Origin of the sequence: Variovorax sp. J22R115 (assembly GCF_030317005.1) — a bacterium.
Taxonomy (GTDB): domain Bacteria; phylum Pseudomonadota; class Gammaproteobacteria; order Burkholderiales; family Burkholderiaceae_C; genus Variovorax.
Map to the genome: position 1 here is coordinate 1 of NZ_JASZYM010000010.1, position 110,555 is coordinate 110,555.

A 110,555-nucleotide genomic window follows, 5' to 3' on the forward strand; every position below is an offset into this window, starting at 1 on the left:
GCACCGTCGCAATCGCCGCCGTCAGCGTCGTCTTGCCATGGTCCACGTGACCAATCGTGCCCACGTTCACGTGCGGCTTCGTACGGGTGAATTTTCCTTTTGCCATTTTCTCGACTCCGAAAAATAACTAGATCAACACACTGACATGGGGCTGCAACCTTTCGGCTGCAACCCCAAAACTGGTGCCCATTGCGGGAATCGGACCCGCGACCTCTCCCTTACCAAGGGAGTGCTCTACCACTGAGCCAAATGGGCGATATACCTAAAACCAACTGCGCCTAGCGCTGACGTGGACCTCTGGAGCGGGAGACGGGAATCGAACCCGCGTCATTAGCTTGGAAGGCTAGGGTTCTACCATTGAACTACTCCCGCATCGCGACACAACCAAACCGGATCAAACCTCCAGATCGGGCCGTACCGCAGCACGGTCAGAGCCTTTCGCTTTCGCCTCGGGCCCACAACATTCAAGCGCTCTGCAAAATCCATTCATCGCTGGTGGAGAGGGCTGGATTCGAACCAGCGTACTCGTAAGAGGGCAGATTTACAGTCTGCTGCCATTAACCACTCGGCCACCTCTCCAGCGAACCTCGGAATATAGCACGATATACCCGGGTACGTCGATGACACCCCCGGCAAATTTGTGCCGCACCGCAGCAACTTCTCGGCGTCCGCAAGGGGGTTGGCCGGTCAGGAGTCGCGATTTGCTCCGAGCCCAAGATTCTCGCATGAAATCAAGCACTTACTCCCTGGGCTCAGGAACCTCCGCCTTCGCGCCACGCCCGGGCTTGCCCGAAGTGCCCGCAGCCGATGAATGGCACGGGCGGCCGCAGTGCGGACAGGGGCGAGGGGTGATTCGACATCAGCACCTTGTGACGAAGTGTGTCGATCAGCGCCCGCTTGCTCTGCGCGTGCGAGCCCCACAGCATGAAGACGACGGCCCGTTCGCCATCGGCCACATGGCGGATCACGGCGTCGGTCAGCACCTCCCAGCCACGGCCGGCGTGGCTGGCGGCCTGCCCTTCCTCGACGGTCAGGCACGTGTTGAGCAGCAGCACGCCATGGGTCGCCCACTTGACCAGGCTCCCGCCAGGATTCGGAAAGGTCGGAGGCGGCGTGCCCAGGTCGCGCTGCAGTTCCTTGAAGATGTTGCGCAGCGACGGCGGTAGCGCCACACCCGGCGCCACTGAAAAAGCGAGCCCCTCGGCCTGCCCGCGCCCGTGATACGGATCCTGGCCGAGGATCACGACGCGGACCTCTTCCGGCGGCGTCAGTTCGAGCGCTCGCAGTGGCTGGGGCGGAAAGATCACGGCACCGGCGTCCAGCCTCTCACGCAGAAAGCCCTGCAGCCTCTGGCCGACCGCGCTGCCGAAGAATTCGCCCACCAGGGCCTGCCATCCGGGCGCGACCAGCCAATCGGCAGGGTCGCTGCTCGCCAACTGATTCCCCGCGCTCATTGGAACAATGCGGCGAGCGCTTCGCCCGGTTCGTCGGCACGCATGAAGGCCTCGCCAACCAGGAAGGCATGGACGCCCGCAGCTCGCAGTTTCGCGACGTCGTCGCGGGTCGTGATGCCCGATTCGGTCACGAGCAGGCGATCGGGAGGCACCTGCGCCAGCAGATCGATCGTGGTCTGTATCGACACCTCGAAAGTCCGCAGATTGCGGTTGTTGACGCCGACGAGCGGTGTCTTGAGCTTCAGCGCGCGCTCGAGTTCGGCACCGTCGTGCACCTCGACCAGCACCGACATGCCGAGCCCCGCTGCGATCGCTTCGAATTCGCGCATCTGACCGTCGTCCAGGCAGGCCGCGATGAGCAGGATGGCGTCGGCGCCCATCGCGCGCGATTCGTAGACCTGGTAGGCGTCGACGATGAAATCCTTGCGCAGCACCGGCAGATCGCACGAGGCCCGCGCCTGCTTGAGATAGTCCACGCCTCCCTGGAAGAACTGCCTGTCGGTCAACACCGAAAGGCAGGCCGCGCTCACCGTGCCGTCACCTTCGGCGTAGCTCTGGGCGATGTCCGCCGGGATGAACTCCGAGCGCAGGACACCCTTGCTCGGGCTGGCCTTCTTGACCTCGGCAATGACCGCGGCGGCGCCCGCGGCGATCTTCGCGCGCAGGGCACCGGTGAAGTCGCGCGTGAGCACACGGCTTTCGGCATCGAAGCGAACGGCTTCCAGGGGTGTTTTCTTTGTGGCCGCCGCGATTTCCTCGCGTTTGACGGCAACGATCTTCTCGAGGATGTCCGACATTTCTTTTCTCCCTGCTCGCTCAGGCAGCCGCGGTGGCTGCAATCAGTTCGGCCAGCTTGGCCTTGGCCGCGCCCGATTCGAGCGCGACGCGCGCGCGCTCGACCCCCGCTCCGATCGAATCGGACACATTGGCCGCGTACAGCGCGGCGCCGGCATTGAGCAGCACGATGTCGCGCGCCGGGCCGGACTGGTTGTCGAGCACGTCCATCAGCATCGCCTTCGATTGCTCCGGCGTCTCCACGCGCAGCGTGCGATTGCTCGACATCGCGAAGCCGAAGTCCTCCGGATGGAGTTCGTACTCGCGCACTTCGCCATCCTTGAGTTCGCCGACCATGGTGGCCGCGCCGAGCGAGATTTCGTCCATGCCGTCGCGGCCGTAGACCACCAACGCATGTTCCGCGCCCAGGCGCTGCAGCGCCCGCACCTGGATCCCCACGAGGTCCGCGTGGAACACGCCCATCAGGATGTTGGGCGCCCCGGCCGGATTGGTCAGCGGGCCGAGGATGTTGAAGATGGTCTTGATGCCGAGTTCCTTGCGAATCGGCGCGACGTTTTTCATCGCCGGATGGTGATTCGGCGCGAACATGAAGCCGATGCCCACATCGGCAATGCACTTCGCGATCTGGTCCGGCTTCAGGTTGATGTTGATGCCGAGCGATTCGAGCACGTCCGCGCTGCCCGACTTGCTGCTCACGCTGCGCCCGCCATGCTTGCTGACCTTGGCGCCCGCGGCCGCGACGACGAACATCGAGCAGGTCGAGATATTGAAGGTGTGCGAGCCGTCGCCGCCGGTGCCCACGATGTCGACCAGGTTCGTGGTGTCGGCCACCGGCACCTTGGTCGAAACCTCGCGCATCACCTGCGCGGCGGCAGTGATTTCGCCGATGGTCTCCTTCTTGACGCGCAAGCCGGTAATGAGCGCGGCCATCATCACCGGCGAGCATTCGCCGCTCATGATGAGGCGCACGATGTGCAGCATCTCGTCGTGGAAGACTTCGCGGTGTTCGATGGTGCGCTGCAGCGCTTCCTGGGGGGTGATGGGCATGGTTTGTCTCCCTTGGATCAATGGACGGAGGTCGGGGCGAGAGGATTGTCGGAAAGCGCGAGTCTGAAGCCAAAGCCCACGAACAGCGCGCCGGCGCCACGCTGCAGCCAATGCATGCCGCGCTGGACGAGGCCGACGCGACGCGCCGTCCAACCGGCGAGCAGCGCCCACGCCACGTTGACGAAGATCGCGTTGAAGTTGAACAGCACGCCCAGCAGGAAGAAGGCAAGGGGCTTGTTGTCCGTGCCGGGTGCGATGAACTGCGGGACGAAGGCCAGGAAGAACAGCGCTACCTTGGGATTGAGCGCATTGGTCCAGAAGCCTCCGAGGAAGACGCTCTTCATGCTGGTCGGCCCTGCCGCATCGGCACCGTCGACGGCCAGCGCCTGCTCGTCCTTCGAAGGCCGCGACAGCAGCATCCGCACGCCGACCCACAGCAGATAGGCAGCACCGACCCACTTCAGGACGGTGAACGCGGTCGTCGATGCCGCCATCAGCGCACTCACGCCGAGCGCCGCGGCGGAAATGTGCACAAAGCAGCCGGCGGTGATGCCGAAGCCGGCAACGACCCCGGCGCGGGTACCCGAGCGCAGCGACCGGGTCACGATGTAGAGCACGTCGGGCCCCGGCGTGAGATTCAGCAGCAGCCCGGCCGCGATGAAGAGCAGCAGCGAATGGGCGTCAGGCATGGAAGAAGCTCCGGATGGCTCGGACCGCGCGGTCGATGCCGCTCGCATCCACGTCGAGATGCGTTGCGAATCGCAGCCGGTATAGCCCCGTGGCCAGCACGGCGTTCTGCTTCAGATGAGCCAGCAGTTCGGCGGAACGCGATCGGGCCGCGCCCGTGAGGTCGACGAACAGCAGGTTCGTCTGCGGCGCCTCGACCTGCAGTTCGGCGATGCCCGCCAGCCCCTCGGCCAGCCGGCGCGCCAGTGCATGGTCCTGCGCAAGACGCTCGACATGGTGATCGAGCGCATGCGACGCCGCCGCGGCCAGAATGCCGGCCTGCCGCATGCCGCCGCCCGCCATCTTGCGAATGCGGTGCGCGCGCGCAATGAACTCCCGCGACCCGCACAGCGCCGAGCCCACCGGCGCACCGAGGCCCTTGCTGAAGCAGACCGACACGGTGTCGAAACAGCCGGCGATGCGGCGCGCTTCGGTGCGCGGGTCAGTGCCGCGTTCCGCCGCCTGTGCCACGGCCGCGTTGAACAGCCGCGCACCATCGAGATGGCGGCTCAGTCCCTTGCGCTGCGCCAGTTGCGTCGCCTGTTCGACGTAGGCGAAGGGCAGCACCTTGCCCCCCAGTGTGTTCTCCAGCGCGAGCAGCCGTGTGCGAGCGAAATGCGCGTCGTCGGGCTTGATCGATGCTTCGATCTCGTCCAGCGCGAGCGTGCCGTCCGGCTGGTGATTCAGCGGCTGCGGCTGCACGCTGCCGAACACCGCGGCGCCGCCGCCTTCCCAGCGGTAGCAATGCGCCTGCTGGCCGACGATGTACTCGTCGCCCCGCTGGCAATGCGACAGGATCGCGCAGAGATTGCTCTGGGTGCCCGTGGGCACGAACAGCGCCGCCTCGAAGCCCAGCATCCCGGCGATCTGCTCCTGCAGCGCGTTGACGCTGGGATCGTCGCCGAACACGTCATCGCCCAGAGGGGCGGACAGCATGGCATCGCGCATCGCGGCCGTGGGCCGGGTGACCGTGTCGCTGCGCAAGTCGACCAGGGTCGATGAAGAGGTCGTCATTCGGATCACTCCAGGAAGTTCCGGAGCATGGCGTGCCCGTGCTCGGTGAGGATGGATTCGGGATGGAACTGCACGCCCTCGATGCGCACGGCCTGCTCGAAGCCGGTGTGGCGCACGCCCATGATCTCGCCGTCGTAGGTCCATGCGGTGATGGCGAGTTCGCTCGGACAGGACTCGCGTTCGATCGCGAGCGAGTGATAGCGGTTGACACAGAACTTCTCCGGCAAGCCCGCGAACACGCCTTCGCGCGTGGTCGTGATCTCGCTGGTCTTCCCGTGCATCAGCTGCTGCGCGCGAATAATCTTTCCGCCGAAAGCCGCGCCAATCGCCTGGTGACCGAGGCATACGCCGAGGATGGGCAGGCGCCCGGCGAACTCCTGGATGGCCTTGACCGAGACGCCCGCCTCGGCCGGCGAGCAAGGCCCGGGCGAAATCACAAGCCGGCCGACGCCGCCGCCGATGCGCTCCCGGAGCCCTTCGAGCGTGATCTCGTCATTGCGATGCACCTCGACGTCCGCGCCAAGCTCGCCGAAATACTGCACCAGGTTGTAGGTGAAGCTGTCGTAGTTGTCGATCATCAGGAGCTTCATGGCTTGACTCCGATCCGGTGCACGCCTTTGACCACGGGGAACACGTTGAAGTTGATGAGCAGCCCCAGCTTGAGCCCCGAGAGCCGCACGGCCGCCTGAGCCCGCGCACGATGCAGGTCGGTGAGCGCATCGACCGCCTTCACGTCGACGACGACCGACTGCTCGACCACGAAGTCCGCATGGCAGACTTCGCCGAGCGATCGGCCCTTGTAGCTCGCCGATACCGGCACGTTGCGCACGAAGCCGATCTCGCGCTCGGCCAGTTCGATTTCCAGCGCGGCGGCGTAGACCTCCTCGGCCAGGCCGATGCCGAGCACCCGCTGCACCTCGACGGCCGCGCCGATGATCTCGTGCGAGAAGTCGTTGTTCTGAATGTCGTCGCTCATCATTCCAGGCCCTCCTCGACCAGCTCCGCGGCGCGCAGTAGCGCCCGCGCCTTGGCTTCCGTTTCTTTCCATTCGAGTTCGGGCACCGAGTCGGCGACCACGCCGGCCGCGGCCTGCACGTGCAGCATCTGGTCCTTCACGATGCCGGTGCGGATGGCGATCGCCACGTCCATGTCGCCGGCGTAGCTGATATAGCCGCAGGCGCCGCCATAGAGCCCGCGCTTGGTCGGCTCGAGCTGGTCGATCAGTTCCATCGCGTGCACCTTCGGCGCGCCAGTCAGCGTGCCGGCCGGGAAGGTGGCCTTGAGCACGTCGATGGCGGTCATGCCGTCCTTCAGCGTGCCTTCGACATTGCTCACGATGTGCATCACGTGGCTGTAGCGCTCGATGGCGAAGGCTTCCGTCACCTTCACGCTGCCGATCTTCGCGATGCGGCCGATGTCATTGCGCGCGAGGTCGATCAGCATCACGTGCTCGGCGCGCTCCTTCGGGTCGTTGATCAGTTCGACCTCCGCCGCCTTGTCGAGCTCGGGCGAGGCGCCGCGGGGGCGCGTGCCGGCCAGCGGGCGGATGGTGATCTTCTGCTCGTCCTCCCCGGTGCGCTCCTGGCGCACGAGGATCTCGGGCGAAGCGCCGACCACATGGAAGTCGCCCAGGTCGTAGTAATACATGTAAGGCGATGGGTTCAGCGAACGCAGCGCGCGGTACAGCGACAGCGGCGACTCGGTGTAGCGCTTGCTGATGCGCTGGCCCACTTGCACCTGCATGAAGTCGCCGGCCGCGATCAGCTCCTTGGCGCGCTCGACCGCCGCGAGGTAGTCGGCCTTGGCGAAGCCGCGCTGCGCCGGATGCGCCTGCGTCGGCGACACGCGCGGCGCGCTCACCGAATACTTGAGTTGGTCGCGCAGCCCGCGCAGGCGGCGCTTGGCGTTGGCATAGGCCTCGGGCTGGCCCGGGTCCGCGTAGACGATCAGGTAGAGCTTGCCCGAGAGGTTGTCGATGACCGCCAGCTCCTCGCACTGCAGCAGCAGGATGTCGGGACAGCCCAGCGTGTCGGGCGGGCAGCTCTTCTCCAGCTTCTTCTCGATGTGGCGCACGGTGTCGTAGCCGAAGTAGCCCGCCAGGCCGCCGCAGAAGCGCGGCAGGCCCGGACGCAGGGCGACCTTGAAGCGCTGTTGGTAAGCCGCGACGAAATCGAGGGGGTTGCCCTGGACTTTTTCCACGACTTTGCCGTCTGTTACGACCTCCGTGACGGCGTCGGAACCGAAGCCGCGCGCACGCAAGAGCGTCCGCGCGGGGAGTCCGATGAAGCTGTAGCGGCCGAAGCGCTCGCCGCCCACCACCGATTCGAGCAGGAAGCTGTTCCTGCCGCTGTCCTTGGTATGGGCGAGCTTGAGATAGAGGGAAAGAGGCGTCTCGAGGTCGGCAAAGGCCTCGACCATCAGCGGAATGCGGTTGTAGCCCTGCGCGCTGAGGCTTTTGAATTCGAGTTCAGTGATCACGGGTGGGGTCTCCGTCGGCCAGCAGACGCTCCATGGTCGCTGGCGGGGTCATTCAGGGTGGCTGGTCAGGATGACCGAAGGCCGCGGGCGCACGGCGTGCGCCGTGCAATCAAACAGGCAACGTCGATGGCGTGCGCCAAGGCCAGGCTCCCCGGCTGCCTTGACCTGTCTGAATGACGTGATGAATGAACATGGAATGGGGAGTTTAGCCGAGGGACAACGCTGGTACTAAAAGATACATTCGGAACTTTTGGAGCCCACGGAGACTTTTTGATGCCCCAGTTTGCCTTGCGACGCGTGATTGCGCTGTCCACCCTTGCCCTCGCGTCGTTCGCCGCATCGGCTGCCCAGATCGACGTCGCCGGCGTGAAGCTCGACGACGCCATCGACCTGCGGGGCAGCAAGCTGCAGCTCAACGGCGCAGGCGTTCGCTACAAGGCCGTCTTCAAGGTGTACACCGCCGCCCTCTACCTGGGCAAGAAGGTGGGCACGCCCGAAGAGGTACTGGCCGCGCCGGGTGCCAAGCGAATGACCATCACCATGCTGCGCGACATCGACGCCAACGAACTGGGCAAGCTCTTCACGCGCGGCGTGGAAGACAACTCGCCCAAAGGGGAGATGTCGCAGTTGATTCCGGGACTGCTGCGCATGAGCCAGGTGTTCTCCGAGCAGAAGCAACTGAAGGCGGGTGACTCGTTCACCATCGACTGGCTGCCCTCCACCGGCACGGTGATTTCCGTGCGAGGCGTTTCGCAAGGCGATCCCATCAAGGAGCAAGCCTTCTTCAATGCCCTGGTGCGCATTTGGCTCGGCCCGAGTCCGGCCGACTGGAAGCTCAAGGACGCGTTGTTGGGGAAGGGCTGAGGCTCAGCCCTTCTGACCGAGATCGGCCAGGGAGTCGATGAAGCCGTCCGCATCCACCTCGCGGATGGGTTCGCCGTGGTTGTAGCCGTAACTGACGAGGATGACGGGGCAGCCGGCGGCGCGGGCGGCCTTGGCGTCGTTGCTGGAGTCGCCGAGCATCAGCGTTCGGGCTGGGCGAGTGCCGAGGGCTTCGCAGGCCTTGAGGAGCGGGAGGGGATCGGGCTTTTTCTTGTCGAAAGCGTCGCCGCCGAACATCACGTCGAAGAATTCGGTGAGGCCCTTGGACGCCAGCAGCGGGCGGGCGAAAGCGGTCGGCTTGTTGGTGAGGCAGGCGAGGCGCAAGCCACGGGCGCGCAAGGCGGACAGGCCCTGCACAACGCCGGCGTAGACCTCGGCATGCTCGCCGTTGATCGCCAGGTAGTGGTGCTGGTAGCGGGGCCAGGCGCGTTCGAACCAGGTCTCGTCGTCCTCCGAAGTGGCTCGCACTTGCTGGAGCACCGAATGGATCAGGTGCTCGGAGCCCTTGCCCACCATGGCCTCGACCGTGGGCGCATCGATGTGCGGCAGGGCGAGGTCGTCGAGCATGCGGTTCAGGGCGACGACGAAGTCACCGATGGTATCGACCATCGTTCCATCGAGATCGACGATCGCGGCGTCGAAGTTTGAAAGATCCAGGGGCATCCCCCGAGGATAAGCCGGCGCCGGCGCCGACGACGCCGGCGGTGCGGACCTCAGGCTTCGGTGAGCGATTGCGCCGCGACGACGGCCTCGGTGCGGTTGCGCACATTGAGCGCCCGGAAGATCGCAGCCAGGTGGATCTTGACCGTGCCCTCGCTGATGCCCAGAGCGCGCCCGATGAGCTTGTTGGGCTTGCCCTGCGACAGCAGCTGCAGCACCTCGACCTGGCGCTCGGTCAGCACGTTGCGCAGGTGCTCCAGCGTCTGCGCGGAGGCGGCGGCCGCTCCGCGCTGCGCGGCATCGGCGGCACTGGCGTTCGGAATGCCGGCAATCACGCCGGGTGGCAGCGCCGCCAGCATCATCGGCGGCACGTAGACGCCGCCCGCCAGCACCAGCCGCACTGCGGACAGCATGACCTCGGGCGAGTACGCCTTCGGGATGAAGCCCAGCACGCCGCGTTCGAGCGCGCTGCGCATGACGGAAGGGTCTTCGTAGCCCGACAGCACGATGACCGGCACCGCCGGATGCCGGCGACGGATCTCGTCGATGTGGGCCTGGCCTTCAGCGCCGGGCATGTTCAGGTCGATCACGGCCAGGTCGATGTCGTCGGAAGCACCGACGAGCAGTTCGTCGACGCTCATGGCCAGGACGAACTGAATGTCGGCTTCAAGCTCCGACAGTTTGGCCTTGACCGCCTCGATGACGAGCCGGTGGTCGTCGGCGATCAGGATTTTCATGGCTTACCCCAGCGTCAGAAGTGACTCAGCACATTGAAGATACCGGCGAACGCACCGCACAGCAAGGCGGATTCGCTCCCCGAACGACATAGCTCCCAAGCGGTATGGCGCGCGCGCACGCGCGTGGAAAGAATCGATTCCATATCCAAGAAACGACAGGGGGACAAGCATGTGCCATCGAAGAAGGCGCACACACGGGACTCCCGTCGCCACCCAAGCATAGCCGCGAGCGATGCATGGCTCGCCTGCTCGACTGTTTCTCCGCGCTGCTTTCGTTCGGCCTCGCGCTGGACGCGTCGATCGCTGCCGGGCGGGTCAGCGACTCCTGCGAGGCGGCACAGCACAAGGCCCGCGCGCTGCTCGACGAGGCACGCGCCGCCGCCCGCAGGCTGGGCCGGCCGGCCGAGAAGGTGGAGTCGGCGCTGTTCGCGATGGTCGCGTGGATGGACGAGATCCTGGCGCGTCACCCCGGTTGCACCGATGCGGTGGCGCCCTTGCAGGTCGCGCTCTTCAACTCGCACAACGCGCAAACCGAGTTCTTCCACCACCTCGCGGCCTTGCAGGCGGGCGACGAGGAAGTCCGCGAGGTGTACTGGCACGCGCTGGTGCTGGGCTTCAAGGGCCAGTACTACTTCGAGAACGGTGAGGGCGGCGAACTCGGCAAGCTCAAGGATCTGCACGGACAGCAGCTCGCCGTGCGCCCCGCCGCGATCGAGACGCTCGCGCAGGACCGCATCACGCCGCAACCCTACGGCGTGCCCGACCCGCCTGGACCGCGCGATCCGCAATGGCGGCAGCGCGCCCTGCTGCGCACGGGTGGCGCGCTGGCGCTGCTGATTCCGCTGGCCTACCTGCTGTGGTTCCTTCTGACGCGGCAGTATGAAGCGCCGCCCACGCTGGCGCAGCGCATCGAGCAGCAATTCCAGACCTATGCCTGCTCCGACCTGTCCGTGACCGCGGGCAGGGATGGCGAAGTGCGCGTGAGCGGCTTCGTCTCGCGCGCCGAGGAGGTCGCCAGCGTCGAGCGCGCCGTGAGCGCCGTGCCGGGCGTCGGCGCCGTGCGCTTCGAGCTCCAGCTTCGCGTGTGGCCGCATTGCGAGGTCGTTGCGATCCTCAAGCCCTACCAGGCGCGCAACCGGGACAAGAAGCTCGGCCTGAAAGTCGCCGCATCCTCCGCACGCGACGGCCGGCTGCGCGAAGGCGACCCGGTGCGCTTCCAGATCACGAACGCCAACGCCGACGGCTACCTCTGGGTCGACTACTACACGGCCGACGGCGCGGTGATGCACCTCAATGCCGGGAAAGTGCAGCTCCGCTTGCGCGCCGGCGAGACGATCGAGCTGGGCCGCGACATTCCTGCGAGCTGGCTGGTGGCGCCCCCTTTCGGCACCGTGATGCTCACCGCGCTGTCGTCGCCGATTCCCTTCAGTGAACCCGTGGACAGCCCCCCCTTCGAACTCGCGTCGGCTTACCTCCAGCGGCTGCGGGAGTCGCTGGCCGTCGGCGAATTCGGCGCGCGAGTGATTGCCGACTTCGCTTTTCTCGAGACCGTCCCGCGTTGACGATGAACGCCATGACGCAGCTGCCCGCTCACTTCTGGCCCTTGCTGGTGCTTTGCCTGCTGGCCTTTGTGAGCCTGTGGTGGTTCGTGCTGGGGTCGAGCCGCTCGGCGCGGCGCCGGATGCTGCGCCTACGGATCGCAGCGCTGGGCCAGGAGACGGAAGCGCCATCGAAACCCGGCGAACTGCAGCAATCCCTCGCCCATGCGCGCCGGACGCTCCTGCACGCGCCCGAACCACCGGTGGTGCGCAATCCCCTCTATGCGATTCCGTGGTTCGTCTTCATCGGCGACGCATCGGCCAACGTCACGGGTCTGCTCGATGCCGCTGTCGACACGTCGTCGCCATCGTCGTCGGCACCGCACGCCGAGCGCGACGACGCCTTCTGGCACTGGCGCGGCCTGTCATCGATGATCGCCATCGAGACCAGCCCCGCGGTACTGGGCGATCCTGCGGACCGGCACGAACGCAGCCTCTGGTATCGCGCGCTGCTGGAACTCGCGGAGCGACGCAAGCGCCTGCCGCTCAACGGCATCGTGGTGTGCGTGGACGTATCCACCCTGCTCGGCAACGCGGCCGCGAGAGAGGCGGTCGCAACTCGGGTGCGAACGCTGGTCCACGAAGCAGCGGAGCATCTGGGGCTCCTTCTACCGGTGTATTTCTTCGTGACCGGCCTGGAGCGGCTGAGCGGTTACGACGTCGTGCGCGGCGCCCTGCCCGACGAGGTGCTCGCGCAAGCGTTGGGCCACCGCCTCACCCACGAAGCGGCACCGCGCATCGAGGCCGATGCAGAACTCGACGTGATGTTCGGCGAGATCACCCAACGCCTGCATGCGCTGCGCATGACGCTGTTCCGCAATGAGCAGGACCCGGTTCGCCGGCAGGCCATCCATGCCTTCGTGGAGGAGGTCCGTTTGCTGCAGCAGGGTCTTCGTGAAATGGCGCAGCGCCTCTTCGGCAATGGCCATGGACCCCACTCGCCCCGCTGGCGCGGCCTCTATCTCACGGCAGCGCCGCACGATGGCCACGACGGCGCCTTCGTGCACGATTTGTTCGAGCGCTTCCTGCCGGCGGACCAGCCCCTCGCACGTTCGCGAAATCCGGGTGGCGTGAGCGACAGCTACTTCGGCTCCACGCAGATGTGAAGCCGGCTGGCCGTCACTCGTCGTCGCGCACGCGGAACTGGCCCATCAGAGTCTGCTGGACGGCGGGCGGCACCGCCTCGTAGTGGGACAGCGCGATCGTGTAGCGCCCCTGGCCGCTCGTCATGGCGTTGAGGCGCGACTGGTAGCTCGACAACTCCGACATCGGCACCTGGCCGCGAATGACCACGGTGCCGGCCGCCATGTTCGACGTCCCGGTGACCAGACCGCGCCTCGACGACAGGTCGCCGGTGACGTCGCCGATCGAGCCATCGGGCGCCGCGATCTCGATCTGCACGATGGGCTCCAGCACGATTGCGCGCGCCTCGCGGATCGCGGCCATGAAGGCCTTGCGGCCGGCCGTGGCGAAGGCGATGTCCTTGCTGTCCACGCTGTGGTGCTTGCCGTCATGCACCACCACGCGCACGTCGACGACCGGGTAGCCGGCAATGGCCCCGGTCGTCAGCACCTCGCGCACGCCTTTCTCGACCGCCGGTATGAACTGGCCCGGGATCGTCCCGCCCTTGACCGAATCGACGAACTCGAAGCCCGCGCCGCGCGCCATCGGTTCGACGCGCAGGAACACCTCGCCGAACTGGCCGGCCCCGCCCGTCTGCTTCTTGTGCCGGTGGTGGCCCTCGGCCTGCATGGTGACGGTCTCGCGGTACGCGATGCGTGGCGGTCTCGTGTTGACCTCGAAGCGGTAGACCTCGCGCAGCCTTTCGAGCAGCACGCGAAGGTGCAACTCGCCGAGCCCGTAGACCACCGACTCGTTGGTCGCGGCCACATGCTCGACTCTCAGGCAAGGATCCTCACCGACCAGCTTGCCGAGGATCTCCCACATGCGCTGCTCATCGCCATGCCGCTTCGGCTCGATGGCCAGCCCGTGCACGGGAATCGGAAAGTCCAGCGGCGCGAGATGGACGTGGTCGTCCTCCGCGGCGTCGTGCAGCACGGAGTCGAAGCGGATGTCGTCGACCTTCGCCACCGCGACGATGTCGCCCGGCAGCGCACGCGGAACCTCCACGTGGTCCTTGCCCTGCAGCATGAACAGGTGGCCGACCTTGAAGGGCTTTCGGCCATCGCCGACGTAGAGCTGGCTGTCGCGCGTGACCGTGCCCTGGTGCACCCTGAAGATGCCCAGCTTGCCGACATAAGGGTCCACCGTGACCTTGAACACGTGTGCCAGCACGTGCTTCGACGGATCGGGCTTGGCTTGCATGGGCTTCGCGGCCGCGCCTTCGCCGACCAGGAAGTCCGGCGGATTGGCTTCGGTGGGGTCGGGCAGCAGCTTGACGATGACATCGAGCAGTTCCGCCACGCCGGCCCCGCTGCGCGCCGAGACGAAGCTGACGGGAATCAGGTGACCTTCGCGCAAGGCCTGTTCGAGCGGGGCATGCAGTTCGCTCGCATCGACGTCGCCATCGTTGAGATAGCGATCGACGAATGCTGCATCGACCTCGACCACCTGCTCGACCAGCGCGCGGTGCGCCGCATCGACGCCACCAATGTCGCACTGCCCCTCGCGGTTGAAGAAGCAGTCGACGACGCGCGAGCCGCCATCGCCGGGCAGGTTCAGGGGAAGGCATTCGCGGCCGAAGGTGGCCTGGATCTGCTCCAGAACCCCCGCGAGGTCGACGCCCTGCGCGTCGATCTTGTTGACGATGATCATGCGGGTGAGGTGCCGCGAGGCGGCGTACTCCATCATCCGCACGGCCATGGGCTCGATGCCGGTGCTGGCGTTGATGACGATCGCCGCCGTTTCCACCGCCTCCAGGGCGGGCAGGCTCTGTCCGAGGAAATCGGGGCCGCCGGGGGTGTCGATGAAATGAATCCGAGTGCCGGCGTGCGTCAGGTGCATCACCGAGGCATTGAGCGAATGCTGCATGCGTCGCTCCAGCGGGTCATGGTCGCTCACTGTGCTGCCGCGTTCGATGCTGCCCGGCGCACCGATGGCGCCCGACTTGAGCAACAGCGCTTCAGCAAGGGTGGTCTTGCCCGAGGCTGACGCCCCGACGAGCGCCAGCGTTCTTACCGCTTCCATTTCGGCCGCGAGGCCGTTCGATCGGCTTGCCATGGGTGGGTCTCCTTGACGGGCGAATCAGGGTACGGGATTGACCGGTCCGGCGCAAGCCGATGCCTTTGCAGGACAATGCCGGCCTCTATGCGCACGCAATTCATGGCTGTCAAGATTCCGGTCGCCCAGGACGACGACAACCGCCTTCACCTGCGGGAAGACAAGATCGACCAGGCGCTGCGAAGCAAGAGCCTCGGATCCGTGCTCGGCTGGGGCGACTCTCTCGGCGACGCATCTCCCAGCGGCCAGCGCCGGGTGGCCTACACCCGCGTCGATCTCGACGTCGTGGACATCGGGGCCGCGCGCACGGAACTGCAGGCAGCCCTCGTCGCGATCGGCGCGCCCGCCGGCACCGAGATCCATTACGGCGTCGAAGGCATCAGCCTCGCGGACATCTACGCCCCGCCCCACTGGCGACTCGAGCAGCCGGTGGTACGACAGCCGCAACGACCCAGGGGCCGCATCCGGTAGGCCCTACCTGAGCCACAGCGCGACGGCCGTGTAGTTGTCGTAGCCGGGCTTGGCACGCGCCTTGACCTCGGCGTCGATCTTCTCGATCCATTGGTCCGGGTCGTGCGATGTCTGCAGCGCTGCGCGCAGATACGCATCGCCCAGCACCTCCCAGATACCGTCGCTGCACAGCAGCAACGCATCCCCGGCAGCCAGCGGCATGCGCTCGGACACCGCGATGTCCAGCACCCCGTCCGCGGCGCCCAGGGCCGACAGCAGCAGGTTGCGCTGCGGATGCAGGCGTGCGCCTTCCTCGTCGAGGATGCCGCCCGCCACCATCTGCTGCACCAGGCTGTGGTCGATCGTGCGTGCCTCCAGTGCGCCGCCCCTGAATAGATAGGCACGGCTGTCGCCGCTGTGGGCCCAGGCCAGTTCCTGGTCGCGCAGATCGAGCGCCGCCATCACCACCGTGGAGCGCATGTTCGCGAGCATGCCGCCCTCGGCCTGGCGCGTGACCACGTCGCGGTTGGCCTGCTCCAGCAGACGGCGCAGGCCGGCGTTGTCGAGCCCCGGCGCCGCGGCGAAGCCGTCGAGCACGCTGGCGCGTGCGGTCGCCGCAGCCACATCGCCGCCGCCGTGGCCGCCGGCGCCATCGGCCACCAGGCAGGCGACGAAACGGCCATCGCTCCATTGCCCGAACACGTCTTCGTTGTAGGGCCGGCCGCCATTCTTCGACAAGGTGACGATCTCGATGTCCACTGAAGCCCCCTCACTTCATATGAATGTGACGCCGCTCTGGAGCAGCCACCACGCCGCCGCGATGGCGACGAGCGCCGCGACCGCCGCCGCCGCGACGAGGCGACCTTTTCCTGTAGGGACGGGCGGTGCCGCGGTTGCCGGCTTGGCGCCCCTGGCCGTCCTGGCCGCAGTCGGCCGCTTCGCAGCCGGCACTGCGGTCAGTCCGAGTGCCTCCCGCAGCGCCGCCATCGACTGCGGCCGCGCCTCGGGCCGCACGGCGAGCCCCGCATCGATGGCCGCAAGGAGCCGCGGGCTGTAGTGCTGCAACAGGGCCTCGCTGTTCGCGAGCGGCACGTAGGCGTCACTCAGCAGGCGCGCCACGGACGGCGGCGGCGCACGGCCGCACACCGCCACGTGCATCAGCGCCGCCAGCGCGTACACGTCCGTCCAGGCGCCCTGCGCCATGCCCGGCATGTCGGCATATTGCTCGATGGGGGCATATCCGGGCTTCAGGATGACCGTGATGGTCTGCGTCTTGTCGCTGATCACGCGCCGCGCCGCGCCGAAGTCCAGCACCACCGGTCGGCCGGAGCCTTCGAGCAGGATGATGTTGTCGGGCGCGATGTCGCGGTGGTAGCAGTGCGCGGCGTGCATCACGGCGAGCGCCTGCGTCACGCCGTCCATCATGCGCAGCAGCCAGGCCTCCTCGACGCCGCCCGGCGTGGCGGCCAGCACCTGCCGAAGCGTGTCGCCGCGGTAGAAGGGCATCACCATGTAGGTGGTGCCGCGCTCCTGCCACGACCGGTAGACCTTGAGCAGCGAGGGATGGTCGAACTGGGCCAGCAGTCGCGCTTCGTTGATGAAGCTGCGCATGCCCAGGTCGAAGGTTTCGCGATGGCGTTCAGACAGCGGCACGACCCCCCCGTCCAGCTGGCGGGCCGACAGCAGCGAGGGGAGGTATTCCTTGATCGCCACCACTCTTTCGAGCGTCGGGTCCCAGGCCTCGTAGACCACGCCGAAGCCCCCCTGCCCGACGATGCGCGTTACCTCGAATTCGGCGAGCCGGCTGCCCAGCGGCAGGCGGCCGGCGTCGACATTGTCGACCGCCTTGCGCAAGGTCGGCGCGACGGTGGGAGCGTCGCTGGCTTTGGCATTCACGGCGGCTCCAGACCCTGTGCGGAAGCGCCGGGCGCGTAGCCGAAAAGCGCCTCGAACTGGTCATCCTGCGGCAGGGCCTGGCTGGCCATGCCGAGCCCGCCTTCGGCCCTCGGATCGGTGAACCACAGCGACTGACCAACGACCGGCAATGCCAGCGCGGCCTCGCCGTCCTCGTCCAGGACCTGGTCGTTCTGGCTCGCGAACAACTGATGCAGCAGCACTTCGAAGCCGATGGCGTCCAGGTTCTTGTCCAGCCCCGCGCGCGCGGCCTGGATCGCGACGCCCCACCATTGCCGCACGTGGGCCAGCGCCTCGCCCTTGAGCTCGGAGCGCGGTGCGACGAGTTCCTGCGCCAGGGTGAAGGGAAAGTAGCGCCCCTCCCCGTCGACCGAGGGCATCAGCACGCCGACCCAGGATTGTCCGCCGATGACGCCATTGCCCAGCACGAAGCACCAGACCGGCGCTTCCAGATAGCGCTCGGTCCAGCCCTGGTGAATGACACGCAGGCGCGCCAGGCCGTTGCGCAGCCAGCGCTCCCAGACCTCGCGAAAGTCCTCGGGCAGGCGGCGATGCGCAAAGTCGCCCATGCCGGGCAGCTTGCCGAACCAGCCCGGCGCCGCGTCCGAAACGACAGGAGACGACTCGGCGCTCACGAGACCTCCGGACAAGCCAATGGAAACATCCAGTTTCCGGCGCTCGGATGCGCGCGCAAATCTGGCGAATGGCCTAGGACGCAGGACGCAAAGGGCGTAGGCCCGCATGCTGCAAAGCAGCAAGTCAGCGCGAAGGCGAATCTCGAAGATCAGCGGGCGCTGTTGCGCAACGCTGCAACCTGCTCGGCGTACTGACTCTCGACGCGTTGCAGCCGGGCCTCGCGCGCAGCCTCGTTCACCCACCGCGCATTCAGCGCACTCTGCCGGGCCAGCTGATATTCCAAATGGGCGGCCGGCAACAGGGCCTCGTTGCTCGCGGCGACGTAGCCGAAGGCCGCCCGCAAGGACTTCAGCGTCTCGCGCTCGCTGTCGGCGCGCGGCCCCGTGCCCTGCCCGTAACGCACCAGGAAGACCTGGGCCTTCTTCTGAACAGCGACCGGAACACCCTGCCGCACCACGATCTGCGCGGGAGGGGTAGGCGCGGACCGCCAGATGACCTGCAGCCGATCAGCCTCGACCGGGAACTGCTGCCGGAAGCGCTCGAAGTCGGTGGTGTTGTTGGTCGCTACGTCCGCATCGCCATTCGCCACCGCCAGCGCCGTCACCTGATGGGTGCCGATGACCTCGCCGCGAAATCGCGTCTCCATCTCGATGCGATGGGGCAGGAAAAGCTGGACCTGCGGCAGGATGAAGCCCGACACCGATCGGCTGTCGCCGCGCGCCAGCCGCCATTGCTCCGGGCGGGCCAGCAAGGCTTCGAGGTTGTCGAGCGGACCGGTCTTGCGAACGAGGAGGACAGCGCGATGGTCAGCCTCGCCCGAGTGCCGCTTCACTTGGGCCAGCACGTTCATCCGCTGCCGGGACACGGCATCGAGCGCCATCTTGGCGGACAGGAGCGCCAGGTCGACCTCGTTGCGCTGGATGGCCTGTTCGAGGGATTCGTAGCTTGTCACCGACAGCGCCGCGACCGGACGCCGCAGTGCGCGGCTCATGTCGTTGAGCAGCGGCGCCCACTTGTCGCGCGATTCGACGGCACCGCCGATGGGCAACACACCGAAGCGCAACGGGGCCTGCGGGGTGGCGTGGCTGCTGCTCTCGGCCGCGACGGCCCGCCACCCGAGCGCCCCCGCGAGCACGACCAGCCGCCTTCTCACCATGGGCTCAAGGCGCGCCCTCGCGCAGCGCCGCCTGCTGGTCGGCGTAGATGGTCTCGATGCGCTGGAGGCGGGCCTGCCGCGCCGCTTCGTTCACCCATTGCGAGGTCATCGCGCTTTGCCGCGCCAGCTGGTAGGCCAGCTTGGCCGCCGGCATCAGCGAGCTGTTGTCGGCCGGGACGAAGCCGGCCAGGTCGTGCAGCGACTTCAGCACGGCCCGCTCGGTATCGCCGCGCGGGCCCTTGCCACGGGCGTAGTCCACGAGGAAGGCCTGCACCTCCTTCTGGAAGGCGGGGCCGTAGTCGCGCCGCATCACAATCTGGGCATGCGGAATCACCTCGGATTCCCAAATCACCTGGAGCCGGTCGGCCTCCGCAGGGAACTGGAGCCTGAAGCGTTCGAAATCGGCAGTGTTGTTGGTCGCCACGTCGGCCTCGCCATTGGCGACCGCCAGCGCTGTCACCTGGTGCGTGCCGACGAGTTCGCTGCGAAATCGCGTCTCCATGACGATGTGATTGGGCAGAAAGAGCTGCAACTGCGGCACGATGAAGCCCGACACCGAGCGGCTCTCGCCGCGCGCGAGGCGCCATTTCTCCGGCTCGGCGAGCAGGCTCTTCAATGAGCTGTACGGCCCCGTCTTGCGCGCCAGCAGCAGGGCGCGGTAGCCGGGCAGGCCGTCGTGGCGAGTGACTTGCGCCACCACTTTCATGCGCCGCAGCGTGACGGCGTCGAGCGCCATCTTGCCGGACAGGAAGGCCATGTCGACCTGGTCGCGCTGGATCGCCTGCTCGAGCGCTTCGTACGATGTGACCGAAAGCATGGTCACCGGACGGCCGACGGCGCGGCTCATGTCCGCGAGCAAAGGTTCCCAGTCGTTGCGGGATTCGAAAGCGCCGCCCAGCGGAAGAATGCCGAAGCGCAGGGTCCCGGCGCCAACCGCGCTGGAGGCCCCGCCCGCCTGCGCCGCTGCGAGCACCGGGCATCCCAGCAACAGCGCCAACGCGCCGCGCAACAGCAGGGCCCGCGCGCCACGCGCCATCGCCCGCCAGCGGCCGGGCCGGATCGCGAGGGGGGCAAGGGAAGCGCCGGAAGCGCGGTGGACAGGAGCCAGCATCCTTTTGAAGCGCGTCTGCCAGGAGGCTTATTGGCCCAGGCTGGTCAAACGAGTACTGTCGAGAACACAATTAGAAACCAACTTCAACAATCGTCGTGTCATTTTTCTCGATTCATGGACCTCGGTCGGTAACGCACAGGCGGGCTCGTTGCCGGATCGTCCTGCGCTCATGAACCGGCCCTTCCGCGCCCTTCGCCACCTGGTGCGTCTCACACTGGCGCAGCAGCTCGTCCTGCTGGCCCTCCTGCCGGCGATGGTGGCGACGCTGGGCACGATCGCCGTGCTCACGCGGCAGCACCTGGCGAACGTGACGGAACTCATGCGCGCCAACGCGCAGACCGTGGCGCTGCAGGTGGCGACGGTGGCGCAATCCCAGATCCAGCACATGGACCGCCGGGCGCTGCAGCGCACCGCGCAGTCGGGCAGCTACCAGCCGCACGTGCAGCAGGTGCAGATCTGGTCGGACGACGGCGAGATCGTCGCCAACTCGGAGACCATCGACCGGCAGCGCGGCGAGGGCCTGCAGGTGGTGGCGCCGATCATCGGCGACGACGGCAAGCACACGGGCAAGGTGATGGTGGAGATGAGCCTCGACGCCGTGAGCAACGCCAAGAAAGCGGTCTGGTTCAACGTCGTGCTGGTTCTCTTCGCGAGCCTCGTGGGCGTCGGGCTGGCCGGCTGGTGGGCGGCACGGCGCATCAGCGCGCCGATCCGTGCATTGGGCGAAGCGGTCGACCGCCTCGGCGCCGGCGAAGACGCGCAGGTGAAGGTCCAGGGCACGGCCGAAGTGCGGCGCCTGCAGGACGGCTTCAACCAGGCGGCGCGTGCGCTGACGGACAGCCGCAACCTGCTGGAAAGCCGCATCGTCCATGCCACCGCCGAACTCGCCAGCAAGAACCAGCAGCTCGAAGTCGCGAGCCAGGCCAAGACGCGGCTGCTGGCCGCCGCCAGCCACGACCTGCGGCAGCCGCTGCATGCGCTGACGCTGTTTTCGGACGGCCTCGCCAATGGCGAAACCGATCCGGCGCGCCTGCAGCGCATCGGCCACATACGCGAGTGCGTCGAATCGCTCGACCGGCTGTTCACCGAACTGCTCAACCTGTCGCAGCTCGATGCGGGCGTGCTGCAGCCGCAGTGGGCGGACTTCGCGCTCGACACCCTCTTCGACGAGATCAGCCGCAACTTCCGCGCGGTGGCCGAGCAGCAGAACCTGCGGCTGGTGGTGCGAAAGACCGACGCCTGGGTACGCTGCGACTACGTGATGCTGTCGCGCATCCTGAACAACCTGGTGTCGAACTCGCTGCGCCACACCACCGAAGGCGGCGTACTGGTCGGCGCGCGGCGGCGCGGCAAGGGCATCCGGATCGACGTGTGGGACACCGGCGTCGGCATCGCGGCGCATCATCAGGCCCGGGTCTTCGAAGAGTTCTACCAGGTCGAGCCGCACGGCCGCACGGGCGGCCGCGACGCACGCGGCATGGGCCTCGGCCTTGCCACGGTGCAGCGGCTGGCCGCGCTGCTGAACACCCGCGTCGACCTCAGCTCGCGGCTGCACAAGGGCACCTGCGTCCGCGTGACGGTGCGCGGCACCGAGCCCGTGATCGGCCTGCCGCCGCCGCCCATGACCCTGCCCGGCGCCCTCGTCGAAGACCACGGCAGCCTGCGAAACGTTCGCGTGCTGGTGATCGACGACGAGCGCACCATCCTCGAAGGGCTGCAGGTCGTGCTCACGAACTGGGGCGCCGAGGTGATGGCCGCGCAGACCCGCAGCGAGGCGCTGGCCCTTGCCGACGGCTGGAGCCGGCCGCCCGACGTGGTGGTCAGCGACTTGCTGCTGCAAGGCGGCGACAACGGCCTGGACGTGCTCGCGGCGCTGGAGCGCCATCCGAACGGCATCGGCCCCGGCACCGCGCGGTTGCTCGTGACCGGCGAGACCAAGCCCGACCGCCTGCGCGAAGTGGCGAGCGCCGGCGTATCGGTACTCTACAAACCGGTGTCGCCCAAGGTGCTGCGGCAGGCGATCCAGACGCAACTCGCCACGGTCCGGGAGCCGGCCCTGTAGGGGATACGACGTCTGACATAGGCCGACAGGCTGCGGCTTCGGGCCCTCCCCCAACGGCGATGCGCCCGCCCGCTTGCCGACATAAGCCCTCTGCCTTATCGCGCCCCGGGAGCCGCATCCGTACATTGGGTTCTGTCACCCACTGCGGATGCAGTCCATGTTTGCCAATCGTTTCTCTCTACTGCTTCGAAGGCATTGCGCCACTGTGGCCATGGGCCTCGCCTGCGCAGTGCTGCCCGGCACCGGCGCAGCGGCGGCAGTGATCACGGTGCTCATGGCCGACGAAAGCGCAGCCCACACGGAATTCGTTCGCCAGCTGCGCGAAACGCAGGAAGCGGGTAGCCGCGTGGAATTGATCCACCTGGTGGCGGGCCGGCCGGCCAGCGAGAGCGTAGAGGAAGACCACGCGGCGGCCGCCATGCGCACGCGCGGCGCCCGGGTCGCGCCGGCGGACATGCCCATCACGATGGCGGTCGGCGTGGATGCGGCACGGACCGCCATCGAGCGCCCCGGCCAGGACCCGCTCGTGCTCGCGATGCTGAGTCGCCTCGACTACGAAAGCCTCAAGGGCAACCCCGCCCTGCGGCGCCCGGACCGCTGGACCGGCGTGCTGCTGCGCGAGCCCGCCATGGCCGACCAGATCGCGTTGATCGACGCCGTGATGCCGCAACGGCGCCGGCTGGGCGTGGTGGCCACCACCGAATCGGAACCCATGGTGCGCGAACTGCAGCGCGCCGCCACTGGCTGGGACCTGCAGGTGGAATACGCGCCGGACGCGAAGGCGCTGGCCTCCGTGCTGCGGCGGCTGGTGCCGCGCAGCGATGCATTGATGGTGCTGCCCGACCTGATCGGCGACAGCCAACCCGCGACCCTGGCCGTGCTGCGCGCCGGCGCCAGCGCCGGGCTGCCGGTGTTCGGCACCAGCGACGGGCTGGTTCGCTCCGGCGGGCTTGCCGCGGCGGTTTCCACGCCGACGCAACTGGCCCAGCAGGCTCGGGTGCTCGGCCTGAAACTGGCCTCGAACTCCGCCGCGGGCGGCGTGCTGGTCGAGTGCGCGACGCCTTCGACGGTGCGGGTCAACCCCACGGTGGCGCGCGGCTTGGGCATGCGGCTGCCCGAGGAACGCGAACTCACGGAGCGGGTCACCGCCATCCGATGACCGCCGCGCAGGACCGCTCCAAGCAAGGTCGCACCCCCTCGGGGGGCAGCGAGGACACGAAGTGCCGAGCGTGGGGGCACCAATGACAGCTCCGACACATCGCCTGATCGCACCTGCCGTTTCGGCCGTGCGACCATCCACGCCGCCGGTTGCCGCCGACGACCGCGCCCTCGTGGTCGACGGGAGCCTGCAGCGCGATCTGTTCCGGCTCGGCGTGGTGCCCTGCGCGGCGGTGGCGCTGGCGCTCACGGGCTGGTTCACGAACAGCCGGCTCGACACGCTCGAATCCGCCTTCGACGCCGAAGGCCAGGCCGTCGCACGCCAGGTGGCCGCGATGTCCGACCTGAGCCTCTATGCCGGCGACCTGCCCGCGCTGCAGAACGTCGCCAACGCAGCGCTGAGGGGCGGGCAGGTCACGCGCGTCGAGATCAGCAACAGTGCCGGCGTCTACGTGACGGCCGGCCCGAAGACCGCACCGCTCGCGAAGCTGCGCATGTTCACCGCACCGGTCACGCTGCGCGAAGCCTCGCGCGCCTCGGCCTTCGCGCCGGTAGGCGCGACCGCGGCCGGCGAGACGCCGATCGGCCTGGTGCAGACCTTCCGCGACACCACAGCCTACGATCGCGAACGTACGCGCTCGCTGATGGCCGGGATCGGCATCGCGATGATCGCCCTGCTGGTCGCCTGGGCCTGGGTTCGCCACACTGCACGCGCCGTCGCCCAGCCGCTGCGACGCATCTCGCGCGCCGTGGCCGCCCTGCAGGCGGGCCAGTTCGACGCGCGCTGCAACGTCGTCACGCTGGCCGGAGACGACGGAGACCCCGACCGCGGCGCACGGCGCGCCCAGCACGAGCTGGCGAACCTCGCGCACGACATCAACCGCCTGGCCGAGCGCCTGCAGCGCAACCGCCAGATCAGCGAGGAGCGGGTGTGCGAAGCCACAGCCGTCGCGTTGCAGCGCATGGCCGAGGCCGAGCAGGCCGCGTTGTCCCGCGCCCGCTTCCTGGCCGCCGCGAGCCACGACCTGCGCCAGCCGCTGCATGCCATGGGCCTCTTCATCGACGGCCTGCTGCCGACTGCCACGCCGGCGCAGCGCCCCGCCGTGCTGCGGCTGCAGGAGGCCACCGAGTTCATGACGCTGCTGCTCGACGACCTGCTGGAAATCTCGCGGCTCGATGCGCAGGTGCTGACGCCCACCATCGCGAGCGTGTCGCTGGCAACGGTGTTCGACCAGCTCGACGCGCAACACGCCGCGCCGGCGGCCGCCGCGCGCGTGCGCCTGATGTGGGAGGACCGCGGCCTGGCGGTTCGCACGGATGCCGCGCTGCTCCTGCGCATCATCGGCAACCTGGTCAGCAACGCCATCCGCCATACGCCAGCCGACGGCACGGTGCTGGTGGCGGCACGCCGAAGCAGCGGCTCCGTTCGCATCGAAGTGCGCGACAACGGTGTCGGCATCGCGCCCATCCACCAGGCGCGCATCTTCGAGGAGTTCTACCAGGTCGCGAACACCGAGCGCGATCGTCGCCAGGGCTTCGGCCTCGGCCTCGCGATCTGCGCGCGCATCGCCACCCTGCTCGGCACGCGCATCACGTTGCGCTCGGCGCTGCAGGCGGGCAGCACCTTCGCGATCGAACTTCCGGCAGCCAACCCGCGCGAGGTGTCGCCGCCCGCGCCGGAACCGGTGGCGGCGGCGCCGCTGGCCGGCGTGCGCTGCCTTGTCGTCGATGACGACCCGGCGATCCTCCACGGCAGCCGCACCTTGCTCGAACAATGGGGCTGCCAAGTCGAGTGCGCGCCCAGCCGCGCGGAAGCGCTCGTCCGGCTCGGCGAAGCCGGCTCGCACTTCGACGTGGTGCTGTGCGACCTGCAACTGGCCGGTGACGATGACGGCATGGAGGTCATCGACGCCACGCGCCGGCTTCAGCCCGACGCGCTCGCCGTGCTGGTGTCGGGCGCCACCGGACCCGAGATCCTGCAGCGCCTGCGCCAGGGCGGTGTGATGCTGCTCACCAAGCCGGTCGCACCGGCCAAGCTGCGCGCACTGTTGTCGACGCGGCGGGTTGCGGTTCCGGCCTGAAGGGGCGTCTTCAGTTCACCACGCCGAGGTGCAGGAAGCCGGCGGTGTTCACGTTGCTTCGGGCGCCGACCATGGCTTCGAGCTTGCCCATGCGCATGAAGAAGTAGCCACCGGGGCCGTCCGAACTGCGCATGCCGAGCGGGCCATCCGCGCCCATGGCATGCAGCGTGAAGTTCGCCGAGGTCTGGGTGCCGGTCTCCGGGGCCGTCGACGTGATCGAGAAGCTCGTCGCAGAAGCGACGACGGTGTCCATGGTGCCGCCGGTCGATCCGCCGACCCCGTTGAACGCACTCCAACTCGACGCTTCGGGGAAGCCGATGGCGAAGACGGTATTGCCCGCACCGGCGGTCGGCGACCCGCCTGCCGACAGGTATACGTTCTCGCCCTCGACGCGGGCGATCGCGAAGCGGCCGAGGAAAGTGCCGTCCGAGCCGGTCAGCCCCCACATGCCGGTCTCGGCGTCTGCGGTGATCGTGCTGACGTTGACGGATGCAGCCGGGCACTTCTCCACGCGATAGATCCCGCTGTCCACGCATTGCGTCATCGTCGTGCCACCGCCGGAAATGCGGACCTGCCCGATGAAGGAGTCACGTCCCGTGGGCGTCGAATCGACACGGAAGCGGTTGTAGACGCCGTCCAGGTTCGCCTGCGTCGTCACGAGCGCGCGTGAGGCAATGAAGGGGTACGCGGCGTAGCTCACCGGGTTCGAGTTCGGCACCGCCAGCGGAATCGCGCCGACGACCGTGTCATTGAAGGCAAACAGCCCGGACGTGTTGGCCTGCGTCGTGATGCGGGCATTCGAAATGCCATAGCGCCCCGTCGGCGCCGACGGTTTGACCAGGGTGCCCGAGTTCGATCCGCCGGCGCTGTCCGTCACGGTGTAGGTGAGCTGGTCGAAGTCGATCTTGAGAACTTGGCGAGAGCCGTTCGTCGCGAAGAACTTGAAGTCGCCGTTCCGGGCGTCGGGGGTCGCCTTGGCACCTCCGCCATCCGTCGGCGCGAAGGTGCCACCGCTCCCTCCGCCTCCACAACCCGCCAAGCCAGCCATCAACGCAGCGGCCACCCAGGCCTTCGTCAGATCCTTCATCAAGCCCTCGCAATTCGTTGTGTCACACATCGACCGGCAGGCGCCGGACTCTCCGAGGCCGAAATGTAGCCTAGACGAATCATTTATGTATCAATATGTACCTTTACCCCTCAAAATGGAGGATGGCCGGGCCGCTACCCGTTGCTAGGATTCCACATCTCTTGAACGGTGGACGCAGCGCACGAGGAAGGACGAGACGACAGATGGAACCGATGCACTGGCAGTACATGGGCGCGCTCGGCGGCGTGATCGGCATCGGCTGGCTGGTGGTCGTGCCGATGTACCGGGGCTGGAATCAGCTCAACGAAAAGATGACGGGCAGCGTGAAGCAGAGCATTCGCATGGTGGCGGAATGCGAAGGCCGGACAGCGGCGTCCACCATGGCGGCGACGCTGCAGGGGAAATGAAAACTCAGGCGGACGCCTGGCCCGTCACCAGCGCGAAGCGCACGGCATCGGGCTCGACCGCGACTTCGTAGCCCAGCCCGTCGGCCAGCGACTGCAGCGCGATGGCATCGATCGCCAACGCACGCGGCGCCCTGTGGGCACCGGCCACCGGATCGGCCGCTGCCGGTTCTCCGGGCGTGGCCGAGAAGCGCAACCCATCGGCGCCATGTGCCTCGACGTCGATCGCGCCCACATGCGGCACGCTGTCGTGCAGATAGCCCAGCGCACCGAGGAACATGTAGCGCAGGGCCGCTCCTGACGGAAAGCTCGGTTCGTCCTCTTCGGGCGACAGGTCTTCACCGATATGAAGTGCGACGCCATGGAGGTCGAAAGCCACGCGCATCAGCGCCGTGCACTGCGCGACGAGTTCGCTGCGCTTGATGCCTTCGTCGTGCGTGGCGAGTTCCCAGTCGCGCAGTGAGCGCACGCCGCTGGCGAGTGCGCTGACCTGGTTTTCGATCAGCGCGACCCGCTCCCCCCACGCGGCCGCATCAGGATTCTCCGCCGCAGTCACCTGGCGCTTCAGCAGCAGGATGCCCATGCGGATGACCGACACCGGCGCGGCCATGTCGTGCCGCAGGGCCGGGAGCGCGCGCGTCAGCAACTCGTGCCGCACGCCGGCGGCCATCCAGCTGCGCGCGCCGGGTGAAGCCTTCATCCGCCGGCGGCTCGCGTCAGGATGCGATCGAGGACTTCGAAGTCGATCGGCTTCTGCAAATGGTGGTCGAACAGCCCGGCACTGGCACTGGCCTCGTCGGCCGAATAGCCGGAGATGGCCACCAGCAGCGGCGGCTCGCCCCGTGCACTGGCGCGCAGTCGCCGCGCCACTTCGGTGCCCGGAAAGTCCGGCAGCGTGAGGTCCACGAGTGCGGCATCGAAGACTTCGCTGGCGGCAACGTCCAGGGCCTGCTGACCGGAGTAGGTGCAACGCGCCTTGTGGTCCTGCAGAACAAGGAGTTCCTGCAGCAGGTCCGCCGCGGCCTCGTTGTCGTCAACGATCAGAACGTTCACTTCCAAATCTCCCTGAGCCAAAGTTTCAGAGTATCGGACTGCACCCGGCCTGTGCGATGTAGGACACGGTCGCACCCTGCGCACGCCGGCCCGTCGTCAGCAGGGCGTCGTCGCCACACGCATAGGCAGCGTCACGCGGAACTCCGCGCCCAGGCCCTGGGCGCTTTCCAGGCGGATCTCCCCGCCGTGCGAACGCACGATTTCCCGCGTGATGTAGAGACCGAGCCCGAGGCCGGGTGCGTGCTTGCGGCTGTCGTCCGTGCGCTCGAACTGCTCGAAGATGCGCTCCTGGTCCTCCGCGGCAATGCCGATACCGTTGTCGCGCACAGTCATCAGCGCCGTGTCGCCGGCCTCGGCCACGATGACCTCGATCGGCTTGCCGCCGCCATAACGCAGCGCATTCGTCAGCAGGTTGGTGAGTACCTGCTCGATGCGGAAATCGTCCCAGACGCCCTCGATGCGTGGGGGCGCCTTCAACTCGACGACCGAGCCGGCAGCCTCCGCCTGCTGCGCCAGGTCCGTGACCACGCCGCGCGCCAGCGCCGCGAGATCCGTTGGCTTGGGCCGGATCGAGAGCGCGCCCCTGCGCATCCGCGTGACGTCGAGCATGTCGTCGATCAGCCGCACCATGTTCTGGATCTGGCGCTGGTCGCGTTCGATCATCGCAGGCAGCCGCTCCGGCCCGAATGGCGCCATGTTGCCTTTGGAGAGATGCAGCTTGCGCACCTGCGTTTCGAGGAACAGCGTATTGAGCGGCGTGCGCAGTTCGTGCGACACCATCGACATGAAGTCGTCGCGCATGCGCACGGCGCGCTCCAGTTCGCGCTGGGCGCATTGAAGCTGCTGCACCAGCGCTTCCTGCTGGCGGTTGGCCTCGGCCAGCGCGTCCATCTCGTGCCGCAGCGCCTTGCGGTGGCGGTACAGGTCCACGAAGACCGACACCTTGCTGTTCACCGCATGCGCATCCAGCGGCTTCTGCAGGAAGTCGACCGCACCGCTCTCGTAGCCCTTGAAGGCGTAGTTCATCTCGCGGCCGGCCGCGCTGACGAAGATGATCGGAATGTGCCGTGTGCGCTCGGTGCCGCGCATCATCTCCGCGAGCTCGAAGCCGTTCATCTCCGGCATTTGCACATCGAGGATCGCGAGCGCGAACTCATGCTCCAGCAGCAGCGCGAGCGCCTGCTCCGCCGACGTCGCCTGGAACACCCGCCGCGCCGGGCCGCGGATCAGCGCCTCCAGCGCCAGCAGGTTCTCCGGCAGGTCGTCGACGATCAGCAACTTGCTTTCGACATCAATGGGCATGGGCGGAATCCAGTTGCAGTAGGAGCGCGCGAATGTCGCGCAGTGGCAGCACGTGATCGGGGGAATGGGCACCGAGGGCCGCGTTGGGCATGGTCGGGATCTCGGCCTCGGCCGGGTCCTGCACGATGGTCAGGCCGCCCGCCTGGTGGATGCGCAGCAGCCCTTCGGCGCCGTCGTCGTTGGCTCCCGTCAACAGCACGCCAACCAGCGAAGGCCCGAAGGCGTCGGCGGCCGAACTCATCAGCACGTCTATCGCCGGCCGCGAATGCAGCACCGGCGGCTCGCAGCTCAGCGAGAAGCTCAGATCGCGCTCGATCGACAGGTGGTAGCCCGGCGGCGCGAAGTACAGCGTGCCCGCCTGGACTGGCGCCTTGTCCGCGGCTTCGAACACGGGGATCGGCAGCCGGTGCCTGAAGACCTCCGCCAGCCGGCTTTCGTACCCCTCGGGCAGATGGATGACCACCGCCACCGGAAGGCGCCACTGCGCAGGCAGGTCGGCAAGCAACGCGATCAGCGCGTCGACGCCGCCGGCGGAGGCGCCGATCACGACGGCCAGCGTCTTGCGAGCCATGACGGAAGATTGCTCCTGCTTCATGTCAATTTTCTGAAGATGCGTTCACCGCGCGACAGCACATCGAATCGATCGGCGTAGCTTGAAAAATCGATGCTCTCCTTCGCGCCGAGCCCCAGGAAGCCGCGATGGCAGAGCGACTCGTGGAACAAGCCCAGCGCCCGGTCCTGCAGTTGCCGGTTGAAGTAGATAAGCACATTGCGGCAGGACACGAGTTGCGTCTCGGCGAAGACCGCATCGGTCGCAAGGCTGTGGTCGGCAAAGACCACGTCCACGCACAGCGATGGATCGAAGCGCGCGGCGTCGTAGGCCGCGGTGTAGTAGTCCGAGAAGGCCCGCAAGCCGCCCGCGCGCTGATAGTTGGCCGTGTAGAGCCTGATCGCCTCCAGCGGAAAGATGCCCTGCCGCGCCTTCTCCAGCGACGAGGGATTGATGTCGGTCGCGTAGATCTGCGTGCGCTCCAACAGGCCTTCCTCGCGCAGCAGGATCGCGAGCGAGAACACCTCCTCGCCCGTGCTGCAGCCCGCCACCCACACCTTGAGCGACGGATAGGTGTGCAGCATCGGCACGACCTGCCGGCGCAGTTCCAGGAAGTAACCCGGGTCGCGGAACATCTCGCTCACCGGAATCGTGAGGTACTGCAACAGCCGCGTGAACATCGCCGGCTCGCGCAGCACCTTGTCCTGCAGGGCCGAGATGCTCGGCAGCCCCAGTTGCGCCAGCGCGTACAGCACGCGCCGCTTCTGCGAGGCGCCGGTGTAGTTGCGGAAGTCGTAGCTGTACTTGAGATAGATGGCCTCCATCAGCAGACGCAGCTCGATGTCCGTGTCGCTCGGCGGATGCAGCGGTGGGGGCGGTGCGCCGGGAATCACAGTCGCTCCATCTTGGGCATCCACACCCGCAGCAGCGAGAACAGGCGATCGAGGTCGACCGGCTTGGCGAGGTAGTCGTTGGCGCCCGCCGCGAGGCATTGCTCCTGGTCGTCCTTCATGGCCTTGGCGGTGACCGCGATCACCGGCAGCTTCGCGAAGCGCGGGTCCTGACGCAGGCGGCGGGTGGCTTCGAGGCCATCCATCTCCGGCATCATCACGTCCATCAGCACGAGGTCGATGTCGCGCACCTGGTCGAGCTTCTCCAGCGCCTCGCGGCCGTTGCGGCCGATCTCGACCATGGCGCCGCGCTGCTCCAGCGCACTGGTGAGCGCGAAGATGTTGCGCACGTCGTCGTCGACCAGCAGGATGCGCCGGCCCTCGAAGACGCGGTCGCGTCCGCGCGCGGTCTTGAGCATGGTCCGGCGCTCGCTCGACAGGTCCGCCTCGACCTTGTGCAGGAACAGCGTGACTTCGTCCAGCAGCCGCTCGGGCGAGCGCGCGCCCTTGATGATGATCGAGCGCGAATAGCGCAGCAGTTCGGCCTCCTCGTTGCGCGTGAGGTTGCGGCCGGTGTAGACGATGACCGGCGGGAAAGAGACGATCTCTTCCGTCGCCATGCGCTTGAGCAGTTCGGAGCCCTGCATGTCGGGCAGCCGCAGGTCGGTGATCATGCAATCGAAGACGCGCGTGCGCAGCAGCTCCAGTGCCTCTTCGCCCGATTCGACGGCGGTGATGACCACGTCGTCGTCGCCGATGAGCTTGACCACGCTTTCGCGCTGCAGGGCATCGTCCTCGACCAGCAGCACGGCCTTGAGTTTCTGCGTGAGCTTGTCCTCGAACTTGCGGAACACCTCCATCAGCTGATCGCGCGACGTGGGCTTGAGCGCATAGCCGATCGCGCCCATGTGCATCGCGGCTTCCGAGCTGTCCGCCGCGGAGACGACGTGGACGGGAATGTGGCGCGTCTGCGGATCGTCCTTCAGTCGCTGCAGCACGCCCAGGCCGGGGCTGTCGGGCAGGCGCATGTCGAGCAGGATCGCATCGGGGACGAACTGCGTCGCGAGGCTGAAGCCATCGGCCGCGCCGTGTGCGACCAGGCAACGGTAGCCGAGCTCATGCGCGAGGTCGTAGAGGATGTGAGCGAACTGCGGCTCGTCCTCGATCACGAGCACGCGGCGAGTCTGGTCGCGCGGCAAGGAGCGGTCGTCCGCGAACTGCGGCGCCGGGACGACCGCCGTGACGGGCGCGGGCGGCGCCGACGGCAAGCCGGCTTGCGCACGCGCGGCCGACGGGGCGGGACTGGCGTTCGCATCGGCCGGATGTTCCTTCGCTTGAGGGGCGCGCGCAGGCAGTTCCAGCGTGAAGGTGCTGCCGGCGCCGGGATCGCTGCGCACGGCCAGCGTTCCGCCGAGCAACTCGGTCAGGTCGCGCGAGATCGACAGGCCCAGGCCGGTGCCACCATAGCGTCGGCTGGTCGTGCCATCGGCCTGGCGAAAGGCTTCGAAGATCACGTCCTGCTGGTCGTCGGCGATGCCGATGCCGGTATCGCTCACCGCAAAGGCCGCGCCGCCGCCGGGCACTCCGGACACGGTCAACACCACCTCACCGTGGTCGGTGAACTTGAGCGCGTTCGACAGCAGGTTCTTCAGGATCTGCTCGACCCGCTGCCGGTCGGTGACCAGCGTGGCCGGCGCATCGGACCGCAGGTCGAGCCGGAACTTGAGACGCTTCTGTTCGACCAGCGGCGTGAACATCATCTCCAGGCTGTGAGCCAGCTTCTCGGTCGCGACCTCCTCCGCCACGACTTCCATCTTGCCCGCCTCGACCTTCGCGATGTCGAGGATGTCGTTGATCAGCACCAGCAGGTCGTTGCCCGATGCGTAGATGGACTCCGCGAACTTCACCTGCTCGGCGCTGAGGTTGCCCTGCGGGTTGTCACCCAGCAGCTTGGCGAGGATCAGCGCGCTGTTGAGCGGCGTGCGCAGCTCGTGCGACATGTTCGCGAGAAATTCCGACTTGTACCGGCTTGCGCGCTGCAGCTCGTCGGCCCGCTCCTCGAGGTCGCGCTGCGCGCGGCGCAATGCGGCGTTGCGCAGGTCCAGCGCCTCGGTGCGCTCCGAGAGCTGGCTGTTGGTCTGCTCCAGCTCGGCCTGCTGGTTCTCCAGCGTGGCCTGCGAGGCGCGCAGTGCGCGCGACTGCTCCTCCAGTTCCTCGTTGGCGGTGCGCAGTTCCTCCTGCTGCACCTGCAGCTCTTCGTTGAGTTGCTGGGTCTCGGCCAGCGCGTCCTGCAACTGTTCGCGGTAGCGCACCGCCGCGATCGAGCTGCCGATGTTGCCGGCGACCAGATCGAGCAACTGGTTCGCTTCCTCGCCCGGCGGCTTCAGAAGGCCGAGTTCGACCACGCCGTTGACGATGCCGTCGTTCGCCACGGGCAGCACAAGGGCGGCGGCCGGCGGCATCTCGCCGAGGCCCGAGTTGACCTTGAGGTAGTCGGCGTTCACCGGCTCGATGAGCATGCGGCGCTTCTCGGCGGCCGCCTGTCCCACGAGGCCTTCGGTCGGCGCGAAGACTTGCGGCGAAGCTTCGGCCTCGCTCGAGAAACCGTAGCTCGCGACGCGGCGCAACGCGCCGTGCCGCTCGCGCACATAGAGCGCGCCCACCGGACTGTCGACACGGCGAGAGAAGAAGGCGAGTACCTTGCGTCCCATCTCCTGCGCACTGAGCTCGCCGACCAGTTCGCCCGCCAGCTCGGTCTGCGCGCCGCGCAGCCAGGCCTGGCGTTGCAGCGTGCCGGCATGGGCCGCCTGCTCCCGCAGCACGTTGTCATAGCCTTCGGACAGGCGCATCAGCTGGCGCCGGCCGAAGTAGGCCAGCAGGCCGGTAGTGATCAGCGTGAAGAGCACGAACAGCGCGACGATCGCCAGGCTGGTGCGGTTGGCTTCGCCGTTGCGCTCGAAGCGCAGGTTCTGCTCTGTGTCGTTGAAGGCGTTGTACTCGGCCCGGATCTCGTCGGTGATCCGCTTGCCGCGGCCGAGTCGGACCGGCTGCTGGTAGTCGCCGCCGCTGCGGCGCAACTCGATCATCTCGCGCGCAAACTGATTCCACGCGTCCTGCAGCGCGGCGATGCGATCGACCCGCTCGACCTGCGCCCGGTTGTCCGCCACCAGCGTCTTGAGCGCACCGAGGTCGTTCTTGATACGCGGCAGGTTGCTTTCGTACGGCTCCAGGAAGCTCTCGTCGCCAGTGATCAGGAAGCCCCGCATCCCGGTTTCGAGATCGATGCTGCGGCGCTGGACTTCGCTCGCGGCGCGAGTCACGCGATCGGTGTGCTCCACCCAGCCGATCACCGACAGCAGGTACGCGATGAGCGCGACGAAGACCACGGCGCCGACGATCCCGCCGGCGAGCGGCAGCTTCAGGTTGCGGCTGAGCAGGCGTTGGAAGTCCTCGGGGTCGATCGCGGAGGGAGTGTTCATGAAGCGGTCAGTCGTCGAAGGAGGCAAAAGCCTCCGAGACTGCCAGAGCCTGGACCGTCCCCCTGTCGGATAAGGCCGCGAACGTGAAGCCGCCGCGCGGTCGGCGCGTTCAACCGCAGGCGGCACGCCCCGAAGAGCCCGAGTCCAGTTCGCTGAATGCACGCACCAGATCCGGCAGTGAGCGCGCACCCATTTTTTCCATCGCGTTCGCGCGATGCAGTTTCACCGTGCGTTCCGCGGTGCCGAGCGCCGTGCCGATCTCCTTGTTGAAGGCGCCTGCCACGACCATGGCCGCGACCTGGCGTTCGCGCGGCGTGAGCGTGGCGTAGCGCGCCTTCAGCGCCGCGATCTGCTGAAGCACGCGGCGTCGGGAGAGATGGTTGGTCAGCGCGTTCGTCACGGCGCCGAAGAGCGTTTCCTGATCCACCGGCTTGAGGAAGAAGTCCGCCGCCCCAGCCTTCATGGCGCGCAGGGTGTCGTGCGCGCTGGCCTTGGCCGTGAGCACGATGACCGGCAGGGGCTCGGCGCTGCGCGTGACCACGTCCTGCAGGTCGAGCCAGTCGGGGCCCGGCATGTGGAGGTCGAGGATCAGGCAGCCGGGCTCGTCGCCGATGCCTTGACGGAGCAGCTCGCTGATGGAACCGTAGTCCCGGACCGTGTGGCCGGCCGTCATCAACTGGCCACATACCGCGCGCCGGAATGCGCTGTCGTCATCGACCACGCGGATCACGAGCGTCTCTGCATCCTGGTGACCGGAAGCGCCATCCTTGGAAAGTGTCATGTTCGATTTCGCTGATCCTGCGGCCTCGTTGCCGCCGAGTGCATCATACGAACACGTATCCCGGACCCATGGCCGATTGCGCGCCGTCGGCAGGCATGGTAGGCACGGCACGACGCCACTCACTCGAACTCCCATGACGACCATCTTCGAAGAGCCCAAGATCGATTGCCACAATCACATCTTCGACCCCAGCCGGTTTCCTTACGCGGCGGCCACGCACTATCGCCCGAACGGCCAGGAATCGGGGTCGGCCGATCTGTTCATGGCGGTGATGGATGCCTACGGCGTGCGCCACGCGCTGGTGGTGGGTCCCAACTCCGGCTACGGCACCGACAACCGGTGCCTGCTCGATGCGATTGCGCGCAGCGCGGGCCGCTTCAAGGGCATCGCCGTGGTGGACAACGACGTCTCGCTCGATGCGCTGGCGGGACTGAAGGCGCGGGGCATCGTCGGCGTCGCGTTCAATCCGTCCTTTCTGGGTGTGGACTTCTACCTGTCTGCCGGCGAACTGCTTCACAAGCTGAGCGAACTCGATCTCCTGCTGCAGGTGCAAGTCGAGAAGGACCAGCTCCCCGCTCTGATGCCCCTGCTCGATGGCTCCGATGTGCGCCTGGTCATCGACCATTGCGGCAAGCCGCATCCCGATGCGGGCCTGCATCAGCCGGGCTTCCAGACGCTGCTGGAACTCGGTCGCTCCGGGCGCGCGTTCGTCAAGTTGTCGGGCTTCGCGAAGTTCTCGCAGAAGGCGCATCCGCATGAGGACACGTGGCCGTTCGTGCACGCGCTGGCCGACGCGTTCACGCTCGATCGCTGCATGTGGGGGTCCGACTGGCCCTACCTTCGCGCGACGGAACGCATCGACTATGGGCTGCAGCTGGCCCTGATCAAACAACTTTTTCCGGACGACGCCGACCGCCGCAAGCTGTGGTGGGAATCGCCTCGACGCCTTGTGGCATGGGATGACTGAGGCGCTGACTCGCATCCGCTGAATGCCTCGCGTCCGGCCTGATGTGTAGGACCGCGTCGCATTGACAGGTCTTTCGCCATGGCGATGCTTTTTCCTGAGTTCCGCTGCTACCAGCAGCGCACACGAAAGGGGAATATCCATGAACACGACGTCCATCGACCCGACTACCGTCGAACGCACTCCGACTCATTCATCACCGAAGGTACTCTGGGCGGCCATCGGCACGCTGGCCGTCGCCGTGGCCGCGCTCGGCGGCGTGTTGCTGCACCAGCAGGGCCGCAACGGCGCGCCAGATGCCGCCACCATCGCCGCGGCACCCGCTACACGGGCGCCGGCACCGGACGACTTCAAGCCCGATGAGCCGCAGCCTGCCGCGCCTGTTCCTCCGGCGGTGAACAGCGCTGCCTTTCCGCGTGCGACGACACTGCCGCCGCCCGTGAGGGCACCCGAGGTCCAGCCGCCGAAGGTTGCGCAGGCAAGCCCCGCTCCGGGCCCGGCACCTGCGCCGGCGAGAGCCCCCGTCTGCTCCGTCTGCGGTCACGTCGAATCGGTTCGCACCGTGGAGCACCCCGCGCCGGCGACCGGTGTCGGCGCCGTCGGTGGCGGTGTCGTCGGCGGCCTGATCGGCAACCAGATCGGCCACGGCAACGGACGCACGGCGGCCACGGTGCTGGGCGCGGTCGGTGGTGGCTTCGCCGGCAACGAGATCGAGAAGCGCACCCGCACGGTGACCAGCTACCAGGTGAGCGTGCGCATGGAGGACGGATCGCTGCGCACCGTCGAAACCAGCACCGCACCGCCGATCGGCAAGGCGGTCACGCTCCAGGGGAAGGTGTTGCGTCCGGCGGATGGGCGGAAGTGAGCGGGCTGCGCGCGCCGAGCCCCGCCCATCTGGCGACCTGCTCGACCACCCACGGGCCATCGTCCAGCGGCAGGTCGTGGCCCGCGGTCGGATGTTCGAGGATCGCCGCATTCCATTGCCGCGCGAGTTGCCGTGAGCACTCTGCGTTCACGAGTGCATCGCGGCGGCTCGCGAGCACGAGCAGGGGCACGGACGGCGCATCGACCGGAGCCTGGTAGCGGGCAGCCGCCAGCAGTTGGCGCAGGGCGTTGATGCCCGACACCGGGCGCGCCTCGCGCAAGGCCGTCCAGTCGTCGATCACGCGAGCGTCCGGCGCCAGGTGCCGGCTCGTGAGGCGCAGGACCGTCTGCTCACGCTGTCGACTCGTCTTCGCCCCGGCCACCACGCCGAGCACCGCGGCGTAGTTGGCGGGCCGCAGCCGCTGGTACCAGCGGCTGAACGGGCGCAGGCTGGTGTTGACCAGTACGCAGCCCGCGAGTTCTTCGGGGTGACGGAATGCCCACTCGACCGCCACCATCGCACCCAGCGACATGGCGAGCAGATGAAAGGGAGGTGCATGGCCCGATGCCGCCATCTGGTGCCGGCAGTCGTGCATCGTCGCTTCGATGCTCGTGGGGCTCTGCGCCTGGTTCAAGCGGCCGTTGCCGGGGAGGTCGATCGCCACCACACGCGCACCGGGCAGCCGCGCGCGCAGCATGTCCGGGAACGCTCCCCAGTGGCCGCTCTCGCGCGTGAGCCCGCGCAGCAGAACCCATGTGCTCATCGCACCGGCCCTTCGTACCATCTCGCCATCGCCTGATCACGATGGCGCTCCCTGTCGTTGCCCGTCGGCACCCAGCGCTCATGGCTGCACGCGGCGCGCGTGATGAAGTCCAGCCACCCCACGTGCCGCCGCAGTACGCGCTGCTGACGATGTGCGATCACCGGATTGAAGATGCCATGACGCGAGAAGATCTGTCGCGGATTCTTCTTGACCCACAGCCAGGAGCCCATCTCCAGCGTCAGCGGCAGGAACACCGATCCGGGCTTGGCATCGCACGCGCGCAGGTACAGGTGGTCCCACAGGTCGCCATGCGCCATGTACTGGCGGCTCTGCGGTTCCAGCACATAGCGATGGTGGAGCAGCGCGCCATCCACGATCTCGCACAGCGCGTGCATCTCGGGCAGGTGGGCGATGGGACGCGAGCTGTGCGCGAACGGAAACCAGATCCGGTCGCTGAGGCCGAACCCGGAATGGCAATCCACCGCGATGCTGAAGGGACGCACCGTCAGCTCCGCCTCGACCAGCTCGCACAGCGCAGCGCTCTCCCTTTCCATGGGTGCACCCTGCGCCCCGCGGTACCACGGCAGCGCGGCGCTGACGCGCTGGCCTCCGATGAGGTAGGGCACGCGTTCAGCGGACTCCACGGGCGCATTGCGCATGAGATCGACGCCGTTCGGATTCGCGCGCGTGCCGCGCCACAAGCCGCCCGGATTGACGAGCGGCATGAACACCAGCCGCACGGTCTCCAACTGCCGGTGCAGCGTCTCGTCCCATGGCAGGCGCATCACGAGGCTGCGCAGGTAGGCGATCGTCACCTCTGCGCCGATGCGCTCCAGGCCATGAACACCGCCGAAGAACCCGACGGCTGGCGCCAGCGGGCTCGCGCTGCCCAGGATGAAGGCCTCTACCGGAAAGCGCGCTTCGCCCGCCGACACCTCGCACAGCACGCGCCGCGACATGTGCACGCCGGCCAATTCGGAGAGTCGCTGCAGCTCGATCAGTTCGGGCAGATCTGTGGGAGTCACACGGGCGAGTGGATGGCGGAAGTGCGCGCAGGATAGCCGCAGCGCCTGCCATCAAGCCGTCACACAGGCCCGCTACGGTGACGTGACCATGCCCCGAATCGTCCATCCTTCCTCGCCGAGTCCAAGCCATCCCTTCAGGGGTGTCGGGTTTGCCTTGCTGTGGGGCGCGATCGAGTTGGTGGCGCTCGCGCGCTCGCGCTGGGCTGCGCAGCATTCCAGGCGCTGACCGCGCGGTCGGCGACTACGCCGGCACGCCCTCCACATTGGCGCGGTCCCAGTGCCGGTGTTTCGCGATCGCCGCGATGAAGTCGTTGGCGATCTTCAGCGCGGCGGCGTCGTCGCCCAGATTGGTCACGGGCGTGGCGGCCACGATCACACCGGCGGCCGCAGATTTCCCGTCATGCCCGATGCCGAGCGTCGCCAGCATCTGCACGCCCTCGCCCACCGTGCAGATCGCCTTGCAGTGCTTGTAGGCTTCCAGCACGAAGTGCACCGCATCGCCGTTGCGCGCCATCGCCTCGACACCTTGCGCGCCCGCAGGCACCAGCACCGCATCGAACATGACCGAGGGCATGTTGACGAAGGTCGCGTCGACGTCGAGCTGCCGCCTGGATGCGCTCGCGATCGTGCCCAGCCGGGGGCCGACCAAGTTGCACAGCGCGCCAGCCTGTTCGATGGCTTCGCGAATGGGCTTGAGCGAGGCCGAATCGACGCCGTCCGCGACGAGGATCGCGACTTTGCGCGTCTTGATCGAGCCGTCACCGGTGTCGAGCATGCTGAGCGCTCTCGACTCGTCGATCGGCATCGTGAAGCGGTGGTCGCGGAAACCCGCGCGTCCGGCCGCGGCCTTCGCATCGGGCGCATTGATGCCCAGCGGCTCCGCCACGCGGCGCGCGAGCTTCTCGTCGACGTGCGCGAGGTTGTCCACCATGCGCTGGCGGACGGCCGGCACCTCGACCTTCGACAGCTCGAAGCGGAACGCAGCAATGATGTGCTCCTTCTCCGCCGCGCTCTGGCTGTTGAAGAAGAGCCTCGCCTGCGTGAAGTGATCATCGAAGGACGGACTGCGCCGCCGAACCTTGGGCGGCTCCAGCGCCTCGGGGAATGGCTGGAAGCCGCCGCTGCCACCATCGATCCGGTATTCCTTGCCGTCGATCAGCGAGTGGGGTTCGTATGCCACCTGGCCCCGCGCAATGGTCTGGCGATGCATCCCGTCGCGTTGGAAGTTGTGGAACGGACACACGCCCTTGTTGATGGGCAGCTCATGGAAGTTCGCGCCGCCGAGCCGCGAGATCTGCGTGTCGGTGTACGAGAACAGGCGTCCCTGGAGCAGAGGGTCATTCGTGAAATCGATGCCCGGCACCACGTGGCCCGGATGGAAAGCGACCTGCTCGGTCTCGGCGAAGAAGTTGTCCGGGTTGCGGTTGAGCACCATGCGCCCGATGCGCTGCACCGGCACCATCTCTTCCGGAATGATCTTTGTAGGGTCGAGCAGGTCGAAGCCGAAGGCGTGTTCCTTGTCCTGCGGGACCATCTGCACGCCGAGTTCCCATTCGGGGAAGTTTCCGCCCTCGATGGCTTCCCAGAGGTCGCGCCGGTGGAAGTCGGCATCCTTGCCCGCGATCTTCTGCGCCTCGTCCCAGGCCAGGCCGTGGATGCCGAGCTTGGGCTTCCAGTGGAATTTGACGAAGTGGCTCTCGCCGCGCGCGTTGACGAAGCGGAAGGTGTGGACGCCGAAGCCTTCCATCATCCGCAGGCTGCGCGGAATGGCCCGGTCCGACATTGCCCACATCAGCATGTGGGTACTTTCGGGCATCAGCGAAGCGAAGTCCCAGAAGGTGTCGTGCGCGCTCGCGGCCTGCGGCATCTCGTTGTGCGGTTCGGGCTTGACGGCGTGGATGAGGTCAGGGAATTTGATCGCGTCCTGGATGAAGAACACCGGGATGTTGTTGCCCACCAGGTCGTAGTTGCCCTGCTGTGTGTAGAACTTGACGGCGAACCCTCGCACGTCGCGCACCGTATCGGCCGAACCTCGCGATCCGGCCACGGTCGAGAAGCGCACGAAAACGGGCGTCTTCACAGCCGGGTCTTGCAGGAACTCGGCGCAGGTGAACTGCGACATCGACTTGTAGACCTCGAAGTAGCCGTGCGCCGCCGATCCCCTTGCGTGAACCGCCCGCTCGGGAATGCGCTCATGATCGAAATGGGTGATCTTCTCGCGAAGGATGAAATCCTCGAGCAGCGTCGGGCCCCGCACGCCCGCCCGCAGCGAGTTGTGGTTGTCCGGTATCTGAAGGCCCTGGTTGGTGGTGAGTTGGGGCGTGTTGTCGGCGGTAAAGGCGGCCAGTTGCTCTTGTTTGGCATTGCTGCCATCACCGCCCTTGGTCGGGCGACGACCGGCGGCCGCCTTGTTCTGTTGCGTCATCGGGGATCCTTCAAATCAGCCGGTTTCCGTTTCGAAAAGCATGTTCAGCACACTGACCACTGCCACCACACCGACGATGGCGGCCGCCGACGCCACCACCCAGATAAGGAATTCGTCGATCCAGGATTCACCGAACAGGCCAAACAGGGTGGAAAGATCCATGTTTCGCTCCAGGCTTGTAGGTAGAGGGAGGGGGTCGGCGCTGCACAGCTTGTCGGGCGCTTCGGCTCTGGGCCGACTTACAAGCTTATGCAGGGCCGCCCGTCCTGGCCGTAGTGGCGCCGCGCTCCGGCGTGTCGGAACGCCCAGTTGTCGGCGGTAGGACCGCGCTGACGAGAACCCCCGTTGAAGATGGACTACGCGGCTTCGCGGGATCGTCGACGTCGGGCGAGAGCGCCCAGGACTAGGATGGGACGAATCGGATCGGGCACCGAAAATGCTTGATCCCCCTTTCGCCCCTCGAACCATCTCCCAAGGTCAGCGAACCATGCTCATCAAAATCGGTTTCGACATCGAACTCGGCGTCACAGCGCCCACAGCGCTGATCTACATGCTGCGGGTGCATCCTTCGCGTGCGGCGGACATCCAGTCGGGGGAGAGCTTCACCATCACCCCGCCCCTGCGCACCGACCACTACACCGACGCATTCAGTAACCATTGCGCGCGGGTGGAAGTTCCCAGCGGCGTCAGCAAGGTGCGCTTGCGCAACGAGGCCGTGGTGTTCGACACCGGCTGGCCCGACCCGGTCTCCCCCACCGCCGTGGAGCACGCGCCTGCCAACCTGCCGGTCGAGACACTGCAGTTCCTGCTGCCGAGCCGCTACTGCGAGGTCGACAGTGAACTCCTCCAACTCGCATGGGCGAAGTTCGGCGGCGTGCCGCCGGGCTGGCAGCGCGTGCAGGCCATCTGCGACTTCGTGCACGGGCACCTGCGCTTCGACTATCAGCGCGCGAGGGCCACGCGCACCGCACTGGAGGGCTATCGCGAGAGGACGGGCGTCTGCCGAGACTTCACGCATCTGGCGATCACGCTGTGCCGGTGCATGAACATCCCGGCGCGCTACGTGACGGGCTATCTCGGCGACATCGGCATCGCACCCGTTCCCTATCCGATGGATTTCAGCGCCTGGTTCGAGGTCTACCTGGGCGACCGCTGGCACACCTTCGATGCGCGCCACAACATCCCGCGCATCGGCCGTGTGGTGATCGCGCGCGGCCGCGATGCGGCCGACGTGCCCATCACGATGGTGTTCGGTGTCAATACGCTGGAGCGCTTCGAGGTGACCACGAACGAAGTGCTGCCTGTGGCGGCCTGAGGCGACTTCACTCCGGCGCGTACCCCAGCAACTTCATCGCCGCGCCGATGGACTTGCGGCTCTTTTCCATCCCCTCCCATGGCTTGTTGCCCGTGGGCACGCGGCGAGCGATGTTCCTCACGGTCCATTGCGACGCACTCGTGAGCGTCGGCAGCTCGTCCCATGTGAGCGGTACCGACACGCCCAGCCCCGGACGCGAGCGCGCGGACCACGCGCTCACCGTGGTCGCGCCAAAGCCGTTGCGCAGGTAGTCCACGAATATCTTGCCGACGCGGTTGCGCGGCCCGCTCTTCGCGACGAAGCGCTCGGGGATGGTGTCCGCCAGGTGCTGCACCACGGCTTGCGAAAAGCCCTTGACCGTGTCCCAGTCGTAGTGGCGCCGGATCGGCACGACCACGTGCAGGCCCTTGCCACCGCTGGTCTTGAGAAAGGCCGGCAGACCCAGTTCGGTGAGCAAGGTCTGCACCAGCATGGCAGCCTCCTGCATGCGGGCCCAGGCGACGCCTTCGCCGGGATCGAGGTCGAAGGTCATGCGGTCGGGCTTGCCGATGGCGTTCGAGGTCGCGTTCCAGGTGTGAAGTTCGATCACGTTCATCTGCGCGGCCGACAACAGGCCGCGCTCGGTGTCGATCTGCAGCAGCGGCTCGTGGCCCGGATCGAGCGCCGGGTCGAGCAGCTTGACACCCGGCAACTCGTCCTGCTTCAGATGCTTCTGGAAGAACAACTCCCCGCCGACCCCTTCGGGCGCGCGCACCAGCGACACGGGCCGGCCTTTGAGGTGGGGCAGCATGAGTTCTGCCACCTGGTGGTAGAAGGCGGCGAGTTCGCCCTTGGTGGTGCCGCTTTGCTCGTCGATCACGCGGTCGGCGTTGGTGATGCGTTGCGTCATGGGCTTGGTGGCTCCTTTGCCTGCCTTGCTCGCCGGCGTGAGTTCGGGCGCCTGCGCCGACTCGCGGCGGATCTGGCGGGCCGGCTTGTCGGCGCGCAGGCCCTGGAAGACCGAATGCCGGATGCGCCCGTCGCGCGTCCATTCGCCGAAGGACACCTCGCACACCAGCACGGGCTTGACCCATTGCGCCTTGACGCCGGCCGGGCGGGTTTCGAAAGCGCTCTCGTCGACCTGGTGCTTGTCGAGCTTCGCCTTGATGTCCGCCAGCCGGCTGCCGTCGAAGCCGGTGCCGACGTTGCCGCAGTACTGCAGCGCGCCCTCTTCGTCGTAGACGCCGAGCAGCAGCGAACCGAAGCCCGAGCGCGATCCCTTGGGTGCGGTGTAGCCGCCGATGACGAATTCCTGCCGCCGCTGGTTCTTGAGCTTGATCCAGTTCGGCGAGCGGCGCGAGACATAGCTCGATCCCTTGAGCTTGCCGATGATGCCTTCGAAGCCCAGGTGCGCGGAGGACGCCAGCAAGTCGCGCGGCGACACTTCGAAGGCCTCGCTGAGGCGCAGCGCGGCAGGCGGCTTCTTGCCTAGGAGGCGGACGAGCTGCGCGCGACGCTCCTCCACCGGCAGATCGCGAAGGTCGCGCCCATCGAGAAAGGGCACGTCGAAGAGCCAGTAGACGATGGATGCCGTGGCACCGCTATCGAAGGCGTTCTGCAGCGCCTGGAAGTCCGGTGCACCCTTCTCGTTGTCGACGACGATCTCGCCATCGAGCCACGCCGAGCGCGTGGGGAGCTTCGCCAGCGCCTGCGCCAGCTTCGGCAGCTTCGAGGTCCAGTCGTGGCCGTTGCGGGTGATGCACTGGACCTTGTCACCGTCGATACGCGCCAGGAGACGGTAGCCGTCGAACTTCAACTCATAGAGCCAGTCGTCCGGATCGGAGGGCGGCGTCGATGCCAGTGTCGCCAGTTGCGGCGCGAGCGTGGCGGGCAATGTGGCCTTGCGTCCAGGAGCTTCAGAACTTTTCGCGGCGGCCTTCTTGCGCCCGGTGGGTGCCTTCTTCTCGGGTGGTGCTGGCTTGCCATGGGTGATGTGCGGCGGGTCGTCCACGTCCCTGCCGCTCAGCACGCTGTCGGGCAGGACCTCGACGATGTCGTAGTCCGCGAGCGGGCGCGCTTCGCCGTCCCTTTCCTTGATGAGCAGCCAGGGTTCCTGCTTTTCGCCCTTGCCGCGCATGCGCACGAGCGTCCAGTGGCCGCGCAGCTTGTCGCCGCGCAACTCGAACTTCAGCTTGCCTTCCGCCAGGGCCTTGCGCGCGTCGCCTTCGGCAGCCCATTCGCCACGGTCCCACACGATGACGGTGCCGGCACCGTACTGCTTGGGCGGAATCGTGCCCTCGAAGCTCGCATAGGAGATCGGATGGTCTTCCACATGCACGGCCATGCGCTTGACCGCGGGATCGAGGCAGGGCCCCTTCGGCACCGCCCAGCTCTTGAGCGTGCCGTCGAGCTCCAGCCGGAAGTCGTAGTGCAGCCGGCTCGCATGGTGCTTCTGCACGACGAAGGTCGGCGCCCCGGCGCCCACCTTGCCGCCCGTGCGAGGCTCCGGCGTCTTCTCGAAATCGCGCTTGCCATGGTACGGCGCCAGCGCTTCGCGTTCACTCGGCCTGGCCACGGTCGCGCTGCCTCAGGCGGCCTTGCGGCGTGCGGCCGTCTTGGCAGGTGTGCGCTTGCGCGCGGCGCTCTTGGCGGCGGGCTTGCGGGCTTTGGGCTTTTCCTCGGGCTCCTCCTTGCCCTTGTCCTTGTCCTTGTCGTCGGCGCCGGCCTTGCCGCCACCCTTGCGCAGGCTGCGTTGCAGCAACTCCGTGAGGTCGAGGATCTTGGCGCTGCTCTTGCCGGTTTCCTCCTCGGGCTCGGGCTGCGTCACTTCCTCGGTCTGGCCGGCCTCCACCTTCTCATCGACCAGCCGCATGATCTCGTCCTTGAAGGAATCCTTGTAGTCGTCCGGATCCCAGTCGGCGCTCATGTCGTCGACCAGCTCCTTCGCCATCTTGAGCTCGCGCTCTGTCAGGCCGGCTTTCTTGGCGCTTTCCGAGGGCAAGGGCAGGTCCTTCCAGGGCCGGATGTCGGCACCCCATCGCAGCAGGTTCAGCACCAGCCCCGGCCCGGTGGGCACCAGCACGGCCAGATGCTGCTTGGTCTGGATCACGACGCGTGCGATGCCGACGCGGCCGCTGCGCTGCAAGGTTTCGCGCAGCAGGGCGTAGACCTTGGCGCCGCGATTGATAGGTGCCACGTAATAGGGCCGCTCCAGGTAGACGAAGGGAATGCTGTCCGCCGGCACGAAGGCCTCGATCTCGACCGTCTGCGTGGTCTTGGGATAGGCGGCCGCGATCTCCTCATCGCTGAGCACCACGTACTGGTCATCCTCGTACTCGATGCCTTTCACGATCTGCTCGCGCGCAATCTCCTTGCCGGTCTTCTTGTTGACGCGCTTGTAGCCCACCGGATCCATGGTGCGCTTGTCCAGCCAGTTGAAGTCAATGGCGTGGTCGACCGTGGCCGAATACAGCGCGACGGGGATGTGCACGAGGCCGAAGCTGATCGCGCCTTTCCACAGCACGCGGGGGGCGGGGGTCTTCGGGGAATGCTTGGATGCAGGCATGGCGTAGTTCTCCAGGCTGGCACCCTAGCTTGCAACGCCGCGAACCGATGTAGGAACACGGCGGCGGCGGGCGTCAGGGCCGGACGCTGCTACTTCGAGAGCACCACCACGGCCGGCGGCTTCCACGTCCCTTCGCCGGCCGGCAGTATGGATGGCTGCGATGTCTTCGGCCAGTACAGGCGCATCACCAGGTACATGGGCCCGTCGGGCGCCGGCAGCCAGTTGCGCTCCAGCGCCTTGCCGGGGGACTTCCTCTGGATGTACAGCGTGAGCGAACCGTCTGGATTCTTCTTCATGCCCTGCCGCATGGGCGCGTTGATCAGATAGCGATTGATCGGATTCTTGATGAGCAGCTGGCTCTTGCCGTCGTACATCGTGACGGACCAGAACGCGTTCACCGGCGGCAACTGTCCGGCCGGGAAGGTGAGCGTGTAGTTGTGCTTGCTGCCATCCAGCAGCTCGCCGGTCGCGGTGGTGCGTGTCACGGGATAAGTGGCCTCCGCCGCATCGTTGCCGTAGATGCCGCCCTTGGCGGCCGCGGCGCGCAGCAGCCAGTCGCCCTTGTAGAAGTCGCGGTCGCCGAAGGCCGACCCGACTTTCCAGCCGTTGATGTCCTTCGTCCCGCTGTCGAGGCGCTTGTCGATCTTCTCGTCGCCTTCCTTCATCCCGAGACCGACGGCGGCCTTGTGCCCGGGCGAGAGGTCCCTGAACTCGAAGGGCTTGCCCGGGCCGACGCCGATGCGCGCGATGCGGGCCCGCACGGCAGCGTCTTCCCGCGTCTGCGGAACGTAGAGGAGCGCGGCGTCGAGATACTCGAAGAAGTTGTCCTTGATCCCGGCGGTCGTGGCCGGAAGGAACTTGAGCGTCGCCGGGGCCGCCGGCGGCGGCTGCTTCAGGAAGGCGGACAGCGTCTGCGCCTTGTAGCCGGCCTGCACCTTCACGACGTTCGGCATGTCCTTCGCGTTGAAGAGCTGAGTGCGGAAGATGGCGACGGCAAACGGGGTGGTCGAGGCAAAGACCTTCCGGATGCCGCGCGGCGTCGGCCCCTTCCAGCCGGGGCCGGCCACCATGTAGCTCCCCGGGTCGTTGCCCATGGCACGGCTGCCGACGTAGCCGAAGTTGTACGTATTGCCGTCGACAAGCTGCACCGAGTAGTAGCGCCGCTTGTCCACCGCCGGCACCGAGATCACCATCGGCTCGGCCCGCAGGTCCATCCACAGCATGGAATAGGGCGTGTCGCTGTTGGGCGTGACGACAGCGGTGTCCTGGTAGGTGTAGACGCGCGCCTCGTTGTTGATCTCGTTGAAGGGCGCCTTGTACTGCGGGCCACCCTTGTCGACCGCGTATTCGTTCATGACCGCATAGTTCATGACGAGCGGCAGACCGTAGATGAAAGCCTCCTCGGCGATGGCCTTGGTCTCCACGAGGCCGGGGGCCGCCTTGTCCGCCCGTGCGGCCTGGCTCACCGCATCGTTCGTGCCGGCGCAGCCTGCGAGGAGCGCCACCGCGACCACGGTGACGACACCGGCTGCGGCCCGTCTCATGAACAGCTTGAGTTCGGTATTCATGTCAGTTCCTATCCGGCTTCAACGGGTCGTTGGGCAGGTCGGTCCATTGTTGAATCGTGCGCCTGGGAGCACGCGGATTTGAGCGCAGCCATGTGCCCATTGCAAGGCATCGGCCGATGGCCGAAAGGGCTAGGCCTTATGCCCACGAGCGCCCCGCGAATTCAATCGCAAGAAGCGGAGTTCGCGTCGGATGGCGACTGCCTAGACTTCGGCGGCACTCTCCAACCTCGGTCAGTCATGCGCCCCCACCTTCCACGACCCTTCTTGAACCTGGCATGGTCGAACCTCGCTGCGCAGTCTGCCGAGCAACTGAGCCTTGCCGCGGCGCCCCTGGTGGCCGTCCTCGCGCTGGGCGCCGGACCCGGCGAAGTCGGAATGCTGGCGGCCGCGCAGACCTTGCCATTCCTGCTGGCATCCATGCCCCTGGGGATGTTGGCGGACCGCATGCCACGGCGCCAGCTGATGTTGTGGGCGGAAGGGTTGAGAGCCTTCTCATTGTTGGCCATGCTGGCAGCGCTCCTCTCGTCTGCCTTGACCATCGCGTGGCTCGCATTGCTGGGATTCCTCGGAGCGATCGGCACTGTCGGCTTCAGCGTCGCCGCCCCCGCGCTGGTACCCGCACTCGTGCCGCGCGGGTCGCTTGCGCTGGCCAATTCCAGGCTCGAGCTCGCCCGGAGCGCAGCATTCACCGCCGGGCCCGCACTCGCGGGATCGCTGGTTTCCTGGGCGGGCGCGGCTACCGCGTTCACCCTGGCCGCAGTGCTATCGACCTTCGCGATCCTCCTGCTGCTGCGGTTGCTTGAACCATCGCGTCCAGCATCGCCAGCGCGGCATCCGCTCGTGGACGTTCGGGAAGGTGCAAGCTTCGTGTGGCGTGAGCCGATGTTGCGTCCGATGCTGGTCACCGGGGTGATCTTCAACCTCTCGTGGTTCGTGCTTCAGGCGGCCTATGTGCCTTACGCGGCTCGCGTCCTCGACATGAGTGCAGAGACGATCGGCCTAACTCTCGCGATGCTCGGTGCAGGCATGGTGGCAGGCGCCATGCTGACCTCGCGCGTTGTCGCGGCAATGCCGTTCGGCAGGGCGATTCAGGTCGGACCTGTCGTGTCGGTGCTTGCCGCGTTGGCGATGGCCTCTACGCTGCTGATCCCCCACGCGGCGCTCGCAGCCCTGTCTTTCGTCCTGTTCGGAGCCGGGCCGATGGTCTGGACGATCACCTCCACCACGCTGCGCCAGAGCGTGACCGCGGGCCCCATGCTCGGCCGCGTCTCGGCAGTTTTCCTGACCGCCAACGCCGGTGCGCGACCCCTAGGTGCTGCCCTGGGAGGCTTGGTGGGATCGACGTACGGTGAATCCGCCTGCCTTCTCGTGGCACTTGCAGGGTTCGCGATTCAAGCCTCCGTGATTCTTGGGTCGCGCGTCACATCCTTGCGCAGTCTCCCTGTCCCGGCGGCATGAACGGCAAGCCGGCTCAGCCGCGCTTGGCCACCAGCGTCAGGATGTCGTAGCTCGCGACGAGTTCGCCGTCCTGGTTCGTCACTTCCACGTCCCAGGCCACCACGCCCTGGCCGACGCCGTTGGCATCCTTCTTCTGGCGATCGATCTTGCGCTTGCAGGTGAGGCGGGCGCGGATCGTGTCGCCGATGCCCACGGGCTTGACGAAGCGCAGCGTGTCGAGCCCGTAGTTGGCGAGCACCGGTCCGGGCGCCGGGGAAACGAAGAGACCCGCCGCTGCGGACAGCACGAAGTAGCCGTGCGCGATGCGCTTGCCGAAGGGACTCTCCTTCGCGGCGACCTCGTCGAAGTGCATGTAGAAGTAGTCGCCCGAGATGCCACCGAAGGCGACGATGTCGGCCTCGCCCACGGTGCGCCGATGCGTCAGCAGCGAGTCGCCGATCTCCAGGTCTTCGAAGTGCTTGCGGAAGGGATGCACTTCGGACTCATTGAGCTTCGCGCCGCGCATGTACTCGCCAGTGACCGCCGCCAGCATGGTGGGCGAGCCCTGCAAGGCAGCGCGCTGCAGGTAGTGCTTGACCGCGCGCAGGCCGCCCAGCTCCTCGCCGCCGCCCGCTCGGCCAGGGCCGCCGTGCTTGAGGAAAGGCAGCGGCGAGCCATGGCCCGTCGATTCTGCCGCGGCCTCGCGGTCCAGCACGAGCAGACGTCCATGGTGCGATGCCGCCACGGGGATGGCCTTGGCGGCCGTTGCGGGATCCTTGGTGACCAGCGTGCCGACAAGGCTGCCGCGACCGCGTGCGGCCAGGGCCAGCGCTTCGTCCAGGCCGTCATACGCCATCAGCGTGCTCACGGGGCCGAAGGCTTCCACGTCATGCACGGCGTCATGACGCAACGGGTCGCGTGACAGCAGCAACGTCGGCGAGAAAAACGCGCCTTCGGACACGCCCTCGCCCTGCGGCGAGAAACCGTCGCGCTCGCCGTAGACCAGTTCCGCACCTTCCATCAAAGTGCGGACTCGCTCGGCCACGTCGGCCTGCTGCGCATGCGATGCGAGCGCGCCCATGCGCACGTCCTCGCGGGCCGGGTCGCCGACGACCATCTTCGCGAGCCGCGCACGCAGTTTCTCGGCCACCGCATCGAGATGCTGACGCGGCACGATGGCGCGTCGGATGGCGGTGCATTTCTGGCCGGACTTGACCGTCATCTCCCGCGCCACTTCCTTGACGAAAAGATCGAACTCCTCGTCGTCTGGCGACACGTCGGGCGCGAGGATCGCGCAGTTGAGCGAATCGGCCTCGGCATTGAAGGGGATCGAATGGCGAACGATGTTCGGGTGCACGCGCAGCTTGGCCGCGGTGTCGGCCGAGCCGGTGAAGGTGACGACATCGGAGCCGTCGAGACGGTCGAGCAGATCGCCGGTGCTGCCGATCACGAGCTGCAGGCTGCCCTCCGGCAGCAGGCCCGAGCGGTGCATCAGGCGCACCAGCGCTTCGGTCAGGTAGCTGGTGGAAGTCGCCGGCTTGCCGATGCAGGGCATGCCCGCGAGGAAGCTGGGCGCCCACTTTTCCAGCAGACCCCACACCGGGAAGTTGAAGGCATTGATGTGCACCGCGACACCGCGCCGCGGCACCAGGATGTGCGTGCCTGCGAAGCCACCCTTCTTGCCGAGCGGCATCGCCGGGCCTTCATGCACGAGGTTGCCCGAGGGCAGCTCACCGCCGCCGATGCCCGCATAGGCCGCGAGCGTGCCCGCGCCGCCTTCGATGTCGATCCAGCTGTCGGCGCGCGTTGCGCCGGTGTGGGCCGAGATGGCATACAGCTCTTCCTTGTGCTCTGCCAGGTACTTCGAGATGGCGCGCAGGCGCTGGGCACGTTGCTGGAAGTCCATGGCCAGCAGCGCAGGCAAGCCGACACTGCGCGCATGGTGAAGCGACTCGCCGAAGTCGATCGACTCGGCATGCGTGCTCGCCACCGGACGGCCGTTGACGGCGCTCCGGAGCACTTGCGCGCCCTGTTCGCCGAGCCAGCTTCCGCCGATGAAGCTTTGAAGGATCTGAGTCATGGAATTCTCCGAAGGTGGGTGGTTCAGGCGGCAACGGCGTTCTTGTTGCCCAGCCCGAGGTAGGTGTCGATGATCCGGCGGTCGTGCAGCAGCGCGTCGGCCTCGCCAGTGAGCGCTACAGCGCCGGTCTCCAGCACATAGCCACGGTCGGCTACCTGCAAGGCGGCCCGCGCGTTCTGTTCCACCAGCAGCACCGAGACGCCGTGCGAGCGCAGGGACGACACCACGTGCAGCACCTCGCGCACGATCAGCGGCGCGAGGCCCAGCGAAGGCTCGTCCAGCATCAGCAGGCGCGGCCGGGCCATCAGCGCGCGACCGATGGCGAGCATCTGCCGCTCGCCGCCGGAGAGCGTGCTGGCGAGTTGCGCACGGCGCTCCTTGAGGCGCGGGAAGATCGCGAAGACCTCCTCCATGCGCTCGCGCTGGTCGCGCTTGCCGGTGCGCCAGCGGTAGAAGCCGCCGAGCAGCAGGTTGTCCTCGACCGGCATTTCGCCGAAGAGTTCGCGGCGCTCTGGCACCAGCGCCACGCCGCGTGCAACCATTGCCTCGACGCTGGGCCGCGCGATGCGCTCGCCCGCGAGCGTGAGGCTTCCGGTGGAGGGCAGCAGCCCCATTGCTGCGCACAGCAAGGTCGTCTTGCCAGCGCCGTTGGGGCCGATGACGGTGACGATCTCGCCTTCGTCCACGCGAAGCGCGATGCCATGCACGGCCTCGACGGCACCGTACGCGACGCTGAAATCCTGGAGTTCGAAGAGCGGGTTCATGTCAGTGCTCCATCTCGTCGTCACGAGATCCGCGACGTATGAAACCGGCATGGCCCAAGCCCGGGAATACCGCGGAACCGGCTTTGCCGGGCCGCAGGTACTGCCCCCGGAAGGGGGTTGGCGAAGCGACACGAAGTGCGCGGAGACTGGGGGTGAGTGTCAGTGTCATGCGGCCATCGGAATCGGTTCGTCGCTGCCGCCCAGATAGGCGTCCAGCACACGGGGGTTGCACTGCACCTGTTCAGGTGTTCCTTCGGCGATGACGGCGCCGAACTCCAGCACGGTGATGCGGTCGGCGAGGTTCATGACGAACTCCATGTCGTGCTCGACGACGAGGATGCCCAGGCCTTCGGCGCGCAGTTGCGAGAGCAGGGTCGCGAGCGCCTGTTTTTCGAGGTGGCGCAGACCTGCGGCGGGCTCGTCGAGCAGCAGCGCCGCGGGTTGACCGGCCAGCGCGCGCGCGATCTCCACCACGCGTTGCTGGCCGAGCGCGAGCGACGCGGCCGGCGCATCGGCATGTTCGGCCAGGCCACATCGCTCGATCTGACGGCGTGCCTCGGCCAGCAACGCGGCCTCCTCGGCGCGGTCCAGCCGCAGCATCGCGGAGAGCCAGCCGCGGTGCCCGCGCCGGTGCGCGCCGAGCGCGACGTTCTCCAGCACGCTGCGCGTGCCGAGCAGGCGCACGTGCTGGAAGGTACGGCCGAGTCCGCGCGCGGCGTAGTCGCGCGAGGGCTTGCCATTCATCGACTCGCCCATCAGGCGCACTTCGCCCTCGGTAGGATCATCGACCCCGGAGATCATGTTGAAGAAGGTGCTCTTGCCGGCCCCGTTCGGGCCGATGAGCGCGTGCACCTCGCCCGCTTTCAGCGTCATCGCGACCGCATTGTTGGCGACGAGGCCGCCGAAGCGCTTCGTGACCTTGTCGGCTTCGAGCAGCATTTCGCCAGATGTCGGCAGCTTGCGGCTGGCAAGGGACGCGATGGCCTTGGCCTCGCGCACAGGCTCCGGTTTCAGGAAGCGGGAGGACACGCGTGCCAGCGTCGGCCACAGCCCTTCGGCAAAGCGCTGCAGCACGAAGAGCATCAGCAGGCCGAAGACGATCACCTCGAAGTTGCCGCTCGCGCCGAGCAGCTTCGGCAGAATGTCCTGCAGTTGCTCCTTGACCAGCGTGATGAGCGTCGCGCCGAGCACTGCACCCCACAGATGCCCCGCGCCGCCGACCACCGCCATGAAGAGGTACTCGATGCCGATGTTCAGGTTGAAGGGCGTCGGGTTCACGAAGCGCTGCATGTGCGCGTAGAGCCATCCCGACAGCGCCGCCAGCAGCGCCGCGAGCACGAACACCTTGACGCGGTAGCGCGCGGTGTCGACGCCCATCGACTCGGCCATCACCCGACCGGACTTCAGCGCACGGATGGCGCGGCCTTCACGCGAATCGAGCAGGTTGTGCAGCGCCCACAGCGCCAGCAGGAGCGCGGCCCAGATCAGCGGGCCCAACGCGCGCGGTGATGCGAGCGAGAAGCCTGCGATCGTCAGCGCCGGCAGACCGGTGATGCCGGTCTGGCCGCCGAGGAACTCGAGGTTGCCGAACAGGAAGTAGAGGCTCAACCCCCACGCGATCGTGCACAACGGCAGGTAGTGGCCGGAGAGCTTCAGCGTGATGGCACCGAGCCCCCACGCGACGAGGAAGGTGAGCACGAGTCCCAGCACCAGTCCGACCCAAGGCAACAGGCCCGGAGCGACGACGCCGCCCAGAGCTGCCGCCGCGGCCGGCGATGTGCAGACCCATGCCGTCGCGTAGGCACCGATGGCGACGAATGCAGCCTGGCCGAAGGACGTCATGCCGCCGACGCCGGTGAGCATGACCAGCCCCGCAGCGACCATCGAATAGAGGCCGATGTAGCTGAACATCGTGACGGTGAACTCGGGCAGCCAGGCCCAGCTGAGCGCCAGCGCCGCGACGAAGAGCAGTGTGAGGTGACGCCTTGTCATGCCAATGGCTCCTGGGTGCAGCGCATGAAGACAGAAACACCGCGGAACCGGCTCTGCCGGGCCGCTGGTGTTGCCCCCGGAGAGGGGGAGTGCGGCCACACGAAGTGGGTAAGCATGGGGGTGATCACTCCTCGTCCTCCACATGGCGACTGCGGAGCGAACGCCACCACAGCACGGGGATGATCAGCGTGAACACCAGCACTTCCTTGAACGCACTGGCCCAGAACGAGGAGAAGGCTTCAAGCTGGCCCACCAACAGCGCGCCGAGCAGCGCAATGGGATAGCTCGCCAGCCCACCGACGATCGCCGCAACGAAGCCTTTGAGGCCGATGAGAAAGCCGGTGTCGTAGTAGACCGTCGTCAGCGGCGCGATGAGCAGGCCGGAGACGGCGCCGATCAGCGCCGCCAGCGCAAAGCTCAAGTCTCCCGACAGATCCGTCGGAATGCCCATGAGACGCGCGCCGACGCGGTTCATCGCCGTGGCGCGCAGCGCCTTTCCGATGATCGAACGCTCGAAGAAAAGGAACATCAGCACCACCAGTGCGAACGCGACGCCCACCACGACCATGGACTGGCCGGTGATCGGCACGCCCCCGATATCGAGAGGAGCCTCCGAAAATGCCGGCGTGCGCGAGCCTTCGGCACCGAAGAAGAGCAGCCCCAGGCCAACCAGTACGCCATGCAGCGCAACCGAGACGATCAACAGGATCAGCACCGTCGCATCCGCCAGCGGCCGGTAAGTCAGCCGGTACAGCAGCGGCCCGAGCGGCGTGATCAGCAGCAGGGTGGTGACGGCCTGGAGCGCCAGCGACGATGGCCGCAAGCCCAACACCAGCACAGAGGCCAGGGCAGGGAAAGCAACCGTCCACACCAGCGTCGCCTTCCACTCCACCGTGGCGCCGCGCTTCCAGCGCCAGCCCTCTACCGCGAGCGTGGCGGCCGCCAGTGCGAGCAGCAGCCACAGCGTGGCCGGCACACGCCCGGCAGTGAGCGCCGCCATCGACAACGCGCCGAAGGCCACCAGTTCGCCCTGCGGGATGAAGATCACCCGCGTGACGGAAAACACCAGCACCAAGGCCAATGCCATCAGTCCGTAGACCGCGCCATTGACGATGCCGTCCTGCCCGAGCAGCAGGGCAATCTGAAGATCCATGTCGGTTCCAATCCATCAACCCGCGTCGCCATGCCCTATGCCAGGAACACCGCGGAACCGGCTTTGCCGGGCCGCTGGTGTTGCCCCCTGCAAGGGGGTTGGCGCAGCGACACGAAGTGCGCGAAGCCTGAGGGTGTGCTTAGGTGTTCAGGGGCTCGGCGGCAGATACTTCCACGCGCCGTTCTCGATCTTGACCATCACGCGTGCGCGCTGATCCAGACCCAGGTGGTCGTTGGCCGTCATGTTGAACACGCCGTGCGCGCCGGGCAGTTCCTTGACTTGCTCCAGCGCATCACGCAGCGCGGCGCGGAACTCCGGCGTGCCGGGTTGCGCCTTCTTCAGCGCGACAGGCACCGCGGCAGCCATCAGCAGCCCGGTATCCCACGCATGCGCGCCGAAGGTCGAGACCGTGCCCTTGCCATTGGCTGCCTCGTAGGCCGACACGTAGGCCAGCGCGGACTTCTTCACCGGATTGGCGGCGGGCAATTGATCCGCCACGAGCACCGGGCCTGCCGGCAGGAAGGTGCCTTCGACATCCTTGCCACCCACGCGCAGGAAGTCGGCATTGGCCACGCCGTGCGTCTGGTAGACCTTGCCGGTGTAGCCGCGCTCCTTGAGGCTCTTCTGCGGCAGCGCGGCCGGCGTGCCGGAACCGGCGACCAGCACCGCGTCGGGCTTGGCCGACATGAGCTTGAGGGTCTGGCCCGTGACGGAGGTGTCCGTGCGCGCATAGCGCTCATTGGCGACGATCTGCAGCTTCTTCAGCTCGGCCGCCTTGCTGAATTCCTGGAACCACCCTTCGCCATAGGCGTCGGCAAAGCCGACGAAGCCGACCGTCTTCACGCCATTGGCGGCCATGTGCTCAGCGATGGCGAGCGACATCATGATGTCGTTCTGCGGCGTCTTGAAGACCCAGCGCTTCTTGGCATCGACCGGCTCGACGATGCGCGCGGAGGCAGCCATCGAGATCATCGGCGTCTGGCTTTCGGAGATCACGTCGATCATCGCGAGCGAGTTCGGCGTCGTGGTCGAGCCGAGGATCACGTCGACCTTGTTCTCGGAGATCAGCTTGCGCGTGTTGTTTACGGCCGCCGTCGTGTCGCTCGCATCATCGAGCACGATGTAGTTGATCTTCTGTCCGCCGATGGTCTTGGGCATCAGCGCGATGGTGTTCTTCTCGGGAATGCCCAGCGAGGCGGCTGGGCCGGTGGCCGAGACCGTCACGCCGACATTGATGTCGGCCTGCGCGAGCGCCGAGGTGAGCAGCATCGCGGCCAATGCGAGGGGTTTGAGGCATTTCATGCGGTTGTCTCCGTTGTGGTTGATTGAAAAATGAAAAGGGGGTAGCAATCAGATGTCGACAGACACGATGCGCTGAGGCACCTTGACGGCCGGAAGTCCACCGAGGAACAGGTCGGCCACCACGGGCGCCATGGCGTCGTAGTCGAGGTCGCCGTCGGGCCGCATCCAGATGAACATCCAGTTGATCATCCCGAACAGCAGCATGGTCAGCGGCTTGGCGAGCGAGGCCTTCTTCAGGTCGGGCCGCAGCTCGATCACGGCGCGTGCGAAACCGTTGACGACGGTGCGCTGCGTGCCGAGAACGCGCTGGCGGTCGGCGTCTTCCATGAACTTGACGTCCTCGGTCAGCACGCGGTGCGCATGCTTGGCGCCGGCGTACTCCTCGACGAAGCGCCGGATGAGTTCACGCAGCTTCGCCTCGGGCGGCAGCTTCTGGCCCTCGACGTCGGCCACCAGGTCTTCGAGGCGGGACACATGGTTCTCGGCAATGCTCACCAGCAGGCTGTATTTGTCGCGGTAGTAGTGGTACAGCAACGCCTTCGAGAAGCCGCAGGCCTCGGCCACCTGGTTCATCGAGGTCGCTGAATAGCCCCGGTTGGCGAACAGCTGCGCGGCATGATCCAGGATCATTTCGCGCTGATCGTCGTATCCGGGTGAGCGTCCTCGGGCCATGGGATTCCTTCTTGCTTGCTTGCTTGCTTGCTTGCTTGCTTGCTTGCCGCTTCTAGCGTTCGTCGAATGAAAGCACCACGCGCTCGGTGAGCGGATGGGCCTGGCAGGTGAGAACGAAGCCGGCCGCGACTTCGTTCTTGTCCAGTGCAAAGTTTCGCTCCATTCGGACCTTGCCTTCGACGAGCTTGGCGCGGCATGTTCCGCACACACCGGAGGTGCACGAGAACGGCACTTCCATGCCGGCCGCCGAGGCGCAGTCGAGGATGCTCGGCTGGTCCTTGCGGAACTCGATCTCTCGTTGCAGGCCGTCACGGATGATGACGATCTTCGCCAACTCGGCATCGCCGGGGCGCGCCTCGTGGATGACGGCGCCCACCGGTGCGCCTTCCGGCGCGGCCACGCCGAAGCGTTCGATGTGGATGCGTTCCTCGGGTACCCCGGCGGCCAGCAAAGCGGCTTCGGCTTCGTCGTTCATCTGGAAGGGGCCGCAGATGTAGACATGGTCGATGGTGCCGGCGGGCACCACGCTCGACAGGAACTCGCCCAGCTTCTCGCGGTTCATACGGCCCATGTTCAGCGGCGCATCCGTCGGCTCGCCGGAGAACACGTGATGCAGCACGAGCCGTGTCATGTAGCGGTTCTTCAGATCCTCGAGTTCTTCCTTGAACATCGTGGACTGCAGCTTGCGGTTGGCGTAGATCAGCGTGAAGCGCGAATTCGGCTCGCGCGCAAGGACCGTCTTCATGATCGACAGGATCGGCGTGATGCCGCTGCCGCCGACGATGCCTACATGCTGGCGGCGCGACTGCGGCTCGATCGGCACGAAGAAGCGGCCCTGCGGCGCCATCACGTTGATGGTGTCGCCGGGCTGAAGCTGCTCGTTGATCCAGTTCGAGAAGGTGCCTCCCTTGACCTTGCGCACTCCGACGCGCAATTCGCCGTCGTCGATACCGGCGCAGATCGAATACGAGCGGCGCAGGTCCTGGCCGTCGATGTCCTTGCGCAGCGTGAGGTACTGGCCTTGGGTGAAGCCGAAGACGTCGCGCAGGTCGGTGGGTACGTCGAAGGAGACAATGACAGCCTCGTCCGTGTCGGGCTCGATCGCACGCACGCGCAGGGGATGAAACATGACGCTCATGGGGTGTCTCTTCAGATCGGCTTGAAGTGCTCGAAAGGTTCGCGGCACGAGATGCAGCGGTACATCGCCTTGCACGCAGTGGAGCCGAATGCCGAGAGGCGCTCGGTATGCAGGCTGCCGCAGCGCGGGCAGGCAATTGCATCGGCCTTGCGGCCGAAGAAGCGGATCGGCACCGAGGCATCAGGCGCGGCCGGTCCCGGTGGCGCGATGCCGTACTCGGAAAGCTTGCGACGGCCGTCGGCGCTGATCCAGTCGGTGGTCCATGCGGGCGCGCGACGGAGGGTGACGTGGGCAGGGCCGAGGCCGGCCTTCGCGATGGCGGCAAGCACGTCGTGCTCGATCACCTCCGTGGCCGGGCAGCCTGAATAGGTGGGCGTCAGCACGATCTCCAGCGCGTCGCCCTGGTCGATCACATCGCGCACGATGCCGAGATCGCGCACCGACAACGCCGGCACCTCGGGGTCGAGCACGGTGCCGAGCACCTCCCACGCCTGTTCGCAGCGCGTGGTAGTCATGGCGGCAAGCGCGCTCACCACACACCTCCGGGAAATGCGCGTTGCAGGTGCTGCATCTCGGAAAGGATGTAACCCATGTGCTCACTGTGCACACCACGCTTGCCGGTGCTGCGGAAGGCCGCCTCGTCGGGGCGGGTCAGCGTGGCCTCATCGAGGATGGTGTCCATTTCCGCCAGCCAGGGCTCCCGCAAATCGGACCAGCGCGGACCCAGACCCTGCGCCTGTGCGGCATCGTCCACCGCGTCGGATTCGAAAATTTCAGGCACATAGAGCCACAGCTCGCGCAAGGCCTTCTCGATGCGCTGGCGGGATTCGTCCGTGCCGTCGCCCAGGCGCACGACCCAGTCGGCCGCATGCTGCTGGTGGTAGCGCGCCTCCTTGATCGCCTTGCCGGCGATGCCGGCCAGCTCGGCGTCGCTGGAATCGCGCAGGCGCTCCCACAGCAGCTTCATCCAGGTGGAGACCATCGCGTTGCGAAGCACGGTGAAGGCGAAGTCGCCGCGCGGCAGCTCCACGAGCGTGAGATTGCGGTAGTCCTTCTCATCGCGCAGGAACGCCAACTGATCCTCGTCGTGCCCGCGGCCTTCGAGTTTGCCCGCATGCGTGAGCACCGCGCGGGCTTGGCCGATGAGGTCGAGCGCCATGTTCGACATGGCGATGTCTTCTTCGAGGATGGGCGCATGTCCGGACCACTCCGCGATGCGCTGGCCGAGGATCAGGCAGGTATCGCCGATGCGCAGCAGGTACTGCACGCTCGGGCTCTGGTCGATGGCAATGGAACCTTGCATCACGGCATCCTCACATGTGATCTACCGAGCCGGGCAGCCGGTAGAAGGTGGGATGGCGGTAGACCTTGTCTTCCATCGGGTCGAAGTACATGTCCTTGTCGGCCGGGTCGCTCGCGACGATCTGGTCCGAGCGCACGACCCACACGCTGGTGCCTTCCTGGCGGCGCGTGTAGACATCGCGGGCCATCTGGATGGCCATCTTCGGATCGGCCGCATGCAGGCTGCCGCAATGCTTGTGGTCGAGGCCGGACTTGCTGCGCACGAAAACTTCCCAGAGGGGCCATTCGGCGGCGGTGGAGGTATCGGGGGTGCTCATGAAAGTTGTTCCTAGGCAGCAAGAGGTTGAGGAGTCGCGCGCTTGGCGGCGTGGGCGAGCGCGGCTTCGCGCACCCAGGCGCCGTCGTCCCACGCTTTGACGCGGGCACCGAGGCGTTCACGGTTGCAGGGGCCGTCGCCACCAACGACGCGCCAGAATTCGCTCCAGTCGATGGGGCCGTGGTCGTGGTGCTCGCGCTCTTTGTTCCACTTGAGCTCGGGGTCGGGCAGGGTCACGCCGAGCACCTTGGCCTGGTCGACGGCGGCGTCGATGAACTTGGCGCGCAGGTCGTCGTTGGAAAAGCGCTTGATGCCCCAGCGCATCGACTGCGCCGAGTTGGGCGACTGGTCGTCGGGCGGGCCGAACATCATGATCGACGGCCACCACCAGCGGTTGACCGCGTCCTGCACCATCTGCTTCTGCGCCTCGGTGCCCTGTTGCATCATCGTCAGCAGTGCTTCGAAGCCCTGGCGCTGGTGGAAGCTTTCCTCGCGGCAGATGCGGATCATGGCGCGTGCATACGGTGCGTACGAGCAGCGGCAGATCGGCACCTGGTTCATGATCGCCGCGCCGTCGACCAGCCAGCCGATGGTTCCCATGTCGGCCCAGGTCAGCGTGGGGTAGTTGAAGATCGAGCTGTACTTGGCGCGGCCCGTGTGCAGCGCGTCGACCATCTGGTCGCGCGAGGTGCCCAGCGTCTCGGCGGCCGAATAGAGATAGAGCCCGTGCCCTGCCTCGTCCTGCACCTTGGCGAGCAGGATGGCCTTGCGCTTGAGCGTGGGCGCGCGCGTGATCCAGTTGCCTTCGGGCAGCATGCCGACGATCTCGGAGTGCGCGTGCTGGCTGATCTGCCGCACCAGCGTCTTGCGGTAGTGCTCGGGCATCCAGTCCTTGGCCTCGATGAAGTCGCCCTCATCAATGCGTGCGTCGAAGCGTTGCTCCAGCTGCATTTCCTCGGCGGAGCGAACGGCCTTCTTGCTGCCGTCGTCCTTGCCCATCGTGTCCATGGCTTGCGTGTACATGAGGTTCCTTTCAGGCGCGGGGCCTTATTTCGGTCGCTGGTCGATCACCCGGCGGGCCTTGCCCGTCAGCGTGCGTTCGATGGAATCGGGTGTGAGGACGGTCACGCTCGTCGTGATGCCGACCAGGGTCTTGATCCGCTGCTGGAGCCACTGCGTGATCTCGCGCACTTCGTCGGCGCTGGTACTCGGTGCCGCGAGCGGCTGCAGCTCGCAGCGCACTTCGACGGAGTCCAGCAACCCGTCGCGGCTCACGTTGATCTGGTATTGGCCCGAGAGCTTGGCGTGCTGCAGGACGATCTCCTCGATCTGGGTCGGGAACACGTTCACGCCGCGGATGATGAGCATGTCGTCCGAGCGGCCGACGATCTTGCCCATGCGCCGGAACGAGCGCGCGGTGGGCGGCAGCAGGCGCGTGAGGTCGCGCGTGCGGTAGCGGATGATCGGCAGCGCTTCCTTGGTGAGCGATGTGAAGACGAGTTCGCCCTCCGAGCCGTCGGGTAGAACTTCGCCGTTCTCGGGGTCGATGATCTCGGGATAGAAGTGGTCTTCCCACACCACCGGGCCGTCCTTGGTCTCGATGCATTCGCTCGCGACGCCGGGGCCCATCACCTCGGAGAGACCGTAGATGTCGACCGCGTCGATGCCGGCCTTGCCTTCGATCTCGTGGCGCATCGCCTCGGTCCACGGTTCGGCGCCGAAGATGCCGACCTTGAGCGAGCTTTCGCGCGGATCGAGCCCCTGCCGCACGAACTCCTCGATGATCACCTGCATGTAGCTGGGCGTGACCATGATGAGGTCCGGCTTGAAGTCGCGGATGAGCTGTACCTGCTTCTCGGTCTGGCCGCCCGACATCGGGATGACGGTGCATCCCAGGCGTTCTGCACCATAGTGCGCGCCGAGGCCACCGGTGAAGAGGCCGTAGCCGTACGCGATGTGCACGATGTCACCGGCACGGCCACCCGCAGCGCGGATCGAGCGCGCGACCAGCGAGGCCCAGGTGTCGATGTCGTTCTTCGTGTAGCCGACGACGGTGGGCTTGCCTGTGGTGCCGGAGGATGCATGGACTCGCGACACCTGCTCGCGCGGCACCGCGAAGAGGCCGAAGGGATAGTTGTCGCGCAGGTCCTTCTTCGTCGTGAAGGGGAACTTCGCGAGGTCGCTCAACTGCTTGAGATCGTCCGGATGCACGCCCTTGTCGTCGAATGCCTTGCGGTAGTGAGGCACGTTGTCGTAAGCGTGCTTGAGCGACCAGCGCAGGCGTTGCAGTTGCAACGCCTGGACCTCATCGCGGCTGGCAGTCTCGATGGCGTCGAGTTCACCGGGGGCGGGTTGTTTCTTGGGCATGTGTGTGTCTCCTCGGGCGCTTCACTCGGCCACGGCCGGCTTGCCTTTGATGGTGTAGGAGCGACCGCGAAACATGGCCACGCGCTCGCCCCGCTGGTTGGTGATCTCGGTGTCGTAGACGCCGGTGCGGCCGGCCTTCGACACCTCAAAGCTGCGCCCGGTGAGGACGTCGCCATGGCGCGCGGGAGCGATCAGGTCGATCGAGAAACCCGAGGCCACAGTGAGTTCGTTGTACGAGTTGCAGGCATATGCGAACGCGGTGTCTGCCAGCGTTGCGAGAAATCCGCCGTGGCAGATCTCGTGGCCGTTGAGCATGCTGTCGCGCACGGTCATGGTGACGGTGGCGTGGCCCGGCGAGACTTCGACGACATCCATGCCGAGGCCCTGGACGGCGCGGTCGTTGGCGTACATGCGCTCTCGGACCATCTCTGCGGTTTGCTGGGCCGTGCGTTCGGAAGGAAGTGCGGACATATCGGTTCAGCGATCGGTGAAGGTCGGTGCGCGCTTGGCGGAGAAAGCCGCGACGCCTTCGAGGTAGTCGTGCGCGCGGCCGAGGGCGGCCTGCACGGTGGCTTCTTCGTCGAGGGCTTCTTCGAGCGTGAGTCGTTGGGCGCCATCGATGGCGCGGCGTGTTTCGGCCAACGCCTTCACGGGCATCGCGGCAAGGCGCTGCGCGAGCTTGCTGACTTCGTCCGCCAGCGCCGCGTCGTCCACGCATTTCCAGATGAGCCCGATACGTTCGGCCTCGGCGGCGGTCAGCTTGTCGCCCAGCATCGCGAGGCCCATGGCACGCGCGCGCCCCACGATGCGCGGCAGGAGCCACGTGCCTCCGGTGTCGGGAATGAGGCCGATCTTGGCGAAGGCCTGGATGAAGCTCGCGGACTGGCCGGCCAGCACGAGATCGCAGTTCAGGGCGAGGTTCGCGCCCGCACCGGCCGCGACGCCGTTGACGGCCGCGACCACCGGGACGGGCATCGCGCGCAGGCGCTGCACGAGAGGCTTGTAGAGCAGTTCGATCGTGCGTCCGAGATCCTTGGCCGGTTCGCCGGCGGGAGAGGGTGCGACCATGGGATCGGCCAGATCCTGTCCGGCGCAAAAGCCGCGGCCGGCGCCCGTGAGGACGATGCAGCGGACTTCGGCGTTGGCCGCGGCGGCATCGAGCGCGGCACGAAGCTCTTCGTGCATGGCACTTGTGAAGCTGTTCAGCGCGGCAGGGCGGTTCAGCGTGAGGGTCAGAACCGGGCCTTCTCGTGAGGCAAGGACGAGTGAATCGGACAAGCTGTGTCTCCAGTGTGGGGATGGGAGCTGCCGTGTCGATGCGGGTTCTTTGTATTATTGACCGACCGGTCGGTTTATCTTAGGATTGACTTCGACGGGACGCAAGTCCCATCTCGCTGGGGTAAACCCTTGGCGCCCACTCACTCACCTGATAACGGAGACAGCCGTGCCTTGTTATTCCATCGAAGGGGTGGTGCCGGTCATCGACCCGAGCGCCTATGTGCATCCGGAAGCCGTGCTGATCGGCGACGTCATCGTCGGCCCGGATTGCTACGTCGGGCCGTGCGCCGTGCTGCGCGGCGACTTCGGGCGCATCGTGCTGGAGCGCGGCTCCAACCTGCAGGACACCTGCGTCGTGCACGGCTTTCCCGCGCACGACACGGTGGTCGAGGAAAACGGCCACATCGGCCACGGTGCGGTGCTGCACAGCTGCATCGTGCGGCGCAACGCGCTGGTCGGCATGAACGCAGTCGTGATGGACGACGCTGAAATCGGCGAAGCGGCCATCCTGGCCGCCTGCGCTTTTGTGCCTGCGGGCAAGAAGATTCCCGCGCGATCACTCGCGGCCGGCATGCCGGCCAAGGTGATACGCGAACTGAGCGATCAGGAAGTGGCGTGGAAGCTGGAAGGCACGCGCACGTACCACGACCTCACGCGGCGCAGTCTCGCGAGCATGAAGAAGGTGGAACCGCTGGCTGAGATCGAGGCCGATCGGCCGCGAGTGCAGGCGCCGGATGTGAAGCCGTTGATTGCGACGAAGCGGGGGTGATGCGGGCTACTGCCACTGGCCGCGTTCAATGGTCCCGCGGTACTGCAGTGTTCCGGACTTGAAAATCTGGATTCCAACGCTGTCAGCATCGATATCGAGCAGCCCCCAGTTGCGCTGCACCGCTCCGATCGTTACAGCCGTGGCAATCGCCGCGCCCGAAGAGGTCGCTTCGAACAGGTTCTTGCCGCCACCGAGTTGATAAGTCGCAAGGTTGTTGTCGTGAATGTCTCCGCTCAAGATCAGCACCCGGTGCTTCCTGGCCAGCTTCAGCATCCACTCGTACTCGTCCTCGCAGTCGAGCCAGGTTTCGCCGTTTCGAGCGTCAAACGCGATGCCTGAGGCGATCAGGTGGACAGTGGACCCATCAGCCGCTTCGCATGCGGCCTCGATGGCGGCCACTTGCTCCGTGCCCAGCAATGCTTTCTTGCCGCCCTTCTTCTTGAAGCTGCGCCCATCGGTCAAGTGCAGCAACACGCCTTCGCCGAGCAGATGATTGCCGTAGCCCGGCGCCGGCGTGGTCTTGTCGAAGCCGGGTGGCCCGCGGGGAAAGCTGCCCGGAGCCAGGCGCGAAGCCAAGGCCGCTCGGTACGCGTTGAAGATTGCGCGACTCGGCGCGATCAAGGGACTCAAGTCCGGCTGACGCGCAATCTGGGCCCCGCACGCTCCATTGAACATGAAGTCATGGTCATCCCAGATGGCGTAGGTGGTCAGGCCGGGGCGGGCAACCAGCGATTGGAAGTTGGCGACACGCAATTGCTTCTCGATGCGGCCGTGGGCGTGCGTCGCGAATCCAAACGCGCTCATCGACTTCACAGCCGACATGCTGGAGCCGTCGGCGTCGTAGTAGGCCGAGTCGCCCAGGAGCACGAGGACATCGGGATCTACGGCAGCAATCTCGTCCCAGACCGGTTGGACCGGAAAGTGAAAGGACGTCATGCATGAAGTGAATGCGATGCGCATCGTGGCCTTCTCGATGTTGAAGACGAACGCTAGGCTCAAGACAACGGGTGTGCATCCATCAAGAGGTGGAGATGTTCCGCCTTGCCGAGTGATGTCCGCGGCGGGGTAATCTCGGTCCCGATGACCCCACCACCGGCCCGCCCTCCCTCGATCTGGAAACGCTTCTGGTCGCCCACCAGCTTGCTGGAGCAGGTGCCGGCGGACGCTTCACCAACGGAGGCCGAGGAGATCCGGCGCCGGAACAACGTCTGGCTCAAGACGTACATGGACATGTACATCCTTCGCTGGGGCGGTCTCTGGGCCGCGACGATGGTGTTGGCAGTTCTCGCGGCGGACGAGCATGTGTCGGGATTGCTGTTTGCGGCAGCCGTCGCCGCGGCGATCGGCGCATTCGCGGGCCTGGCCGCCATGATCTGGACCTATCGGCGGGCCGCCAAGGCATCCGCCCCATCGCGGCGCTGAGGTGAAATCGGCCGTGAACCGCCTCAAGGAAGAATCAAGATGCCTGCTGCCATGTTTGCCGCCCTGGGCTTTACGGTCGCACTCCTCGTCACGACGGCCTACTTCATCATGGGCTCCATTCCACTTCTGATCCTGAAGCATGACTCGCCGCTGGACGCCCGCTTTGTGCGTGGCTTCTTCAACATCTACTACGTCGCCGCATTCATTACTGCGACTGCAACGGCGATCAGCTATGCGGTTGCGGGTCGCCCAGGGCTTGCGGCGGGTGCCGCGGCGCTGGCGTTGATTGCCATCGTCCTGCGCAGGAAGGTCATTCCCAAGATGGACGCGCTCGGAGCGCAGATCCAGTCCAACTACATGGATGCCATTCCAGGATTCCGCAGAACACACATCACCGCGATCCTGATCAACGTCGCCCAGCTCGTGGCGATCGTATGGAGTCTCATCGCGTTGAGCCGGTAGCCCCGGCGAGGTAGGCTGCGAGCTTGCGGCATGTCGATTTCCCGCCGGCTCATTCGACGTGTCAGTGGAGGGTCATCCTCCGCACTTCAGGAGAAAGCAATCATGGCTACCAACACCGTCCGTCTGCACCGCGTGCTGCGCACCTCGCCGGACCGGCTCTACCGTGCCTTCGTGGAACCCGGCGCTTTCGAGCGCTGGCTGCCACCCTTCGGATTCACCGGCCAGGTCCACACCATGGAGCCCGTGGTCGGGGGCGCCTGGCGCATGTCCTTTACCAACTTCGGTACCGGCCACAGCCACTCGTTCGGCGGAAAGTACCTGGAACTTGTCCCCGGCCAGCGCATTGCATACGACGCGGCCTTCGACGATGCCAACCTGCCGGGCACGATGAAGACCACCGTGACGCTGACCCCAGTGTCCTGTGGCACCGAAATATCCGTCGTGCAGGAAGGCATCCCCGATGTGATCCCTACTGAGATGTGCTACCTGGGATGGCAGGAGTCGCTTGTCGCGCTGGCCCAGTTGGTCGAGCCGAACATTCCGGGCTGAGGCGCTCGCCCGTTCTGATACAATCCGCCCTCCCTCGAAACGGCCAGACCTTTCGAGGTGCCTGCGCAGGCAACGCCGATTCTCACGGCGGCACGTCGGACAAGAGCCACCACGACGAGAAAAACTATAGGTGACTCCTGCATGTGAATGTGCCGTAACGTGGGCCGCGTAAGTGCCCACGACCACTTTCCCAAAAAGCCCGCCCCGTGCGGGCTTTTTCGTTTGCGTCCTGCTCTGGCCGTCGGACGGATTTTCTCCACGTGGACCGTGGACAGACCTGTGGACAACGACATGCAAAAGGCGGGGGATCGGCTCCAGCAGTGCGTCCGAACGCGATGCTCACTAAACAGGCACTGGATCATCGTGCCCCGGACTTCTCGGGCTATGCTCGCGGCCTCTTTTCAAGAGGGATGGCTGACATGATCAAGAGTGTTGCCGCTTCGTTGGTGCTGGCCATGTTCGCGTGGAGTTCGCATGCCGCCGACATCGACGTCGACATCCGCATCGCCGGGCCCGTGGTCAAGAAGGGGCTTCCTTCTGGCTCCGGCATGACTTGGCACGCGGGAAGGTATTTCGTGGTCGGGGACGATTCCCCCTATCTGTTCACGCTGAATCGGAAGTTCGCGATCACCGATCGCTCCATGTTGCAGGACTTTCCGGTTCAACAAAACGGCCGCATCGCCAAGGACATCAAGCCGGACTACGAGGCGATGGCCACTGTCGTGTGGAACGGGGCCGTCTGGAACCTGATTCTGGGCTCGGGCGGCAAGAGGGGGACGCGGGAAGCCGGACTCCTGGTCCCCACGGATGGCAAATCGGACCCGCATCGACGCGACATGGCCGTGCTGTACCGGGACTTCGCCGCCCTCGCGGGCTTCAAGGGTGGCCAGGCGGTCAACATCGAGGCCCTGGCCCTGACCCACGACGATGCCTATTTCTTCAACCGGGGCAACGCGGTCCGCAACATTGTTTTCAAGGTTGCGCTCAGCGACCTCATGGCCTACATGACCGGCAAGGCCGAAAAGATCGCGGACATCCGTCTGCATGAAGCCATGCTGCCGCGACTGATGGGAATCGAGGCGGGATTCTCGGGTGCCGACTACTGGCCCGAGATGGAAAGCCTGGTCTACACCGCTTCCGTGGAGGGGTCCGGCAACGCCTACGACGATGGTGCAGTGCTGGGCAGCTACCTGGGGTTGATCCCGCTGTCCATGCTGATGGAAGGCGCGCCACTGGACCTGACCCGAAGCGCGCAGCGCGTCTCTAAGGCCGGGGCGCCGCTCAAGACCAAGGTGGAGTCCATTGCGTTGACGCACACGGGGCGGCGTCGCGCCACCGGTGCCATGGTCAGCGACAACGACGACGGCAGCAGCGAGTTCTTCGACGTCGTGTTGACCATCAAGCCAGCGCCGCCCCGCTACGCCGATGGAACGCGGCCGCAGAAAATGTCTGGCCACTGAACCTTTGCGATGACCCACCTCGACCTCATCACCATCCGTGCTCTCGAAGAACGCAGCTTCAACGCGTGGCCTGCGGTGCAGACCGTCTTCTTCAATGGCTGGCTGTTTCGCCTGGCCGGCGGCTATACCAAGCGAGCCAACTCGGCTAATGCCGCAGACCCAGGCGCATCCTTCGAAGGCGTGCGCGGGGCAGCCGAAGCTTTCTACAAGCGGCATGGCGTTCCGGTCGTGTTCCGCCTCTCTCCGTTGGCGGCTCCCGGGGCGGACAAGGAGTTGGCGGATGCGGGCTACGCGCTCTTCGACCCGACGCAGGTAGCCAGTGCGTCGCTGGCCGCCGCGGCGCGGCATCCTTCCGTGAGCATTTCGAGCGCGGCGTCGCCTGCCTGGCTGGAAGGCATCAACGCAGCCAATGGCGTGACAGCCCTGCAGGATGAATTGCACCGTGCCATGGTGCGCTCCATCGCGCTGCCGAGCGCTTTCGCCACCCTGCATGAACAGGGTGAAGCCATTGGCTTCGGGCTGGCCGTGCTGGAACGTGGCGCGGTTGGCCTGTATGACATCGTGGTAAAGCCGACCCAGCGCCGGCGCGGTCACGGTCGCGCGCTGACGCTCGCGCTAATGAATTGGGGCCGCGAAGAGGGCGCGAGCTCTGCTTACCTCCAGGTGCGCGAACAGAACGCACCCGCGCGGCGCTTGTACGCCGACCTGGGGTTTGAGGACCTCTACCGCTATCACTACCGGGTGCCGGGCGCTTGAAGGACTCTCAGGCTGGCTCCTCGAGATTGCGGGCGGCGGCGACCATCTGCTCCGCATCCGGAAAAACGCACAGGCTGTTCGGGCCGTCACGCGCCTCGATCTGCACCCAGCGGACGATGCCAGCGGCATCGATCAGGAAGTGTCCGACGAGCTGAGTGCCGTGGCTCTCGAAGATGGCGCTGTCGATGTCGTCGAGCTCGAACCCGTCCTTGGCGTTGAAGACGGCGTTGGCTTCCATCGGCTGCACCGCTTCGGGCAACTCGCCGGTCGGATTGATGCGTGCCGCCTCGAACTGCGCCATGCTTGCGCGATAGGGCCATTCGGAACGCTCGCCGCCGCCTTCAGGCAGGAACTCCAGATACGGCACACCAAAGGCGTGGTGCGTGACGCAATCCGCATCGCACAGGAGCGTTACCGGCGTCGGCCGGTAGCGAAAGTACAGCCTGGCATGGTCCACCGGAGTGTTGATCACGGCGAGGGTCTCTACGCCCATGGGGCGCAAGGCATCCTGCACGCCGGCCAGCTGCAGCACCTGGCGCCGGCAGAACGGGCAATGCAGCCCGCGATAGAGGCCGATGAGGATCGCGCGACCGCGCAAGCTGTCCAGGGAGACGATGCCCTCGCGGTTGGCCGCGGCAAGGGCGAACGCGGGTGCAGGGTCTCCCGGTTGCAGAGGACGCCTCTGTTCTCCCATTGAACATCTCCTTTGCGCATCGTCCAGGCAAGGGACAGAATTTTGACCGTATCACTTGTGACGGCAAGGCACAACGCCCGGCCAGGCGGGCCAGACTCTGCGACACGGCGCTCGCGGTCGAAGATTACAGGAACGATCGTGAATGACCCATGGTGTGAGTTGGTTCGAAGGCTACGTTGTCACAATCGCAGACTGCAGAGAACGGAGTGGCTCCATGAACGAATCGCTCGACGGTGCCGAACTTGCCCTGCTGACCGAGCGCCGCACCCTGTTGTGCCGCATGTGGGCGCTCACCGCGGTCAGCATGGCATCTGGAAGCGCAACACTCACAGCCTGCGGCGGGGGTTCCGGCGGGTCGTCATCTTTCGCCCTACCTGTGCCTGCTCCCGCCGCTGCCGCACCTCCTCCATCTCCGCCTTCAGCGACGCCTGCGCCTTCACCTGGAGCTGCGCCCGCCCCCGCGCCCGCGCCTGGGCCTGCACCCGCACCCGAAGCGCCGTCCCTCGGCGCCCATGCACTCAACTTCAATCTCGACGGCGTGACGTCCCCGTCGCTGTCAACGCCGGGCATGTCCACGCGCACGACCGGAAGCACACTGTTGACCTGCGTCGGGCGGGGTTTGCTTGCTGCCGGCACGCCGACGGACAACGCGGGCAATGCCTTCGTCCAACTCGATGTGCCGCACATCTACACGCTCTGGCCAAGCTCGGGAACGGCCTTGTATGCCTGCGAGAAGGCCCAAGGCGTGGCCGGTCACGCGGTCACCGTGGCAAAGCCGAAAGTCACCGACGAAACGACCCTGAGCGTGATCGAGATCACCAGTGGTGGCTCCGTGCGCGATGTGCAGTGGCGCGAGGTGCTGTCTGGTCAACCCTTGACCAGTGCCAGTGTCACCACCACCGGCCCCGCGCTGCTCGTCGCATGGTGGTGGGGCGATGCGGGTGTCGACCTGGACAAGACGGCTGTCCCCAACAACGGCTTCACGGTGGTCGATTCGGTACTGAGGGCCGGTGCGTTGGTGCAGTGCGCCGTTGCCGTCAGGCAGGTGGGCGTGGCCGGCACCTACAACGTGACCTGGATCTCGACCCCGCAGCAGGGGGCGCAGCTCTGGCTCGTTGCCGTGCAGGCGGGCTGAGTTGCCGCGGCTTCACGCTCAATCCAGCTTGATGTTCGCCGCCTTGATGACACGCGCCCACTTGTCGACTTCGAGCTTCTGAAAGGCCGCCAACTCGGCAGGCGTCATGCCTCCGGGCTCAATGCCCTGCTCCACCAGCTTGGACTTCACCTCGGGGTCGTTCACCACCTTGATCAACTCGGTCGAGAGTTTGTCGACGATGGGCTTCGGCACGCCCGCGGGCGCAAAGATCGCCTGCCACGAGACCACGCTGAATCCGGGCATGGTTTCCGCAATCGCTGGAATCTCCGGCAGCTGTGCGGCGCGTTTCTCGGACGTGACTGCCAGGGCGCGCAATTTGCCTGCCCTGATCTGCGGCAGCGCCGGCGCCAGGTTCTCAAAGATGAGTTCGGGGCCCTGGCCGGAGAGCAGTCCATTCAAGGACTCGGCGCTGCTCTTGTACGGCACGTGCACCATCTTGCCGCCACTGGTCTGCTCGAAGAACACGCCGGAGAGATGCTGCGAAGTGCCGTTGCCCGACGAGGCGTAGCTGATGGTGCCGGGCTTGCCCTGGATGGCCGCGACCACGTCTTGCACGGTCTTGAAGGGGCTGTCGGCGCGCACCACCAGCACGTTCGGCATGGATCCGATCATCGTGATCGGCTGGAAGTTCTTGATCGGGTCGTAGGGCAGCTTCGAATACAGGCTCACGTTGATGGCGTGCGAACTGATGGTGCCGCCCTGGATGGTGTAGCCGTCCGGCGCGGCCTTCGCCGTGAAGTCGGTTCCCATTCCTCCGCCCGCACCCGGCTTGTTCTCTATGACGAAGCTCGTGCCCAGCGAGGTCGCCGCCTTGGTCGTGACCAGTCGCGCCAGGATGTCGGTGGTTCCTCCTGCCCCGAAAGGCACGATGTAGGTAATGGGCTTGCTGGGCCACTTGTCCTGTGCCTGGAGGGGCATCACGGCAGAAGCGGCAGCAACGAAGGCCCCGCATAGCATGATTCGACGTTGCATAGGTGTCTCCTGATAGCCGGCGGAGCTTCGCAGTTCCGCGGCGCAATGGCTCCTCGCGGAAATCCTGATGCGCGCTGGCGAATTGGTGACCATTTCCTACCCTCGGGCTGGGGAATGGCGAACTTCGCGGTCCCCGCACGGAGGTGAGAATCCCGGTCATGCACCGAATCCTCTTTCCGTCGCCGAGGTTCTCCAGTGCCTCGCGCTTGGCCCTGATGGCATCTGCGATCGCCCTTCTCCTTCTGGGAGGATGCGCTTCCCCGCCATCCACGGCGCCATCCGCAGCACCATCGCCGCCATCGACCGCGGGCGCGCGCGCCGCAACAGCGCTCCCGCCGCCAAAGCCGGCGCCAGCCGCTGCGAGCGACACCGAATTGAACAAGGGCTTCGAACAATGGGTCGCGGACTTCCGCACCAGCGCGCGCGCAGGCGGCATCAGCGAGGCGACGCTGCGCACCGCATTCGACAACGTCCAGTTCCTGCCGCGCGTCATCGAGCTCGACCGCGCGCAGCCCGAGTTCACGCGGACCGTCTGGGACTACCTTGACAACACCGTGACCGCCCAACGCGTCGCGCTGGGCCAGGACAAACTGCTGCAGGTGCGCGCCGAAGCCGATGCGGCGGCCCGGCGCTATGGCGTGCCGCCGAGCATCCTGGTCGCCATCTGGGGCATGGAAAGCAACTACGGCGGCAACTACGGCAGCACGCCCACCATCGACGCGCTGGCGACGCTCGGCTTCGAGGGGCGCCGCGAGGACTGGGCGCGTCAGCAGTTGCTTGCGGCATTGAAGATCCTCGACAAGGGCGACATCGACCGCGAACACATGATCGGCTCCTGGGCGGGCGCCATGGGCCAGACGCAATTCCTGCCATCGAACTTTTTGGCCTACGCAGTGGATGCCGACGGCGACGGCCGGCGCGACATCTGGGGCAGCATGGCCGACGTCATGGCTTCGACCGCGAACTTTCTCTCGCGCTCGGGCTGGCAGGCGGACAAGCCTTGGGGCGTAGAGGTTCGCTTGCCGACTGGCTTCGACTACGGCCGCGCCGACCCCGCGGTGCGCCAGCCCTCCGCTCAGTGGGCGACCGAGGGGGTGCAGGCCGTGAGCGGTCAGCCACTGCCGGAGTTCGCCGACGGAACGATCCTGCTGCCTGCGGGCGCGCGAGGGCCGGCCTTCCTGGTCGGGCCGAACTTCCGGGCGATCCTGCGCTACAACAACTCGACCAGCTACGCGCTGGCCGTCAGTCTCCTCGCGCAACGCCTCGCCGGCGGCCCCGACGTGCAGTCGCCCTGGCCGCGCGATCTGGCTGCTCTCTCGCGCAGCCAGATGATCGAACTCCAGACCGCGCTCAACCAGCGCGGCTTTGCCAGCGGAGCGCCCGATGGCGTGATGGGCCCCGCAACCCGTGAAGGCGTGCGCGGCTATCAACGCAGTGTCGGCTTGCCTGCAGACGGCTATCCGAGCGCGGAGTTGCTTCAGCGCCTGCAGCAGCGCTAGCCTTGGCCTTCCCTCTCATCCACTCGACACCCCGATGACCGAAATCCACAAACGAATCGCGGACAGCTTCCATGCACAAGGGCTGATGTCGACGATCGGTGCAAGGCTTGCCCTGATCGCAGATGGCGAGGTTCACATCGAGATGCCGTTCTCGATCGGCCTTTCTCAGCAGCATGGGTATGTGCATGCCGGCGCGGTCACGAGCATCGTGGACAGCGCATGCGGGTACGCAGCGTTGACGAAGGCGCCATCCGGGTTCGAGGTCGTCACGGCGGAGTTCAAGATCAACTTCGTGCGGCCCGCCGTCGGCCATCGCTTCCTGGCGATCGGCCGGGTGCAGAACGCGGGGAAGCTTCTTACCGTTTGCTCTGGCGAAGTCCGGGCCTTCTCCGGCACCGGGGATGCCCACAAGGTGGTCGCCTTCATGCAGGCCACCGTTGTCAACGTTCAGCGGGAAGCGTCAGCTGCCTGACCCGGCCGCAGCCTCGTCATCGACGGCTTTCTGCACCGCCTTGTAAAAGGTCTCTCTCGCCTCGCTCGCGGTGCGGTCCGTCGCGCCTCCAGCCCAGTCGGCGTTGGACGCGATCACGAGCTTGCGCTTCGGATCGATGAAGATGCCTTGGCCGAAGATGCCGCGCGCTGCAAAGGTGCCGTCGGCGTATGTCCACCACTGGTAACCGTAGCCGCGGCCGGGCCGGCCGATGCTCGCGCGCTCGGTCGTGGCGGATTCCAGCCAGCCTTCCGGCACGATGCTCTGGGCATTGACACGGGCACCGTTGAGAATGAAGAGCCCGAAGCGCGCGAAGTCCCGTGTCGCAGCCTGAATGCAGCAGCCGCTGATCTCCTGGCCGGTTCGGCTGAGGAGCCAGGTGGCCTGCTGCTCCATGCCGGCTGGCGCCCAGACCTTCTCCGAGAGGTACGACGCCAAGGGCCTTTGCGTCGCCCGGCCGACCAGGATGCCGACGAGATTGGTTTCTCCGGTGCTGTAGTTCCAGCGCGTGCCGGGCGGCACCTCGCGCGGAAGACGTCGAAGGTAGCTCACGAGTGCATCGACGCCTTCCTCGGGTTGATGGTTGTTGAACCGCGCCACGTCCGAGTTCGGATCGGCATAGTCCTCGTTCCATCGGACGCCCGAAGTCATCGTCAGAAGCTGACGAATGCTGACGTCGTCGTACGCCGAACCTTTCATCTCGGGGATGTAGTCGCTGACCTTGTCTTCCATGCTCCGGATGAAGCCGTCACGGATGGCGGCGCCGACCAAGGTGGAGGTGATGGACTTGGCCACCGAAAAGCTCGTCCACCGCCCGCTGCCGTCGAAGCCCAGGCCGTAGCGCTCCAGTCGGAGCTTTCCGTCATGCAAGATCAGGAGGGCCGCGCTGCGTTGGCCGGCCATGTAGGCGTCGAGGTCGAGCGGCAGCTTCAACGGCGGGCCCGGAGGCAGCGGCATCGGATGGTCTCCGGCCTTCACGATGCGCGATTTCGCCAGTATGGGCAGCCGATCCAGTGCTCGAAATGCCGCATCGCGCTGGGGCTGGCTCCAGAACAGCAGGTCGCGGTTGGTGGGCAGCGTCGCCAGCAGTCCGCGCGTCTCCTTGTCGAGGCTGAACCAGCCCACGCTTCCAATTGCCGCGAGGGCGACCAGCGCCCCGAGGGCGATCGTCTTGATCTTCATCTCCTACCTCCTGAACGACGGTGACGATAGACCGGATTGGACACGATGCGCCTTTTCGTTTCGTGCGCAGCAGAGGGCGTGCAGGCTTCGCGCACGCCGCGAGTCGGGTTTCCCCGGTAGGCGCCCCCATCTGCGGCCCTTACCGTTGCGGCCTTCTGGAGGAGACAAGACCATGATGCGTACTGCCTGGTGGGTAGCGGCGTGTGCCGCGCTTCTTTCTCAGACACCGTGCTGGGCGCACGGGCGCACGGCGGACCTCGAGCGGAACACGCACTTCGGGAAGATCGTCGGCGTCGACGATTCCGACGTCTCAGGAACCTACGCATGGAAAGGTGTGCCCTTCGCGAAGCCGCCCGTGGGCAACCTGCGCTGGAAGGCCCCGGTCGACCCGGACCGCTGGAATCGGACGAGGGCAACGCAGCAGTTCGGCAATGCGTGTGCGCAGTACGGCCGCATCTATGGCCCCGGCGCCAACAACCGCCATGACGCGACGATCGGCACCACGCTGAACCAGGCGGTTGGCAGCGAGGATTGCCTGTATCTGAACATCTGGCGTCCGGCGAAGGATGACCGCAAGGGTCGCGACAGGGACAACGACAGGGGCCGCGGCAATGACAAGGACGACGATCTGCCCGTGATCGTCTTCGTCCACGGCGGCAGCGATGTGTCCGGCTACACGGCGGACCCGGTCTATGACGGGGCCGCGCTCGCCAAGGCGGCGCATGCGGTCGTCGTGACGGTGAACTACCGCGTCGGCATCTTCGGCTTCCTGGATCTGCCGCAACTCAAGGCCGGCACGAATGGCGTGGGAGACTCCGGCAACTTCGCCTTGCTCGACATCATCAAGGCGCTCGAGTTCGTTCGCCGCGACATCGATGCGTTCGGCGGCGACCCGCGCAACATCACCCTGATGGGCCAATCGGCGGGAGCCATCAATGTCTACGCGCTGCAGACCTCCCCGTTGGTCACGAACGCGCGTCACCCCCTCTTCCATCGCGTGGTGCCGCTCAGCGGCGGCATATCGCTGGCGACGAACCTGCCCCCAGGCCGCTTCCCCACGCTCAGTCCGCAATCGACATACGTGGCCCAGGGCAGTGCCTTGCTCAGCAACCAGCTGATCGCCGACGGCCTCGCCACCGATGCCGCGTCGGCCGCCGCCTACGCGGCCAGCCAGACGCCCGAGCAGATCGCGGCCTATCTGCGCTCGAAGAGTCCGGCGGCGCTCTTCACCACGTTACTTACCAAGCTATCGCTGCTCGGACTGGCGGGATCGGGTCCGATCCCCGACGGCATCGTGGTGCCGGTCGACCCGATCGCCGCGATCCAGGCCGGCAACTATCTGCGCGTGCCTGTTCTTGCGGGAAACACACGTGACGAAGCCAAGCTGTTCCCCAGCTTCCTGGCGCTTTCGCCTGCGCTCGGTGGCGTCAGCGGTCGATTGGTGAACGATGCAACGCTGTTTTCAACGCAGTTCAGCTACCAGCCGGACGGCCCGCCCACGGTGAGCATCGAGCAGTGGATTCCGGCGCAATACCTTCCGGTGGCGACGCCGGTCACGGGCTTCAACGCGAGGACCGACCTGCTGAACCAGCTCTTCTTCATCGCGAGCCGCGACAACGTCCTCAACGCGCTCAAGGCGCAGCAGAACGACGTCTGGTATTACCGCTTCGACTGGGACGAGGAGCCAGCGCCCTGGAATGACATTTACGGCGCTGCGCACGCGTTCGACCTGTCCTTCATCTTCGGCAATTTCGGACCCTCGCTGTTCTCGAACGTCGCGAATTCCACGGCCAACAAGCCGGGCCGGCTGGATCTGTCCGACGCGATGATGAAGAGTCTGGGCGCCTTTGCCAGACGGGGCGATCCAAACGCGCCGGCCGCCCTGGGCGTCACCTGGCGCCCCTGGCCCTCGACGCTCATCTTCGACGCCACTCCGACGGGCAAGGTCATTTCACTTCAATAGGCATCGTAGGAGCGCCCAGTCACGCGTTCCCGCCGCGGGCGGCCCCTGGTCAGGAACAGGGTCAGCACGGAACTCGCTGCCGCGGCGATCATCACGGCTTGCATGGGCTGCCTGTCGACGAAAGCACACGTCGTATCGAGCGCCTGATCCCAAAGCCCCCTCAGGGTACGGGCGGGCTCGGCAAGCCGCTTCGCCGGCAGCGTCTTGGCGATCACCTGTGCGTCATCCACGACCGCACTCACTTCGTCCGCGACGGTTGGCGTCGCATCGAGACTGTATAAATTCATCGAGACTCCTTTGCTGCCAGGATTGACAGCCTTCGAATGAAGCATGGAGTCCGGGCGCAATATGAATGTCAGGGCGAAGGGATGCGCGATGTAGGAGCAATCTGCCCTGCACCTCACCTAGCCCTGCCGCGTCAGATCGCGATCGCTGGTCACGGCGAAATAGAACCACTCGGTGCCCGGCAGTGCCTCCGCATTCGGAAACACGATGAAGCCATCGCGGTCGGCATGCAGAACGCTGCCGTCCTCGCGCACGCCGATGGGCTCGCCGCTGGCGACCGGATCGAAGGTGGCCCACTCGCGCACGAACTGGTCGTCCTCGTGATGGCGGTCGGTCACGCTGACGAGCCGCAGCAGCGCGGGCGGCGAAGGCGGCTGCGCGGCCGGATCGAGCTCGATCATGCCCAGCAGGCGCAGCGCCGAAAGAATGGCCGCATGCGCCACATCGGGCGCGGCGGGGTCCTCGTGCTGCCCGCATTCGAGCGTGACGCCGTAGCCGCCGCGGCTGCGCATGTACTCGTTGGTGCCCCAGCCGAAGGCCAGTGCGGCATCGTCCGCCGGTTGCCCGCCCGCTCGCTGAGCGAGCCCCGCGGCGTAAATGTCGAGCCAGCCTTCGACGACGCGCGAGGTCCGGAGGTGGAGCGCAAGCTGGCCTTCCTCGAAAGCGCGCGCAAAGGGTTCGAGCGTGCCGGTGTTGTTGCGCGGGCCGATCATCGCGAAGGCTTCGCCCTCGCTCTGGAACGAATGCAGATCCAGCAGCACCTCGTGCCGGTCGAGCAGCGGGCACAGCAGGTTGGTGATGCGGGCTTCGTAGTCTGCCGGCTCGTCGCCCGGCTGGGTCGGACGGAACAGCCGGTTGAGGTTGCGTTCGCCCTCGCGCCTCAGCAGCCGCCGCGCGAGCGGGTTCGCGACGGGCACCAGAGTCAGTTGTCCGCACCGCAAGTGCAATGCCCCCGAATCCAGCTCGGCGACCACGCGTTCGATGCCGATGGTGCCGCAGGTCTCGTCGCCGTGCACGCCGCCCAGCACGATCAACCGCGGCCCGGGCTGCAAGGCCGAGAAGCCGTGGATGCGAAGGGTGTCGTTGGCGGCGGACTCGGTGCGGGGGGCTGTCATCTCGTCGGCCATCCTACAACGCGTCGTAGGGCGGTCCTACCGTGTTTGCCGCCATACCGTGCGACAACCTGGGGCATGTCACAGGAGCAAGGCATGGCCACCAGGAAGACCCCCGACCCCGCGAAGACCGATGCGCTCAAGGACGCGGGCGGAGGCAAGACCAAGGTCGAGCAGGGCGGCGAGTCCGCGCCCCGTCTTCCGCACGAGCACGATCAGTCTTCAGACAGTCAGCAGAACCAGGACGGCACGGCGCCGCGTGTGGGCCGCCAGGCTTTCAATGACGTCGAGCGCGGTGTGGTCGACACCGATCGCGGCCCGGAGGCGGACCGCGTGTACAACGACAAGGTCAAGCGCTGAGCGAGGCGGCGAGTTGCTCGCGCATCGCAGTCACCACATCCGCGTAATCCTTGGCATTGAAGATCGCGCTGCCGGCGACGAAGGTGTCGGCACCTGCGCTCGCAACGCGCGCGATGTTGTCGACCTTGATGCCGCCATCCACTTCGAGGCGGATGTCGCGTCCGGTTTCCTCGATACGCTTGCGCGCAAGTTCGATTTTGCGCAGCGCCGAATCGATGAAGCTCTGGCCGCCGAAACCGGGGTTGACGCTCATGATCAGGATGAGGTCGATTTCGTCGATCGCCCAGTCGAGCGCCTCGAGGCCGGTGCCGGGGTTGAAGACCAGCCCCGCCTTGCAGCCCGCCGCCTTGATGGCCTGGATGCTGCGGTGCATGTGCGGCGAAGCATCAGGGTGAAAGCTGATGTAGTCGGCGCCCGCTTGCGCGAAAGCCGCCGCCAGTGCGTCGACCGGCTGGATCATGAGGTGCACATCGATGGGAACAGGCGTGCCGTCGGGCTTCTTCGCATGCGGCTTGAGCGCCTGGCAGACCATCGGGCCGAAGGTCAGGTTCGGCACGTAATGGTTGTCCATGACGTCGAAATGGATCCAGTCGGCGCCGGCCGCGATCACGTCGCTCACCTCGGCGCCAAGGCGCGCGAAATCGGCAGAAAGGATGGAGGGGGCAATGCGGAATGGGCTGCTCATGGGGCCCGATTGTCGCAGGAGGCACGTGCCGGGGGCCAGCGAGTACACGCAGTAACGGAGCGTGGGGGCAGGTGGAAGCAATGCACTACCATCGTCCCGATGACCAGCATTCCGATGACCGTGCAGGTCGAGCCCCGATTCCTGCCTGACCAGTCTTCCGCCGAAGACCACGTCTATACCTTTGCCTACGCGGTGACCGTCACCAACATCGGCCAGGTGGCGGCGCAACTGATCGCCCGGCACTGGATCATCAACGATGCCTCCGGGCACACGCAGGAGGTCAAGGGCCTCGGCGTGATCGGACAGCAGCCGCTGCTGGCGCCGGGCGAATCGTTCCGCTATACCAGCGGCTGTCGCCTCCAGGCGCCCAGCGGTACCATGCACGGGAGTTTCTTCATCGTGACCGAACATGGCGAACGCTTCGACGTTCCGATTGCCATGTTCGTGCTGGAAGCCGACGCGGGAGGCGCGCCCTCCTCGCGCGTGCTGCACTGAGCCCGCTTTCTTCTCTCGACCCATGAACGCCTTGCGCGCTCTGGAAGATTGGCCGGGCGCCAACTTGTTCGAATCTGTTGCCTGATGACATCCTTCTTTCCCAATGATCTGCTGGGCTTCTGGTCCGAGTGGGTAAGACCCTCGGCGGGATTGCCGACCGTGCTGTGGTCGCTGCTGCTGGCGGCCGCTGCTGCTTCCGGCCATCTGGTGCGGCGCTACATGGGACTGCCCAAGGTGGTCGGCTATTCGATCGTTGGCACCGTGGTCGGCTTCGCCGGCTTCGAGGGCGCGATCTGGCCGCTGCAAGGCATCAGCCTCTTCCTGGTCGAACTGGGCGTGGCGATCGTGCTCTTCGAGTCGGGCGGCCGGCTGCCATTGCGCTGGTTCCGCCACAACCCGATGGTGCTGGTGCAAAGCCTGCTCGAAGCCACCCTCACCTACTTCAGCGTGTTCTGGGCGCTGCACTGGCTCGGCATCCCGGATCCCGTGGCCAACCCGATCGCGCTGATGGCGATCGTCGCCTCGCCCGCCGTGCTGAGTCGCGTCGTGATCGACACGCGCGCCTCGGGCCCGGTGACCGAGCGCGCGATGACGCTGGCGACGCTCAACACCTTCTATGCGCTCGCGCTGGGCTACGCGCAGGCGGGGCTGATCGAGCGCGCGCCCCTGGGCGTGCTCGACAAGCTATACCCCGTGGCCGTGGTGCTCGGCATGTCTTTCGTGGTGGGCGCGCTGATGGCGCTGTCGCTGCGCTCGGCATTGCGCGTGATGAGCCCGACCAGCGAGAACACCTCCATCCTGCTGCTGGCCATCATTGCCGCCGGCGCCGCGCTGGCGGCGCACTTCGGCGGCTCGGCACCGCTCGCGGCGCTGATCGGCGGTGTGCTGCTCAAGGCGCTGAATCCCAAGCCCTGGGCCTGGCCGCGTCAGCTCGGCACCGCGGCTTCGCTGCTGACGATGCTGATGTTCGTGCTGGTCTCGGTCGTGGCCGCGCAGGCCGACTGGAGCCTGCCGGTCGCCAGTGTGGTGCTGACCGTGATCGGCGTGCGCGCCTTCGCCAAGGTGGCCGGTGTCGCCATCGCCAATCCGGGCAGCGGCGCCAGCTGGAAGCAGGCCTTCTGGGTCGGCTGCGCGATGTCGCCGCTGTCGTCGATCGCGATGCTGATCACGTCCGCCTTCGTCACCGCATCGCCACTGCTGGGTGCGATGATCACGCAGATCGCCCTGCCCGCCATCCTGCTGATGGAAGTGCTCGGCGCGGTGATCGCCACCGTCGCCATCCACGGCGCCGGCGAGAGTTCCAGACCCTGGATGCCCGAGGCATTCCGCACGGTGGAGGACACGCAACGATGAGCACACGCCCATTGGACCTGCAAGCGGACGGCTCGCCTTCGACGCCGGCGAGCCGCATCGTGCCGCTGGAACGCTTCAACAAGTCCGTCGCGCTCTCGCTCGGCGTCGAGCTGGAGCTGCAACTGGTCAACACCCACGACTACGACCTCGCGCCCTATGCCGAGGACATGCTGCGGCTGATGGCGCAAACACCCCTGCCCGGCAGCGTGGTGCCCGAGATGACCTCGAGCATGATCGAGATCTCGACCGACGTGTGCCACTCCGCGCAGGACGTGATCGAGCAGCTCACGCCGATCCGCGATGCGCTGGTGAAGAACGCCGACAAACTCAACATCGCGGTGGTCGGCGGCGGCACGCATGCCTTCCAGCAATGGCATGAGCGGCGCATCTACGACAAGCCGCGCTTTCGCGAGTTGTCGGAACTCTACGGCTACCTGTCGAAGCAGTTCACCATCTTCGGGCAGCACGTGCACATCGGCTGCCCCGACGCCGACGCGGCGTTGCTGATGCTGCACCGCATGTCGCGCTACATCCCGCACTTCATCGCGCTGTCGGCGTCTTCGCCCTTCGTGCAGGGGCAGGACACCCAGTTTGATTCGGCGCGGCTCAATTCGGTGTTCGCGTTTCCGCTGTCGGGCCGCGCGCCTTTCACCTTGTCGTGGAAGGAGTTCGAGAATTACTTCATGCGCATGACCCGCACGGGCGTCGTGCGCAGCATGAAGGACTTCTACTGGGACATCCGGCCCAAGCCCGAGTTCGGCACCATCGAGATCCGTGTGTTCGACACACCCCTCACCGTCGAACGCGCCGCCGCGCTGGCCGGCTACGTGCAGTCGCTGGCGGCCTGGTTCCTGCAGGAGCAGCCTTTCACGCCGACGGAGGACGACTACCTCGTCTACACCTACAACCGATTCCAGGCCTGTCGCTTCGGGCTGGACGCGCTGTACGTCGACCCGGCGAGTGGCGAGCACATGCCGCTGCGCGACCACATTCTCATGACGATGACGCAGCTCGAATGGCACAGCGAGGCGCTCAACGCCACGCAGGCGCTCGGCGAGCTGCGCACCAGCGTCGAGGCCAATCGCAACGACGCGCGCTGGCTGCGCGAAAAACAAGGCAAGGAGCGCCTGCTGGCCGAAGTGGTGCGGCAGGCGGCGTTGCGCTTCCGCAGCCCGGAGGTGTGAGGACAGCATGAGCGTCGCCGGCGAATTCGACCTGATCGCGCGTTACTTCACGCGCCCCGCCAAGCGCGCGACCCTGGGCGTGGGCGATGACTGCGCGTTGCTTGCGCCGGCGCCGGGCATGCAACTCGCGGTGTCGTCGGACATGCTGGTCGAGGGGCGGCACTTTCTCTCCACCGTCGACCCCGCGAAGCTCGGGCACAAGGCGCTGGCAGTGAATCTCAGCGACCTCGCCGCCTGCGGGGCGAAGCCGCTGGCGTTCACGCTGGCGCTGTCCCTGCCCACGATGGACGAGGCCTGGCTCGAAGGCTTCTCGCGCGGGCTCTTCGCGCTCGCCGACGCGCATGGCTGCGAACTGGTCGGCGGCGATACCACGCGCGGCCCGCTCAACATCTGCATCACGGTGTTCGGGGAAGTGCCGGCCGGAGGTGCCTTGCTGCGCTCGGGCGCCGAGGCGGGTGACGATGTCTGGGTCAGCGGCACGCTGGGCGATGCGCGTCTGGCACTCGAAGTCTTTCGCGGCACCCTCTCTCTGCCCGCCGAACTCTTTGAACTGGCGCGGGCACGGATGGAGCAGCCCACGCCGCGCGTCGCATTGGGGCTGGCTCTGCGCGGCATTGCATCGGCGGCGGTCGACATCAGCGATGGGCTGGTGGGCGACCTGGAGCATGTGCTGCGCGCGAGCGGTGTCGGTGGGCGGCTCGATGCCGATGCGGCCGCGGATCGGCTGGCGCTGGTGGCCCACGCGACTGGCGCATCGGCGGGTCTGGACCGCGAAGCTCGACGCGCCTGCGCACTGGCAGGCGGGGACGACTACGAGTTGGCCTTCACGGCGCCCGAGTCAGCGCGCAAAGCCGTGGAGCAGGCCGGCCATGCGGCAAACACCCCGGTGACACGGATTGGCCGGATCGAGATGGAAGCGGGTCTGCGCATCGTGGACGCGCAAGGCGCACCGGTGGTGCAGCGCTTCGCATCCTTCGATCACTTCGCCTGACGCTAGTTCGCCGGAGCCGCTGCCGCTTCCAGCAGCGCGAACGACGAATCGATCTCGACCTCGTTCAGCACGCACATGAGCCCGTGATAAAGCTGGTTGGGCGACACCGGCTTGTGCAGCAGCGGCACGCCGGTCGCCCGCGCTTCGCGCAATCGCTGCGGCGCCGTATCCCCCGTGATCAGCAGCGCAGCCAGCTTCTCGCCGAATTCCGCGCGCAATGCGGCGATGGCTTCCGCGCCCGTGCGCAGTTCACGCAGCCGGTAGTCGCTGATCACCAGCCCCGGCGGATGGGCGCGCGCCAGCGCCTGCGCCTCCTCGATGGAATCGGCCACGTCGCACTCGCAGCCCCAGGCGCTGAGCAACTGGCGCATGCCGGCGCGCACGGCCTCGTCGTCGTCGATGACCAGCACGCGCACGTCGAAGACCCGGGCACGCCCCGGCGCGGTTTCGAAGCCACCGGTCGCGACGACCATCTGCGCCAAGGGCAAGCTCAGCCTGAAGACGCTGCCGCGTCTCGGTTGCGAGACCAGCGTCAGTTCATGCCCCAGCGCACGCGCCAGGCCCTGCGCAATCGCCAGGCCAAGGCCAAGGCCCTTGCGGCGATCGCGCTCCGCATTGCCGAGTTGATGGAATTCGCGAAAGATGTGCTCGTGCTGGGCGGGCTCGATGCCGATGCCCGTGTCCCACACTTCGAGCTGAACCTCGTCGCCGCGCGCGCGACAGGCCACCAGCACGCCGCCGTTCTCGGTGTAGCGGATGGCGTTCGAGACCAGGTTGCGCAAGACCAGCGCCACCAGCGCCGGGTCGGAGCGCACCGCGACGTGCGTTTCGCGCGAACGGTAGACGATGCCCTTGGCGTCGGCTTGTGGCGCCAACTCGTTCTCGATCTTGTTGAGCAGCGGCTGCAGATGAAAGTCCTGCATCTGCGGCTCGACCACGCCCGCCTCGATGCGCGAGAAGTCCAGCAGCGTGTCGAGCATCTCGGCGGAGGCCTGCCAGGTGGCCCGCGCATTGGCCAGCGCGTCGTACTGCGCGGCAGTGAGCTTGCTGCGCGCCAGCACCTCCAGAAAGAGCCCCTGTGCATGGATCGGCTGGCGCAGGTCATGGCTGGCGGCGGCGAGGAACTTGGACTTGGCGAGGTTGGCTTCGTCGGCCTTCTGGTGCGCGGCTTGCGCATGCTCGGTCTCCACGCGCAGGCGCTCGATCAGCTCGATGTTCTCGAAGCGCAGGTCGATGGCCGCGCGCGCCGCCCGCGCGCTGTTGCGTGCCTGCCCGAGCAAGGTGACGACGTACAGGGCGCCGGCGACGCCCAGCGCGTTGTAGGCCGGGTCGCCCAGGGTCCACAGCTTGGTCGCCACCACGACCAGTTCGACCGCGCCGAACGCAATGAACACCGGCAACACCGGCGCCAGCGAGGACATGGAACTCCCGGCCACGCCCGCCAGCACGGCCACAACGAGGATGCTGCCGGCGACGGTGGTCGTGCCCAGCGTGACCCATGCGAGCGCGCCCCAGATGGCGGCGTCGATGGAGTTCAGCACGATCTGGCGCCACACGAGAGCAGGTGCGCGATCGAAGGAGATCTCCGACGACAGGATGCGTCGCGCCTCCCGCGCCAGGTAGAGCTTCATCAGGATCACCGCGCCGGCCCACGAGCGCAGCGCCAGGGCGTTGTGTTCGTTGGACAGCACCCACACCAGAATCAGCGCGACCAGGATGGTAGGAATCACCGAGCTTCCGACGTTGCCGAGTTGCAGCCGCAATTGCTCGACAAGCGTGCGCCCATCGGCCAGGCGCAATGGGTTCTTCATCAGCTGACGAGACCCCTGCGGCGCGCGGCGAAGCCGGCTTCCGAGCGGCTCGACACCTGCAGCGCGGCGAGTACGGCCTGCACGTGGCCGCGCACCGTGTTCTCCGACAGATTGAGCCGGCGGCCGATCACCTTGTTCGGAAGGCCCTGGCACAGCAGGTCGAGCACCTCGAACTGGCGCGGTGTGAGGAGCTGACGTGACGCATCGCCGCCGCCGACCGGCGCCGACGCATGAGCCGGCGACAGGATGGGCAGCCCGTGACGCAGCTGCTCGATGACCGCGAGGATGTTGTCCGCCGAGTCGGCCTTGGAGACGAAGGCCGCGGCACCGCGCTCCTGCGCCATCCGCACGTTCTGCGGACCGGCGTCGGACGACAGGATGACCACCACGGCGGCCGGCCACTTGCGCTTGACCAGCGCGATGCCTTCGAGGCCGTTGAGCCCATGGAGCTGGACATCCAGCAACACCAGTGCCGGGTCGGCCATGGTGCAGCGCATGGCTTCTTCCAGCGATGCCGCCTCAGCCACTTCCAGGTCGGGAATGCCGGAACTGAGCACCATGCGGAGCCCGCAACGGAACAGGGCGTGGTCGTCGACGAGGAGAATTCGGGCGGGGAGCATCAGGCAAATATTCTGCGCGAAGTCCGCTCGGTCCAAATGGACTATTTACCCGCCGGGCGCTTGGCGCGACCATTCAATCACCGAAGCTCTTTCTCGACGAATTCCTCTCCTCCACGCGCCGAATGAAGCCCCTGATCGAAATCCAGCGCATCGCAACGGATGCCTACGTCTACCGCATCAACGCCAAGGGCGCCGATGCGCAGGACACGGGCTGCACGTTTGCTTCGCTGGAGCAATGCCTCTTCGACGCGGGCGCTTCGCTGGACCATTACTTTCCGCGCGTCGAGATCAACTTCGAAGGCATGTTCCTCGGTGCCTGCGCCACCGACGCCCTGCGCAGCAACCCCAAGGCCGTGGCGCAACGCATCGAGCAGCACTTCCAGCCGGCCTGAGCGCAGATCCGCGCACTCACCCCTCCTTCAGCCCTGCCTTCAACTCCCGGCGCAGCGCGTCGATGAAGCTGCGGCTCGCGGCTGACAACGATCGCCCGCGCTTGGTGACGACCGAAATATCGCGCGATACGCGCGGTGCGGTGATCGGACGGATCACCAGCGCAGGATCGCGTACTGCTTTCGCAAAGGCCGAGGGCATGATCGAAGCACCCATGCCGCTGGCCGTCATCCAGATGGCGGTCGACAGGAACGACACTTCGTTGACCACGTTGAGCACCACGCCGGCGCCGGCGGCCGTGCCGTCGATCAGCGGCCGGATGCCATAGCCCGGGCGCACGGTGATCAAGGGATGGCCGCCCAGGTCGGCCCAGCGCACCGCTTTCTTCGCGGCCGCCAGCGGATGTTCGCGCGTGCAGACCAGGCTCAGGTGATCACGCAGCAAGGTCTGGGTCTCGACCTCGGCACCGGGCCGCTCAGGCGTGCCGATCCCGAAATCCACATGCTCGCCGATGATGCGCGAGACGAACTGGTCGGGCGCGCAGTCGTCCACGACGACGCGCACCTGCGGATGCGCGCGGCTGAAACTCCGGATCGCGTCCGGCATCAGGAACGAGGCCAGCGTCGGCGTGATGGCGAGGCAGACCCGGCCGCGCTGCAGTTCGGACAGTTCGCGAAACCCCGCACTCAACGAATCGACGTCGCGCAGGATGCGCTCCGCAGTGGCGAGCATCTCTTCCGCCGCTGCCGTGGGCTGCAGCGAGCGCGTCGTCCGATCGAAGAGCCGTGCACCGAGCCCCTCCTCGAGCTGGCGGATCAGCATGCTCACGGCGGATTGCGTGACGAACAGCTTCTCGGCGGCAGCGCTGAGCTTTCGCAGCTGGTGCACGGCAAGGAAGGCGCGCAACTGCCTGATGGTGGGGGAGAACTTCTGATTCATCAGCAAAGATGATATTTCATTCTGAATTTATTGATTTACGAATGAATATGCGTGCCGTCCAATGTCCGCTCGAGACACACGCAAGGAACCGAGATGAAGAACTTCGCCCGCGCCATGGCGCTGCTCGCCGCGACCTGCTCGCTGCTCGCAGGCTCCGCGCACAGTCAGGCCCCCGGGGCGGACTTTCCCAACAAGCCGATCCGCATGATCGTGACCTTCCCGCCCGGCGGAAGCGCCGACGCGGTGGTGCGCATGCTGGTGCCCAGGCTCAACGACAAGCTCGGACAGGCGGTCGTCGTCGACAACCGGCCCGGCGCGGGCGGCAACGTCGGGCTGTCGGCAGTGGCAAAGGCGCCGGGAGACGGTTACACGCTCGGCGTCGGTGCGGCCGGCGCCCTGTCGGCCAATGTGAGCCTCTATCCCAACATGCCCTTCGATCCGCTGAAGGACTTCCGGCCGGTTGCCATGCTGGCCGCCATTCCGTTCGTGATCGTGGGCCACCCCTCGCTCGCGGCGAAGACGCAACGCGAACTGATCGCGCTGGCGCGCGCCCAGCCGGGCAAGCTGTCGATCGGGCACGGCGGCAACGGGACGGCCATGCATCTATCGGCCGCGCTGTTCGGCCAGATGGCCGACGTGAAGCTGGTCGAAGTGCCGTATCGCGGCTCGGGCCCCGCGGCACTCGACGCCATGGCCGGCCAGATTCCCCTGGCCGTGGTCGACCTGCCTTCCGCACTGCAGCAGATCAAGGCCGGCAAGCTGGTCGCCTATGCCGTGACCAGCCCGCAACGCCTGCCGATGCTGCCCGACGTGCCGACCGTGGCCGAATCCGGCCTGCCGGGCTACGACTCCACCGGCTGGTTCGGCGTGGTCGCGCCGGCCGACACTCCCGCGCCAATCATTGCGCGGCTGAATGCCGAGATCGTCGCCGCACTCAACGACGAACAAGTGAAGGCGGCCATGCGCAACCTCGGCGTGGAACCCGCGCCGGGCACGCCCAAGGCCTTCGATGACTACATCCGCGCAGAGACCCGGAAGTGGGCGCAGGTCATCAAGACGGCCGGCATCAAACTCGACTGAGAAGCAGCATGAACAACGAAGAACTCCAAGCCGACGTGCTCGTCGTCGGCGCCGGTCCCGTGGGCCTGACGCTCGCGATGGACCTGGCCTCGCGCGGCGTGAAAGTGGTTATCGCCGAGATCCGCCGCTACGCGGAGCCGCCCAACGTGAAGTGCAACCATGTGTCCGCACGCACGATGGAGCAGTTCCGCCGGCTGGGCGTCGCGCAAAAGCTGCGCGATGCGGGGCTGCCGGCCGACTACCCCAACGATGTGGTCTTCCGCACGAGCGTGACGGGTATCGAACTCACGCGCATCCCGATCCCCTGCCGCCGCGACCGCTATAGCGAGACCGAAGGGCCCGACGCGTGGTGGCCCACGCCGGAGCCGCCGCACCGCATCAACCAGATCTTCCTGGAGCCGATCCTGCTGCAGCACGCCGCTGCACTTCCGGGCGTGACGCTCCTCAATCGCACGCAGGTCACGGCGTTCACCCAGGACGATGAAGGCGTGGTCGCGACCGCTGCCGATCTCGATGCAGGCACCACGCGCACCATCCGCTGCCGCTTCATGGTGGGCTGCGACGGCGGGAGTTCAGGCGTGCGCAAGCAGATGGGTGCGAAGCTGGAAGGCACGGCCGTCATCCAGCGCGTGCAATCGACCTACATTCGCGCACCTCGCCTGCGCGAGATGATCCCGGGCAAGCCGGCGTGGTCGTACTACTCGGTGAATCCGCGGCGCTGCGGCACGATGTTCGCCATCGACGGCCACGAGACCTGGCTGGTGCACAACCACCTGAACGCGGAAGAACCCGAGTTCGACTCGGTCGACCGTGACCGCTCGATCCGCGAGATCCTGGGCGTCGGGGACGATTTCCGCTACGACGTCATCAGCAAGGAAGACTGGGTCGGTCGCCGGCTCGTGGCAAACCGCTTCCGCGATGGCCGGGTGTTCCTCGCCGGCGATGCCGCGCACCTCTGGGTTCCCTATGCCGGGTACGGAATGAACGCGGGGATCGCCGATGCCATCAACCTCTCGTGGCTGCTCGCGGCCTGCCTGCAGGGCTGGGCCGCAGAGGGCATCCTCGACGCCTACGAGGCCGAGCGGCAGCCGATCACCGAACAGGTATCGCAGTTCGCGATGGACCATGCGCAGAAGATGATCCGCGCGCGGCGCGCCGTGCCGGCCGATATCGAAGCCGCCGGCGACGAGGGCGACGCGCTGCGTGCCGAGGTCGGCCGAGAGGCCTACGAGCTCAACGTGCAGCAGTTCTGCTGCGCCGGACTCAACTTCGGTTACTTCTACACCGACTCGCCGATCATCTCGGCCGACGGCGAGGCGCCGCCACCGTATTCGATGGGCGACTTCACGCCCTCCACGGTCCCGGGCTGCCGCGCTCCGCACTTCTGGCTGCCGGACGGCCGCTCGCTCTACGACGCCTTCGGCCCCGGCTACACACTGCTTCGCTTCGATCGCCGAACGGACACCTCTGCGCTGGAACAGGCTGCGGAATCCTCCGGCATGCCGCTCGTCATACTCGATGTCGACGCGCCGGAAGTACCTCCCGCGTACCGGCACCGCATGGTGCTGTGCCGTGCCGACCAGCATGTGGCCTGGCGTGGCGATCGTCTTCCTTCGGACGTGGCCGGTCTCGTGGCCCGGTTGCGCGGCCAGACGCCGCGCGAGCGGGCTGGCCTCGCAGAATCGAGGGAGCACGCCAGCGCGTGATCACCGGCCACCGGCAGGGGCGGCCGCGGATGCGCGACACTGTCGCGTCATGCAATCCGCTCCCCCTTCCGGCGCCATGCCGAGCCCGCCCCCACGCCGCCCGACGGTGCGCTTCCTTTTCGCGCATCCGGCGCATCTCATCGCGCTGGGTTTCGGCTCGGGCCTCCCGCGCTACGCGCCCGGCACCGTGGGCACGCTGTGGAGTTGGGTCGCCTTCCTGATCATGCAGCGCTGGCTTTCGACGGCAACGATCGGCTGGGTGATCCTGGTGTCCCTGCCGGTCGGCTGGTGGGCGTGCACCGTGACGGCGCGCCACATGAACGTCGCCGATCCGGGCAGCATCGTCTGGGACGAGGTGGTCGCGTTCTGGATCGTGCTGTGGCTCGTGATGCCGGGCGGGCTGCTTGCGCAGATCTTCGCCTTCGCGCTGTTCCGGTTCTTCGATGCCGCCAAGCCGGGGCCGGTGGGCTGGGCCGACCGCTTGTTCAAACAGCGCGATTCCGGGAGCGAGGCCACGCGATGGCGTGCGGCGGGCTTCGGCATCCTGTTCGACGACCTGGTCGCGGCGTTCTGCACGCTGCTGGTGATCGCCGCATGGCGCGCATGGTGAGGAAGACGATGAACGAATCATTTTCCGGACACGACATCCCCGCGCTGGTGAACCTGCTCGCCGACGCGCTGCAGCAGCAGGGGCGAATGATGGCGACCGCCGAGAGCTGCACCGGCGGGCTGATCGCGGGCGCCTGCACCGATCTCTCAGGCTCCAGCAACTGGTTCGAGCGTGGCTTCGTCACCTACTCGAACGAGGCCAAGACAGAATTGCTCGGCGTCGATGCGACGCTGATCACGGCCCACGGCGCGGTCAGCGAAGAGGTGGCACGCGCCATGGCGGAAGGCGCGGTTGCACGCTCCAGGGCGCAGGTCGCTGTGGCCGTCACCGGCGTCGCCGGCCCCACGGGCGGCTCGCGCGACAAGCCGGTCGGCACGGTGTGGTTCGGCTGGTCGGTGGGAGGGCATGTGCGCACCGAGCGCCGTCGCTTCGATGGCGATCGTGCTGCCGTGCGCACAGCCACAGTCCGGTACGCACTGCAGACGCTGGTCGACCTCGTCAAGGCTTGAGCCGGGAAATGCTCGGCTACGATGCCCGCACCCGCCGCAGGGCACGAAGGAATCCATGAGCAACGAACAGACCCTCCGCCGCTTCTACGACGCCTTCGCGAAGCTTGACGCCGACACCATGGCGGCCTGCTACGCGCCGGACGCGACCTTCGACGACGAGGCCTTCTCGCTGCGCGGCGCACGCGAGATCGGCGGCATGTGGAAGATGCTCTGCAGCGCTACCCAGGCCAAGGGCGCCGCGGTCTGGAAGCTGAGCTACCGCGACGTGCAGGCCGATGCCCGCACCGGCCGGGCGCACTGGGATGCGCACTACCTCTTCAGCGCGACCGGGCGCATCGTCGACAACTCGATCGACTCGCATTTCACTTTCACGCCCGAGGGGCTCATCGCCACGCAACGCGACCGCTTCGATTTCTGGCGCTGGTCGCGGCAGGCGCTCGGCACGCCGGGCCTGCTGCTCGGCTGGTCGCCCATGATGAAGAATAAGGTGCGCGCCACCGCGGCGGCGAACCTGGCGACCTTTCTGGCACGCACATCCTGATCCAACCACACGACCATCGCATGACCGACATCACGATCACCAACAAGCCCGACCTTCATCGCTACGAAGCCACCATCGGCGGCGAACTCGCGGGCTACTGCGAATACAACCTGCTGAGCGAAGCCATCATGTTCACCCACACTGAAGTCATGCCCGCGCACGAAGGCAAGGGAGTCGGGTCGGCCATCGCCCGGCACGTGCTCGACGCGGCGCGTGCGGACGGCAAGCACGTGATCCCTGTCTGCCAGTTCATTGCGGGCTGGATTCGCAAGCACCGCGACTATGCGGACCTGGTGCGGGCGGACGTGCAGAGGGCTTTCAAGATCTGAGAAACGCGTTCCCGTCTATTTCGAAGGCGACCAGCGCACCGTCAGGATCGATGCCGGCCGGACGCCAAATGCACGGTGGTACAGGCCCGGGCCCCAGATGACGAAGTCACCATGACGGCGCAAGGTATGGACCAGTGTCGCTTCCGGCGCGAAGTCCGCAGCGAACGAGAACTCGATCCTGAACTCGCTGGCCGGACTCACCAGCACGGACATCGTGCGGCCGTCGCTCAGCGGCTTGGACTCGCCGTCCGGATTCCCAACAGGGTGTGAGAACCACTTGACGCAAAGGCCAGCGGAAGTTTCGTTGGTCGGAACATGGCGAAGACCGCTTGTCCCTCCCTGGGTCCAGTCGCTGAATCCGACGAACCAGCCGGTGCCGTGGGTGTCCATCTCGCCCGCGTTGCCAAACTCGACGTGCTGCGCGAGAAGTTGCTTCTGTGGTCGAACGCTGACGTCCGGCGATGCGGCCATGGGTGCGACTCCTTGTCGTGGCGTGATGGAAATTGTCCCTCAGGCTTCGGGCCGAATCCAGAGACAGACGCGCTTCAGGCCTTGGCTCTGTAAATGACGCTGAAGCGCTCGCACGCGATCGGCATGGCCTTAGTGGGTTCTCGGCCGACGCTTGCGCACTCGCGGCCAAAGTAGGACCAGTGAACGCGGCGCCAGTATTCCAAGGACCCATCGCCTTCGCCCTCGATGGCGGCGAACTCGGCGCTGACTTGCTCAAATGGCAGGATCTCGATTGCCAGCGTCTCGATGACACACGCCGGTCTTCCATTCCAGTACGTGACGACACTGAGGGCGCCGGGCCGGGGCAGCGAGCCGCCTGCCTGCTCGAAAGTCCAAACAAGGCTGGCGGTTGCCCGCTTGGCGCCTGCGAACACCAAGTCCGCGAGTGCGTTGGCATCGCGTTCGTTGTCATCGAAGTGAAAGGCCTCGAAGAACCGATCGGAGCGGTCTTCGCCGGCCTCGGCGCAGAAGCCGTCCCAGAACGTGGCAATGCTGGAGGGAATATTCATGCTGGTCCTCGACGCGTCAAAAGCCTCGCCGCCTGGCCCCGGGGCGATCTTGAGCTACCCGCCGACCATCACCTTATAGCGTCTTCGCGCCTTCAGGACCAACCAGGAGGCACGAGCGCGCTGCGCGCGGATTCGCCGATCGCGGACATTGACGACCGACCGCAGCGGTTCAAAGATTTCCCTGTGCGCGCAGGCTCTGACGCAGTTCACACGGTTGCATGGCATCGGCCAGTGTCGCCCTGCCATAGTCCGTGTCGAGGGCCAGGATCTCAAGGACGCGAGCGGCTTGGGCCCGGGTAAATCGCGTGGGCGTAAAGACCTCCACCAACTGCTCAATGGTGGAGCTATGCGTGGCCTTGAGCTTTACCAGCGCGAGGATCAGGCGAGCCTGAGTCTCCGTGAAAGCGTCGGGAATAGACGAATTGGATGTGGCCTTGACATCACCTCCGGCCAGCCTGGTGACAGGGAGCAGGCGCAAGAGTCGGGCGGTGCAATTTGCAATCGACCGGAACGCCGACAGCAGGACCGACGGCTCGTCGCGGCCAAGGTTGTAGATGATGTCGTTGGCCAGTTCACGCTCATATGCGTCGGTGAACGCCGGCGTTGCAGAAATGATGGGGATGGATGCGGTCATGTGGGAATCTCAAAGGAAGGGCGCCCTTCAGGGCGACGCATAAGCCGACAAGGAGTCGACGAACGCGTGGTGTCTCCCGTCCGGCAGCGAACCGACGACAAGCACTAAGGCAGTTGTCCGCAATCGCAAGGCCCAGTCTAGAAAGCGCACGCAACGTGGCCAATGAGACGATTCCCGTTCGCGCACCAGACCCAGCAGGTCGGGGCGCAACAATTTCACGAAATCAGCGTCGCATACCGCCACTTAGCCAAGAAGAAGGCTTTCACTGCGGTGCTCATCGCCGAGCCAGGCTCAGTCCCGATCGCCCCGACCTTCCCCGTCACGACCGTGGTGATGCCGATGGCGCCAACGCTCGCCTCGTCTCTCGTAGTACGGCACCGGTGGGCCGTAGTACACGGGAGCGGGCGCATAGTAGGCCGGCGGGGGCGGGCGCTGGTAGTACACCGGAGGCTCAGGCTGGTAGTAGATCGGAGCGGGACGCGAGTACACGGGAGCGGGCTCGTAGTACACGGGGGCCGGTTCGGCGACACCGACGGCCACACCCGGGACGTTGATGCCGACAGACCAGTTCACCTCGGCATTCGCCGACGCGGCGGCGGAAAGCGCGCCCGTCGCAACGGCGGTGGCGGCAGCCCACCTCGAGAAGGAATTGAAATTCACTGAGACTCCGGAGGCAGCGAAGGCCGCCCGATGCCCTACACAACGTGCGTCCCTCCGAAGCGGCAGACATTGGTCCTGTGAAGTTGGTTGCCAAACGTCAGCAACCGTGAAGGGCGTCAGTCGCAGCGATAGGTGACTTCTCCCGTCGGGACGCCCGGTGCCTTCGGGCCCAGGAAGCGCATCGGAGCGCCGAAATTGCGGCAGTAGGCTTCCGCCTCCTGCGCCGTGGGCGACCTGAACACGCCATCGCCGAGCCAGGTCACGCGGGGAGCGGACCGCGACGCACATCCGGCGACCAGCGTCACGAGGATCAAAATGGAAAGAGGGGCGAATCGGTGCATCGGAAAGGGCATTGCAGCAAGGCTGAGAACAGGAACTTCGCGACTCTACCGACTTCCGACAGCAGGGAAGCCACTCGTCCGACAGCCGACGCGCGCGCGACCTCGCACAGTGAGACCATCATGGAACATCCCTCCGCCACTCCGACGAAGATGCTATGGACCCTCGCGCTGGGGTGCGCGCTGCTGACGGCCTGCGCGAGCGATCCGTCGCGCGTGCAGCCGGGAACGGGTCGCGACCAGGTCCTGCAGCAGCTGGGCACACCGACTGCGATCTATCGCACACCCGCCGGCGAACGCATGCAGTACTCGCGCGGGCCGGCCGGCTTCCAGGTGAGCAACGTGGATCTCGACAGTGCAGGCCGTGTCTATTCGGTGCGGCAGGAACTCAACGAAGGCTTGTTCGCCAGCACCATCAAGCCCGGCGAATGGCGCGTGGAGGACGTGCTTTTCACCTATGGCCCGCCGTACCAGCAGACACGTGTGACCTCGTTCAACGGCACCGTCTGGTCATGGCGGTATCTGCAGATCAACAACCGCCGCTTCCTGTACATCTACGTCGATCCGACGGGCCGGGTGGATCACTACAACGTCGGCGACGACCTGGAGTTCGATCGCCGGCGCTGGTGGTGAGGTCTACGGGCGCGGCGTCGGAAGGCGGGCGAATGCGATCGTCGCGACGACCAGCAGCACGGCAATGGTCGCGAGCACTGCGCTGTACGTCTCCACGCCATGCGCGATGGCGACCGAAGCCGCCACACCGGTGATCCATTGCATCAACGCGACACCGAGGAACATCGCCATCGTGAAGACCGCCATCGCACGCCCGGTGATGGCCGCCGGGTATGCGACCCGCACATCGGCGTACTGCCAGACGATGAATCCCGAGAGCAACCCGATCAGGATGGTGCCGCCCACGTCGATCCACGCCGAGGTGCCAAAGGCGATGGCGAGGAAAAGGGCCGCATACGCGAGGCTGCAGGCCACGATGCGCCGGCGCCGCACCGGCCCGTCGCGGTCCAGCCGACCGAAGAGTGGTGGCCCGAAGAGAGAGATCACCGAAACGATCAGTGCCACATTGCCACTCTGCACCAGCGAATAGCCGTGCCGCTCCATCAGCAAGGGCCCGAGCCAAAGGCCGCGCAGGGAAATGAAGGCGGCGTAGGTCACGGCACCGAGCACCATGATCCCGAGCGTGTGCGGCATGGCGAAGAGCGAACCGAACTGCCGCAAAGCGCCCAGAACCGACTCGCGAGGCTGCGTCCCCTGCCGCGCCGGCTCGCGCACCCACCAGAGGATCGACAGCCACGCCAGCGCGGAAGCCATGGCCAGCACAACGAAGCCCATGCGCCATGAGCGCTCCTGCACCAGCCATGCGAGCGGCGTGCCGGTGAGCAGCATGCCGAGACCGCCGATGCCGAGCACCAGCCCTGACACCGATGCGAAGCGCGCCGCCGGGAAGTGCCGCGCGATGAACACCGTGCAGACCAGGAAGGCCGGCGCGCAGCCGACGCCGATCAGCACCTGTCCGCCCACCAGCACCAGGTAGTTCGTCGAGACGGCCGAGATCACCGCACCGACGATGGCGAGGGGAAAGGCCGTGAGCACCGTGCGGCGCACGCCGTGCAGGTCGATGCCGATGCCCATGAAGAGCTGCATCGCGCCAAAGGCGAAATGAAAGGCGCCCGAGAAGACTCCGAGCGCCTGCGCCGACAGCTTGAACTCGGCCTGCAACTGGCTTGCCATGATGGCGCCGACCGTGCGGTAGGCCTGGCTCAACGCGAACGCGGTGCACAGCGCCAGCACCATGGTCCAGGCGGTGCGCGCCGAAAGCGTGGCCGGCACGCGGCTCAGCGGAGCTTCAGCCGGCACCGTGGCACTTTTTATACTTTTTTCCGCTGCCGCAGGGACACGGGTCATTGCGGCCGGGCGTCGCTTCCTTGCGGATGGTTTCGACACGCGGGCCCATGCTGCGCCAGAGTTGCCGCAGGTCGTACACCGCCCAGATCGCGGCGCCGAAATCATCGACGCGCTCCTGGCTCACGCTCGGCGGGCCGTCCTCGGCGTACATCGAGAGCACGGGCTTGCCCTTGTCGTCCTCGGTGAGGGTCACGATCGCGTCGAGCGCCTCGTCGAGCATCTGCGCGGCTTCCTTGTCGCGCGGCGGCGCCCAATCGTCCGGCCAGTTCTCGACCGCGAACATGAAGCCCAGCGCCCAGACCTGCGCGAAGGACGGGATGGCCTCGCCCTCCATCCCGGCGCGCTCTTCGTCCGGCAGCGCGGCAATCGCACCGCGCGTGTCCAGCACCTCGGGTTGCCAGGTGCGCTCGTCGTCCAGGGACTGCACGTCGGCGTCGAGGCCGACCTCGATCTCGCGCCAGCGCCGCTTCCAGCGCCAGATGAATTCCATGTGCCGGGCCGGCACGAAGCCGTCGCCCAGCAGCACGGGCCAGTATTCGGAAGGCTCGATCGGCCGGCGCGAACAGACCAGGGCAGCCATGAAGCCCTCGCAGAATTCCCATTGCGGGATCTCTTCGTCATGCTCCCGCATGGCGTCGAGGGCGTGGTCGAGGGCGTCGAAATCGTCGGGGCCGAGCGGTGCGTTGTCGGGCTGGGCGGGGGTCGGGGTGTCGGCTTGGGTTGTCATGGGATTGCGGAGACAGCCCTCTATGATGCAGCAAGGCTCCCGGAGACCCTCTATTTCTACCCTGACGATTCCGCCGTTTCCGGCGCGTTACACCACGCCCGCGCCGGGCGCAACCCTGCCCCTGTCCCCATGAATTCAGTGAGACGGGGCGGGTCGACCCGCGTCCAGATGCGCAAGGGCATGGCCTCGGCCCCGGCGCCGCTCGAGCCCGGCACGCCGCCGCCGCAACCCGAGGACTACGCGGAATTCCTGCGCATCACGCTGCCACAGCAAGCGAAGCAGGTGGCAAGCCACCGTTTCGGCAACGAGCGCGTATGGCTCAAGAAGGCCGGTCCGCGGCACGGCAAGCTGCGCTACCACCTGCTAGCGGCGATCGCCGGCACATTGCGGCTCGACGTGCTATCGCCGGTGCCCAATCCGGGCGGCGAGGCCGCGATCGAGATCGAGGCGCGCCGACTCAAGGCGCTGGGCACTGCGGGTCTGCGCGTGCCCGCGGTGCTGGCGCAGCAGCCCGACGGCCTGCTGATTTCCGACCTGGGCGAGAGCGGCCGCCCGTCCGTGGTGCTGCAGGAGCGGCTCGACCAGGCCGCCGCCGCGGGGCCGGCCGCGCTGCTCGGCGTCTGGCGCGAAGGGCTCGCCGCGATCGCCACTGTGCACGCGCGCGATGCCTATCTGAGCCAGGCCTTCGACCGCAACATGGTCCAGTGCCCGGACGGCACCATCGGCTACATCGACTTCGAGGACGACCCGGGCGAGACGCTGCCGCTGGCCGAATGCCAGGCGCGCGACTGGCTCAGCTACCTGCACTCCACCGCGATGCTGGTCGATGCGGCATCCCCGCACGCGGCCGCCACGCACTGGCACGGCATGCTGGCCGATGCCAGCGACGAGGTGCGCCAGCGCCTCGCCGTCGCGGCGCGACGCATGCGCTGGCTGCGGCACCTGCCTTCCGGCCGGCGCTGGGGGCGCGACACGCAGCGCGTGCGTGCCGTGGCGAGCCTGCTGGCGCGCTGGTACGGCAGCTAGTTGCGCCAGCTCTGCCGCCAATGCCGATGCCAGGTCGAGGCTAGTCCCGTGACACGGTGACGCCCAGCGCCGCCAGGCGCTTGCGCATTGAAAGCACCGCGCGGTCCTTGCTCAGGAGCCGGGCACGGTGCGCGACCGCGAGGTCGATGAAGATCTGGTCATCGGGGTCGCGGCAGATGCAGGATGCGCGGCCGGGCACGCCGTCGAGCAACTTCGCCTGTGCATCGAAGGCCGCGAGCACCTCGTCGGCGCCCCGCCCCTTGGCTGCGAGGCGCTCGGCGATCAGGGGATAGTCCAGCACGCGCGCGAGTTCATCGCGCATCGCACGGGTGGCGAGCCAGTGCAGTTCACCGACCGCCAGCGCCGCGGCCAGCGGGGCACGCTCGGGATCGTCGAACACCAGCAGATCCAGGACGATGTTGGTGTCGAGGACAACGGTCATGCGGGACGCGCGCTCTGCAGTCAACCGCGGCGCGGAATGCCCAGGCCCGTGACCACCGCGGGCCGGCTGACGAAGGCCGCCAGCACGCGATTCACGTTCGGAAAGTCCTGGATGCCCACCAGATCGCCCGCTTCATAGAAGCCGATCAGGTTGCGCACCCACGGGAAGGTCGCGATGTCGGCGATGGTGAAGTCATCGCCCATGATCCAGGCGCGGCCCTTCAGGCGCTGCTCCAGCACGTTGAGCAGGCGCTTCGATTCGGCGACGTAGCGGTCACGTGGTCGCTTGTCCTCGTAGTCCCTGCCGGCGAACTTGTTGAAGAAGCCGAGCTGGCCGAACATCGGCCCGATGCCGCCCATCTGGAACATGAGCCACTGGATGGTCTCGTAGCGGCCCGCGGCGTCCCGGGATATGAGCTTGCCGGTCTTGTCGGCCAGGTAGATCAGGATGGCGCCCGATTCGAACAGCGCCAGCGGCTTGCCGCCCGGCCCGTGGGGGTCGAGGATGGCCGGAATCTTGTTGTTGGGATTGAGCGAGAGGAACTCCGGCGACATCTGGTCGTGCGTTTCGAAGCTCACCAGATGCGGCTCGTAAGGCAGGCCCGTCTCTTCCAGCATGATCGACACCTTGACGCCGTTGGGCGTGGGCAGCGAATAGAGCTGGAGCCGGTCCGGATGCTGGGCGGGCCATTTCTTCGTGATGGTGAAAGCGGACAGATCGGTCATGAGGTGATGCGTGTTCGGTTCGGGATGGGCGTGCATTCTGTCCCAGGTGCGCGTCGGCTGCTTGTTCGCTACGCTCTGGCCCTGCTTCATCTGGCCCTGATTTTTCGGAGACTACGACATGACCACCCGACCCCTCTTCAGTTCGACGATCGCGGGCAGCCTGCCCAAGCCGGCGTGGCTGGCCGAAACTCAAAAGCTCTGGCCGCAATGGAAATCGGAAGGCGCCGAACTCGCGCAAGCCAAGGCCGACGCCACGCTGCTGTGGATCAAGGCGCAGGAAGATGCAGGCCTCGACGTGATCGGCGACGGCGAGCAGTCGCGCCAGCATTTCGTGCACGGCTTTCTCGAACAGGTCGAGGGCATCGACTTCGAGCACAAGGTGAAGATGGGCATCCGCGACAACCGCTATGACGCGATGGTGCCGCAGGTGGTGTCGGCGCTGCGGCTCAAGGGCCGGGTGCATGCGGCCGAAGCCCGGCTGCTGCGCGCCCACACCCCACGCAAGATCAAGTTCACGCTGCCCGGCCCGATGACCATCGTCGACACCGTGGCCGACCAGTTCTATGGCGATCGCGTGAAGATGGCGATGGCCTTCGCCGAACTGCTGAACCAGGAGGCGCTCGCGCTGCAGGCCGACGGCGTGGACATCATCCAGTTCGACGAGCCCGCATTCAATGTCTACATGAAGGACGCCGCCGACTGGGGCGTGCAGGCGCTGGAACGCGCCGCGCAGGGACTGACCTGCACCACGGCCGTCCATATCTGCTATGGCTACGGCATCAAGGCGAATGTCGACTGGAAGGCGACGCTCGGCGAGGAATGGCGCCAGTACGAGGAGGTGTTCCCGGCGCTGGCGAAGAGCAGCATCGACCAGGTGAGCCTGGAGTGCTTCCACTCCCATGTGCCACCGCACCTCATGAGCCTGCTCGAAGGCAAGGACGTGATGGTCGGCGTGATCGACGTGGCGAGCGACACCATCGAGACACCCGAGCAGATTGCCGACACCATCGGGCAGGCGCTGCAGTACGTACCGAAGCAAAGGCTCCTGCCCTGCACCAACTGCGGACTGGCGCCGATGGATCGAGAAGTGGCGCTGCAGAAGCTGCAGGCGCTGGCCGAGGGCGCAGCGCTGGCGCGCAAGCGCTACGGATGAACGGCGAGCGCCGGGATCAGGGCCGGGTGCGCGCTGATCCGGCCACCATGTCGAACTTGAACAACCGGCACTCGATCGGCCCGTTCCACATCGGCACGCGGCGCGATTCCTTCAGGCGCATGCGCTTGGGCAATTGCAGGTCCGGCGTAAGCACCCAGGCGGTCCAGCCGGCGTAGTTCTTCTTCCAGTGGCTTGCGAGTTGGACGAAGAACTCGCCGCCGTCTTCGGTTTGCGCCTCTTCGCGCCCGCGTGCTGCGGTGGGCACGCCATCACCGCTTCTGCCGCGCGCGATGCCGCCAACCTCGATGCGCTCGCCATAGGGCGGGTTCAGCACGATCACGCCCGACTCGACCGGCGGCATGCGCTGCAACGCATCGCCGCCGCGGAACTGCACGGCCTGCGCGACACCGGCACGCTCGGCATTGCGTTCGGCAAAGTCGACCATGCGGTGCGACACGTCCGAACCGAAAATGGCCGGCACCTTCGCGCCGGCGTCCGGCTCCGGCGCGGCCTCGGCCTCGGCCTTCAGCGCCGCCCAGACGTGCGGCTGGAACGGCAGCAGCTTCTCGAAGCCGAAGCGCCGCAGCGAGCCGGCCGCGATGCCGCCCGCGATCTGCGCCGCCTCGATCGCGATGGTGCCGCTGCCGCAGCAGGGGTCGTACAGCGGCTCGGCCGACACCTCACCGGTTTCCGGGTTCCACCAGCCGCTCGCGGCCAGCATGGCGGCTGCGAGCGTTTCCTTCAGCGGGGCGTCGCCCTTGTCCTGGCGCCAGCCGCGCTTGAAGAGCGGTTCGCCGGAGGTGTCGATGTAGAGGGTGCAGAGGTCGGTCGTCAGATGCGCGAACACGCGCGTGTCGGGCCACTGGGTCTCGATGCTGGGCCGCACGCCGCCGGCCTTGGCGCGAAAGCGGTCGGCGATCGCGTCCTTGATGCGCAGGGTCGCGAAGTTGAGGCTCTGCAGCGGGCTGTGCTGCGCGGTGGTCTCGATCTTGAAAGTGTGCTTCGGGGTGAACCAGATTTCCCAGGCCACGCCGCTCGCGATGCCGTAGAGGTCGTTCTCGCTGCGGTAGGGCGCATGGGCCAGTTCGATCAGCACGCGCTGGGCGAGCCGCGAATGAAGATTGAGCTTGAGCGCGTCGCGCCAGTCGGCCCGCACGCGAACGCCGCCGCGCAAGGTGAGCAGGTCCTGCCCCACGCGTCCGGTCAGCGCATGCACTTCCTGCGCCAGGAATTCCTCGACGCCGGCGGCGCAAGGGAGAAAAAGAGAAAGGTCGTTCACCGTGCGATTGTCGCCGGGACCGTCTTTTCCATGTGTCTTCCCCTTGTAGCTGCTCTATAGTGCGTTCGCCGATGAGCTCCGCGCCCGCTGCCCCCGCACACCCCGAGGCTTCGCCGGCCGATCGGTTCGCGATCCATTGCGAGGTGCTTCGGCTCAGTGCCCAGCCCAGCGGGCCCGTGCTGCTCGTGCAGTTCTTGCTCGACTGCGGCGTGGCCGCCCTGTTCGCGTGGCAGTACTCGGTGCTGCATGCCGGCATCTGGATCGTGGTGATCGCGATCACCACGGCCTACCGGGGCTTCTTTCCGCAACATTTGCCCGAGACGCTGACACCCGAGAACCTGCCGCCGGCGCTGCGCCTGCACACGCTGCGCATCGCGGTGCACGAAGGCGCGCACGGCGCGGCGGGCGTCCTGCTCTTCAACCGGGCCGACAGCACGGCGCAACTGATGCTCGGCCTGGTCATCATGGCGATGACACTGTCGTCGGTGTTCTCCGTGTCGTACTACACGCCGGCGATGCAGCTCGCCATCACACTGCTGCTGGCGCCGGTGATCGTGATGGGGCTCGCGACCGGATCGCCCGCCATGATGGTCCTTTCGGTGCTCGGCATCGGTCTGCTCGCCATGGTCTGGAAGCTGGTGGCCGAGCGCTCGCGCCAGCTCGAGGAGAACATCGGCCTTCGCCACAACGAAAGCACCTTGCGCGAACAGGCGCTGGCCGGCCTGCGCGAATCGCAGCAGGCCCAGGCCGAGCGCCTGCGCTTCTTCTCGGCGGCCAACCACGACTTGCGGCAGCCGGTGATGGCGATGGGCCTGCAGGCCGAGGTGCTGCGCCACCAACTGGACGCCGGGGAGGACCGGCTCACGGTGCAGAACACCGTCGCGGCGCTGTCGCGGGCGCAGCAGGCGCTCGAGGCGCTCACCAATCAACTGCTGGAGATTGGACGCATCGAGGCCGCGGCCGATCCGATCACGCCGTCCGCGGTCGCGCTCGCGCCGCTGCTGCACGAGTTCGCACGCCAGGCCGGCAGCGGCCGCGTGCGGGTGCGCTGCCCGGCCGACGCGGCGGCGTGGACGGACCCGGTCGCCCTGCGGCGCATCCTCGGCAACCTGGTGGACAACGCGCTCAAGTTCGCGCCCCACGGCCGCGTGCTGCTGGCCTGCAGGCGGCGCAGCGAGGGCTGGCGCATCGAGGTGCGGGACGCGGGCATCGGCATCGCCCCGGAAGCACAGGATCGCGTGTTCGGCGACTTCGAGCAGGTCGGCAACGTCGAGCGAAACCTGCAGCGCGGGCACGGGTTGGGGCTTGCCATCGTGCGGCGGCTGGCGGAGCGCCTGGGTTTGCTGATCACGCTGCGGTCCGTGCCGGGGCGAGGTTCGGTGTTCGGCTTCGTGCTGCCCGCCGCACCGCAGGGCGCCCCGTTGGCGCCTGCGCTCGTCTCGGCCACCGAGATCGCCAAGGGAACGCAGGGCGCCACGATGCTGCGCCCCGGCCTCGCCGTGCTGGTGGTGGAGGACAACGCCGTGGTGGCCGACAGCATCGCGGCGCTGCTGCGGCTGTGGGGCGCCAGTCCGCGCCTCTACGCCAGCGCGGCGGAGACGCTGGGCCTCGCAGATCTGTCGACGATCGACGTCGCGCTGTGCGACATCCGTCTGCCGGGCGAGATGGACGGCATTGCGCTCGCGAAGGAACTGCAGCGTCTCCGGCCGGACCTGGCCATCGCGCTCGTGTCGGCAGACATCGACGACACGATGCAGCGAGTCGCCCGCGAGCGCGGCTGGGAGGCGCTGCGCAAACCCGTCCAGCCGGCCGCCCTGCGTGCGCTCCTGCTGCGGGCGCAGGGCTGAACGCAGGCTTATGCTTTGCGCATGCCCGCCGAGCCGCTGAATCCACTGGCCGACTCCTCCGATCCGCCGCGTTATGGCCGGGTCGCGATGGCGCTGCACTGGTTGCTGGCGCTGATGATCGTCACTTCGTTCTGCGTGGGCGTGTCGATGGTGGCGCTCCCGTTCTCGCCCCTGCGGCTGAAGCTCTACAACTGGCACAAGTGGGCGGGCATCACCATCCTGAGCCTGTCGGCCGTGCGCCTGCTGTGGCGCCTCTCGCATCGTCCGCCGCCCTTGCCGGCGCGCATCGAGGCCGCCATGCCGGGCTGGCAGCTCGGCGCGCACCGTGCCCTGCATCTCGCGATGTACGTGCTGTTCTTCGCCGTGCCACTGCTGGGCTGGGCCTACAGCTCCGCGCTCGGCTTCCCCATCGTGTGGTTCGGCGTGCTGCCGCTGCCGGACCTGCTGCCGGTGGACAAGGATTTCGCCGAGACGGTGCTGAAGCCGATGCACAAGGCCGGCGCCTTCACGCTAGCGGCGGTGGCAGTGCTGCATGTCGCCGCTGCCCTCAAGCACCGGTTCATCGACCGCGACGGCCTGCTCGACCGCATGTGGCCGCTTCCGCGTCACGGACGTTCATCATGAAGAGACCTTTCCTCGCATGGCGCGCGCTGTGCGCATCGGCGCTGATTGCTTTCGTCGCATCGGCCGCCGCAGAGCCCGCCCCGACGGCCAAGCTGGTTCCCGGCCAGAGCCAGATCGGCTTTGTCACAAAGCAGATGGGCGTGCCCGTGGAAGGCACGTTCAAGACCTTCGATGCGCAGGTCGCCTTCGATCCCCGCAAGCCCGAAGGCGGTTCCGTCGCGTTGCAGATCGACGTCGGCAGCGCCACGCTGGGCCTTCCGCAGGTCGACGCCGAGTTGCCGAAGCCGGCGTGGTTCGACACGGCGCGCTTTCCGAAGGCGATCTTCCAGTCGAGCGGCATCAAGGCCGTCGGCAGCGGACACTACGAGATCGCCGGCAAGCTGACGATCAAGGGCAGCGCCAAGTATGTGGTGGTGCCGGTGGAGATCGTGCAGTCGCACGGCCAATCCACCGCCACCGGAAGCCTCACGATCCAGCGCCTCGCATTCAAGATAGGCGACGGCGAATGGACCGACACGTCGATGGTGGGCGACGACGTGCAGGTCCGGTTCAAGCTGGTGCTGATCGGCCTGGCCCCCCTGTGACCGCGCCCTCCCGTTTCAACGCCATCCGAAAGCCCGACATGAAGAAGATCATCACCATCGCCTTGCTGACGATGGCAACCACCCTGGCTGCCGCCCAGCAGGCGCCGGAAGCAGCGGCCAAGCCGGCCGGAGGGCCCGTCAAGGGGGCCACCTACGTGGTCGATCCGACGCACACCTTCGTGATGTACGAGATGGGCCACTACGGCACCACCACCAACCGGGGCCGCTTCAGCACCAAGGACGGCAGCGTGAAGATCGACCCGGAAGGCACCAGCGGCAAGGTCGACATCACGATGGACATCAGCTCCATCAACACCGGCGTCGACCTGCTCAACAGGCACTTGCAGAGCAAAGACTTCTTCAACGTGGCCGAGTTTCCGACCGGCCGCTTCGTAGCCGACAAGATCGCCTTCAATGGCGACAAGGTCACCGAGGTCGCAGGCACGCTCACGCTCATGGGCCAATCCCGGCCGGTGACCTTGAAGGCGAACCGCTTCAACTGCTACCTGAGCCCGCTGATCAATCGCCAGATCTGCGGTGGCGACTTCGAAACCACGGTGGAGCGCAGCAACTGGGGAATCACCTGGGGCATTCCTTTCGGCTTCGAGGACAAGGTGCGGCTGCTGGTACAGGTAGAGGCCGTGAATATCAGATAGCCTACAAGAGGCTCTCCGGCGCGAGCGGCGCCAGCAGTTCCAGCATCACGCGGTCCCACAGGTTCGAGTCCGGCTCCACGGTGAGCACGGTCTCGACGCCATCCTCGGTACTCACCCATTCGAGCTTCTCGCTGCCCTGCGCGAAACGCACGCGGTAGGCACCCTGCTGCTTCAGCACATCGAGCAGCTTCAGCACCTGCTGCGCCAGTTCGGGGCTGAAGATGATGAGTCCGATCTCGGTGTTGTGCGTGTCGGAGCGCGGGTCGAAGTTCATCGAGCCCAGAAAGAGCGTGCGACGGTCGAAGATGGCCGACTTCGCATGCAGACGGCCGACCTGCGAGCCGAAGAGGCCGAGTCGCACGCTGCGGCGCGTGCGTGCCGAACTCAGTTCGTAGAGTTCCACGTCGAGCCGCAGCATGTCGGGCCGGTAGCGGCGGTAGCCGGTATGGACCACGGGCTCATCGGTGGCCGCCAGCGAGTTCGTGACGACGCTGACGTGGACGTTGCGGCCGCGGATCTCGCGCATCACTTCCAGGCCGGCCTTGCCGGGGATCAGGTAGGGCGAGACGAGCGTGACTTCGGAGCGCGCGCGCCGCATCTGCTCGATGACGTTGTAGCGCACGCTGTCGACGTCGAGCAGCGGCACGCCGCCATAGGACGCGATCTTGCCGATGACGCGCTCGGGCGAGTCGGCATAAGCCTCGGCACGGGTCCAGATCAGGCCAAGCTTGCCGGTCTTCATCTCTTCCGCGATCGGGCCGTAGCCGAGCACGTCGTTGGGCGCGGACGGGCGCGGCGCGGGCGTGGTGGCCGGGCCGGTCGCCTCGTCGAAGCGACGCGCCAGTTCCTCGCCCGACAGGCCGCTCGTCACGACACTTCCGATCGGCCGCACGTACGGGCTGTTCCAGTAGAGGTCGAACAGGCTTTCCAGCCGGGCGACCAGGGCGCCGGAGACGAAGGTGTCGATGTCCAGGAAGTTCTCGCCGGCCGTCTGCGTGAAGTACTCGTTGCCGATGTTGCGACCGCCTGCCACCGCCATCGCGCCATCGGCGATGAAGAGCTTGTTGTGCATGCGACGGTTGACGCGATCGAAGTCGAAGAGCGAGCTCGAAAAGCGCTGGAGCATGCTGCCGCGCCCGGCCGGGAACGGATTGAACAGCCTGAGTTCGACGTTGGGCACGGCGGCGAGTCCGAGCAGGAGTTCATCCTCGCCCGAGGTGTAGAGATCGTCCATCAACAATCGCACGCGCACGCCGCGATTCGCCGCGTCGCGCAGCGTGCGCAGGAAATAGCGGCCGGTCTCGTCGTCGGCGATCTGGTAGTACTGCACGTCGAGCGTTCGCTCGGCGCGGCGTGCGAGTTCAAGACGCGTGTGGAGCGCGAAATCGCCGCCGGGCATGAGACGGAAGCCGCTCAGGTCCGGGTCGGGCTGGGAGGCCTTGGCCATGCTGCCGAGCGCGGTGTCGGCCGAGGCGGCGATCGCGGTGGAAGGCGTGCGTTCGAATTCGTCCGGCAAGGTCGCGCAGCCGGTCGCGAGCAGCAGCGCCATGATCCACACCCAACCCAGCCGCAACCCATTCGTGAACAGGGCTGGGCGACTTGTCATCGGCAATCGCCCTTCAGAGGGCCTTGCGCAGATTGGCGGGGGCGATGCGCAAGGCTTCGCGGTACTTCGCGACGGTGCGTCGCGCGCACTCGATGCCCTGCTCCTTCAGCATCTCGGAGATCTGGCTGTCGGACAGCGGCTTCTTGAGGTCTTCCGAACTCACGAACTGCTTGATGAGCGCGCGCACCGCCGTGCTCGACGCATTGCCGCCGGTTTCGGTGCCCAGCGCCGAGCCGAAGAAGTACTTGAGTTCGACGGTGCCGTAGGGCGTCGCCATGTACTTGGCGGTGGTCACGCGGCTGATGGTCGACTCGTGCAGTCCGAGTTCGTCAGCGATCTCGCGCAGCACCAGCGGGCGCATGGCGAGTTCGCCGTGCACGAAGAAGCTCTTCTGCCGTTCGACGATGGCGTTGGACACGCGCAGGATGGTGTCGAAGCGCTGCTGGATGTTCTTGATGAACCAGCGTGCCTCCTGCAGCCGCTGCGAGAGCGCCTGGCTGCCCTCGCCCTTGTGCTGCTTGAGCGCACCGGCGTAGATGTCGTGCACGCGCAGGCGCGGCATGACTTCGGGGTTGAGCATCACGCGGAACTTGGTGTGGGTGCCGTTGCCGACACGCGTGACGATCACGTCGGGCACGACCACATTGCGCTCGACATCGACAAAGCGGCGACCCGGCTTGGGTTCGAGCCGCGCGATGAGCTGCAGCGCCGCGCGCACTTCTTCCTCGTTGCTGCGGGCGAGCGTGGCCAGGCGCTTGAAGTCGCGCCGGGCAAGCAGTTCCATCGGCTGCTTGCAGATGGCGATGGCGGTCTTGCGCACCTGCGCTTCATCGTCGGTCTCATCCTCGTGCGCCAGGGCTCGCAACTGGATGGTCAGGCATTCGCCGAGGCTGCGCGCGCCCACGCCGGCCGGCTCCAGGCTTTGCAGCAATCCGAGCGCGACCTGGAAGTGATGCACGAGGTCATCGAACTGGTCGTTGTCGTCGCCCGCCAGGCCGGACGCGAGGGCGGGCAGCGAGTCTTCGAGGTAGCCGTCGTCGTTGAGCGATTCGATCAGGAAGCGGAGCGCGGCGCGATCGGTTTCGCTCAGGCGCAAGGCCAGCGCCTGACGGTGCAGGAAGGACTGCAGCGATTCCTGGCTGCGCGCAAGTTCGGTCGCGTCAGTGCGCTCGTCGTCGCCCAGGTTGTTGGCGCGCGCGGGGGCGTCGCCGCCCCATTCGCTGTCGTCGGGGGCGAGGTCGACGGAACCGTCGCCTTCCCAGTCGGGCTCGCCATCGGCCGTATCGGCGGTGGCGACTTCGGAGTCGCTGGTGGTCGCGACCGCGGCTTCGGAGACGGACGCCGAGGCGCCGGGCGTGAAGTCGCTGTCGCCCTCGGCCAGTCGATCGTCGTCGCGCACCTGCGCATCGGCCGTCTCCAGCCCGAACTCCTCGCGCGTGGCCTCTTCGGCCGTGCGTTCGAGGAACGGGTTGTCGTCGAGCATCTGCTCGACTTCCTGGGTCAGCTCGAGCGTGGAAAGCTGCAGCAGCCGGATCGACTGCTGGAGCTGAGGCGTCAGCGCGAGATGCTGCGATACGCGCAGCGAGAGACCCTGTTTCATGGAGAACCGAAAACCCTCGCCTTAGGCATGGTCACATGCGGAAATGTTCGCCAAGGTACACGCGGCGCACCTCGGCGTTGTCGACAATCTCCGCGGGCGTGCCTTGTGCCAGCACGTGCCCGTCGCTGATGATGAAAGCGTGATCGCAGATGCCCAGCGTTTCACGCACGTTGTGGTCCGTGATCAGCACACCGATGCCGCGTTCCTTCAGGAAGCTGATGATTCGCTGGATCTCGATCACCGCGATGGGGTCGATGCCCGCGAAGGGCTCGTCCAGCAGGATGAAGCGCGGCTGCGTGGCCAGGGCGCGGGCAATCTCGACGCGCCGTCGCTCTCCGCCGGACAGCGACAGCGCCGGCGAATCGCGCAGGTGGTCCACGCGCAGGTCGGCCAGCAGTTCGGCGAGACGTTCCTCGATGCGCTGCTTCGACAGCGTCACCGGCCGTCCATCGGCATCGGGCTCGCGCTGCAGTTCGAGCACGGCGCGGACGTTCTCCTCGACCGTGAGCTTGCGGAAGATCGATGCCTCCTGCGGCAGGTAGCTCAAGCCCATGCGCGCGCGGCGGTGGATCGGCATGTGCGCGATCGGTTCGCCGTCGATGGTGATGTCACCGGCGTCGGCCCGCACCAGGCCGACGATCATGTAGAAGGACGTGGTCTTGCCCGCACCGTTGGGGCCCAGGAGACCGACGACTTCGCCCTTCTGCACGCCCAGCGACACATCCTTGACGACCTTGCGGCTGCCGTAGCTCTTCTGGAGCCCACGCGCTTCGAGGCGGCTGCCTGGCGCGCCAGCGCCCTCACTCATGCCAGCGGTTTCGATCACTTCTTGGGCTCTCCCCCGAGGGTGGTGGTGGAGCGCAGGCCGGTGCCTGACGCCGGGGCAGCGGGCTTGCTGCTGGCAGCCGACGCAGCGGGAGCGGTCGGCGCAGGCTTGGGCGTGAGGATCGCCTTGACCCGGCCGCCCTGGCTCGCCACGCCGGCGTTCGGCGGCACCGACGAACCGTTGACGGTGAACGTGTCGTTGCTCTGGTCGTACACGATCAGCGGGCCGCTGCTCTCGTCGTTCGGCGTAGCGCCGATCAAGCGGCGCATCACCGCGCGGCGAATGAACTTGACGTTGTCGGCTCGGCTGTCGTATTCGATGACTTCACCCTCGCCCTCGATCCACTCGTCGGACCCCGCGTCGCGCTTCTGCTTGTAGTAGGCCAGCTTGCCGGGCGCCGCCGTGACCACGCCGAACTGGTAGCCCTCGGGGTCTTGCCGGACGTCGATCCTGTCGCCGCGGATGATGATCGTGCCCTTGTTCACGACCACGTTGCCCGTGAAGACGCTGGTCTGCTTGAGGTCGTCGTAGCGCATCGAATCCGCCTCGATGTTCATCGGCTTGGTGCGGTCTGCTTTCTCGGCCTGGGCAACCGACGCAAGGCCGGCCAGGGCCAGGGCGAAAAACAGCGCACGGCTGAGATGGCGGAGAGAAGATGGGAGTGGCGAGATCATAGAGGCACGAAACTTGCTCTGACGATTGTATGCGGCCGGCGGATGCGGTTTCGCGAGGCCTGACGAAAAAGCCCGCAGAAGCGGGCCTTCTTGAGCGGGCGGGTGGCGAAACCACCCGGTTTTTCAGCCCTTGCGGGCTTCGCCGATCAGGAAATCAGTGACTTGCAGCGCGCGGTCCAGCGAGCCGGCCGTGTCGCCGTCCACATACCAGCGACCGGCCACGCCGATGGCCGGCACGCCGGCGACCTGGTAGTCGCTCGTGAGTTGGGCTGCGCGCTTCGCCTTGCCGGAGACCGAGAAGGACTTGTACAGCTCGGCGAACTTCTTGGCATCCAGGCCCGGCTGCTTTTCGGCCCACGCCAGGATCCCCGCGTCGCCGGTCAGGGGCTGGCGCTGCTTGTGAATGGCGTCGAACAGCTTCAGCTGGAACTCGTCCACCTTGCCCATGGCTTCGAGCGTGTAGTACAGGCGCTGCTTGGCTTCCGTATCGTTGCCCACGAAGGGCACCGGAATGCGCTTGAAATTGACGTACGGCGGCAGTTTCTTGACCCAGGCTTCGAGTTGCGGCTCGAAGGCCGCGCAGTGCGGGCAGTTGTACGAAAAGAATTCGACCACTTCGACCTTGCCGGCCGGCGTGTCGACCGGCGCGGGCTTTCCGAGCACGACATAGTCGGCGCCGGCCTTGGGCAGCCGTTGCTGCTGCGCGTGCGAAGGCGCCACGAGGGGAAGAAGGCCCAGCGAGGCAGCGGCCAGCGAAAAGTCACGACGATTCATTGAGAGGTTCTCCTGTCGGCTGAAAGAGCCCGCGACCCGGAGTGGAGTTCCCCGGTTGCGCGAAGTAAAGAAAAGCGAAGGTTCAGCGCTGGACGCGGACCAGGGCCGATTC

Annotated in this window: 114 protein-coding genes and 3 tRNA genes (1 of these 117 running past the window's edge); 41 read left to right on the forward strand and 76 right to left on the reverse strand. The window is 66.7% G+C overall.

What is annotated here, in order from left to right:
* The 12 genes from QTI04_RS18155 to trpE all read right to left on the reverse strand — a co-directional run.
* Positions 1–106: GTP-binding protein (locus QTI04_RS18155; RefSeq protein WP_007829589.1), on the reverse strand; the 106-nt coding region annotated here is incomplete at its 3' end.
* 74 nt (positions 107–180) lie between these two features.
* A tRNA-Thr gene (locus QTI04_RS18160) sits at positions 181–255 on the reverse strand.
* A gap of 43 nt (positions 256–298) precedes the next feature.
* Positions 299–372 (reverse strand) — tRNA-Gly (locus QTI04_RS18165).
* Between the two features lie 121 nt (positions 373–493).
* Positions 494–579 (reverse strand) — tRNA-Tyr (locus QTI04_RS18170).
* A gap of 173 nt (positions 580–752) precedes the next feature.
* Positions 753–1,454, reverse strand: coding sequence for a uracil-DNA glycosylase (locus QTI04_RS18175; protein WP_286603498.1), 702 nt, complete (start codon positions 1,452–1,454; stop codon positions 753–755).
* On the reverse strand, positions 1,451–2,251 hold the full coding sequence (gene trpC, locus QTI04_RS18180; protein ID WP_286616863.1) for an indole-3-glycerol phosphate synthase TrpC: 801 nt from the start codon (positions 2,249–2,251) through the stop codon (positions 1,451–1,453). The genes QTI04_RS18175 and trpC overlap by 4 nt, the downstream gene beginning before the upstream one ends.
* Before the next feature lie 19 nt (positions 2,252–2,270).
* Positions 2,271–3,296, reverse strand: coding sequence for an anthranilate phosphoribosyltransferase (trpD, locus tag QTI04_RS18185; protein WP_286616864.1), 1,026 nt, complete (start codon positions 3,294–3,296; stop codon positions 2,271–2,273).
* A 17-nt stretch (positions 3,297–3,313) separates the two neighbouring features.
* Complete coding sequence (locus tag QTI04_RS18190) at positions 3,314–3,985, reverse strand: LysE family translocator (protein ID WP_286603501.1); 672 nt, start codon at positions 3,983–3,985, stop codon at positions 3,314–3,316.
* The gene (ltaE, locus tag QTI04_RS18195; RefSeq protein WP_286616865.1) at positions 3,978–5,036 is read right to left on the reverse strand and encodes a low-specificity L-threonine aldolase; all 1,059 of its coding nucleotides are present in this window, start codon (positions 5,034–5,036) and stop codon (positions 3,978–3,980) included. Before ltaE ends, QTI04_RS18190 begins: the two co-directional genes overlap by 8 nt.
* Before the next feature lie 5 nt (positions 5,037–5,041).
* Positions 5,042–5,626, reverse strand: coding sequence for an aminodeoxychorismate/anthranilate synthase component II (locus tag QTI04_RS18200; protein WP_286616866.1), 585 nt, complete (start codon positions 5,624–5,626; stop codon positions 5,042–5,044).
* The gene (locus QTI04_RS18205) at positions 5,623–6,012 is read right to left on the reverse strand and encodes a GxxExxY protein (RefSeq protein ID WP_286616868.1); all 390 of its coding nucleotides are present in this window, start codon (positions 6,010–6,012) and stop codon (positions 5,623–5,625) included. Before QTI04_RS18205 ends, QTI04_RS18200 begins: the two co-directional genes overlap by 4 nt.
* Positions 6,012–7,514: an anthranilate synthase component I gene (trpE, locus tag QTI04_RS18210; protein WP_286616869.1), complete on the reverse strand. Its 1,503-nt coding sequence runs from the start codon at positions 7,512–7,514 to the stop codon at positions 6,012–6,014. Before trpE ends, QTI04_RS18205 begins: the two co-directional genes overlap by 1 nt.
* A 273-nt stretch (positions 7,515–7,787) precedes the next feature.
* Here trpE and QTI04_RS18215 point away from each other — a divergent pair, with 273 nt between their 5' ends.
* Positions 7,788–8,378, forward strand: a complete 591-nt coding sequence (locus tag QTI04_RS18215) for a chalcone isomerase family protein (RefSeq protein ID WP_286603507.1) — start codon at positions 7,788–7,790, stop codon at positions 8,376–8,378.
* 3 nt (positions 8,379–8,381) lie between these two features.
* Here the strand turns inward: QTI04_RS18215 and QTI04_RS18220 are convergent, their stop codons facing one another.
* Both QTI04_RS18220 and QTI04_RS18225 read right to left on the reverse strand, forming a co-directional pair.
* Positions 8,382–9,059, reverse strand: a complete 678-nt coding sequence (locus tag QTI04_RS18220) for a phosphoglycolate phosphatase (protein WP_286616870.1) — start codon at positions 9,057–9,059, stop codon at positions 8,382–8,384.
* Positions 9,060–9,109: 50 nt separating this feature from the next.
* A complete protein-coding gene (locus QTI04_RS18225) occupies positions 9,110–9,793 on the reverse strand; it encodes a response regulator transcription factor (RefSeq protein WP_286603509.1) in 684 nt (227 codons plus the stop codon).
* A gap of 236 nt (positions 9,794–10,029) precedes the next feature.
* Here QTI04_RS18225 and QTI04_RS18230 point away from each other — a divergent pair, with 236 nt between their 5' ends.
* Entirely contained in the window at positions 10,030–11,355 is a 1,326-nt protein-coding gene (locus QTI04_RS18230) for a DotU family type IV/VI secretion system protein (RefSeq protein WP_286616872.1), read from the forward strand.
* 11 nt (positions 11,356–11,366) lie between these two features.
* A complete protein-coding gene (locus QTI04_RS18235) occupies positions 11,367–12,497 on the forward strand; it encodes a type VI secretion protein IcmF/TssM N-terminal domain-containing protein (RefSeq protein ID WP_286616873.1) in 1,131 nt (376 codons plus the stop codon).
* Between the two features lie 13 nt (positions 12,498–12,510).
* Here QTI04_RS18235 and fusA read toward each other — a convergent pair whose 3' ends face one another.
* Positions 12,511–14,571 carry an elongation factor G gene (fusA, locus tag QTI04_RS18240; RefSeq protein WP_286616875.1) on the reverse strand — a complete coding sequence of 687 codons (2,061 nt, stop codon included), beginning with the start codon at positions 14,569–14,571 and terminating at the stop codon, positions 12,511–12,513.
* A 102-nt stretch (positions 14,572–14,673) separates the two neighbouring features.
* Between fusA and QTI04_RS18245 the strand changes: the two genes are divergently transcribed.
* A complete protein-coding gene (locus tag QTI04_RS18245) occupies positions 14,674–15,042 on the forward strand; it encodes a hypothetical protein (RefSeq protein WP_286616876.1) in 369 nt (122 codons plus the stop codon).
* A 3-nt stretch (positions 15,043–15,045) separates the two neighbouring features.
* On the opposite strand, the gene QTI04_RS18250 is transcribed toward QTI04_RS18245, so the two are convergent.
* The 5 genes from QTI04_RS18250 to phnD (QTI04_RS18270) form a co-directional block, all read right to left on the reverse strand.
* The gene (locus tag QTI04_RS18250; RefSeq protein WP_286603515.1) at positions 15,046–15,780 is read right to left on the reverse strand and encodes a PP2C family serine/threonine-protein phosphatase; all 735 of its coding nucleotides are present in this window, start codon (positions 15,778–15,780) and stop codon (positions 15,046–15,048) included.
* Between the two features lie 15 nt (positions 15,781–15,795).
* Entirely contained in the window at positions 15,796–16,917 is a 1,122-nt protein-coding gene (locus QTI04_RS18255) for a serine/threonine-protein kinase (RefSeq protein ID WP_286603517.1), read from the reverse strand.
* The gene (tagF, locus tag QTI04_RS18260; RefSeq protein WP_286616877.1) at positions 16,914–17,570 is read right to left on the reverse strand and encodes a type VI secretion system-associated protein TagF; all 657 of its coding nucleotides are present in this window, start codon (positions 17,568–17,570) and stop codon (positions 16,914–16,916) included. Before tagF ends, QTI04_RS18255 begins: the two co-directional genes overlap by 4 nt.
* A 149-nt stretch (positions 17,571–17,719) precedes the next feature.
* Complete coding sequence (phnD, locus tag QTI04_RS18265; RefSeq protein ID WP_286616880.1) at positions 17,720–18,727, reverse strand: phosphate/phosphite/phosphonate ABC transporter substrate-binding protein; 1,008 nt, start codon at positions 18,725–18,727, stop codon at positions 17,720–17,722.
* 4 nt (positions 18,728–18,731) lie between these two features.
* Positions 18,732–19,763 (reverse strand): phosphate/phosphite/phosphonate ABC transporter substrate-binding protein, encoded by a 1,032-nt coding sequence (gene phnD, locus QTI04_RS18270; RefSeq protein ID WP_286603673.1) that lies wholly within the window; start codon positions 19,761–19,763, stop codon positions 18,732–18,734.
* A 244-nt stretch (positions 19,764–20,007) separates the two neighbouring features.
* On the opposite strand from phnD (QTI04_RS18270), the gene QTI04_RS18275 reads away from it, so the two are divergent.
* The 3 genes from QTI04_RS18275 to QTI04_RS18285 all read left to right on the forward strand — a co-directional run bounded on the left by QTI04_RS18275 (position 20,008) and on the right by QTI04_RS18285 (position 25,139).
* Positions 20,008–21,900 carry a hybrid sensor histidine kinase/response regulator gene (locus QTI04_RS18275; protein ID WP_286616881.1) on the forward strand — a complete coding sequence of 631 codons (1,893 nt, stop codon included), beginning with the start codon at positions 20,008–20,010 and terminating at the stop codon, positions 21,898–21,900.
* Between the two features lie 157 nt (positions 21,901–22,057).
* Positions 22,058–23,059: an ABC transporter substrate-binding protein gene (locus tag QTI04_RS18280; RefSeq protein ID WP_286616883.1), complete on the forward strand. Its 1,002-nt coding sequence runs from the start codon at positions 22,058–22,060 to the stop codon at positions 23,057–23,059.
* An 82-nt stretch (positions 23,060–23,141) separates the two neighbouring features.
* Positions 23,142–25,139, forward strand: a complete 1,998-nt coding sequence (locus QTI04_RS18285) for a hybrid sensor histidine kinase/response regulator (protein WP_286616884.1) — start codon at positions 23,142–23,144, stop codon at positions 25,137–25,139.
* Between the two features lie 10 nt (positions 25,140–25,149).
* On the opposite strand, the gene QTI04_RS18290 is transcribed toward QTI04_RS18285, so the two are convergent.
* Positions 25,150–26,226 carry a hypothetical protein gene (locus QTI04_RS18290; protein ID WP_286616886.1) on the reverse strand — a complete coding sequence of 359 codons (1,077 nt, stop codon included), beginning with the start codon at positions 26,224–26,226 and terminating at the stop codon, positions 25,150–25,152.
* A 203-nt stretch (positions 26,227–26,429) separates the two neighbouring features.
* Here QTI04_RS18290 and QTI04_RS18295 point away from each other — a divergent pair, with 203 nt between their 5' ends.
* Positions 26,430–26,633: a hypothetical protein gene (locus QTI04_RS18295; RefSeq protein WP_286603525.1), complete on the forward strand. Its 204-nt coding sequence runs from the start codon at positions 26,430–26,432 to the stop codon at positions 26,631–26,633.
* 4 nt (positions 26,634–26,637) lie between these two features.
* Here the strand turns inward: QTI04_RS18295 and QTI04_RS18300 are convergent, their stop codons facing one another.
* The 7 genes from QTI04_RS18300 to QTI04_RS18330 all read right to left on the reverse strand — a co-directional run bounded on the left by QTI04_RS18300 (position 26,638) and on the right by QTI04_RS18330 (position 34,685).
* On the reverse strand, positions 26,638–27,330 hold the full coding sequence (locus QTI04_RS18300; RefSeq protein ID WP_286603526.1) for a hypothetical protein: 693 nt from the start codon (positions 27,328–27,330) through the stop codon (positions 26,638–26,640).
* On the reverse strand, positions 27,327–27,683 hold the full coding sequence (locus QTI04_RS18305) for a response regulator (RefSeq protein WP_286616888.1): 357 nt from the start codon (positions 27,681–27,683) through the stop codon (positions 27,327–27,329). Before QTI04_RS18305 ends, QTI04_RS18300 begins: the two co-directional genes overlap by 4 nt.
* A gap of 96 nt (positions 27,684–27,779) precedes the next feature.
* Positions 27,780–28,985, reverse strand: a complete 1,206-nt coding sequence (locus tag QTI04_RS18310) for a hybrid sensor histidine kinase/response regulator (protein WP_286603528.1) — start codon at positions 28,983–28,985, stop codon at positions 27,780–27,782.
* Positions 28,975–29,580 carry a chemotaxis protein CheB gene (locus QTI04_RS18315; protein ID WP_286616889.1) on the reverse strand — a complete coding sequence of 202 codons (606 nt, stop codon included), beginning with the start codon at positions 29,578–29,580 and terminating at the stop codon, positions 28,975–28,977. Before QTI04_RS18315 ends, QTI04_RS18310 begins: the two co-directional genes overlap by 11 nt.
* Entirely contained in the window at positions 29,577–30,428 is an 852-nt protein-coding gene (locus tag QTI04_RS18320; protein ID WP_286616890.1) for a protein-glutamate O-methyltransferase CheR, read from the reverse strand. Before QTI04_RS18320 ends, QTI04_RS18315 begins: the two co-directional genes overlap by 4 nt.
* The gene (locus tag QTI04_RS18325) at positions 30,425–33,904 is read right to left on the reverse strand and encodes a response regulator (RefSeq protein ID WP_286616892.1); all 3,480 of its coding nucleotides are present in this window, start codon (positions 33,902–33,904) and stop codon (positions 30,425–30,427) included. Before QTI04_RS18325 ends, QTI04_RS18320 begins: the two co-directional genes overlap by 4 nt.
* A gap of 109 nt (positions 33,905–34,013) precedes the next feature.
* The gene (locus QTI04_RS18330) at positions 34,014–34,685 is read right to left on the reverse strand and encodes a response regulator transcription factor (protein ID WP_286603533.1); all 672 of its coding nucleotides are present in this window, start codon (positions 34,683–34,685) and stop codon (positions 34,014–34,016) included.
* 133 nt (positions 34,686–34,818) lie between these two features.
* Between QTI04_RS18330 and QTI04_RS18335 the strand changes: the two genes are divergently transcribed.
* Both QTI04_RS18335 and QTI04_RS18340 read left to right on the forward strand, forming a co-directional pair.
* Positions 34,819–35,652, forward strand: a complete 834-nt coding sequence (locus tag QTI04_RS18335) for an amidohydrolase (RefSeq protein WP_286616894.1) — start codon at positions 34,819–34,821, stop codon at positions 35,650–35,652.
* 139 nt (positions 35,653–35,791) lie between these two features.
* Entirely contained in the window at positions 35,792–36,514 is a 723-nt protein-coding gene (locus QTI04_RS18340; RefSeq protein ID WP_286603535.1) for a glycine zipper 2TM domain-containing protein, read from the forward strand.
* On the opposite strand, the gene QTI04_RS18345 is transcribed toward QTI04_RS18340, so the two are convergent.
* From QTI04_RS18345 to QTI04_RS18360, 4 genes are all read right to left on the reverse strand, one after another.
* The gene (locus tag QTI04_RS18345) at positions 36,468–37,277 is read right to left on the reverse strand and encodes an alpha/beta fold hydrolase (protein ID WP_286616896.1); all 810 of its coding nucleotides are present in this window, start codon (positions 37,275–37,277) and stop codon (positions 36,468–36,470) included. The genes QTI04_RS18340 and QTI04_RS18345 overlap by 47 nt on opposite strands.
* On the reverse strand, positions 37,274–38,302 hold the full coding sequence (locus QTI04_RS18350) for a M14 family zinc carboxypeptidase (protein ID WP_286616898.1): 1,029 nt from the start codon (positions 38,300–38,302) through the stop codon (positions 37,274–37,276). The genes QTI04_RS18345 and QTI04_RS18350 overlap by 4 nt, the downstream gene beginning before the upstream one ends.
* 241 nt (positions 38,303–38,543) lie before the next feature.
* Entirely contained in the window at positions 38,544–40,727 is a 2,184-nt protein-coding gene (gene katE / locus QTI04_RS18355; protein ID WP_286616900.1) for a catalase HPII, read from the reverse strand.
* 15 nt (positions 40,728–40,742) lie between these two features.
* On the reverse strand, positions 40,743–40,889 hold the full coding sequence (locus tag QTI04_RS18360; protein ID WP_286603539.1) for a hypothetical protein: 147 nt from the start codon (positions 40,887–40,889) through the stop codon (positions 40,743–40,745).
* Between the two features lie 325 nt (positions 40,890–41,214).
* On the opposite strand from QTI04_RS18360, the gene QTI04_RS18365 reads away from it, so the two are divergent.
* Positions 41,215–42,042 carry a transglutaminase family protein gene (locus tag QTI04_RS18365; protein ID WP_286616901.1) on the forward strand — a complete coding sequence of 276 codons (828 nt, stop codon included), beginning with the start codon at positions 41,215–41,217 and terminating at the stop codon, positions 42,040–42,042.
* Positions 42,043–42,049: 7 nt separating this feature from the next.
* Here the strand turns inward: QTI04_RS18365 and ligD are convergent, their stop codons facing one another.
* From ligD to QTI04_RS18380, 3 genes are all read right to left on the reverse strand, one after another.
* Positions 42,050–44,596, reverse strand: coding sequence for a DNA ligase D (gene ligD, locus QTI04_RS18370; protein WP_286616904.1), 2,547 nt, complete (start codon positions 44,594–44,596; stop codon positions 42,050–42,052).
* A gap of 12 nt (positions 44,597–44,608) precedes the next feature.
* On the reverse strand, positions 44,609–45,586 hold the full coding sequence (locus QTI04_RS18375) for a Ku protein (RefSeq protein ID WP_286616905.1): 978 nt from the start codon (positions 45,584–45,586) through the stop codon (positions 44,609–44,611).
* Between the two features lie 89 nt (positions 45,587–45,675).
* Complete coding sequence (locus QTI04_RS18380; protein ID WP_286616907.1) at positions 45,676–47,154, reverse strand: DUF1254 domain-containing protein; 1,479 nt, start codon at positions 47,152–47,154, stop codon at positions 45,676–45,678.
* A gap of 237 nt (positions 47,155–47,391) precedes the next feature.
* On the opposite strand from QTI04_RS18380, the gene QTI04_RS18385 reads away from it, so the two are divergent.
* Positions 47,392–48,612, forward strand: coding sequence for an MFS transporter (locus QTI04_RS18385; RefSeq protein WP_286616908.1), 1,221 nt, complete (start codon positions 47,392–47,394; stop codon positions 48,610–48,612).
* Positions 48,613–48,625: 13 nt separating this feature from the next.
* Here the strand turns inward: QTI04_RS18385 and paaZ are convergent, their stop codons facing one another.
* The 14 genes from paaZ to paaG all read right to left on the reverse strand — a co-directional run bounded on the left by paaZ (position 48,626) and on the right by paaG (position 62,955).
* A complete protein-coding gene (gene paaZ / locus QTI04_RS18390; RefSeq protein WP_286616910.1) occupies positions 48,626–50,671 on the reverse strand; it encodes a phenylacetic acid degradation bifunctional protein PaaZ in 2,046 nt (681 codons plus the stop codon).
* 23 nt (positions 50,672–50,694) lie between these two features.
* Complete coding sequence (locus QTI04_RS18395; protein ID WP_286603546.1) at positions 50,695–51,435, reverse strand: ABC transporter ATP-binding protein; 741 nt, start codon at positions 51,433–51,435, stop codon at positions 50,695–50,697.
* A gap of 165 nt (positions 51,436–51,600) precedes the next feature.
* On the reverse strand, positions 51,601–53,427 hold the full coding sequence (locus QTI04_RS18400; protein ID WP_286616911.1) for a branched-chain amino acid ABC transporter ATP-binding protein/permease: 1,827 nt from the start codon (positions 53,425–53,427) through the stop codon (positions 51,601–51,603).
* Positions 53,428–53,551: 124 nt separating this feature from the next.
* Positions 53,552–54,580, reverse strand: coding sequence for a branched-chain amino acid ABC transporter permease (locus tag QTI04_RS18405; RefSeq protein WP_286616913.1), 1,029 nt, complete (start codon positions 54,578–54,580; stop codon positions 53,552–53,554).
* Between the two features lie 147 nt (positions 54,581–54,727).
* Positions 54,728–55,882 carry an ABC transporter substrate-binding protein gene (locus tag QTI04_RS18410; RefSeq protein ID WP_286616916.1) on the reverse strand — a complete coding sequence of 385 codons (1,155 nt, stop codon included), beginning with the start codon at positions 55,880–55,882 and terminating at the stop codon, positions 54,728–54,730.
* Positions 55,883–55,930: 48 nt separating this feature from the next.
* A complete protein-coding gene (locus tag QTI04_RS18415; RefSeq protein ID WP_286616918.1) occupies positions 55,931–56,554 on the reverse strand; it encodes a TetR/AcrR family transcriptional regulator in 624 nt (207 codons plus the stop codon).
* Between the two features lie 52 nt (positions 56,555–56,606).
* On the reverse strand, positions 56,607–57,692 hold the full coding sequence (gene paaE, locus QTI04_RS18420; protein WP_286603551.1) for a 1,2-phenylacetyl-CoA epoxidase subunit PaaE: 1,086 nt from the start codon (positions 57,690–57,692) through the stop codon (positions 56,607–56,609).
* A gap of 11 nt (positions 57,693–57,703) precedes the next feature.
* Positions 57,704–58,207: a 1,2-phenylacetyl-CoA epoxidase subunit PaaD gene (gene paaD / locus QTI04_RS18425; RefSeq protein WP_286603674.1), complete on the reverse strand. Its 504-nt coding sequence runs from the start codon at positions 58,205–58,207 to the stop codon at positions 57,704–57,706.
* Positions 58,208–58,221: 14 nt separating this feature from the next.
* Entirely contained in the window at positions 58,222–58,995 is a 774-nt protein-coding gene (gene paaC, locus QTI04_RS18430; protein ID WP_286603553.1) for a 1,2-phenylacetyl-CoA epoxidase subunit PaaC, read from the reverse strand.
* Between the two features lie 10 nt (positions 58,996–59,005).
* Positions 59,006–59,311 (reverse strand): 1,2-phenylacetyl-CoA epoxidase subunit PaaB, encoded by a 306-nt coding sequence (gene paaB, locus QTI04_RS18435; RefSeq protein ID WP_286603554.1) that lies wholly within the window; start codon positions 59,309–59,311, stop codon positions 59,006–59,008.
* A gap of 11 nt (positions 59,312–59,322) precedes the next feature.
* Positions 59,323–60,333 carry a 1,2-phenylacetyl-CoA epoxidase subunit PaaA gene (paaA, locus tag QTI04_RS18440; protein WP_286616920.1) on the reverse strand — a complete coding sequence of 337 codons (1,011 nt, stop codon included), beginning with the start codon at positions 60,331–60,333 and terminating at the stop codon, positions 59,323–59,325.
* Positions 60,334–60,357: 24 nt separating this feature from the next.
* Entirely contained in the window at positions 60,358–61,677 is a 1,320-nt protein-coding gene (gene paaK, locus QTI04_RS18445; protein ID WP_286616922.1) for a phenylacetate--CoA ligase PaaK, read from the reverse strand.
* 21 nt (positions 61,678–61,698) lie between these two features.
* A complete protein-coding gene (gene paaI, locus QTI04_RS18450; RefSeq protein ID WP_286603557.1) occupies positions 61,699–62,148 on the reverse strand; it encodes a hydroxyphenylacetyl-CoA thioesterase PaaI in 450 nt (149 codons plus the stop codon).
* A gap of 6 nt (positions 62,149–62,154) precedes the next feature.
* Positions 62,155–62,955 (reverse strand): 2-(1,2-epoxy-1,2-dihydrophenyl)acetyl-CoA isomerase PaaG, encoded by an 801-nt coding sequence (paaG, locus tag QTI04_RS18455; protein ID WP_286616924.1) that lies wholly within the window; start codon positions 62,953–62,955, stop codon positions 62,155–62,157.
* A 166-nt stretch (positions 62,956–63,121) separates the two neighbouring features.
* On the opposite strand from paaG, the gene QTI04_RS18460 reads away from it, so the two are divergent.
* A complete protein-coding gene (locus QTI04_RS18460; protein WP_286603559.1) occupies positions 63,122–63,724 on the forward strand; it encodes a phenylacetic acid degradation protein PaaY in 603 nt (200 codons plus the stop codon).
* A 6-nt stretch (positions 63,725–63,730) separates the two neighbouring features.
* On the opposite strand, the gene QTI04_RS18465 is transcribed toward QTI04_RS18460, so the two are convergent.
* A complete protein-coding gene (locus QTI04_RS18465) occupies positions 63,731–64,723 on the reverse strand; it encodes a hypothetical protein (protein WP_286603560.1) in 993 nt (330 codons plus the stop codon).
* Entirely contained in the window at positions 64,720–64,956 is a 237-nt protein-coding gene (locus QTI04_RS18470) for a hypothetical protein (protein ID WP_286616925.1), read from the reverse strand. The genes QTI04_RS18465 and QTI04_RS18470 overlap by 4 nt, the downstream gene beginning before the upstream one ends.
* Here QTI04_RS18470 and QTI04_RS18475 point away from each other — a divergent pair.
* From QTI04_RS18475 to QTI04_RS18495, 5 genes are all read left to right on the forward strand, one after another.
* Complete coding sequence (locus tag QTI04_RS18475) at positions 64,949–65,146, forward strand: hypothetical protein (RefSeq protein WP_286616926.1); 198 nt, start codon at positions 64,949–64,951, stop codon at positions 65,144–65,146. The genes QTI04_RS18470 and QTI04_RS18475 overlap by 8 nt on opposite strands.
* A 51-nt stretch (positions 65,147–65,197) precedes the next feature.
* The gene (locus tag QTI04_RS18480) at positions 65,198–65,608 is read left to right on the forward strand and encodes a hypothetical protein (protein WP_286616928.1); all 411 of its coding nucleotides are present in this window, start codon (positions 65,198–65,200) and stop codon (positions 65,606–65,608) included.
* A gap of 102 nt (positions 65,609–65,710) precedes the next feature.
* Positions 65,711–66,157, forward strand: a complete 447-nt coding sequence (locus tag QTI04_RS18485) for an SRPBCC family protein (RefSeq protein ID WP_286616929.1) — start codon at positions 65,711–65,713, stop codon at positions 66,155–66,157.
* A gap of 419 nt (positions 66,158–66,576) precedes the next feature.
* Entirely contained in the window at positions 66,577–67,617 is a 1,041-nt protein-coding gene (locus QTI04_RS18490; RefSeq protein WP_286616931.1) for a hypothetical protein, read from the forward strand.
* A 9-nt stretch (positions 67,618–67,626) separates the two neighbouring features.
* Entirely contained in the window at positions 67,627–68,373 is a 747-nt protein-coding gene (locus QTI04_RS18495) for an N-acetyltransferase (protein WP_286616932.1), read from the forward strand.
* Between the two features lie 7 nt (positions 68,374–68,380).
* Here QTI04_RS18495 and QTI04_RS18500 read toward each other — a convergent pair whose 3' ends face one another.
* Positions 68,381–69,067, reverse strand: a complete 687-nt coding sequence (locus QTI04_RS18500; RefSeq protein ID WP_286616934.1) for a redoxin domain-containing protein — start codon at positions 69,065–69,067, stop codon at positions 68,381–68,383.
* Positions 69,068–69,281: 214 nt separating this feature from the next.
* Between QTI04_RS18500 and QTI04_RS18505 the strand changes: the two genes are divergently transcribed.
* A complete protein-coding gene (locus QTI04_RS18505) occupies positions 69,282–70,202 on the forward strand; it encodes a hypothetical protein (RefSeq protein ID WP_286616936.1) in 921 nt (306 codons plus the stop codon).
* 18 nt (positions 70,203–70,220) lie between these two features.
* On the opposite strand, the gene QTI04_RS18510 is transcribed toward QTI04_RS18505, so the two are convergent.
* The gene (locus tag QTI04_RS18510) at positions 70,221–71,195 is read right to left on the reverse strand and encodes a tripartite tricarboxylate transporter substrate binding protein (protein WP_286616938.1); all 975 of its coding nucleotides are present in this window, start codon (positions 71,193–71,195) and stop codon (positions 70,221–70,223) included.
* Positions 71,196–71,410: 215 nt separating this feature from the next.
* Between QTI04_RS18510 and QTI04_RS18515 the strand changes: the two genes are divergently transcribed.
* On the forward strand, positions 71,411–72,694 hold the full coding sequence (locus QTI04_RS18515; protein WP_286617117.1) for a lytic murein transglycosylase: 1,284 nt from the start codon (positions 71,411–71,413) through the stop codon (positions 72,692–72,694).
* Between the two features lie 34 nt (positions 72,695–72,728).
* On the forward strand, positions 72,729–73,166 hold the full coding sequence (locus QTI04_RS18520) for a PaaI family thioesterase (RefSeq protein ID WP_286616939.1): 438 nt from the start codon (positions 72,729–72,731) through the stop codon (positions 73,164–73,166).
* Here the strand turns inward: QTI04_RS18520 and QTI04_RS18525 are convergent.
* Positions 73,155–74,366 (reverse strand): serine hydrolase, encoded by a 1,212-nt coding sequence (locus QTI04_RS18525; RefSeq protein ID WP_286616941.1) that lies wholly within the window; start codon positions 74,364–74,366, stop codon positions 73,155–73,157. The two genes, QTI04_RS18520 and QTI04_RS18525, sit on opposite strands and share 12 nt — an antisense overlap.
* A gap of 172 nt (positions 74,367–74,538) precedes the next feature.
* On the opposite strand from QTI04_RS18525, the gene QTI04_RS18530 reads away from it, so the two are divergent.
* Positions 74,539–76,329, forward strand: a complete 1,791-nt coding sequence (locus QTI04_RS18530) for a carboxylesterase/lipase family protein (protein ID WP_286616943.1) — start codon at positions 74,539–74,541, stop codon at positions 76,327–76,329.
* On the opposite strand, the gene QTI04_RS18535 is transcribed toward QTI04_RS18530, so the two are convergent.
* On the reverse strand, positions 76,323–76,616 hold the full coding sequence (locus tag QTI04_RS18535; RefSeq protein WP_286616945.1) for a hypothetical protein: 294 nt from the start codon (positions 76,614–76,616) through the stop codon (positions 76,323–76,325). The two genes, QTI04_RS18530 and QTI04_RS18535, sit on opposite strands and share 7 nt — an antisense overlap.
* 117 nt (positions 76,617–76,733) lie before the next feature.
* Positions 76,734–77,729 carry a succinylglutamate desuccinylase/aspartoacylase family protein gene (locus QTI04_RS18540; RefSeq protein ID WP_286616946.1) on the reverse strand — a complete coding sequence of 332 codons (996 nt, stop codon included), beginning with the start codon at positions 77,727–77,729 and terminating at the stop codon, positions 76,734–76,736.
* A gap of 93 nt (positions 77,730–77,822) precedes the next feature.
* On the opposite strand from QTI04_RS18540, the gene QTI04_RS18545 reads away from it, so the two are divergent.
* The gene (locus QTI04_RS18545) at positions 77,823–78,086 is read left to right on the forward strand and encodes a hypothetical protein (protein WP_286603575.1); all 264 of its coding nucleotides are present in this window, start codon (positions 77,823–77,825) and stop codon (positions 78,084–78,086) included.
* On the opposite strand, the gene rpe is transcribed toward QTI04_RS18545, so the two are convergent.
* Complete coding sequence (rpe, locus tag QTI04_RS18550) at positions 78,076–78,771, reverse strand: ribulose-phosphate 3-epimerase (protein ID WP_286603576.1); 696 nt, start codon at positions 78,769–78,771, stop codon at positions 78,076–78,078. The two genes, QTI04_RS18545 and rpe, sit on opposite strands and share 11 nt — an antisense overlap.
* Positions 78,772–78,870: 99 nt before the next feature.
* On the opposite strand from rpe, the gene apaG reads away from it, so the two are divergent.
* From apaG to thiL, 4 genes are all read left to right on the forward strand, one after another.
* Positions 78,871–79,266 (forward strand): Co2+/Mg2+ efflux protein ApaG, encoded by a 396-nt coding sequence (apaG, locus tag QTI04_RS18555; protein ID WP_286603577.1) that lies wholly within the window; start codon positions 78,871–78,873, stop codon positions 79,264–79,266.
* 84 nt (positions 79,267–79,350) lie between these two features.
* Positions 79,351–80,619, forward strand: a complete 1,269-nt coding sequence (locus QTI04_RS18560) for a cation:proton antiporter (RefSeq protein WP_286603578.1) — start codon at positions 79,351–79,353, stop codon at positions 80,617–80,619.
* 59 nt (positions 80,620–80,678) lie between these two features.
* Complete coding sequence (locus QTI04_RS18565) at positions 80,679–81,803, forward strand: YbdK family carboxylate-amine ligase (RefSeq protein ID WP_286617118.1); 1,125 nt, start codon at positions 80,679–80,681, stop codon at positions 81,801–81,803.
* Between the two features lie 7 nt (positions 81,804–81,810).
* Positions 81,811–82,794, forward strand: a complete 984-nt coding sequence (thiL, locus tag QTI04_RS18570) for a thiamine-phosphate kinase (RefSeq protein WP_286616947.1) — start codon at positions 81,811–81,813, stop codon at positions 82,792–82,794.
* Between the two features lie 2 nt (positions 82,795–82,796).
* On the opposite strand, the gene QTI04_RS18575 is transcribed toward thiL, so the two are convergent.
* Both QTI04_RS18575 and QTI04_RS18580 read right to left on the reverse strand, forming a co-directional pair.
* Complete coding sequence (locus QTI04_RS18575; RefSeq protein ID WP_286616949.1) at positions 82,797–84,605, reverse strand: hybrid sensor histidine kinase/response regulator; 1,809 nt, start codon at positions 84,603–84,605, stop codon at positions 82,797–82,799.
* A complete protein-coding gene (locus QTI04_RS18580) occupies positions 84,605–85,225 on the reverse strand; it encodes a response regulator transcription factor (protein ID WP_286603581.1) in 621 nt (206 codons plus the stop codon). Before QTI04_RS18580 ends, QTI04_RS18575 begins: the two co-directional genes overlap by 1 nt.
* A 122-nt stretch (positions 85,226–85,347) precedes the next feature.
* Between QTI04_RS18580 and QTI04_RS18585 the strand changes: the two genes are divergently transcribed.
* Positions 85,348–85,617, forward strand: coding sequence for a hypothetical protein (locus QTI04_RS18585; protein ID WP_286603582.1), 270 nt, complete (start codon positions 85,348–85,350; stop codon positions 85,615–85,617).
* A gap of 16 nt (positions 85,618–85,633) precedes the next feature.
* Here the strand turns inward: QTI04_RS18585 and QTI04_RS18590 are convergent, their stop codons facing one another.
* Complete coding sequence (locus QTI04_RS18590; protein ID WP_286616951.1) at positions 85,634–86,554, reverse strand: LysR family transcriptional regulator; 921 nt, start codon at positions 86,552–86,554, stop codon at positions 85,634–85,636.
* Between the two features lie 93 nt (positions 86,555–86,647).
* Here QTI04_RS18590 and QTI04_RS18595 point away from each other — a divergent pair, with 93 nt between their 5' ends.
* From QTI04_RS18595 to QTI04_RS18620, 6 genes are all read left to right on the forward strand, one after another.
* Entirely contained in the window at positions 86,648–87,634 is a 987-nt protein-coding gene (locus QTI04_RS18595) for a tripartite tricarboxylate transporter substrate binding protein (RefSeq protein ID WP_286616952.1), read from the forward strand.
* A gap of 8 nt (positions 87,635–87,642) precedes the next feature.
* The gene (locus QTI04_RS18600) at positions 87,643–89,340 is read left to right on the forward strand and encodes an FAD-dependent oxidoreductase (protein ID WP_286616954.1); all 1,698 of its coding nucleotides are present in this window, start codon (positions 87,643–87,645) and stop codon (positions 89,338–89,340) included.
* A gap of 76 nt (positions 89,341–89,416) precedes the next feature.
* Positions 89,417–89,950 (forward strand): phosphatidylglycerophosphatase A, encoded by a 534-nt coding sequence (locus QTI04_RS18605; RefSeq protein ID WP_286617119.1) that lies wholly within the window; start codon positions 89,417–89,419, stop codon positions 89,948–89,950.
* A gap of 8 nt (positions 89,951–89,958) precedes the next feature.
* Positions 89,959–90,459: a CinA family protein gene (locus tag QTI04_RS18610; protein ID WP_286603586.1), complete on the forward strand. Its 501-nt coding sequence runs from the start codon at positions 89,959–89,961 to the stop codon at positions 90,457–90,459.
* A gap of 55 nt (positions 90,460–90,514) precedes the next feature.
* A complete protein-coding gene (locus QTI04_RS18615) occupies positions 90,515–91,000 on the forward strand; it encodes a nuclear transport factor 2 family protein (RefSeq protein WP_286603587.1) in 486 nt (161 codons plus the stop codon).
* A 20-nt stretch (positions 91,001–91,020) separates the two neighbouring features.
* Positions 91,021–91,329 (forward strand): GNAT family N-acetyltransferase, encoded by a 309-nt coding sequence (locus tag QTI04_RS18620; protein WP_286616955.1) that lies wholly within the window; start codon positions 91,021–91,023, stop codon positions 91,327–91,329.
* Between the two features lie 15 nt (positions 91,330–91,344).
* Here QTI04_RS18620 and QTI04_RS18625 read toward each other — a convergent pair whose 3' ends face one another.
* From QTI04_RS18625 to QTI04_RS18645, 5 genes are all read right to left on the reverse strand, one after another.
* Complete coding sequence (locus QTI04_RS18625; RefSeq protein ID WP_286616957.1) at positions 91,345–91,800, reverse strand: hypothetical protein; 456 nt, start codon at positions 91,798–91,800, stop codon at positions 91,345–91,347.
* 74 nt (positions 91,801–91,874) lie between these two features.
* On the reverse strand, positions 91,875–92,348 hold the full coding sequence (locus tag QTI04_RS18630; protein ID WP_286616959.1) for an ASCH domain-containing protein: 474 nt from the start codon (positions 92,346–92,348) through the stop codon (positions 91,875–91,877).
* Between the two features lie 169 nt (positions 92,349–92,517).
* Positions 92,518–92,982, reverse strand: a complete 465-nt coding sequence (locus tag QTI04_RS18635; RefSeq protein WP_286616960.1) for a hypothetical protein — start codon at positions 92,980–92,982, stop codon at positions 92,518–92,520.
* Between the two features lie 291 nt (positions 92,983–93,273).
* On the reverse strand, positions 93,274–93,642 hold the full coding sequence (locus tag QTI04_RS18640; RefSeq protein ID WP_286616963.1) for a hypothetical protein: 369 nt from the start codon (positions 93,640–93,642) through the stop codon (positions 93,274–93,276).
* A gap of 116 nt (positions 93,643–93,758) precedes the next feature.
* Positions 93,759–93,983 (reverse strand): hypothetical protein, encoded by a 225-nt coding sequence (locus tag QTI04_RS18645; RefSeq protein ID WP_286616965.1) that lies wholly within the window; start codon positions 93,981–93,983, stop codon positions 93,759–93,761.
* A 120-nt stretch (positions 93,984–94,103) separates the two neighbouring features.
* Here QTI04_RS18645 and QTI04_RS18650 point away from each other — a divergent pair, with 120 nt between their 5' ends.
* A complete protein-coding gene (locus QTI04_RS18650) occupies positions 94,104–94,613 on the forward strand; it encodes a hypothetical protein (protein ID WP_286616966.1) in 510 nt (169 codons plus the stop codon).
* A 3-nt stretch (positions 94,614–94,616) separates the two neighbouring features.
* Here the strand turns inward: QTI04_RS18650 and QTI04_RS18655 are convergent, their stop codons facing one another.
* Together QTI04_RS18655 and QTI04_RS18660 are read right to left on the reverse strand one after the other, a co-directional pair.
* Positions 94,617–95,789 carry an MFS transporter gene (locus tag QTI04_RS18655; RefSeq protein ID WP_286617120.1) on the reverse strand — a complete coding sequence of 391 codons (1,173 nt, stop codon included), beginning with the start codon at positions 95,787–95,789 and terminating at the stop codon, positions 94,617–94,619.
* A gap of 52 nt (positions 95,790–95,841) precedes the next feature.
* The gene (locus QTI04_RS18660; protein ID WP_286616969.1) at positions 95,842–96,627 is read right to left on the reverse strand and encodes a UPF0149 family protein; all 786 of its coding nucleotides are present in this window, start codon (positions 96,625–96,627) and stop codon (positions 95,842–95,844) included.
* 129 nt (positions 96,628–96,756) lie between these two features.
* Between QTI04_RS18660 and QTI04_RS18665 the strand changes: the two genes are divergently transcribed.
* Positions 96,757–97,653, forward strand: coding sequence for a hypothetical protein (locus QTI04_RS18665; protein WP_286616970.1), 897 nt, complete (start codon positions 96,757–96,759; stop codon positions 97,651–97,653).
* Between the two features lie 40 nt (positions 97,654–97,693).
* Here the strand turns inward: QTI04_RS18665 and QTI04_RS18670 are convergent, their stop codons facing one another.
* Complete coding sequence (locus QTI04_RS18670; RefSeq protein ID WP_286603598.1) at positions 97,694–98,095, reverse strand: putative toxin-antitoxin system toxin component, PIN family; 402 nt, start codon at positions 98,093–98,095, stop codon at positions 97,694–97,696.
* A gap of 20 nt (positions 98,096–98,115) precedes the next feature.
* Complete coding sequence (locus QTI04_RS18675) at positions 98,116–98,820, reverse strand: glutathione S-transferase C-terminal domain-containing protein (protein ID WP_286603599.1); 705 nt, start codon at positions 98,818–98,820, stop codon at positions 98,116–98,118.
* A gap of 118 nt (positions 98,821–98,938) precedes the next feature.
* On the opposite strand from QTI04_RS18675, the gene QTI04_RS18680 reads away from it, so the two are divergent.
* Positions 98,939–99,973, forward strand: coding sequence for a methionine synthase (locus QTI04_RS18680; protein ID WP_286616972.1), 1,035 nt, complete (start codon positions 98,939–98,941; stop codon positions 99,971–99,973).
* 16 nt (positions 99,974–99,989) lie between these two features.
* On the opposite strand, the gene QTI04_RS18685 is transcribed toward QTI04_RS18680, so the two are convergent.
* Positions 99,990–101,252, reverse strand: coding sequence for a class I SAM-dependent RNA methyltransferase (locus tag QTI04_RS18685; protein ID WP_286616974.1), 1,263 nt, complete (start codon positions 101,250–101,252; stop codon positions 99,990–99,992).
* A gap of 71 nt (positions 101,253–101,323) precedes the next feature.
* Between QTI04_RS18685 and QTI04_RS18690 the strand changes: the two genes are divergently transcribed.
* Genes QTI04_RS18690 through QTI04_RS18705 form a run of 4 tightly spaced genes read left to right on the forward strand, consistent with a single transcriptional unit; the run spans position 101,324 to position 104,963 of the window.
* Positions 101,324–103,099, forward strand: a complete 1,776-nt coding sequence (locus tag QTI04_RS18690; RefSeq protein ID WP_286616975.1) for a hybrid sensor histidine kinase/response regulator — start codon at positions 101,324–101,326, stop codon at positions 103,097–103,099.
* 21 nt (positions 103,100–103,120) lie between these two features.
* Complete coding sequence (locus QTI04_RS18695; protein WP_286616977.1) at positions 103,121–103,723, forward strand: cytochrome b; 603 nt, start codon at positions 103,121–103,123, stop codon at positions 103,721–103,723.
* Entirely contained in the window at positions 103,720–104,307 is a 588-nt protein-coding gene (locus QTI04_RS18700; RefSeq protein ID WP_286616978.1) for a YceI family protein, read from the forward strand. Before QTI04_RS18695 ends, QTI04_RS18700 begins: the two co-directional genes overlap by 4 nt.
* A gap of 38 nt (positions 104,308–104,345) precedes the next feature.
* Positions 104,346–104,963: a YceI family protein gene (locus tag QTI04_RS18705; protein ID WP_286616979.1), complete on the forward strand. Its 618-nt coding sequence runs from the start codon at positions 104,346–104,348 to the stop codon at positions 104,961–104,963.
* A 1-nt stretch (position 104,964) separates the two neighbouring features.
* On the opposite strand, the gene QTI04_RS18710 is transcribed toward QTI04_RS18705, so the two are convergent.
* The 6 genes from QTI04_RS18710 to QTI04_RS18735 all read right to left on the reverse strand — a co-directional run.
* Positions 104,965–106,569 (reverse strand): phospholipase D family protein, encoded by a 1,605-nt coding sequence (locus tag QTI04_RS18710; RefSeq protein WP_286616981.1) that lies wholly within the window; start codon positions 106,567–106,569, stop codon positions 104,965–104,967.
* Positions 106,570–106,582: 13 nt separating this feature from the next.
* Positions 106,583–108,169, reverse strand: a complete 1,587-nt coding sequence (locus QTI04_RS18715; RefSeq protein ID WP_286616982.1) for an RNA polymerase factor sigma-54 — start codon at positions 108,167–108,169, stop codon at positions 106,583–106,585.
* Between the two features lie 31 nt (positions 108,170–108,200).
* A complete protein-coding gene (gene lptB, locus QTI04_RS18720) occupies positions 108,201–108,977 on the reverse strand; it encodes an LPS export ABC transporter ATP-binding protein (protein ID WP_286603611.1) in 777 nt (258 codons plus the stop codon).
* Positions 108,978–108,991: 14 nt separating this feature from the next.
* Entirely contained in the window at positions 108,992–109,669 is a 678-nt protein-coding gene (gene lptA / locus QTI04_RS18725; protein WP_286616984.1) for a lipopolysaccharide transport periplasmic protein LptA, read from the reverse strand.
* A gap of 123 nt (positions 109,670–109,792) precedes the next feature.
* Positions 109,793–110,443, reverse strand: a complete 651-nt coding sequence (locus tag QTI04_RS18730; protein WP_286603613.1) for a thiol:disulfide interchange protein DsbA/DsbL — start codon at positions 110,441–110,443, stop codon at positions 109,793–109,795.
* Between the two features lie 82 nt (positions 110,444–110,525).
* Positions 110,526–110,555: the 3' end of an SPOR domain-containing protein gene (locus QTI04_RS18735; RefSeq protein ID WP_286616986.1), read on the reverse strand. 684 nt of this gene lie beyond the right edge of the window; only the last 30 of its 714 coding nucleotides appear in the window; its start codon lies beyond the right edge, outside the window; the stop codon is at positions 110,526–110,528.

Coding starts and splice junctions, on each gene's coding strand:
- paaC (WP_286603553.1), bottom strand. CDS start 58,995: ATGCAAGGTTCCATTGCCATCGACCAGAGCCCGAGCGTGCAGTACCTG.
- QTI04_RS18625 (WP_286616957.1), bottom strand. CDS start 91,800: ATGGCCGCATCGCCGGACGTCAGCGTTCGACCACAGAAGCAACTTCTC.
- QTI04_RS18220 (WP_286616870.1), bottom strand. CDS start 9,059: ATGCCCCTGGATCTTTCAAACTTCGACGCCGCGATCGTCGATCTCGAT.
- QTI04_RS18615 (WP_286603587.1), top strand. CDS start 90,515: ATGAGCAACGAACAGACCCTCCGCCGCTTCTACGACGCCTTCGCGAAG.
- QTI04_RS18530 (WP_286616943.1), top strand. CDS start 74,539: ATGATGCGTACTGCCTGGTGGGTAGCGGCGTGTGCCGCGCTTCTTTCT.
- rpe (WP_286603576.1), bottom strand. CDS start 78,771: ATGAGCAGCCCATTCCGCATTGCCCCCTCCATCCTTTCTGCCGATTTC.
- QTI04_RS18230 (WP_286616872.1), top strand. CDS start 10,030: ATGGCTCGCCTGCTCGACTGTTTCTCCGCGCTGCTTTCGTTCGGCCTC.
- QTI04_RS18470 (WP_286616925.1), bottom strand. CDS start 64,956: ATGTCCATGTACGTCTTGAGCCAGACGTTGTTCCGGCGCCGGATCTCC.
- paaA (WP_286616920.1), bottom strand. CDS start 60,333: ATGTACACGCAAGCCATGGACACGATGGGCAAGGACGACGGCAGCAAG.
- QTI04_RS18415 (WP_286616918.1), bottom strand. CDS start 56,554: ATGGCCCGAGGACGCTCACCCGGATACGACGATCAGCGCGAAATGATC.
- paaK (WP_286616922.1), bottom strand. CDS start 61,677: ATGCCCAAGAAACAACCCGCCCCCGGTGAACTCGACGCCATCGAGACT.
- QTI04_RS18630 (WP_286616959.1), bottom strand. CDS start 92,348: ATGAATATTCCCTCCAGCATTGCCACGTTCTGGGACGGCTTCTGCGCC.
- QTI04_RS18295 (WP_286603525.1), top strand. CDS start 26,430: ATGGAACCGATGCACTGGCAGTACATGGGCGCGCTCGGCGGCGTGATC.
- lptA (WP_286616984.1), bottom strand. CDS start 109,669: ATGATCTCGCCACTCCCATCTTCTCTCCGCCATCTCAGCCGTGCGCTG.
- QTI04_RS18635 (WP_286616960.1), bottom strand. CDS start 92,982: ATGACCGCATCCATCCCCATCATTTCTGCAACGCCGGCGTTCACCGAC.
- QTI04_RS18365 (WP_286616901.1), top strand. CDS start 41,215: ATGCTCATCAAAATCGGTTTCGACATCGAACTCGGCGTCACAGCGCCC.
- QTI04_RS18475 (WP_286616926.1), top strand. CDS start 64,949: ATGGACATGTACATCCTTCGCTGGGGCGGTCTCTGGGCCGCGACGATG.
- QTI04_RS18215 (WP_286603507.1), top strand. CDS start 7,788: ATGCCCCAGTTTGCCTTGCGACGCGTGATTGCGCTGTCCACCCTTGCC.
- QTI04_RS18700 (WP_286616978.1), top strand. CDS start 103,720: ATGAAGAGACCTTTCCTCGCATGGCGCGCGCTGTGCGCATCGGCGCTG.
- QTI04_RS18620 (WP_286616955.1), top strand. CDS start 91,021: ATGACCGACATCACGATCACCAACAAGCCCGACCTTCATCGCTACGAA.
- phnD (WP_286616880.1), bottom strand. CDS start 18,727: ATGGTGAGAAGGCGGCTGGTCGTGCTCGCGGGGGCGCTCGGGTGGCGG.
- QTI04_RS18510 (WP_286616938.1), bottom strand. CDS start 71,195: ATGCAACGTCGAATCATGCTATGCGGGGCCTTCGTTGCTGCCGCTTCT.
- QTI04_RS18665 (WP_286616970.1), top strand. CDS start 96,757: ATGAATTCAGTGAGACGGGGCGGGTCGACCCGCGTCCAGATGCGCAAG.
- QTI04_RS18505 (WP_286616936.1), top strand. CDS start 69,282: ATGAACGAATCGCTCGACGGTGCCGAACTTGCCCTGCTGACCGAGCGC.
- fusA (WP_286616875.1), bottom strand. CDS start 14,571: ATGGCAAGCCGATCGAACGGCCTCGCGGCCGAAATGGAAGCGGTAAGA.
- QTI04_RS18580 (WP_286603581.1), bottom strand. CDS start 85,225: ATGCTCCCCGCCCGAATTCTCCTCGTCGACGACCACGCCCTGTTCCGT.
- paaB (WP_286603554.1), bottom strand. CDS start 59,311: ATGAGCACCCCCGATACCTCCACCGCCGCCGAATGGCCCCTCTGGGAA.
- QTI04_RS18540 (WP_286616946.1), bottom strand. CDS start 77,729: ATGACAGCCCCCCGCACCGAGTCCGCCGCCAACGACACCCTTCGCATC.
- QTI04_RS18175 (WP_286603498.1), bottom strand. CDS start 1,454: ATGAGCGCGGGGAATCAGTTGGCGAGCAGCGACCCTGCCGATTGGCTG.
- QTI04_RS18605 (WP_286617119.1), top strand. CDS start 89,417: ATGCCGAGCCCGCCCCCACGCCGCCCGACGGTGCGCTTCCTTTTCGCG.
- QTI04_RS18405 (WP_286616913.1), bottom strand. CDS start 54,580: ATGGATCTTCAGATTGCCCTGCTGCTCGGGCAGGACGGCATCGTCAAT.
- QTI04_RS18670 (WP_286603598.1), bottom strand. CDS start 98,095: ATGACCGTTGTCCTCGACACCAACATCGTCCTGGATCTGCTGGTGTTC.
- QTI04_RS18675 (WP_286603599.1), bottom strand. CDS start 98,820: ATGACCGATCTGTCCGCTTTCACCATCACGAAGAAATGGCCCGCCCAG.
- QTI04_RS18245 (WP_286616876.1), top strand. CDS start 14,674: ATGGCTGTCAAGATTCCGGTCGCCCAGGACGACGACAACCGCCTTCAC.
- paaE (WP_286603551.1), bottom strand. CDS start 57,692: ATGAGCGTCATGTTTCATCCCCTGCGCGTGCGTGCGATCGAGCCCGAC.
- QTI04_RS18340 (WP_286603535.1), top strand. CDS start 35,792: ATGAACACGACGTCCATCGACCCGACTACCGTCGAACGCACTCCGACT.
- QTI04_RS18310 (WP_286603528.1), bottom strand. CDS start 28,985: ATGCCCATTGATGTCGAAAGCAAGTTGCTGATCGTCGACGACCTGCCG.
- QTI04_RS18680 (WP_286616972.1), top strand. CDS start 98,939: ATGACCACCCGACCCCTCTTCAGTTCGACGATCGCGGGCAGCCTGCCC.
- paaZ (WP_286616910.1), bottom strand. CDS start 50,671: ATGACTCAGATCCTTCAAAGCTTCATCGGCGGAAGCTGGCTCGGCGAA.
- QTI04_RS18520 (WP_286616939.1), top strand. CDS start 72,729: ATGACCGAAATCCACAAACGAATCGCGGACAGCTTCCATGCACAAGGG.
- QTI04_RS18335 (WP_286616894.1), top strand. CDS start 34,819: ATGACGACCATCTTCGAAGAGCCCAAGATCGATTGCCACAATCACATC.
- QTI04_RS18545 (WP_286603575.1), top strand. CDS start 77,823: ATGGCCACCAGGAAGACCCCCGACCCCGCGAAGACCGATGCGCTCAAG.
- QTI04_RS18285 (WP_286616884.1), top strand. CDS start 23,142: ATGACAGCTCCGACACATCGCCTGATCGCACCTGCCGTTTCGGCCGTG.
- QTI04_RS18535 (WP_286616945.1), bottom strand. CDS start 76,616: ATGAATTTATACAGTCTCGATGCGACGCCAACCGTCGCGGACGAAGTG.
- QTI04_RS18660 (WP_286616969.1), bottom strand. CDS start 96,627: ATGACAACCCAAGCCGACACCCCGACCCCCGCCCAGCCCGACAACGCA.
- trpD (WP_286616864.1), bottom strand. CDS start 3,296: ATGCCCATCACCCCCCAGGAAGCGCTGCAGCGCACCATCGAACACCGC.
- QTI04_RS18235 (WP_286616873.1), top strand. CDS start 11,367: ATGACGCAGCTGCCCGCTCACTTCTGGCCCTTGCTGGTGCTTTGCCTG.
- ltaE (WP_286616865.1), bottom strand. CDS start 5,036: ATGACGACCTCTTCATCGACCCTGGTCGACTTGCGCAGCGACACGGTC.
- QTI04_RS18395 (WP_286603546.1), bottom strand. CDS start 51,435: ATGAACCCGCTCTTCGAACTCCAGGATTTCAGCGTCGCGTACGGTGCC.
- QTI04_RS18715 (WP_286616982.1), bottom strand. CDS start 108,169: ATGAAACAGGGTCTCTCGCTGCGCGTATCGCAGCATCTCGCGCTGACG.
- QTI04_RS18400 (WP_286616911.1), bottom strand. CDS start 53,427: ATGACAAGGCGTCACCTCACACTGCTCTTCGTCGCGGCGCTGGCGCTC.
- QTI04_RS18650 (WP_286616966.1), top strand. CDS start 94,104: ATGGAACATCCCTCCGCCACTCCGACGAAGATGCTATGGACCCTCGCG.
- QTI04_RS18705 (WP_286616979.1), top strand. CDS start 104,346: ATGAAGAAGATCATCACCATCGCCTTGCTGACGATGGCAACCACCCTG.
- QTI04_RS18590 (WP_286616951.1), bottom strand. CDS start 86,554: ATGAATCAGAAGTTCTCCCCCACCATCAGGCAGTTGCGCGCCTTCCTT.
- apaG (WP_286603577.1), top strand. CDS start 78,871: ATGACCAGCATTCCGATGACCGTGCAGGTCGAGCCCCGATTCCTGCCT.
- QTI04_RS18190 (WP_286603501.1), bottom strand. CDS start 3,985: ATGCCTGACGCCCATTCGCTGCTGCTCTTCATCGCGGCCGGGCTGCTG.
- QTI04_RS18290 (WP_286616886.1), bottom strand. CDS start 26,226: ATGAAGGATCTGACGAAGGCCTGGGTGGCCGCTGCGTTGATGGCTGGC.
- QTI04_RS18585 (WP_286603582.1), top strand. CDS start 85,348: ATGAAGCCCCTGATCGAAATCCAGCGCATCGCAACGGATGCCTACGTC.
- QTI04_RS18300 (WP_286603526.1), bottom strand. CDS start 27,330: ATGAAGGCTTCACCCGGCGCGCGCAGCTGGATGGCCGCCGGCGTGCGG.
- QTI04_RS18495 (WP_286616932.1), top strand. CDS start 67,627: ATGACCCACCTCGACCTCATCACCATCCGTGCTCTCGAAGAACGCAGC.
- QTI04_RS18325 (WP_286616892.1), bottom strand. CDS start 33,904: ATGAACACTCCCTCCGCGATCGACCCCGAGGACTTCCAACGCCTGCTC.
- QTI04_RS18205 (WP_286616868.1), bottom strand. CDS start 6,012: ATGAGCGACGACATTCAGAACAACGACTTCTCGCACGAGATCATCGGC.
- QTI04_RS18730 (WP_286603613.1), bottom strand. CDS start 110,443: ATGAATCGTCGTGACTTTTCGCTGGCCGCTGCCTCGCTGGGCCTTCTT.
- QTI04_RS18480 (WP_286616928.1), top strand. CDS start 65,198: ATGTTTGCCGCCCTGGGCTTTACGGTCGCACTCCTCGTCACGACGGCC.
- QTI04_RS18225 (WP_286603509.1), bottom strand. CDS start 9,793: ATGAAAATCCTGATCGCCGACGACCACCGGCTCGTCATCGAGGCGGTC.
- lptB (WP_286603611.1), bottom strand. CDS start 108,977: ATGAGTGAGGGCGCTGGCGCGCCAGGCAGCCGCCTCGAAGCGCGTGGG.
- QTI04_RS18360 (WP_286603539.1), bottom strand. CDS start 40,889: ATGGATCTTTCCACCCTGTTTGGCCTGTTCGGTGAATCCTGGATCGAC.
- QTI04_RS18645 (WP_286616965.1), bottom strand. CDS start 93,983: ATGCACCGATTCGCCCCTCTTTCCATTTTGATCCTCGTGACGCTGGTC.
- QTI04_RS18515 (WP_286617117.1), top strand. CDS start 71,411: ATGGCATCTGCGATCGCCCTTCTCCTTCTGGGAGGATGCGCTTCCCCG.
- QTI04_RS18315 (WP_286616889.1), bottom strand. CDS start 29,580: ATGAAGCAGGAGCAATCTTCCGTCATGGCTCGCAAGACGCTGGCCGTC.
- QTI04_RS18410 (WP_286616916.1), bottom strand. CDS start 55,882: ATGAAATGCCTCAAACCCCTCGCATTGGCCGCGATGCTGCTCACCTCG.
- QTI04_RS18485 (WP_286616929.1), top strand. CDS start 65,711: ATGGCTACCAACACCGTCCGTCTGCACCGCGTGCTGCGCACCTCGCCG.
- QTI04_RS18275 (WP_286616881.1), top strand. CDS start 20,008: ATGAACCGGCCCTTCCGCGCCCTTCGCCACCTGGTGCGTCTCACACTG.
- QTI04_RS18280 (WP_286616883.1), top strand. CDS start 22,058: ATGTTTGCCAATCGTTTCTCTCTACTGCTTCGAAGGCATTGCGCCACT.
- QTI04_RS18655 (WP_286617120.1), bottom strand. CDS start 95,789: ATGGTGCTGGCGCTGTGCACCGCGTTCGCGTTGAGCCAGGCCTACCGC.
- thiL (WP_286616947.1), top strand. CDS start 81,811: ATGAGCGTCGCCGGCGAATTCGACCTGATCGCGCGTTACTTCACGCGC.
- paaD (WP_286603674.1), bottom strand. CDS start 58,207: ATGACTACCACGCGCTGCGAACAGGCGTGGGAGGTGCTCGGCACCGTG.
- QTI04_RS18575 (WP_286616949.1), bottom strand. CDS start 84,605: ATGAAGAACCCATTGCGCCTGGCCGATGGGCGCACGCTTGTCGAGCAA.
- QTI04_RS18500 (WP_286616934.1), bottom strand. CDS start 69,067: ATGGGAGAACAGAGGCGTCCTCTGCAACCGGGAGACCCTGCACCCGCG.
- QTI04_RS18595 (WP_286616952.1), top strand. CDS start 86,648: ATGAAGAACTTCGCCCGCGCCATGGCGCTGCTCGCCGCGACCTGCTCG.
- QTI04_RS18380 (WP_286616907.1), bottom strand. CDS start 47,154: ATGAATACCGAACTCAAGCTGTTCATGAGACGGGCCGCAGCCGGTGTC.
- paaI (WP_286603557.1), bottom strand. CDS start 62,148: ATGTCCGCACTTCCTTCCGAACGCACGGCCCAGCAAACCGCAGAGATG.
- QTI04_RS18690 (WP_286616975.1), top strand. CDS start 101,324: ATGAGCTCCGCGCCCGCTGCCCCCGCACACCCCGAGGCTTCGCCGGCC.
- QTI04_RS18330 (WP_286603533.1), bottom strand. CDS start 34,685: ATGACACTTTCCAAGGATGGCGCTTCCGGTCACCAGGATGCAGAGACG.
- QTI04_RS18560 (WP_286603578.1), top strand. CDS start 79,351: ATGACATCCTTCTTTCCCAATGATCTGCTGGGCTTCTGGTCCGAGTGG.
- katE (WP_286616900.1), bottom strand. CDS start 40,727: ATGACGCAACAGAACAAGGCGGCCGCCGGTCGTCGCCCGACCAAGGGC.
- trpC (WP_286616863.1), bottom strand. CDS start 2,251: ATGTCGGACATCCTCGAGAAGATCGTTGCCGTCAAACGCGAGGAAATC.
- QTI04_RS18200 (WP_286616866.1), bottom strand. CDS start 5,626: ATGAAGCTCCTGATGATCGACAACTACGACAGCTTCACCTACAACCTG.
- QTI04_RS18385 (WP_286616908.1), top strand. CDS start 47,392: ATGCGCCCCCACCTTCCACGACCCTTCTTGAACCTGGCATGGTCGAAC.
- QTI04_RS18695 (WP_286616977.1), top strand. CDS start 103,121: ATGCCCGCCGAGCCGCTGAATCCACTGGCCGACTCCTCCGATCCGCCG.
- QTI04_RS18610 (WP_286603586.1), top strand. CDS start 89,959: ATGAACGAATCATTTTCCGGACACGACATCCCCGCGCTGGTGAACCTG.
- QTI04_RS18600 (WP_286616954.1), top strand. CDS start 87,643: ATGAACAACGAAGAACTCCAAGCCGACGTGCTCGTCGTCGGCGCCGGT.
- QTI04_RS18345 (WP_286616896.1), bottom strand. CDS start 37,277: ATGAGCACATGGGTTCTGCTGCGCGGGCTCACGCGCGAGAGCGGCCAC.
- QTI04_RS18525 (WP_286616941.1), bottom strand. CDS start 74,366: ATGAAGATCAAGACGATCGCCCTCGGGGCGCTGGTCGCCCTCGCGGCA.
- QTI04_RS18375 (WP_286616905.1), bottom strand. CDS start 45,586: ATGCCTGCATCCAAGCATTCCCCGAAGACCCCCGCCCCCCGCGTGCTG.
- QTI04_RS18490 (WP_286616931.1), top strand. CDS start 66,577: ATGATCAAGAGTGTTGCCGCTTCGTTGGTGCTGGCCATGTTCGCGTGG.
- phnD (WP_286603673.1), bottom strand. CDS start 19,763: ATGGCGCGTGGCGCGCGGGCCCTGCTGTTGCGCGGCGCGTTGGCGCTG.
- QTI04_RS18710 (WP_286616981.1), bottom strand. CDS start 106,569: ATGACAAGTCGCCCAGCCCTGTTCACGAATGGGTTGCGGCTGGGTTGG.